The following is an 86,777-nucleotide window of genomic DNA, read 5'->3' as shown; positions in this document are numbered from 1 at the left end:
GCGGTTGGGCTGTTCGTCTGACCAGCAGTGATAGTAGCAGTAGTACCGCCAGGCAGTGTCCATGTACCGGTCTGACCGGCAGCAGGCGTATTAGCAGCCATGGTGAAGGCTGGTGTGTTACACTTGGTCTGGTTAGGACCAGCAGTAGCAGTTGGCAGCGCGTCGTTTTTCAGCACTACGGCGTCAGAAACGGAGCAGGTACCATTTACTACAGTCCAGGTAGCTGTTACAGTTACACCAGCAGGTACATTAATTACCGCGGCAGGGTTGTTCGCCTGACCAGCAGTAATAGTAGCAGTAGTGCCACCAGGGAGTGTCCAGGTACCGGTACCTACTGCAGGCGTATTGGCTGCCATTGTGAAGGCAGTAGTGTTACATTTAGTCTGGTCTGGACCAGCTGTAGCAGTTGGCAGTACATCGTTTTTCAGTACTACTACGTCAGAAGTGGTACAGGCACCATTGGTGATGGTCCAAGTAGCTGTTACAGTTACACCGGCAGGTACATTAATTACCGCAGCAGGGTTGTTCGCCTGACCAGCAGTAATCGTAGCAGTAGTACCACCAGGGAGTGTCCAGGTACCAGTACCTACAGAAGCTGCATTAGCAGCCATGGTGAAGGCAGTAGTGTTACACTTGGTCTGGTCTGGACCGGCATTGGCAGCAGTTGGCGCCTGGTATACTGTTACGGTAGCGTTCGCACAGGTAGTGTTGGAGCATGCACCGGTAGTTTCAGCACGTACATAATAAGTAGTGGTAGCGCTTACTGCCACGGTAATGGTGGTGCCAGTACCGATAGAAGCGCCTGTTCCACAACCTCCGGCATACCATACCCATGTTCCGTTTGGTGTACCATCAGCTTTTGTTCCCAGGCTTCCACCCACAACAGTCAGCGTAGTAGTACCGGAAGTACAGATATTAGGCGAGCCTACTGTTATGCCCGTTGGAGCTACAGGAGGCGTTTCTACGCTCACAGAGAATGGAACGGTAGAATCACAACCTGCATTCAGGCTATTTTTGTAAGTCAGGTTGAAGTTATATACTCCACGCGCAACACCCACAGGATAGTTAACTACCACTGGCCATGCCGTAATAGGCTGGTTGGTTACAGGCACAAAACCTGGCAGGGCAGGAACGCCGGCAGTGATACTGTAAGTATCCGGGTTACCTTTTGTAGACAGGGTATCCAGTGAGAATGTACCGGATGTGTTACAGGTAACTATAGATGGATTCAGTACGATTACCGGACGGGGTGTTTTATGCAGTACAACAGTGTCCACGCTTGGAGTACAGTTCGCGGCATTGGTGATAGACCATGTCAGAACAATATCCTGCGGGTTCGCCAGAGACGTAACTGTTGTATTATATGCATGGATGTTTGCGATGGTAGCACTACCGGATACAAGTTTCCATGTACCGGTTTCCGCGTACGGACCGGTCAATGTTCCATCCGGCTGGCTGGCATTCATCGTAAAGACATTGCTAGCACAGAGAGTAGTATCACGACCAGCATCACTGAAGGTTGGATCGTACAGGAGGCTTACTTCAACAAAGTCGCTGCTGGAGCAGGAAGTGTTGGCAGTGGCTTTCACAGTCCATTTGAACCTTACAGTTATACCGCCTTTCTTCAGTGTTACCCTTGTTTTTGGAAGGGTAGGGAACTGAACGGTCGCATAATTTTTGAAGTCTGCAGCGGTAATATTAGGATCAGCACCTGGTCCCCACAGGGTATCTACAGTCCATGTACCGCTTTCGCCGGAATTCAGCAATGCAGCCATAGTAAAGTTACCGGTGGTGTTTATACTGGCACATGCCAGCTGATCAGGTCCGGCATTAGCAACCGGTACTGGCGTTACATTAACAATGAATGGAGCAGATTGCACCTTACAGACATTACCAGGATCTCTTACTATTACAGTAAAGACGCCCTCTGCTGGTGTGTTGATCTGTACCTGTGACAGGAAGGTCATTCCATCGTACTGAGGCAGCGGTGTAAGTACACCTCCCGCATCAGGACCCTGGTACCAGTTAATTACCTGTCCGGCCAGTGCGTCGTTGATACGGATATCAACAGAAGAACCGGCACAAATATTCTGTGAAGTTGAAATTACGTCTACGATAGGTTTATCAATAGAACTGATAAACGCAGTGTTTGAGTCCACGCACGTATGTCCGTCCGCATAATCCACATAACCATACACCATAATAGTGGTGTCACCGGTCACCTGGATGGTACGGGTAGAGCCTACATAACCAGGCAAGTCTCTCCAGGTGAACCTGTCGAAACCTCCGGATGCCTGTAATTCAACAAATGCCCCTGCGCAGACCTGGCTCTTCGTCAGGTACAGCGTTGGCATTGGTAATATCGTCAGCCGGACGTATTCCGAGGGCGAGGCACACGTGACGGCGTCACTCCCGGCTTCGTATATTCGGACTCGGAAACGGTAAGACGTAGGAACGGTCCTGGTGCCTTTCAGCTGTCCGGGACCGATCACGAGGTCTTTGGAGGTATTCGTACCAAAAGGTACGTTGATCCATGTGAGACCTTCGTCATCACTCATTTCCCATTGGTAGTTCGGATTTACGAAATAGTTGGAAGGAGTATAGGCGGAAGTAAGTGTAATCGGAGCGCCTTCGCAGACAACCTCCGCCAGGTTATCAGTTTTACCTTTAATGGAAGCAGTGATGGTTGGACTACAATATGCGAATTCGATATCATCGATCGCGATGTCGTTACCACAACCACCGGGCTTATTATTAATAATAAGTACTTTAACTGAGTCGATACTTGGAGGAACAGTAAAGGATCCTCCATATTTCTGCCAGCTGGACTGAGGAACACTCAGGTCCATTGACACGTTATAAGTGGGGAAGTTGGCCAGGATCTGGCTAGGGTTGGCAGCATTCACCACCTGGAAGGTTACCCCGGCATATCGATAACCGGATACGCAACCACCTTCAAAAACGCCGATAGGGTTGATGTTTATCAACCAGGCACTAAAATTATAAACGGATCCCTTACAGAGGCCGGTAACGGTCTTCTGATAAAATCTCCTCGGTTCGTAGGCAGAGTTGGCAACCAACATACCACCGCGGCTATTACCGGTGTGGTCGGTGTTGTATACCCAGTCGCCCTTGAGCTGTGTGTTGTTTGCTATCGAATAATAGTTATCCGCCAGATCTCCAGTACCCTGATAGTCGTAGGTTACTACGCCATTAATTGGGTAGGCCCGGCGAACGATGCCAGTACCTGGCATGGTTCCGAAATCTTCAAAGAAGCCCGGTTTGTCATTCGCTTCGTTGGAACCGCACGTACTAATAGTACAGTCCATCGCGACGATCTTCTTGGTCTGAGTGGAGGTCTTGGCGACACCATTATCCGTATAAGGCATGGTGATCGTCAGGGTATAGATACCTGGTACGAGAAACTGCAATGTCAGCGACTTGGTCTTCGTCAGTTTATCCGCCTTTGTTACCGCAGACGTATTCCCTGTATAGAGGACTTCATAGTCAGCTGCGCTGCCAGTTGGGCCGGCTATTGCCCACGAGGCCTGCTCCGTTACCTTATATCTATTGGAGGTAACGACCATTGCGTTGACGCTGAGGTACTTGGTCTGCCCCGCCGTACTACTGGCGGTTGAGATACAGACCGTATCCGGTGTGTTAACATATATGGTCTGTGCCTGCGTTATTCCGATAGCGCAGCACATCATCATATATAATAGGATTAGAATCTTTTTCATCAGTAGGTGTTTTGTGAAAAGAGTATCAGAAATGATGTGATTTAGACGTCACGCCAACTGACAGATTTACAATGTCTTACCGATCGATAGGATGTCCAATCCTGCACCGGAATGGCTTTTTGAGAAGTGTAAAGTGTTTCCATAGGCTTGATCATTTTTTTACTTGATATGGCTAAGAAATGAGACTATTTTAAAATTAAAATTATGACTAATATAGGAAATATAAAAAATGTGTATATATTCTAAAGCAATAAATAGAAGGATAATTGGAAATAAGAGGGTGGGGGGAATTTGATATTCAGTATCTTAACGGTGTGAAAAAAAAGTTTAATCAGGCGGTTAAAAGTTATCCACACCCTTGGGACGTTAATAATTATTTTATATTGGCCGTTTGTTGTTTAAAATATTTACCTACCTTTGCAGACCAAATTTGATGTAAGATGCCCAAAGTAAAGACTCATTCCCGGGCGAAGAAGACCTTCAAGGTGACCGGGAGCGGACAGATTAAGCGGTATAATGCCTTCAAAAGTCACCTGTTGACCAAGAAGTCTACCAAAAGAAAACGCCACCTGAGAGGTAGCAGCCTTGTTAGTTCAGCTAACCTGGACCTGGTAAAAAGAATGCTTGCTCTCAGATAATGAGATGTGGTGTTGTGTAATTAATTATTAACCTGATCAAAAAAGCACTATATGCCTCGTTCAGTAAATGCAGTTGCTTCCAGGGCCCGCAGGAAGAAAATATTAAAGCAGGCCAAAGGCTTTTACGGTAAAAGGAAAAATGTTTATACCGTAGCCAAGAACGTATTGGAGAAAGGTCTTACATATAGCTATGTAGGCCGTAAACTCAAGAAAAGAAACTACCGTCAGCTGTGGATCGCTCGTATCAACGCTGCTGCGAGAGCAGAAGGTCTGACTTACTCTGAGTTTATCCATAAATTGTCTGAAAAGAATATCGACCTGAACAGGAAGGTGTTGGCTGATCTGGCAATGAATGAACCAGAAACTTTCAAGAGCCTGATCGCTTCCGTTAAATAAGCGGATCGTAACTGTAAGATAAATACTTTGTAGCCGGTGTTGAATGCAATGCCGGCTATCTTGTTTTGAGAAAGATCCTTACAAATGCTGATCGCTTCTGTTAAATGAGCGGATCACGATTATAAGATAAATACTTTGTAGCCGGTGTTGAATGCAATGCCGGCTATCTTGTTTCTGGGAAAGATCCTCGCAAACGCTTATAGCTTCCGTAAAATAATTTTATCGCGACTAAAAGATAAATATTCAAACGTTGAGGGCTTCCGTTAAATGAGTGGATGACGATTATAAGATAAATACTTTGTAGCTGTGATCGAATGCAATGCTGGCTATTTTGTTTTTAGGAAAGATCCCAACAAACGCTGACCCGCTCCCGCTCATACTCGCATATACTGCTCCCTCCGCATATAATTTTTCTTTAATGGCTGCAAGCGCTGGATGTGCATCGAGCACTGGTGCTTCAAAATCGTTAGTGATTGTATGCTGCCATGTTTCCACCGGTTGCAGAATGTTTTCCTGTAATGATAATGCCGGCGCCTTTGGCGTAATACGGCTGAATGCCCAGCCTGTATTGATGTGAACACCTGGATATACTAATACAAAAGACCATCCGGAGAGGTCCAGTTCTATAGGCGTCATTATCTCTCCTCTGCCGGTAGCATAACAGGGTTTGTTCTGTATAAAGAAAGGACAATCGCTTCCCAGCTGAGCAGCATAGATCAATAGCTGTTCCTCCGTAATACCCAGCTGAAAACGGCTGTTCAGCAACTGTAGCATAAAGGCTGCGTCAGCAGATCCTCCGCCTAAGCCGGCTCCTATTGGAATATTCTTATGAAGGTGAATGTTCACCTCGGGCAGGGTAGGATAGTCCTGTTTTAGCAGGCGCCATGCCTTTAAACAAAGATTATCCGCACTATCACCGGGAACAGCAATACCGCTGGTTGCAAATTGCAGGGTACCGGGGCTGAGTACTTCCAGGGCGTCGGTCAGTGGCAGAGGATAAAATACTGTTTCCAGTTCATGGAAGCCGTCAGGCCGTTTGCTGACTACATGCAGGCCCAGGTTGATCTTACAATTCGGGAAGACGATCATGGTATAAAAAACCATAAACCATAGTACTACTATGGTTTATGGATCGTTTATTTTGTAATAGTAAATGCAAGGATGTTTATCAGCGGCTCTTACGGCTGTTGATCTCGTCGCGGATAGCGATGGCGCGGATGTAATCTTCCTGTTCCAGCACTTCCTGCAGCAACTGTGTAAGTTCATCCAGGTTCAGGACTTTGAGATCATCTTCCGCTCCTTTTTCATGTTCTGAGATGGTGGGAGTAACGGGCTTTACACCGCTTTTCTTACCTGCAGGATCATCGAGCAGGATACCTGCGCTGTTCAGGATATTTTCGTAAGTAAAGATCGGACAGCCAAAACGTACAGCCAGTGCGAGAGCATCGGAGGTACGTGAGTCTATCTCTATTGTTTCTTCATTACTATAACAGATCAATTTAGAATAAAAAATTCCTTCCTGCAGGTTACTGATCACCACTTCATGCAGCTCAATATTAAAAGCATTCATAAAGTTTTTCATCAGATCATGTGTTAGTGGTCGGCTGGGTTGCATTTTCTCTAATGCCACAGCGATAGCCTGTGCTTCAAACCCGCCAATTACAATAGGGAGGCGGCGCAAACCGTTCACCTCTCCTAATACCACGGCGTAAGAATGTGTTTGCGTAATGCTGTGCGATAAAGCAACTATTTCCAGTTCTATTTTTCTCATATCTGTCCTGCGTTGTCGCTGAATATTTTATAAGAACGTGAAGTTAGAAAAAATATTCCTTATCTAAAAAACAGATAATAAGTAAGCGCAAGTTAGTGGCTTACTTACTTCATTTGCTTAATGGCCGCGGTTAGTTTAGGAACTACCTCAAAGGCATCCCCTACAATGCCATAATCAGCTGCTTTAAAGAAAGGCGCTTCCGGGTCTTTATTGATGACCACGATCACTTTACTGCCGTTCACTCCTGCGAGGTGCTGTATAGCGCCTGAAATACCGATTGCGATATATAGATTGGGACGTACAGTTAACCCTGTTTGTCCTACGTGTTCATGATGCGGGCGCCAGCCGGTATCTGCTACTGGGCGGGAGCATGCTGTGGCTGCACCCAGTGATTTTGCCAGATCTTCCACCAGTCCCCAGTTCTCGGGTCCTTTAAGGCCCCGGCCGCCACTCACTACAATGTCTGCTTCTGTGAGCGGCACTTCACCGCTTACTGTTTCCACACTGCTTACCTTCACTTTGAAATCAGCATCGCTGATAGCAGGAGAGAAGGCTGTCACAGCTGCTTTTGCGGCTGTTGGCTCCAGCGCGAAGGTATTGGGCATAACAGCAATTACCTTCACTGCGGTATTGATATTAACGTTGGCAAATGCCTTGCCGGAGAATACGCTTTTCTTTACCACAAAGCCATTGCTGGTGTCCGGCAGTGAAACTGCTCCGGATACCAGGCCGGCTTTCAGGCGGGCGGCTACACGCGGCGCCACAGCCTTGCCATCGAAATTATGTGGGAATATCACCACCTGTGCAGCTTCCTGCGCTACAGCGTCGGCAATGATCTTTGTAAATACTGTTCCTTCCACTTCATTCAGCCGGGCATCTGCAACATGCAATACTTTCGTAGCGCCATAATTGCCTAATGCCTCCAGCTCTTCACTATCTGCTGTTCCCAGCACGAGTGCAGTGGCTGTAGTGCCCAGTTGTTGTGCTACTTTGGCACCATATTGTACTGCTTCGAATGCTACTTTTTTTATCTTGCCATGAGCCTGATCTGCGAATATTAAAACTGACATGTTCTGACGTAGAATTTAAATGCTTAAAAATGGAGCTTAAAATAGAGGGTCCTGCATATTTGTACAGTGATCAGATCACTTTTGCCTCATCATGCAGTAATTTCACCAGTTCATCCACGTTATCGGGGCTGATGAGCTTTACACCTGCTTTTGCCGGTGGCAGTTCAAAACCGGTAACGGTGGTCAGTGTATCTGCTGCAACAGGTTCTACCACTGCCAGCGGCTTGGTGCGGGCTGCCATGATACCACGCATGCCGGGAATACGTTGTTCCGCCATTCCTTTCTGGCAGGATACAACAGCAGGCAGTGTTACTTTCACAACCTCTTCCCCGCCTTCAATTTCACGGTTGAGGGTTGCTTCAGTGCCATTCAGTTCAAATTTTGCGGCGATAGATACATAGGGAAGATCCAGCAGTTCAGCTACCATACCTCCGATGGCTGCGCCATTGTAATCGATCGTTTCCTTGCCTGTAAAGATCAGGTCATAGGCCTGTTTGCGGGCATGTTCCGCTATCTGTGTAGCGATGTAGAAACTATCCTGGCTGTCTGTATTGATGCGGTATGCTTCGTCTCCGCCTAAAGCCAGCGCCTTGCGGATGATAGGCTCCGTATCGGGACCGCCTGCGGTTATCAGGTGTACGGTAGCCCCCAGGGTTTCCTTCAATTCCAAAGCGCGGACCAGGGCATACCACTCATCGTAGGGGTTAATGATGAACTGTACACCCGCTTCATTGAATTTCGTGTTGTTGTCTGTGAAAGCTATTTTTGCAGTCGTGTCCGGAGTTTTACTGATACAAACTAAAATCTTCATGGCCTAAACTGTTTTGTTTTTAAAAGCGGTATGAGCAAATATATTTAAATAATGGATAGAATAGCCAGGATAAAGGAATTTCTTAAAGACAGCCCAAATGACAGCTTTCTTAAGCATGCGCTGGCCCTTGAATATATCAAGATTGGCGATGACAGTGCCGCCAGGTCACTGTTTGAAGAGTTGCTGGCGCACGAACCAGGCTATGTAGGCTCCTATTATCACCTGGGCCGCCTGCTGGAACGGGCCGGTCTTCCGCAGGAAGCCATAGCCGTATTTGAAAAGGGCATGCAGATGGCCAAAGCTGCCAATGACAGGCATGCTTACAACGAATTACAGGCTGCATTGGATGATCTCATTTAACAACCAGTACATGGATTTACTGACAGGATTTACTGCATATATACAAAAGGAGCAACTGTTCACACACAACCACGCAATGCTGCTGGCCGTCAGTGGGGGAGTGGACTCCGTAGTGATGGCCCATCTTTTCAAGGCGGCGGGGTTTACATTCTCCATCGCCCATTGTAATTTTCAGCTGAGGGGGGAAGAATCCCTCCGGGATGAGGCCTTCGTGGAAGACCTGGCGGCCCGTCTGCAGGTACCCTTCTACAAGGTGCGTTTTGATACGATGGCGCATACGGCATCACATCGTGTATCCATCCAGGTGGCAGCCCGCCAGCTGCGCTATGAATGGCTGGAACGGACCATGGTGAAGACGAACTGCGATTACATCGTGACTGCCCACCATATGCAGGATAGCGCGGAGACGGTATTGATGAACCTTAGTAAAGGTACCGGGATCGCCGGTCTTCACGGCATTCTGCCTAAGCAGGCATACTTAGTGCGTCCCCTGTTGTTTGCGCAAAAAGCAGACATACGGACCTATGCCATCGAACACAATATTGCCTTCGTGGAAGACAGCTCCAATATCACAGTTAAATATACACGTAATTTTTTCAGACATAAGGTGATTCCCGTCATACAGGAAGCTTATCCTGGTGTGGTCAGTAATATTGCAGGCAGCATAGAGCGTTTCCGCGAAGCAGAGATATTATATGCACAGTCAGTCGAAAAGCATATCAAAAGGCTGGTAGAGCAGAAGGGGAACATGTACATGATACCCGTGCTGAAGCTGCAGAAGACAATCCCCATGCAAACGGTTGCCTGGGAGATATTCAGGCAATATGGCTGTACTCCTGCACAGCTGCCACAGGTGCTTGAACTGCTGGACAGCAGTTCCGGAAAACTGGTGGAGACAGGTTCGCACCGTATCATACGTGACAGGCAATGGTTGCTCATTACGCCGCTGGCGGAAGAAGAGGCTCCTGTCATTGTAATTGAAAAAGACCGTACTGCTGTGGCTATGGCGAGTGGTATACTCAAACTAAAGACCAGCGAAAGGAAAGAAACAAGCAACATCCCTGCAGCGGCCAATATCGCCTGCCTGGACAAACATTCGCTGCAATATCCCTTAATACTCAGGAAATGGAAACAGGGCGATTATTTCTACCCTTTGGGCATGCGGAAGAAAAAGAAGCTGAGCCGCTTTTTTATTGATCAGAAATTGTCACTTCCCCAGAAGGAGAACACCTGGGTGCTTGAGTCGGCGAAGCGGGTAGTATGGATAGTGGGATTGCGGATAGATGACAGGTTTAAGATAACCAATCAGACAAAAGAACTCCTGACGATAGAGTGGGAGGCCCTCTAAGTCAGGTCTCGCTTTTACTTGAAATTGTTTATAAGACTGTTAAATTCCGGGAAGGAATGTTTCTTCAGACAAAAATCATAAAAATGCTGTGCTGACAACAGGTACTCATCATATGTAAATGGTTTTACCATATAAGACAGCGCCCCGAGTTGTTTACACTGATGCATTTCTATGACGTTTAAAGAAGAAGAAAAGATGATCACCGGAATGTCCCTATAGGCATCCAGGCTTTTCAGCTCCCGCAATGTCTGAGTGCCGCTGAGTCGTGGCATATTCAGGTCAAGTACCACAAGAGAAGGCATAACGCCTGCCCTTGCATGCGTATCAGCAAGATATTCCAGTGCCTTTTCGCCATCTTCCACCAGGAGGGGCACCTCGGGGAGATTGATCGCATTAAAGGCATCCTGCATGATGAACCGGTCCTCCATGTCATCATCCGCTAGCAATATCTTCACAATATTCTCCATAACTGATAAATTCTTTCTTTAGATGAAAAACTAACCTTCAGGCTTTATTTTAACAACCAGACAGGATTATTTTTAATCGGCGAGTAAAGATCTTTCAGACTAAAGACAAATGTGCCGGTCTCCCTGAGGGAATAGCCGATTCCTGTCCTGGAAAGAGAAACAGATCCTTGTATCTTATACAGTAGTTCAGCGGATGCAACTTGCACATCCCTGAGGTTGTCATCATTTAAAGTCTGTAATAAAATATTTACGGGTTCTTCTGACTGTACTGGCAGCTCTTCGCTGGACATGAATTTTTCGCGTGGAGAAAAATCCACTAATTGATTCTTCATCCACAATCCGGGACGCTGCTTTTTTCTTTTCTGTATGATGTTAGCCGTGTCTAGCTCCATATGTGAGGCTTGTTTTGCAATGTTGGCACATATCGTCCATTCTACATCTGGCAAAAAACAAACCGGAAAAGATGAAGCTGTTACCTGTAACCGTGCATCAGCTGATCAAGAAAGATCAAACCGATCCTCGGTTCAAAGATCAGCGGGAAAAGGATGCCAAATACGGCGCCCCAGAGATGGGCATCGTGATTAATACCGGTAGGGCCACCGCGACGGGACATATAGATCGTATAGCCGAGATATACTATACCGTAGAGTATTGCAGGCATAGGAATGAAGAACACCAGGATTTTAGCCCAGGGCTGGAAAAGAATAGCGGCGAATACTACTGCAGAAACAGCTCCTGATGCGCCTATGGTTCTGTAACCAGAATCGTTCTTATGCTTGATATAAGTAGGAATATCCGAGAGTATCAGGGCGAGTACATAAAACAGCAGGTAATACCCCTTGCCTTTGAATATCAGGAGAAACATCTCTTCAATAAATCTACCGAAGAAAAAGAGGGTAAACATATTGAAGCCGAGATGCATAAAATCTGCATGTACGAATCCGGATGTAAGGAACCGGTAATACTGGTTCTTTTCTTTTACCATGTATGGCCACATGCTCAGGTCGTCCATCCGTTTTTCACTATTAAACGAAGTAACAGAAATGATGCATGTAATAATTATAATCGCTATGCTGATTGTCATGTCCATGCCAGTCGATTGATTTTATTGATGAGAATGTAATTATACTGATTTTTTACTGATGATGATATTTCTCTCTGTTCAGTATTGTATATGCCCTGTAAAGTTGTTCAGTCATGATAAGTCTGACCAGCTGATGCGGGAAGGTGAGGGGAGAAAGCGACAATTTAAGCTGTGCTCTTTCCAGTACGTTGGTATCCAGTCCGAAGGCGCCGCCGATCAGGAAAATAACCTGTCTGGTAGCCGCATTCGCCCTTTGTTGCAGGAAATCAGCCAGCTGCAGCGTTGTCTGCATTTTACCATATTCATCAAGGGCTACAAGATAATCCTGCGGCTGCAACATGTCCAGTATCATTTTCCCTTCCTGTTTTTTCAGTTCAGGAATGGAAAGGCTGGCAGCCTGTTTTACTGTGGGAATCAGTTTCAGCTCAAAGTCTACATAGTGCTGCAATCGCTTTTGAAAAACAGCGATGCCATCCTTTATATAAGGGTCATTTTCTTTTCCGATACTCCAGAGTTGTATTTTCACCTTCGGCTTTTTTTTACAGACGCCCGTCCATACAGCGGCTCGTAAATGTACGTAACCCGCCGCTTATGAATCAAACAAAAAAATATTTAAAATATTTGGCGATTACAAAAATATTGCTACCTTTGCAATCCCAATCACGGGAATGGCTTCGTAGCTCAACTGAATAGAGCATCTGACTACGGATCAGAAGGTTTCTGGTTTGAATCCAGACGAGGTCACTGAGGAGGATAATTACTAATATGTAATTATCCTCTTTTTTATTTAATTAAAATCCCTGTTGCTACTGCATTACAATGATTTTGTGACTCTAGCATGCTTTCGAAAACCATATTTATTTTTATCGTTATGGGACAATTAAGAATGGCATTGGGTATCTGTAAGCCCGTTCCCAAAACCGATCATTTCTCGCATGTACACGGCCACTTACAGATCGTGATCGACGAGAAGGTGGTACCTGCCATGGGCTATTTTGGAGAGGAAGATGTGTGCCTGAATGCCTGGTTCAATGTGCTGGGTACGATAGTCCGCAACTTCGAATCAGGAAAAGATACCGAATACACCTATGATGAGGGAGAGCAGGGGCAACCGGCCTTCCAATTTGTGCTGATCAAACCGAACGAGGTAGCCTTTTCCATTGTTGATTCGGCTATCTCAGAGGGCGGCGGCAGCAAAAAATGGCGCAACAAAACCTTTCCACTTTCTGATTTGAAAAAAGGTTATCAAAAAGTTGCCGAACAGTTTTTGAAAGAAGTGGCTGCCAAAGCGCCAGCACAGTTACCACACTGGAAGAAAATTATTGGGAATGTATAATACTTTAACAAAAAGACATCCATCCTGCATCGCGGGATGGAATTTATACCTGTCATTCATCCAGGTATTTGATGCATCTTTTCAATGTGTTTCATGCGATCCCGAATAGATTCAAAATCTTTTTGATCGTTTCAATTTTTTATCTACATTTGCAATCCCAATCACGGGAATGGCTCCGTAGCTCAACTGAATAGAGCATCTGACTACGGATCAGAAGGTTTCTGGTTTGAATCCAGACGGGGTCACATTTAGGTTCGTCGAAAGACGGACCTTTTTTATTAAAATACACGTCCCGCTTTTATTTGCTGCACTTTTCCGCATCAAATCAATTCAAACGGATACAAGTAAAATGGCGAACAATTCGGTGACCATTTCAGTGACCTATCTTTAATGGTCGTGTCTTTTAGTCCACTATAGCCCGTTCAAAGATGATATGAATATCGTAACCACCTGTTATTCAGTTTATACTGTAGCTTTCTCACTCCCATATCCGAACCTTTATTTTCTACTTTTGCATGCCAGGACGATGCAGCCAGTGGAAAATGCTTTTTAGTGAAAACATATGATGAACAAAGACAATTTTGAACTCAATGGTGATTGGTCGTACGAAATAGAGCTGCCAGCATTTGCCGGATTCCAGGAACGACGCGGCCCTTATGTATCCATCTCTTCTGAATTACCCACTAATGGAGTGGTGACAATTGAATTCGAGGACGACCTGACTGATAACCCCGACCCATACGTGGAACAATTGAATACGCTGGATTTTATTTTTAACAACCAGGAAAAGATCGCACACGTTATCACAGAAAAAATACTTCTGAATTTACGGGATATCAGACGCTTTAATGCTGAAAATAAAAAGAAGTTTCAGCACATAAAATATGATAACGTAAAATCTATAATGGGGATCGCTGCAATTAATATAAAGACGGCTTCCAAAGATTACTTCTCTTATTATGACATTGTTTGTGGTTGTGACTGGAGTAAAAGCGCTATAAACTTTTTATTTCATTGCGAACGGATCGTTTCTTTAAAATCAAATGGGATCTCCCGTTGGGATGCTTTAAAAGACAATGGATCGTATGAACGAATTTGGAATAAACCGCACGAGATCAAAACTCCGCAAAGATACACGGCTCCTCCTAAATACAATAAACTAAAGCCATCTCAGAAGTTTGAAAATGATTCTTATGAACTTAGGCTGATTACTCGTAAATTGAATGAAAAGTTTAAAAATGAGGTGGAAAGTGGAGCGATTGATATAAACGGCAAATACAAACTCGCTGATATCACCTTTCTTGAATTGACCTACTGGTATGGGAATAATGAACTTAGTGAATATTTACTAACAAAAAAAGCAACTATCAGGTATGCGCTACATGATTGTGTTGACTATGCCTACAGTGAGGAGGCGCTGGCCCTGCTTTTAAAACATGACGCCGACATCAACGCTTACGATAGGTTTGGAAAAACAATTATTTACAGACTTGTATCGGCTCTCCTGTACTGGCTTGACGACCAGTATAAAATTAATGAGAATACTGAATTTGAATTCTCCCATCAAGCCACGGAGATTTTTAAACAAAAAATTCACCATTTTATAAAATTAGGCGCCGACCCGTACATTAGAAATCATAATAGGATTAATTGTTTTGATGTTATACAATATGCTTCGCCAGACAGCCAAACACAGGTCATCAATTTTTTAGAGGATTGTTTAAAAGAAAAATAACAGCAGGAAAACCGCGCTGAGCCAAAAGTTGTATAAACTGGATGCTTCCGGTGGGGTGGGTAAAACCGATTTTGGTATAACGCTCAATGTAATGAGCGACGGGGTCTCGGTCTCCTGCAGGAGGTACCAGGGGAACGCTTATTAGCCTCTATGGCAGAAACTTTTGGTGAGCGGTCCTGATCAGCAGAATGCGTTGATGTTGGATGGCTGTTCAGTTATTGAGCAATGCATACACAGCATGGAGGTTAAGGGAACGATGTACCTGGAGGAACATTTATTACTTATTGTACTTGAAGGATCTGTTACCTTGACCTATGGTAAACAGGAATATCTGGTATCTAAAGGTGACAAGATAGAATTAGTAGTGGTTTAGATATTTAATTTCAGAAGAGCCTTCAACTCCAGTCCTAATTGGTTTGAAAACTGTCCAATCCGGTTCACGAAAAGGGCCTTAAACTGTACAGTTTAAGACCCTTTTTTAATTCTATAACTTTCTCTCCGGTAGCACAATCGACACGTCGCATTTTCGCATGGTATCTTACGCCACTCAACCATCACGAAGGAGGACCTGCTATATTTTAAGTATTAAGGTCGTCACATTTATTTTACGATTGCTGCTGTAAACCTTCAGGACATATACCCCGGCAGCGAGGCCGGATGTATTAAGCATATCGTCGCTGCGGAGATCTTTACGTGTTAACATCACCCTACCATTCATATCTAACAGTTCAACGCCAACTGTATATACGCCAGGGTAATTGAAAGTTACTTTTGCAAAGTCGTGGACTGGGTTTGGCGCTATCCGGAGATATTTTCCATTACCTCCCAGGTCAATGATAGCTGTGATCACATAGTTATACGCATTGGAAAAAGGGCTACTGCACCCGTTTTCACTTACCTGTACAAAATAATTGCCATTAGCCGTTGGTTTGTAGCTTTGTCCGTTGGCGCCTGCTATTTCACTGTAAAAATTACCATACCATTGATTGCCTGTGGCCGAGGAAGACACCAGCGTGCCATTAGCCACGTCCCGGGTGATGGACGGCTTGTCCGGAACAGGATGAACCTCCACCAGCAGAGCATCCGATGGTTCCGATGTAAGGGTAGCATTCGTGTAAGCACCCCCGTTGCGCACCATCAGCGAATCATTGTTGGCGCCAGGAATGGCTACCCCATTTTCATACCATTGATTGGAATAAGGTAGGGAAGACACCAATAGAACGCTGTCTCCCTTACAAAAAACGGTATCTCCGACAGCCTTTATCGAAGGACGTTGGCCCCCTCTGTTCGATAGCACCGAAAAACCTGATGGGCTGGCATAGCCGCTCGAAACAAGGTCCGTCTTCCCATCCCCGTCCATATCCGCTGCACTCAGGTCCAATGCCCAAATCCTTGAAGGATACCAGAGATCATCGGCAAAGGAGATATTCCCGGGAGTGCTGGTGTTCCTTGCAACCCCGACGATCGATTCATAGACAGTGCTTACGATCATATCCGGTTTTCCATCCCCGTCGATGTCCCCCGCCATACCGGTTTGAATGATCTTTGGAAGGGCGGTCTCCTTTATCTCGAATGAAATAGTATTGCCCGTACCTGTATTACGACAGGTAGTCCTAAAACCATAGTTGGCGCCATCCCCATTTGCGATCAATAGATCGAGCTTTTCATCGCCGTCCAGATCAGCAACGGAAACCCGGATGGGATCATGCTGATACTCCGGGGTGAAAAGAGGTACTCTTGTAAAGCTGGGCATCCCGACCGAACTGGTGTTTTCCAGAATGGAAAAAGGATGGCTTGAAAAAAAACTGCCGCTGTTTACCAAATCGATCTTACCGTCGTTATTAAAGTCGCCACAGGCGGCAATTGACCCTGGGAAAGGAAAATCCTGCTGGGGTAAAAAGGATGTTACCCCGATGCTGCTGTTGTTCAGCAGAATGCCGGAAGCGCCTTGTCCCTGAACAAGGATATCCGGCCGTCCGTCTCCATCCACATCCGCAACGGTCAGGGCAGAGGCATTGACCACCGTTTTGAATTTAATCTCATCTTCAAAACTGATCTGCCCGGGCGTACTCGTATTCCGCAGCACGCCGATATAACAAGTGTCATTCACAATATAGTCTACTGCAACAATATCCATCCGCCCATCCCCGTCTATATCCGCTGCGGTTGTAGGCCCCACAAAGCTGCCGCCGGCATAGGGAGACGTGATATGGTAATGCTGCTCCGGAGCAAAAGAAAGATCTCCGGGCGAGCTCGTATTTCTCTTGATCGAAACTGTACTGTTCATCGATTCTCCAGCTACATCCATTTTTCCATCTCCGTCAAAATCAGCCAGGCTGCTATTCCAGGATTGGTAGTCATCATCAAAATGCTTCACAGGCGCAAATGTATTGCTGTCGATGGCCACTATCTTACTATACAGCGGCGTAAAGAATCCCTTGGAAACAGCCTGAAGACCATTTCCAGTATTGATGACCGTTATCGGACCAAATTGGGCACACGAAGGGACAATCACCGTCAGAGAGTTGGCCGAAGCGGCACTAACCTGAGCCCTGTAAGCCCCAAAATAAACGATATTATTGGCCGCTGCGGTATTGAAATTCAAGCCCTGAACGACAACCGTTGTCCCTGCTAAACCGGAAACCGGGCTGAATGAACTGATCACAGGCGGAGGACCGGTTATAAATTTGAAACCGTTCAGACTGGCCGACCCTCCAATTGTCTTAACTGTAACCGCACCGGTTGAACCTGCGGCGACCACGGCTTTGATCGAGGTGGGTGACACCACTGTAAAAGAGCCAGCCGGCAAAGGCCCGAAAGAAACATTCATGGCAGTCGACAGGTTCGCACCCGTAATCATTACAGTATCTCCGTTCTTTGCTGAAGAAGGTGTGAACGACGAGATAACCGGTGGCGGGATGAAAACAAATCCTGCTTTTGTTCCGGTCCCATAGAGCGTCGACACTGAAACATCGCCCGTGGCGCCGCTATCTACGAGGGCCGTGATGCTGGTGGGTGACACGACAGTGAAGGATGCCGCCGGCCGGCCGCCAAAACTGACACCGGTGCAGCCAGTGAAATTATAGCCCGTAATAGCTATAGAAGCGCTCACAAAGCCTATATTGGGCGTGAATGAACTTACGATGGGTGGGCCGGCAAAGACAAAGTTGGCGGCACTATCCGCCCCCACACCGTTAGTAACCGTAATATGCCCCGATGCTCCTCCTCCCACGACGGCTGTAATGTTTGTGTCACTGTCCACAACAAACGAGGTGCAAGGCACTCCCCCGAAATCGACCTGAGACGTTCCGGTAAAATTCGATCCTTTGATCGTTACGGTTTGTCCCTGGGCGGCCGTGGCCGGCGAGAACGAGCTGATATGAGGATAGGAGATCCGGTTTCTAAAGATAGATACGCCGTTGGCAACCATATTGCTTGCTACGATATCGGGTAGATTGTCTCCGTCCATGTCTCCTACCTGAAGGGTACCAGGAGTATACACATAATAGAAGTAGGGGTTGACAAATGAGATCGTACCGCTGGTAGAATTGTTTTGGTAAAGATAAAGGCCTAATTGGGTGGCGCTGACCAGGTCCGGCTTCCCATCGCCGTTGAGATCTCCGATGCTAACGAACATTGTTGGAGAAGGCTGATAAAGATCGATAACCCCGTCCAGAGCAATGCTTCCGGAACTGCCCGTACTGCGGTACAGGTGAACCAAACTATTGGTATTGTCGGATACGGCGAGGTCATTTTTATCGTCTCCATCGAGATCGCCAATGGCAACATTGTTGGGCGCTCCGCTTACACTCACATTTTGCATGGTGGCAAACGACAGGCTACCCTGGCTACAGGTATTTCGAAGAATGGAAATGGTCTTACTCAATTCATTGGCCGTCACCAGATCGGGGCGGCCGTCTCCATCGAGGTCCCCGATCGATACGAATTTTGGGCCAACATTTGTCTGGACATCAATCGCAGATGCAAACGAGATCGACCCGGAAACACTGGTATTCCTTAAAAGCGAAACAGTACCGGCCAAATAGTTGCTGACAGCGACCTCCGGTTTCCCGTCACCATCCAGATCGCCAATGGCCACAGACCAGGGCGCATCACCTGTTGCAAATTCCACTCTGGCCGCGAATGAGATCGTACCCGGCGTACTGGTATTTCTATAAACAGACATCGTAGCACTTACGTTATTGGTCACGACCAGATCCGGTAACCCGTCTCCATCTATATCCGCCGCCGCTATACTGTTAGGTAAAGAGCCCGAAGGCGCAGCAAGATCAATTTTGTTGGCAAAAGACAGCACCCCGCCACTGCTTGTATTTCTACAAACAGTAATAAGAGATGTGGGTGAATTGGCATTATTTGAAGTGGCCAGGTCGGGGATGCCATCACCATCCAGATCTATAATCACTACCCCATTGGGATAGAGATTTGTGGTTACATCTGTTGCTGGTGCAAAAGAGCCGGGTGTAAACGGAGCATCTCCCCCCGCAAAAGTGGTCAAAAAAGGCCTGGGTGACCAGGCGGTTAAATGATTTGTGGTAACCGTGAATGGTTGATAAGTAGCGCCTGGAGGAACCGTTACCGTGAGCGAGGTGGATGTTGCTGACGTTACTGCAGTTTTGACCGCGCCGAAGTAAACAATGTTATCTCCCGCACTGGCGCTGAAATTACCACCTGTTATGGTGACAACTGTTCCTACCGGACCTGAGGAGGGTGAAAAAGAAGTAATAACAGGCGCCTGAGCCGATAATTGTAAAACACTTAAAATAGCAAAAGAGAAAAGGAGCAATTTTTTTTTTGCCTCGAGTGGACTAAGCAAAAGTATCATAGCTAAGGGTTAGGGTTTAAAACGGAACCAATATCCGTATGCTTACACAAGTTATAGCATCTTGTTTAAATTAGCAAGCCCATCTAAAACCCTACCTCCGCCTCAAATCTGACCTTCTCTTTCTTTTCGGGATGTATAAACTCGATATGCGCGGCATGAAGGTACATCCTTTCAGATGCCGTGCCATACAGATCGTCACCAACAATGGGTGCGTTAAGTCCTAATTCATGCGCCGAATGCATCCGCAACTGGTGAGTTCTTCCGGTAAGCGGCCAGAAATCAACCCTGGTCATCGATTCGTATCTCTTAACTACTTTCCACTTCGTGACGCTTTTCTTCCCGGATGTAAAACAAACCAGCTGCCTTGGCCGGTTAAACAAATCAGCGCTTAGTGGAAGATCGATTTCCCCTTCTGACTGATCAATCACTTTAGATAGAAGAGCCGTATAACGTTTGCTGACTGTACGTTTCAAAAATTGCCGCTGAATATGTTTGTGTGCCTCCTGCGTTTTGGCTACCACCAGCAATCCTGAAGTATCCATGTCCAGCCGGTGAACAATAAGCGGCTCGGTATCGCCCAATACATCTTTTAACCTGGTATAGACAGAATCCTGCACATTCACGCCTGGAACAGAACGTAATCCGGATGGTTTATTGACTACAACAAGACTCTCATCTTCATAAATTATTTCAAGCCTGCTGTCTTTTTTCGGGGCGTGTAAAAGCGGGTTTTCTTCTACGGGTATTCCTTCAAGCATATGTTCCAGAATGGGCTTGCATTTACCTGTACATGCCGGATAAAAATGCTTATGTTTTCTGATCTCAGATTTCGGTGCAGCACCCCACCAGAATTCACCCATGGCAATAGGTTGGTAGCCATTCGCAAATGCAAATTGCAATAGTTTGGGAATGGCACATTCACCAGCGGCTGAAGGTGGTTTGCCAAAAGGAGTGAGGCTGAAAATTTCGTGTAAACTCTTGCTTTTGCCGTCTTTATTCAAAAATACATATTGATCAAAAAGCTGTTGCTGCAAAGCGGCTGATTTTTCCTTACGTTCATTTTTTAAGGCTTCGATATTAGCCTCAAATTGAGCCAATCTTGTCCGCATTTCTTCCAGCAGCCGGTCCCACTTATCTGTAAGCGTTTTAAGCTGATGCTTATCGTACAGACTCTGTTTAACAAGTTGTGCTTCTGCAATGGCATACTCCTGGTGATCCAGGCTGCTTTTCAGCCGTTCACGAAGCTTCTTCCTGCTGTCTTTATTGCTCTTCAGTTGTGTCCTGAAAGCCGTAATTTCCTGCCGGGACTCGGCTGACAGCTTTTCAATGTCCTGACTTAGGCGCTGATAGCTTTCATCTGAGGATAACTCATTCACCTGAAGATTAATGCTGTTGATGATTCCCACCTTTTTGAGGAAAAAGCTGTTTTCAACCAGCATATCGAAGACAGGCGGCACAAATTTCGGATGATCATTCGAGCCTGCCAGTTTGCCCGAGAAAGCTGACAGATAGCCGAGCCTCCCTTCTGTACAACGTACTACCAAAACGCCAAACATTTTCCCGATGGCGGTTCCGTCCTGGTTGTCATCCAGTCCAAAGTTGTGCTCAAGGTCAGTTTGAGTTTCCAGGTAATGTTGCAGCTCCGCAGCTGCTATTTTTGTTAAAGGATGTGGCTCGTAATAAAATGGAAAGGTAAACCGTTCAGGTAATGTTATCTGTTTTATCGATTCCTCCAAAAAATAAGACACCTTACTTCCACTATTGTCTCCCAAGTGTTTTGCTTTATTTCGGGCGCAAAGTTATCACTTTTTATTCCTCCTGACCACTTTTGCCCAACAGACGCAACTTCTTCTTATAACTCCCCGGATTCTCTCCCGTCATCTTTTTAAAGAAACGGTTGAAATACGAAATATTTTCAAACCCTAAACTGTAAGCCAGATCCTTGATTGACACATCCTTTAACAGCATTATCCGCTGCGCCTTCTCTATTTTCTTTTGACTGATGTACTTTCCTGGTGTGCACCCCATGCTTTTTTTAAACAGGCGGATAAAATGATCTTTTGAAAGGAAACTATTCGCAGTCAGTTCTTCTACATTGACTGGTTTATCTATGTTCGTATGGATATAATGCAGCGCTTTCAATATCCGCTCGTCAATATCCAGATCCTTGTCAGATGCGTGGACCAGGAAGCGGGAGAAGACCTGTTTAATGATACCCTCTGCTTCCATTTCAAAAGCCCGGGGTGAGGTCTTTTGAAGTGCTATATTTTTAATGAGCATAGCCGAATTATCGTAGGAGACAGGGTCATAGTATTTCAGCCTCCGGTCCGGATGGATGCCCGCAAGACGTTTGATTAGCTGAACTGTTAGCGGATCTGCTTCAATTTCCACAGGGAAATCGACCAGGTCGAAAATACTCGGCTGATTGTCTGTCTCTTCATAGATATGGATATAGTACAATGATAAATGGCCTTCACATTCGTACCCATGAACGATGTAAGAGGGTGTAAGATATAAGTGATCTTTTTTCAGTTCATAAGTTTTGCCTTCCCGGATTATTCTTGCCGTCCCATTTTCCACCAGGTGTATCCTTGTAAAGGGACTGCATATATTTTTCCAGTTCCAGTCGGCTTCATGTACTGCGTGTCCAACATTCAGTAAAATGAAATCCGGATATTTCCGTTCTCTGCTCATTTACAAGGTAGTTGTAACAAATGTATCGTTTAAATATCGATAAAGTGCAACTTTTTATCGATATAGCATAAAGCGTAAAAGAAGGCAATTGCTACCTTTATTTTTCTTCGTAAAAACCACGATATGAAACGACGTACCGCCATCAGGAGAATAGCTGGAATGGTTCCGGCATTATTAGCTGCCCGCTATGGCCATGCCACCTCTCTTTTTGAAAGCCTGCCGTCCGGGGAGCGCATGCTAAAAGGGCCTTTTCAACCTTCCTGGGAGTCGCTTAAGCAATACCAGGTGCCTGGCTGGTTCCAGGATGCCAAATTTGGCATCTGGGCACACTGGGGACCTCAATGTCAGCCTGAACATGGTGACTGGTATGCGAGAGGTATGTATGAAGAAGGAAGTGATCATTACAATTATCACGTGCAGAAATATGGGCATCCCTCTAAATTCGGGTTTAAAGATGTCATAAACGAATGGAAAGCGGACAACTGGAACCCTGATCAGCTACTTTCTTTGTACAAAAAGGCAGGCGCTCAATATTTTGTAGCCCTGGCCAATCACCACGACAATTTCGACAATTACAATAGCAAATACCACCGGTGGAATGCCATAAACATGGGACCTAAAAAGGACCTGATCGATGGCTGGGCGAAAGCAGCTAAGAAACATGGGCTCTTCTTTGGGGTAAGCGTGCATGCTGCGCATGCATGGACCTGGTATGAACAGGCTCAACTGGCTGATAAAAAAGGGGCATTGGCGGGTATTCCTTATGATGGGAAGATCACCAAAGCCGATGGCAAAAACACCTGGTGGAATGGATATGACCCACAGGAACTCTATGCGCAAAACCATCCCCTGAGTGAGAATGCAAAAGATAGCGGCACTATACATAAACAATGGGACTGGGGCGCCGGCGCAAGTGTGCCAGGCCGTGATTACTGTGAGAAATTCTTCAATCGCACTGTTGACCTGATCAATCGTTATGAACCCGACCTGGTTTATTTCGATGATACCGTACTGCCTTTATGGCCCGTAAGTGATGCCGGATTACGTATAGCAGCTCACCTCTATAATAGCAGCATTAAGCGGCATGGCAAGCTCCAGGCGGTGCTCAACGGAAAGATACTTGATGAAGAGCAGCGGAAGTGTATGGTCTGGGATATTGAACGGGGACAAAGTAACCGCATTGAGCCTTTTGTATGGCAAACAGATACCTGCATCGGCAGCTGGCACTATGACCGCAGGATCTACGATCAGAAAAGATATAAGTCCGCCAGAACGATCATTCACACCCTTGCAGATGTGGTGAGCAAGAATGGTAACCTTTTACTGAGTGTTCCTTTACGTGGTGATGGTTCCATTGATGCTGAGGAGCTGGTGGTGGTGGAAGGCATTGCTTCCTGGATGCAGCAAAACAGCGAAGCTATATTCGGCACCCGCCCCTGGAAAATATACGGTGAAGGCCCTGCCATTGAATCTGCCGCACCGCTTAATGGGCCCGGCTTTAACGAAGGCAAAGGAAAACCTTTCGGGCCGGAAGATATTCGCTTTACCACGAAGGGGGGGAACCTGTATGCGATAGTCCTCGGGGTGCCTGTAGACGGGAAGATTCGCATTAAATCCCTCGCTGCGGGGAGTAGCTATTATCCTTCGGAGATTGCAAAGGTTGAATTGCTGGGAAAAGGGCCCGTAAATTTTGAACGGGGACAGGATACCCTTGTTGTTCAGCTGCCGGATAGTTTGCCCAGCCAGGATGCGCTGTCTCTGAAGATCTTCCAGGGATGATTATTTTAATATAAAGAACCGGGGAAGGCAGATGTAGTTAATGCATTACAACGCCTTCCCCGATCACTATTTTAATCACAACCGATATCTCCTAAAAATACGTCGATATCCCAAACTGATACCCCGCCAGCTTCGCAGGAGGATTTCCTAAAATATCCCGCTGCCAGTTATACCTGTAATTGAACCGTATCACCGTCTGCGACGTAGGCCGCCAGCTAACAGCCGGTACAACAGAAATAACATCATCCGCAATATTCCCTCCGGTCGATTTGAAAGTCCCTTTATTCCAATCTACATACTCCAATCTCACCGCAGCATTCAACACCGCATTTTCAAAACCCAGCATGGACTTTTTCAGAACCGGCTGAACAAAATCAACAAATCCTCCCTGTTGTTTTCTGCCAAACTGCTCTGTATAAGTATCCGGTACATTCACATGTACCCATGCCCATTCACCGTTGATAGAAGTTTTAATCCCTGGTAGTGTGGTATTAAAGTCAACCGCAAATACATCTACCCGTCTTTTTTTATCCAGCGTCAATCCATCTTCCTGGTACTTGTTGTAAACCCCACCCATATAAGAGAGACCTAATTCTCCGATCTTTCTGTTCCGCACAGCTACTTTTCCGGTAAACAGCGGACTACCGTTAAAACTTTCTTCAAAGCGGTCTTTGTTCTCTTTACTGGCAGGCAGAAATGTTTTGTTTTCACTGTTGGTGATGATCTTGTCATCAAAACCATTGGTCAGATAGAGTTCATACGCGTATACCCAATTGTCAGTATATTTTTTACCATACAGGCCAAAACCCACATTGCTCCAGGTAGCAGGTAACATCTGAGTGGCTGAAATAGGCCGGTCTACAAACTCCCATTTAGGGCCGTCGTGGTTCTGATTGAACGCGCCAATAGGGTTCATGATCACGCCACCGCGCAGGTTTAGCAAAGGATCAAGTTCAAAGTCGACAGAAGCAAATTCGATATTAATTTCTTTGGTGCCATCTTCAAATTCAATCTCTGATAGAAACTTAATGCGTTTATAAATAGTGGATGCTACAAACAGCGTCAATCTTCTCATCTGAAACTGATGACCTTCGCTTTTTCCGTCTTCGCTTAAGTATTGATAATTGGCTTCAACATACCCACCCAATGCAACGGGTAGTTTTCCCATTTGAAGAAAAGGGCGGTTGTATACAGCATCCATGTTCATCGGCAGACGCGATGTGTCTTTAGGCACCCTCCGCAGCAGCGAAGGATCTATCTGCGCCCCGGCATGGGAAAAGAAAAAAGAGGCGATAACAAAAAGTAGATATTTCTTCATGCTTTTCTTAAATCAATAAATAATTCATTGTCGTTTACAGTTACAGGGAAGGTGCGCAGATTTTTATCTGCCGGACCATTTGTAACCGCACCTTTATTGTTGAATTCACTGCCATGCGCAGGGCATTGCAGGTACTCGCCGGACGCCTGGAGCTCTGCGCCCTGGTGACTGCAGCGCATCCATAAAGCCGTGTATTCCGTGTCACTGAAGCGACGAACATAAATGGGATACTGCAGTGCGTCATTGCGGACAATGAGAAAAGAACGATAGGCAGCATTACCCTTTTTTATCTGCTTAAATTCATCTTTGCTGATCGTTAACCCATCATTCCCCATTGTGCCGGAAATATAGCGGGTGGTTTTGCAGGATGTCAACAGAGGTGATAACACCGTTATAGAAAGACAGGCGGCGCAGCCGTTCATTATAAAATCTCTCCGGTTCATATATAGCGTTGATAAGAGGTAATTAAAGTGATTCCAGGAATTTTATCAGGTTGTTCCTTTCAGCCGGAGATAGCTGTTGAAAGTTTGTGTTGCTTTGCTGTCCTTCTCCGCCATGCAGTTGTATTGCTTCTTCTATACTTTTAGCTCTGCCGTCATGTAGTAAGAAGTATTGTCCGCCCTGCGATTTTTTTGAAAGCCCTAATCCCCATAGCGGTGGTGTACGCCATTCCGGAGTTGTTGCGGAACCTTCAGTATAACCGTCATCCAGTCCGCTGCCCATATCATGCAATAACAGATCGGTATAGGGATGGAATGTTTTGTTAGATAAGGCAGCAATAGAAGAGCTGCCGGTAGTCAGGTTAGGTGTATGGCATTTGCCGCAACCGGCATTTATAAAGAGTTGTTTGCCCGCCTGTACATCTTCACGATCCTGGTTGCGTGGAATGGGCGCCTTCAGCGTTTGCAGATAAAATACCACGTCATTTACGGTCTGATAAGTTACTTCCGGATCAATTTCCAGTCCGTTGTAAGTGTCGTAGGGTTCGTAAGTGGATGTAATACCGATATCCTGATTATAAGCAGTCACCGTTTGTTGTACCAGGCTATATGTGGCAGCCTTCTTTCCAAGACGCCCAATGTATTTCCCGTTTCGTACAATCGCATTGGGACGTATGTTGCTGTAGGCAGGTGCATACACCCAATTAGGGCGTCCGGATATACCATCGCCGTTTACATCATTTTCGTCAGCCAGGGCAAGGATAGTAGCATCCGGTACTGCATCTAAGAAACCAAGCCCGGTATTGGCAGGAGGGGTAAAGCTGGAAAAAGTTGCTTCCGCAGGAATCTGTTCTGGCTGAAATCCCGGAATGGCCCTGTTTTGTAACTGCGGGCCCCCCTGGTGCAGGAATTTATTGCCCGTTGAATCCTTTTGCCCAAACCGTGTCAGCGTGGTGAAAGGATGCCCTTTACCATCACCGGCATGGCAGCTTTTGCAGGAAGTAGCTACAAACATTGGTCCCAGGCCGGTTGTGGGCGTGAAAACATCATCATTGAATGCCACATCCCCCCGGAGGAAGATCTGGTGCTGTTCGGGCGTTAAACCTTCCACAGGGCCATCCAGCAGACTATCGTCCGGGGGAGTACCCGGTAGTAGTTTTTCGCAGGCCATGAAAGAAATGATGGTTGCAACCGTAATGGCTGTGATTATCCATTTTTTAGGTATATTTATCTTCATTTTTTAGGTAAGGCTAAATTAAATTATAATGCAAGTCTAACATAATTTATGGTATTAGCCAAAAAAAGGAAGATTGGACAGGCTAATAAAATATCAAAAAGAAGAACTCAATAATAATTGGGACGGTTTTTTATTTATATAATGCTATATACAGGCTGTTATATTTACCGAGGGTAAACTAGCAGGATTTTAAATATGTCCTGCACAACTGCATGATCGTCCTACGATACCATCCCCAGACGTATTTAGTTTTGCATACATCAAAATATTAATATAAAATAATGAAAATTATCATCGTCGGTGCATCGGGCACTATGGGAAAGTATCTGGCCGCTGCCTTTAAAGGAGAGCATGAAGTGATTACAGCCGCTACCAAAGGTTGTGATGTGGATGTCGACATTACGTCCACTGCATCTATTGAAAACATGTACAGGAAAGTGGGGCCATTTGATGCGCTCATTTCAACAGCAGGACCGACATATGTTGGCCCCTGGAAAAACCTTACTGATAAAACATTCAGGCAGGGCGTGGAAGGAAAGATGATGGGACAGATAAACCTTGTACTGATCGGTCAGCACTACATAAATTCCAAAGGATCGTTTACACTAATTACCGGTGCATTGTCGCACGAGCCACAAAAGAATTTTGCCAATGCATCTGCCGCCAACTGCGCGGTGGAGGGTTTTGTGAGAGCGGCAGCCATTGAAATGGAAAATGGCGTACGCATTAATGCTATAAGTCCTACAGTGATTGAAGACTCGCCGCAATATTTCCCTTATTTCCCCGGCGATATTCCGGTGACGATGCGACAGCTGGAATATGGTTTCCGTAAAGCAATGTTTGGGGCCAATACCGGACAGGTAATTAAGCCATATTAGTGATACCACACGTTTGTCCTGTAAAGAGACTACTACCTGAAATTAGTTTCGCTGTGCAAAAAATATTTTACTTAAAATAATGAGCGTGAAAACAAAAAATAAATTGATCGCATCACTCAAGATCTGGCTAGTAATCTATCCATCCATCACGTTATTTCTTTACCTGTTTGGAGAAGAGCTGTCAGCGCTACCTTTGTATCAGCGGACATTCCTGCTCACCATTTCGTTAGTTCCGTGGATGATATTTGTAGGTGTCCCATTTATTGATGCAATATTTACAAGGATTTCGGCAAAGCTGACAAGAACCAAGTAAGTTTACAGCAGGCTTTTGTTATAAGAAAAAGGGGGCTGTGTCATAAGTAACTCGATGGCTCTGAGAATTTCTTATACGAAAATTTTCTCCATCAGGTACCCGAATAAATTTGGGTAAAAGTTATTTATGAGACAGCCCCCTTTTCTGTGCCTCTCTGAATCAGCCGGGAAACCACTTGCATGTTAGGATGAGACTGTGATTCGACAATCTCATCACAGGGAAATAGTAAATGTCTTTTAGAAATAACTCAACCACTTTTTCTCTCCCTGGTTCGCCTGTTTATATTTGCTGAACCTTAAACTCACCGGATATAACATCAGCATCACCACTATCCATACCAGGTATACAACAGGCAGTGAAAATCCATATCCTCGTAGTTGAGGATTAGACGTCACCCATGTAGTAAGGTTGACCATGCTTCCGGCAGAATGTCCGGATAAGCCGGCTGCAAGCACGCCCAGTCCATGTATCAATGGGATGTGCAGCAGGTAGAAGAACATAGGCACCCTGCCGAAGATTGTTATTTTGGAAGTAAGCTTGTTCAATGGCTGCTCAGCATATGCGAGGAACAGTAATGCGGGGCCCAGCGTCATCAGAATATACAGCAATGAAGGCGGATACTTCGATACATTGATAAAAGAGAGCACGGTAAACAGAAAATTCTTCTGTACTGACCAGTGTGCCGCATCGCCATAAACATTTATCCAACGGAGGATGATGAAAAGAGCGATAGCCCCGAAGCCAAAATTACGCAGCAGCTTTTTGCGGGTTTCCGGAGCGGTATCCTTTGTGTAGAGACTACCCAGGCAATAGCCTAAGCTAATGATGCCAATGTATGGAATAACAGGATACCCTACTATAAAGCGGAAGGGGCCGATAGGGAATCCTGCAAAATTAGGTTGATGTAATACCGACCATAGCACCGCGGCAGGACCATCACCTGCAACGTGCACATTATCCAGGGCGTTATGTCCTGCTACCAGGATGATGCCAAGGGGCAATAACACCGCCCGGGGCAAATGGATCAGCAGGGAGAGCACCATCATGCTGATACCGAATGCCCAGATCACCTGGAGGATAAACCCCGGGTAATGAGGATTAAAGGTCCAGAACAAAGTAATAAGGAGCATCTCTACCATCACCAGCCAGAGGCCTCTTGTAAGGAGGAAACCGGAGAGCGCCTTACGGCCATTCTTCACTCCATAAAGGCAGGCGGAGACGCCGGCCAGGAGCATGAAAATGGGCGCGCAGAAATGCGTGATCCATCGCGTAAGGAAGATCGGGACGCTGGTATGTTGCAGGTCCGTCGGATCGTTGAGATATGAATATGCGTGAAAATAGTCGCGGACATGATCAAGCGCCATAATGATCATAATGGTACCTCTGAGCAGATCAATAGACTCTATGCGGCGACTTTTAGCAGCTGTTAATGGTGTGCCTGCTAAAGCAATGTTGTTTTCCTGAATCATAAGAGCCCCAAATATCAGTAAAATCTTACGATCTTTTGTAATGAGTATATCAAATGATCGGCAATATTACATTTGACTTATCATGTAGCGTATCTGATCATGATAAGTCAAATGTGTGCGGTTATTATTTTGAACTACTCAGTAACCGGAGCATGTTTAGACATTCACCAGTTGCCTGCGTTACATGTGGAATGACAGAAGGCTTTTTGGAATTTCGACACTAAGCAAAGTTTTTAACAGTGTTTACAACAAGCTCCGCAATCTTTTCCGGCTGTTCTTCTGCCAGGAAATGACCGGCATCACTGACTATTTCCATTGAGACATTTTCTGCCACCAGGCTAACCATTTCCGCAACGCCTTTACCCAGTGAATATTCTCCTCCCACAGCCACGATAGGTACTGTAACTTTCCGGGAAAGTAAAGGGTTAGTCTGCTTCATAGATGCAAGTACTCCTCTGTATATGCCGAAAGCCCCGTTTACTCCCTTTTTACCTGAAAATGTACGTAGCGTCTCATTGATCTCTTCAGGGCCGATCGCCTTTTTATTAGCCGTTATCCAGTCGTAAAACCAATTTGCGAAATCACGTTCTTTACCAACAAATAGTACTTCCAGTGCCTCCTGTGCAAAAGGAAGGATCCACCACCACATCGGTCCCAATTTACTATGCATAACTTCGGGCGTAAAAGATAAATGGTTCTCCAGTACATCGCTGACCACTACTACCATTTCCATATAGAGCAGCGCCGCAATTTCATCGGGATGATCTGCACTCCATATCAGCGCTGGAGCAGCTCCCATATCGTGCGCCACGAGTGTCAGGGGCTGTCCCTTACCGAAACCGATCCCGTTCACTAAAGCCCTGAAGTCTCCGTAGATCGTACGGGCATCGTATCCTTCCGATCCCTCGGGCTTATCCGAATCTCCATAACCTCTCATATCAGGAACAAGTATGTGAAATCCAGCATCGGCCAACAACGGCATAACTTTCTTCCAGGATTGCGAAGAACCCATAAACCCATGCCAAAGTATCACTGGTTTTCCTGCCGGATTTCCTCCCAACAAGTAGTGTATCCCAATACCGTTCAGTTCGAATCTATCATTTGTAAAGCCTGGAATTACCGGTGCTCCGGTGACCTCCACTGTATGTTGTTTTTCCATTTCTTATTTTTATTGCTGACATCAGTGATACATGAAATTATATATCCCTTTCAAAGTAGTCTGGTGCGTAGGTGGTCTGACCGTATTTCTGGTCGACCATCCCGAGAAATGCTTCCCGCTCGGCTGTGAGTTCCGGCCTGGGAAGAAATTCTCCCGGGGCAACCGGTATTCCGATCTCTCTGAAGACATTCTCCAGTCCGGCGGGTATCACGGTACAAAGTAGCCTGGCCATATTGCCGGAAACGTTCCTGAAACAGTGTATGGGGCCATTAAGAGGAATATCTATGAAACCACCCTTGCCTAAAATAACCTTTCCGGGCTGGGTCTGAAACTCCAATTCTCCTTCGAGTACATAGAACATTTCCCGGGTAAACGGATGCTCATGCGGAGGCGGACCTCCACCTGGCGGAACGGTCATTTCTATGACAGCATATATTCCACCGGTTTGTGCTCCGGAAATCACAACCCTGTAATTTCCTCCTGCAACACCGAAGTGTTCCCCATCATCTTTTTGTGTTACCGTAATCTCAGTCATCATTGAAATTTTTTAACCCTTAACTAACGAAACTGGTTCCCGCTATACATACCATCCTTAAAAATCTCAGTCTTTTCATCAGTGAGAAACAGCACGAACTCAGTATCTTCCAGCGCCGTCAAAGTAATCTTCTCTTCGCCTGTCAGTACGATACTTTCTCTTTTCACCAGGTTTAGTTCTCCATCTACTGTTGCCGAACCTTTATAAACATAAAGCAATGCGGTCAGATCCCTCCTGGGCAGCTCTGGCATAGCAATGCTACTGCCTTTCAAAAGTCTGGTGTCATAGATCCAGGTTTCGCTACTGAAGCGCAAATGAGTCTGTTCTGTTGGAGAAGCGATCAATCTCCAGCTGTTATCACTATGGAACTCTTCGAGTTCTAAAAAGGTCACCTCCGGGTCAAGGTCTTTCCTGCCGGGACGGATAAAAATCTGGAGTCCTTCAAGGGGCTCCTTATTCCCATCCATGGTCTCTTCATGGTAAAAGGATCTACCAGCCTTCATCAGCATAAGCTTGTTCCTGCCGATAGTTTCCTCAAAGCCTTCAGAATCCCGGTGCCGGGCTTCTCCGCTTCTGAAATAAGAAAGTATCTCATCATTGACATGCGGATGCATGGGTATGGTGCCTCCTCCATGTATCTCTGCATGGTCTATCCGTCCTATACTTCCTATTCCGCTATCACCATCAGATATGTTCATCCCCGGATATAATATCCTTATGGGCCCTTTGCCCGAAAACGAGTTTGCAGTTATCTTGCGTATCAACTTTTGCATGATTATGAAGTGCCGGTCAATCCGGCACTTCGGTGTAAAATCAGATCAGTTTGGAAAAAATCTCTTCGAATAGGATAGGAATGACCTTCTCTCCTTCGGGGGTGGCCCAGCTGTGAACGAGCTCAGAAATTAACTGGTTAAAGGAAGTTGTCCTGACACCCTGGCCCTCCCAGGTCCGTCTTGCTACATCATCGGCAATCTCAGTTGGAGAGCCACCCGCATCAATTACGACCTGTACATCAAATCCCTCTTCCTGCATGGAAATGGACGGCCATACAATACAAACATCGTTTGTCAGTCCGGCCATGATCACATTTTTGCGTCCAGCGGCGGCCTCAAGCACTGCCGCTTTGTATGCAGGATCATTCCAGGCGTTAGTAACACCGGCTCTTTTTATCCTGTTTTCATACTGTGCGGGCAGGATCTCCTGCAGGTCTTTGATAAGCGGTCCCTGTGCCCGGTCTTCCTGACTGGTGGTCAGTACAACCGGAATATTTAGTTCCTTTGCAACCCTGGCAAGTGCCCTGGTTCTGCTGATAATGATGTCATGGGAACGGTTTGCAGCGAAATTCAGTGTTCCCGCCTGGTGGTCGATCAATAACATGACCGAATCCTCGATCTTAAACTTTTTCATTTTCTTTGAATTTATTAGATAATCGGTTAAGAAGAAGTGGTACGTCCTTCACTTCCGGGAACAAAGTTAGCCCCGCCAATAGGGGCAAAACGATGACCTAGATCAACAAAGAAAATTGTAATGAAAAAGTAGAGAGATGGATGATGGCTGGCTTCAGGGATTCTTTCCGGCTATGCGGTTCCTTACTCTGCTTAAGGTCTCTTTGGTTATGCCAAGATAGGAGGCTATAATGTGCTGGGGGAATCGCTCTATGATCGCAGGATACTTTTTTTGTAGATTCTCATACCTTTTGGAGGCTGGTAGCGAAACGATATCGTTTAGCCGCTGTTGTGATGCAATCTGATTTCTCTGGTTCATCTGCCAGAACATTTCTTTAATGGAGGGGATTTCCAGAATAATGTCGAGGTTAGATCTTTTCAGCACCAGCATTTCCGTATTCTCCCAGGCTTCAATGTAGGTGGTGGCAGGTGTGCGTTCAAAATAGCTCTTACGGTCTACAATCCACCAGTTTTCAATCGCTAACTCACTTACATGTTCTATGCCGTTATCGTCAACCGTATACTGACGCATGGCGCCTTTTACTATGAAACCAGCGAAATTACAGAGCTCTCCTTCTCTAAGAAAAAACGCTTTCTTCTTTAATGTTTGTGGCTTCCATGTATTAGTAAGAACCTCTTTCTCGCTTTCAGAAAGTGTGGAGTTGCTGTATTGCTCAATATAATGGAATAGCCTGTCGTACATATTTCTAATCAAATAGTTGGAAATAGGAATTAATCAAAATTAACGAATACGGCTCTTTATTACTAATACTTTTTAAATACTCCCCACAAAGAGAAGCAGGAAGACGACGTACTGCAGGGATCTGCTCAATTTATTGTAAATCTGTAGATTGTGTTCCTTCAGATAAATGGATACGCCAAACTGTTAAGACATGCCGCCAAAAGTATAATTCTATCCCCGTCCACCGCCCGAAATTTGTTAAAAAAAAGAACACAATGTCAAACACAATTTTCATTACAGGCGCCTCATCAGGATTGGGCAAAGCAACCGCAAAACTTTTTCATAGCAAAGGCTGGAACGTTATAGCTACCATGCGTAAACCGGAAGAAGAAAAAGAACTCTCATTATTGGATAATGTTACCTTATTAAAGTTGGATGTGACCAACCTTGCCAGCATAGAAGAATGCGTGCACAGGGCTACGAGTCAGTTCAATATCGATGTGGTGTTTAACAATGCCGGATATGGACTTGTAGGGCCATTGGAAACCCTTTCGGATGAACAGATCACCAATTTGCTCAACACAGATCTATTGGGCGTGATCAGGGTAACGAAAGCGTTTATCCCTTACTTCCGCGAGAAAAGGGCCGGGCTTTTCATCAACACTTCATCTATTGGCGGCATGATCACCTTCCCCTTAAATGCGCTTTACCATGCAGCAAAATGGGGATTGGAAGGTTTGGCAGAGAGTATGCATTTTGAGTTGTCAAAGTTTGGGATCGGTATAAAGAATATACTTCCCGGAGGTATCCGTACAGATTTTGTGGGCCGGTCTTTGGTGTATGGCACATTGAATACGGAGCCCTATCAAACGATCCTTGAAAAGGCCAATGAGATATTCGGTCAGGTGATGAATCCTGAGCAATTAACACCGCCCGCCGTGATTGCTGAAACAGTATATGAAGCGGCTACTGATGGGAAGAACCAGTTACGTTATATCGCCGGGGAAGATGGTAAGCAATTTTATGCAACCCGGACCCGTATCGGAGCAGATGCTTTCAGGGAGCAGTTTGACCAGTTGTTTTTCGGCAAGGAGTAACAGGGGGACACGTAAAGATACGAAGGCATAAGTAAGCAGGGAACGCAGGTAAAAAACACTAAATTAGCAAGATGGAAAGAAAGGTGATTAATGTCAGAACAATCAGCGAATTGCACCGGCTTTACGAGTGTGGAGCGCCGAAGCATCCACTGGTGAGCGTAATTGATCTCAGGTCTATCAACCATAGTGTACTGGACCCGGGCATCGGCTACCAGATGGATCTTTACCTGGTTTCCTGCAAACGTTTTAAGGGAGAGATCATGTATGGCAGGTCGCAATATGACTTTGAAGAAGGTTCTGTTATGTTCACCGCCCCCGGGCAGGTGCTTAGCGTAGTGCAGGAAGTAAAGGTGGAAGAAGGCTGGGCCTTATTCTTTCATCCTGACCTGATAAACACCTCAGGACTGGGCCGGCTGATACATCAGTACTCTTTTTTCCTCTATGATCTCAATGAAGCCTTACACGTTTCAGAAGAAGAGAAAGCCATCCTGTATGACTGTGTCAGCAAAATTGAACGCGAATGCGCAGGGCGCATAGATAAACATACACAACACCTGATCGTCTCCAATATCGAACTGTTGCTCAGCTATTGCGAACGCTTCTACGACAGACAGTTCCTGACAAGGGAGAAGGTGAACAACGACATCGTGCAGCAATTTGAGTTTATGTTAAACGAGTATTTCACCCGGGAAATATTGCAACAGGACGGCCTGCCGGATGTGAAATACTTTGCTTCCAGGTTGAACCTGTCTGCTAAATATCTCGCCGACCTGCTGCATAAATTCACCGGGAAATCAACACAGGAGCATATTCATCTCCGGCTTGTTCAGGAGGCTAAAAACCTGCTTTGGAGCACCAATAGGTCCATTAGTGAGATCTCCTACGACCTGGGTTTTGAACACGCTTCTCATTTCAGTAGATTATTCAAAACCAAAACAGGATTTACGCCAGGAGAATTCCGCAATAATAAACAGGAACCGGACGGTATCAATTAGTTTTAAATTCCAATATGTCAAAGAGCTTTTCTTCACTGCGGGAAAGTGCTGTCCTGAGGATGGCGCTTTCCCGCAATCGTTAGTGCAATGTTAGGAAAGACGCCAATGCAGTTTCAAACTATGTATACGAAAGCCCTTTATCCCGATATAAGACCCTTTAATCCCGTTATAAGAGCCCTTCGTGGATGCTATGGCAGCGTCCGCCTCTCCATTTGACCTGCATTAAACTAGCATATGACCAGGATCTTCCTCCGTCTTTCTTCCGATAAAGACGGAGGAATAACGGAGGAAAGACGGAGGAATATGCTAGTCATATGCTAGTCATATGCTAGTTTAATACTGGTTCAATCCAGGAAATGACCAGGATATGACTAGCATTATCCTTTGTTAATCCTTCGTTCCGAACGAAAGATTAACGAAGGATAATCCTGGTCATTTCCTGGTTGTATGCAACTCAATACCTGCTCTAAACAGCCTTTCAGGAAAAAACGCCAGCGACCCCGGCCGGCATCATAAAGCGAAACGTTATCTTGAACGCCCGTTCAAAAATAATTTTGGTAAAATAGACTACGCGGTCTAATTTTGTTCGATAAAATTCGATCTTTCGATTAATCAACCAACCGGTCCGGACAGCATAGCTGTCTTTTTTAGGAATACTAAAATACCGATCGGTATATTGTTGGGTAGATAAAGGGTTACCTCCGGCTAATAGAGCGTTTCTATTGTCGGCCCCTGCTCAATAGGAGTAGTGTGTTTGTAGCGCGGGGTGCAACCCCGGGGGGCGCAACCGGTATTCACGGTAACGATCAACCCGCGGAAATCATAACAAAAAATTTAAAACAGGCATGAAATTCATCAAGGAAAACCATCACGGCATCAGCACCATCCTGGCATTTGCATTGATCCCTCTGTCGGGATTTGCAACCGACATTTACATCCCCTCACTGCCATCTATGGCGGCAGACCTGAACGTGAGCAACGCAGCAGTGCAATTATCGCTGCTGATCTTCATGATCAGCTCCGGCAGCAGTCAGTGGTTCGTAGGTAGCCTGCTCGATAGCTTCGGCCGGTACCGGCTTGGGATGGCGGCATTACTGGTCTTCACGCTCGCCAGTTTCTCCATTGGACTATCGCACAACATTCATCTCATTTATGTGATGCGTGTTGTCCAGGGGATCTGTGTATCGCTGATTGTAGTGGGTAAGCGGGCCTACTTCGTAGATATCTATTCCGGGGAAAAATTAAGACACTATACCAGTATGTTCTCTATCATCTGGGCTACCGCACCAATTGCGGCGCCTTTCCTGGGCGGTTATCTGCAGACTTCCTTCGGATGGCCTTCCAATTTCTATTTCCTGGGTATTGCTACATTGATCCTGTTTGTACTGGAGCTGAAATACGGTGGAGAATCGCTGAAAACTTTCCACCCATTCAAAATGGATACGATCCTGAAAGTATACGGAACGATGATCAAAACGCCCGACTTCGTTTTAGGCCTGATCATCATTGCCCTCTGTTATTCTATGGTGATCGTTTACGGTATGACAAGCCCCTTTATCATTGAGCACGTGTTCCATCATTCTCCGGTTGTCACCGGGTATTGTTCCTTATTGTCAGGTTTATCACTGATGGCAGGAGGGATCATCTCCAAATCACTCATCAACCGTCCATTCTCAAAGAAGATCGTAACAGCGCTCGTTGTACAGGCAGTGGCCATTGCGGGGATGCTGAGTACTTCCGGATATGCGTCCAACCTGTATACACTCATGGCGTTTACTATTGTGATCCATATGGTGGGAGGTTTTATTTTCAATAACCTGTTTGCCTATTGCCTGGGACGTTTCCAGAAGAATGCCGGTATTGCAAGCGGTATTACCGGCGGAAGCCTGTATGTGATCACTTCCTTCCTCAGTTATACGATTGCCAGTGTACTGACTATCAAAACGCAGACATTACTGGCTGAAGCATATCTACTGATGGCATTTGTGTTGTGGGGAGCCTTTGCACTATTTACAAAAGCCAGAATGGCGCATCAGAAAAAAAATATTCTACTTTTGCCTTGAGTAGCATGCTCCTTAAAGCCAGACAATGAAAAATACATCCGTTACCACAGGCGCCGGCAGTGGTATTCCCTATCATACCTTTACAGAACTGCTTTCCATGCTGGAAGGGCTCCAGCATACAGAAGGTTTGTTCATAGTAACCGAGGAGGATGACGTTCGCATGAAGAACCTGGTGCAATATCCTTTCCGTTCCGATCATTTCATTATTATTATGCAGATCGAGGGGAGTTCGCAGGTAAGGATCAATTCCACAGACTTTCATATACAGGAAAAGGAGGTGTTGTTAATCCCACCCACTGCCGTACGTCAGTTTCAGGAGATAGAAACGGGTAATCGCTTTGCTGGCCTGGTATTCACGGCCGGTTTCGTAGCCAGGAGCGGTATCAGTAAGAAGGATGCTGAAATGCTGGACTTCTTTTCAGCCAGCCTCCCTGGTTTTGAGCTGAAACCGGCGGAATTTGACAGGTTGCTGAGTATGCTGATGTTGCTGCGGGAAAAGTATATTTCCCCTGATGGGATACCTGCAGATCAACAGGTCATCTTCCACCTCTTCCTGGCTTTTTTATATGAGCTAAGGTCTGTTTTTATGCGCAATAACAGCGATAAAAAGATACAGCTCACCAGGAAGGAAGAGATCACTATGCGCTTTATAAAGCTGTTAAATGAATTCTGCAGAACGGAACGAAGCGTATTATTCTACGCCGGACAAATGAACGTAACACCCCGCTACCTGACCCAGACCGTGAAAGAAGTAACCGGCAGATCGGCCGGGGAACTGATAGATGAAATGGTGATCCTGGAGGCCAAGCTATTACTGAACGATATTTCCCTGACCCTCGCACAGGTGGCCGAACAGCTCTATTTCAGCGACCAGTTCTTCTTTAGTAAATTCTTTAAACGTAATACAGGTATTACGCCTTCCGAATTCAGGAAGTTTGCCTGAGCCGTAAATTCCCTCCGGTCGTTTTAGACATATACTCTCTACTTTCAGACATTCCCCAGGCTGAGAGTTATGAGCAACTTTGCCCCTGAATTTTAATTCATGGCAAAGGAGAGTAAGCAATTTCTAAATATACCAATCATGAAGTCTTTTCTTGGAAGAGTTCCATTCGCACTGGCGTTGCCAGTCCTGGCGTCCTGCGGTCATAAGCAGCCGGGAAGTATCAAACAGGATGCAGTAAAAGTAACAGTGCAGAAGATAACAACTGACGCAAGACCGGAAGTATTACATTATCCCGGGGCTATTGAAGCCGACAATACCGTAACACTTGGCTTTTCTGTAGCAGGCAGGGTAACGGCAGTAAGTATACAGGAAGGACAACAGGTGAAGGAAGGACAACTGCTGGCAACCATTGAAACAGAAGATTATGTCAGCGCTTTGCAGAGCGCGAAGGCCGTGGAAGACCAGGCGGCCGATAATTTCAAAAGATTAAAAGAACTACACGATAAAGGCAGCCTGCCTGAAAGGGATTATATAGCCGCCAGATCTGCGCTCTCACAGGCAGAGGCAAACGTACGTGTAGCCACTAAGAGATTGGCCGATACCAGGCTCTATGCACCTTATACAGGTATCATCTCAGCTAAGCTGATCGACAAAGGCGCCACTGCCTCTCCGGGAGTACCCGCTTTCACCATTTTGAAGACTGACCAGGTATATGCGAAAGCACCTGTAACAGAAAGCGACATTAGCAAACTGGCCGTAGGAACGGATGTGCTGGTGATCATTCCTGTGCTGAATGACAGCATAAAAGGCACGGTGACCATCATTAATCCGCAGGCAGATAACAGCTCCAGGACTTATGCCGTAAAAGTAAGACTGACCAATAAAGCAGAAAAACTACTCCCCGGTATGCTCACTGAAATGCTGGTGTATACAGGTCGCGAGCAGGAAAAGATTGTGATACCCGCTGCTTCCATTGTACGTGATGCAGATGACATTACTTATGTATTCGTGGCAGATGATCAGCACAAAGCTATCCGCAGGCGTATTACTGCCGCAGGTGTTACAGGCGATAACGAAGTGATCATTCAACAGGGATTGCAGGCAGGCGACAGGCTCATAACCGGGGGGCAGACCCGTCTTGAAGACGGTAGCAGCATTCAGTTCTAAGCCATTTTCTGTCATTATTTAAATCATTCGAAACAGATGAATAAGTCGAGAAAAATGCATTTCCTGGAAGCTGCTATGAAGCATAAGCAGGTAGTTATTATCGTCACCTGCCTGCTGCTCGTAATAGGCGCATATGCACTTCTGAACATGCCCCGTAGCGAAAATCCAAGGATAGATATGCCCACAGCGCTGGTCTATGCCATCTATCCGGGCGCTGACGAAAAACAGGTAGAACAGGAGGTAACAAAAAAGATAGAACAATATCTCTTTTCTTTTGAAGAAGTAAAAAAGCGTAGTACCAAATCCGAAACCCGGGAGGGACAAACCTTTGTGACTACAGAAATATTTACTGAAGTGAAGGACCGGAAGAAATTCTGGCATACGCTGCAACTCGATATGGATGCAAGGCTGCGGCCGCAATTGCCGGCAGGTGTAATTGGACCTTTCGTGAACAGCAACTTCAGTAATGTGACTGCTATGATCATCGGGGTGTCTTCTCCCATTCGTAGCTACGCTGAAATCGAAGCCTATCTCGATAAACTGGAAGACGGATTGAAAACGATTCCGGTAGTGTCGAAGATCAATCGCTCCGGTGTGCAGCAGCGGCAGCTATATCTTAATGTAAACGACGAGAAGCTGCGCCAGTATGGTTTTGATATTGCCAGCCTGGTAGGTGTTTTGCAGCAGCAGAACGTAACGAATTATACCGGAGAACTTACCATGGCTTCAAATTATGTAGTACCCATCTACACCAACAGCCGGTATAAAACGGAAAATGATGTGGCCAACCAGATCATATTTAACAAGCCTGACGGTACCCTCGTACGCCTGAAAGATGTTGCTACTATTGAGCGGCGCTTTGAAGAGCAATCTTCCTATGTGCGTATGGGGGAGAACAAAGCAATGGTATTGTCGATCGATATGCAGCCTGGACGGAACATCGTGCAGTTTGGAGAGGAAGTGGAAGCCAGGATTAAAGAGATAGAACGCACTTTCCCGGAGGACGTGAAGATAACGACCATTGTGAATCAGCCGGAAGTAGTAGCTGAAAGTATCAGTCACTTCATGGTGGAATTTGGGCTGGCTATCGGGTCGGTGATCATCGTGGTGATGTTACTGTTGCCGTTCCGTGTTGCGGCGGTAGCATCTGTGGCTGCGCCGATCTCTATCCTGATCACATTTGGTATTATGAATATCGTGGGCCTGGAATTGCACCAGGTAACCCTGGCGGCACTGATCATCGTGCTGGGGATGGTAGTAGACAATGCCATTGTGGTCGTGGACAATTATATCGAAAAGCTGGACGAAGGCATCACCCCCTGGCAGGCGGCATGGCAGGCAGCTAAACAATTGACCCTGCCCATTTTTACCGCCACACTCGCCATCATCTTTGCCTTTGCACCGCTGGCGCTTTTTATGGACGGTATCGCCAAAGATTTTATGGCATCACTGCCGGTTACCATTGCCATCGCATTGATCGCTTCCATGCTGGTAGCGCTGTTGTTGACGCCTTACATGTGTTACGTGTTCATTAAAAAGGGACTTAAACACAGGATCAGCGACCGGCCAATGAAAAAGAACCTGCTCGACAGATTACAAACTGCATTTGACAAAGGTGTGGAGTTCTGTTTCCGCTGGCCGAAAGCAACTATGCTGAGTGGGGTAGCTGCCGTATTACTGGCGCTTGTCATTGCCGGTAAGGTAGATCCGGAATTTTTCCCGATCAGTGAACGTAATCAGTTCAACATGGAAGTATGGCTGCCTTCGGGTTCTTCTTTGCACCAGACAGAGGAAGCGGTAAAACGCCTGGAAGCAGTACTGAAAAAGGATAAACGCGTAGTGCAGATCACTAGTTTCATGGGTATGAGCTCGCCCCGTTTTCATACTTCCTATGCGCCGGAAACTCCCCGCAGGAACTATGCACAGGTATTTATCACCACCACCAGCAGTGAAGCCACTGAAGAGATGGTACATGAGTATCTGCAATCATTGAAAGGCTTTTTGCCCGATGGTAATATCAAACTGAAACAGTTAAGTTTCCAGGAAGGTGCGCCCATTGCCGTACGTGTGATAGGAGATAATATAAGCGACCAGAAAAAAGTAGCCGCTGAGGTCAAAAAGATACTGGAGAATGCCAAAGGCACCAACTGGGTAAGGCTGGATTGTGAGGAAGACTATTTTGGTATCCGCTTACAGATCAATGAAGATAAGGCCAATCGCCTGGGTATTTCTAATCAGGCTATTACCCAGACCCTGGGCGCCGGATTGAAGGGATATGCCCTGTCTACCATGTGGGAAGGCGATAAGCCGGTCGACATCTTCCTGCGCTATGATTCTGCCAGTCGTAAAGATGCACAGGCACTCGAAAACCTGCATGTAAGCACCCGTTATGGCGATAAGATCCCCTTGAAAGAAGTGGCATCGCTCACACCCGCCTGGCATACAGGTATGATCGCTCACAGGAATGGCTTGAGAACATTATCAGTGTTATCAGAAGCCCAGATGGGTCAGAAACCTTCGCGTGTCCTGAAAGAAGTACAGCCATTGATTGACCAGTTGAAGCTGCCGCCGGGTATCCGTATAGCGTATGGTGGCGATGCAGAATCATCCGCAGATAACCAGCCTTACATGATGGTATCGCTGGGAGTGAGCCTGATCCTCATCTTCCTGACATTGTTATTCCAGTTCAAAAACCTGGGCAAAACACTGATCATACTGGCCACTTTCCCGCTTAGCTTATTGGGCGCTTTCTCAGGCTTGTACCTTACAGGCAATCCACTTGGTATGACCGCTTTCATGGGCATTATCAGCCTGATCGGCATCGTGGTAAGGAACGGTATTATACTGGTGGATTATGCGGATGAATTGGTACATGACCATGGTTATAAACTGAAGGCGGCCGCCCTGGCGGCTGCGAAACGCAGGATGCGTCCCATATTCCTCACTTCATCTGCCGCTGCTGTTGGGGTGGTACCGATGATCATCAGCAAGTCGCCCATGTGGGCGCCGCTGGGTAGTGTACTGGCTTTTGGACTGATTGTGTCGATGATATTAACGCTTTTCGTGGTGCCAGTACTTTACAGCCAGTTCATTAAACCGAAACCGGACATGCCGGAGATGTCTCAGGCAGATGCTGACGATCCCGTACAATATAAACCAGTACATGCGTAAGAGAAACGCAGGAGAACCGGCATCTTTTCAAACCGTTCAATTTTATTTAAGCAAATGAGTATAGTTCGATATATCAAATCGCTCCTTGTAAGTACTGCACTGCTAGTGTCGCAATACGCCGCAGCGCAACGGGTGCTGACACTCGAAGAAGCAAGGAAGCTGGCGGTGACGAGGAATAATAACCTGAAAGCCGCGGAAGAAAAGATAGGGGCGGCCAGGGCGCAAAAGGCGATAGCCGGGGCAAAGGACAAGCCTACAGTGGATGGATCGGTAACAGGTTTCTACTTCAGCTCTCCGCTGAATAAGTTATTGCCGGAGTATGGCGTCAGCCCGATGGTAAGTGCCTCGCAACCTATTTATGCAGGCGGTAAGATACGCCTTGGTAAAGCAGCTGCCGGCAAAGGTGTGGAAATAGCTGAAGAACAAAAGGCACTGACAACGGCAGAAGTGTTGCTGGCCACTGAAAGCGCCTACTGGCAGGTGGTGGCAGCAAAGGAAAAGATAAGACTGGCGGAACAGTTTGCACGGCAGCTGGACGGCTTGTACAGGGAATTGAATAATGCTTATACTGCCGGCCTGACTTATAAGAATGACCTGCTACAGGTAAAGGTGCAGCAGAACGACAATCAGCTCAATGTTATCAGGGCTAATGATGCCTGGGTATTATCCAAGCTAAACCTGGCGCAGATAACCGGTCTGGGAGACAGCACAGAGTTCGTTCTCCCTGATTCCGTACTGGGCGAATTCAGTAACGAAACATTGCACCGTTCAATGGCCGAAATAGCGGCTGACCGGCCCGAGATAAAGATCCTGCAAAAATCGCTGGAAGCGGAGAAGATACAGGAGAAGCTATTGAAAGCTGATTTCAGGCCCACCATTGGACTGAGTGCGGGCGGTCTGGCTGGTTTCGGGAAACAGGGCATCAACCTGGGTAATCCTTCCAGCAATGCCTTTGCTGCCTACTATGGTATGCTGCAGGTAAGTATGCCTATACTGGACTGGGGCCAGCGTAAACAGAAGATCAGGCAACAACAGCATAACATCACGGCACAACAATATCAGCTGCAGGAAACAAAAGAGAAGATATCACTGGAAGTACAACAGGCATATTTACAGCTGAATGAATCGGCTAAACGTATTGAGCTGTCCGGCGCATCATTGGAACAGGCGGAAGAGAATCTAAGACTGAGTAATGATCGATTAAAGGCTGGAACTATCACTGGTCAGGATGTGCTGGAGGCTCAAACAATCTGGCAGCAGGCAAATAGTAATATCATTGATGCCAAAACAGCGTATAGGATTAGTGAAGCGAATTTGTATAAAACACTAGGTATGACACGGTTTTAGTATTAGGCTTTGTGTTTTGATAGGCGGATCCGGGTTCTTATACTTCCCCGGATTATCAAAACCAGGGTATAAACAGTTGTAGGTTTAAGCAATACACCGGTGCAGTCCTGCACTGGTGTTTTTGTTTGCACGTGATAATATGATATATTTGTATTATAAAAAATAATATCCCTAATGCCTTCAGTTCGTACCCTTATGTATGCAGCTTGTTCAGTTGCACTCTTTTTTACCGCCTGTAGCAAAGAAAAAAATGAAAACCCACTTTCCGGTTTGTATGTCAGTGCAAATGTTGTTGTGTATGATTCTGTAAAATTGTACACGAAGTCTGGTGTTATTACCGATACGACGATTATACGCGGAGCGCTTGAAAGGAGATGGGACAATGTCAAATTCAATCTTAAGGCCGGTACAGATTCTATAGAGAAATATAGAACCGTAAACATTGATCCTGAAAGAGATAGTACCTACTTTGATTACAAGACATATACGCGGGCATATGATATTATAAGCCACAGTAATGGATTGATGGTGCTGCTATCAAAAGATTCTGTTACCAATTTAAGTATTGGAGCGCCTTTCTCACCGCCTGGAACTGTCCTTGATTGCGGATCATCAGGTGCGTTAATCACAAAATACCGCAATTCGTATGCATATGGGAGTGCAGGAGTAGATAGCTTTTACCGAAAAGGAAAAAGACATGCCATTTTAGAAGAATCAGCCGGCTATCTGACATATCCCGGTATAACCTATTTATTTACCCGCCACTCGAATGGTCGTTCAGTGTGTATCGCCTCATCACCTGATATTAACAACCAATTCAATGAAGGAGTACTTGCAATGCTGGGAAATGAAGACACATTGATCGTTCAGATAAGCAGATTGCGATTGATTAAACAGTAAGCGACATATATCTGTAGACAGAGAAGCCGTCCCGCCATTACTTTGGGACGGCTTTTTGTTTGTAATCCCAGGGGCAACTTTGGAATCGCAATAATGATTTACAATACCTACCCGGTTGATCATTCACAGCGATACGGATCTGCCATGTGCCGTATGCTTGTAGCGTGGTGTTTCAACCCCCGGGTCAAAAATATCCCCGACAACATGGTTGCTATTGAAAAATACAAACTACTTGGTATTGTCCCTGTGTTGCATTCTGAGTACTTTTATAGCAACATACTTCGTGCGCTTCACTATTGCCCCATCAATTACTCGCATATGATCAAAAAACCTCCGTTCCGTAAGTTGAGAGGGTATGCTTTTGACCCCTCTTTATCACTTAATCTGGATACTGCTGTCATTAACAATATCACCTATAAAGTTCGCTGGGAAGATAAAGATGATCCTGACCCGGAAAGGCGGCTCAAACCTGGTCCGATAGGGGAGTACCTTGAAGTGGTCGATTATGATCCTACCGTTGATAAATTCTATGAACCGGTAAATCTTGACCATCCTTACATTCTGGCGCAGGACGGATTGAATCCTTCCGGCAGCAACCCCCAGTTTCATCAGCAAATGGTGTATGCCGTAGCCATGACCACCATTAAGAATTTTGAAGCAGGATTAGGCCGGCCTGTGCTTTGGAGTCCCCGTCAGGTAATGATGGAAGAAAGAACGAATGGAAATCCGCCGGAAAAGAAGAGAGGTCCTGATGTATATGTGCCTACTTTACGCATTTACCCTCATGCTATGAGAGAGGCAAATGCCTATTATTCTCCACAGAAGAAAGCGCTCTTATTCGGTTACTTTTCTGCCCAGCCGGCAGATGTTACTTTGCAGATGCCTGATGCGCTAACCTTTACCTGCCTTAGTCACGATATTATTGCGCATGAAACCACACATGCTATCCTGGATGGCTTGCATCAAAGCTATACGGAGAGCAGCAATCCGGATGTACTGGCATTCCACGAAGCATTTGCCGACATTGTTGCGTTGTTCCAGCATTTCACCTTCTCTGATGTGCTGAAAAACCAGATTGCTGCTACTCGTGGAGACCTGGCTTCACAGAACCTGTTGGGTAAGTTAGCACAGGAATTTGGGATCGCTATTGGCAGTTACGGTTCCCTGCGTGATGCTATCGGCTCTTTTGATAAAGAGACAAAAACCTGGAAACCAAAGGAGCCAAATGGAGACGAGTACAGAACGGTGATGGAGCCGCACGAGCGCGGTTCTATACTTGTCGCTGCAATATTTGAGGCTTTTATATCCATTTACAAGAATAGGGTCAGCGATCTTTTGCGTATTGCCAGTAATGGATCGGGCATATTGCCGCAGGGGCAGCTGAGCCCTGACCTGGTGAGCCGTATGGCCACTGAAGCAGGAAAGACCGCGCAGCATGTACTGAATATGTGTATACGCGCATTGGACTATTGTCCGCCGGTAGATATCACTTTTGGCGATTACCTGCGTGGAATTATTACAGCAGATTCTGATTTAATAGAGGATGATAACCGTGATTACCGGCTGGCTTTTATCGATGCTTTCCGTAAACGGGGAATTTATCCCAGTGGTATTAAACATCTTTCTATAGAGAGCCTTGCTTATTCCATTCCTGATACATTCGGCATACAGGGACAGATCAATATTATCGTGAATTTTTTGAGGGAGTACCGGAGTGAAATCTTGAATGAGAAGCGGAGAAGCGAAATCTTTAAGATCAACAGAAAATATATAGCGGGACAATATGATGACGATAAGCCTGAGATCTATGGTTTACATCGCCGCTTACTGCAAAAGTTCGATAATTCGTTTGATTTTGAAAAGCTGACCGGGCTCTTATTCAGCGAAGGTGCCCGCGAACTTGGCATAGGTGTTTCCGATGCTTATGGAAATGAGGGGGGCGACTGGCCAAGTGTATCAGTTCAGTCGCTTCACCTGGCTTCACGTGTAGGACCGGATGGTAACCAGGTGAATCAGATCATAGTGACGCTGGTGCAGGGAGCATATGTAAGTATTTCCCGTAACGAGAATAACGAACCTACGATCACCCCGGGGAAAAAAGAAGGTAGTACCAGGGTACGCGGTGGCTGCACGCTGATATTTGACCTTGACAGTCTGCAACTCAGGTATGCTATCTCGAAACCATTACTGAGCCTGGAAAAATTGAACGACAGAATACATCAACTGGACGAGGGACGTTGTAGTGCGCTACTTCAACATCATCAGGAGATGAGGGTCTCACAAAGCCGTTTCGAAGCGTACTTCGGTATGGGGCCTTCAAACGCGCATAATGAACCTTTCTGTTTTCTTCATACACACTAACTTATTTTATGGCAAAGTCAACAAACACCAAAGTCAATAAAGTTAAGATCAGAATGTATAAAGGAGGGACCGGCGATTGCTTTCTGCTTCAATTTATGAAAGGCGCTGATCCTTCCTTTAACATGATGATCGATTGTGGTAGTATAAAGGGTGGAGCACCTCAGTTTGAAGGTATAGCTAAAGATCTTCAGGAACAGACTGGTGGTGACATAGATTTGCTTGTTGTTACACATGAACATGCAGATCATATCAACGGCTTTGAAAAAGCCAAAGAGCTTTTTGATGAATTTACATTTAAAAAGGTTTGGTTTGCCTGGACAGAAGACGAGGAAGATCCGGTGGCCAATGATTATCGTCAGAACCGCAGTGAACTTAGTATGGCACTGGATGCAGCAGTTTCAAAACTAAATATGCTGCTGAAAGATAATTACTATGAAAAGCTGTTCATGGATGATGTAGCAAGTAAGCTGATGGTCGACGGGAAGAAGAAATTCATCAATTCCATCACATCGTTAAACGATCTGAATATACTAAAGGCTGCCAAAGGCAAGCCACTGCCTACAATGGTGGAAAAATTTACGGAACTGGGTATCATTAAAGAGGATACCATAGTAGAATTGCTAAAGCCGGGAGATGTCCGTTCGAAGCTGGCAGGAGCAACCGGCCTACGTTTTTATGTATTGGCGCCCCCGAGGGATTTTAACCTGCTGGACGAAACAGAAGGTGGAGATAATAACTTCGATAAACGTGAGACAAAGAGCCGGAAGGATTTTGCTTTCCTGTCAGCGGTCGATGGAGTGCTTTCAGGCAATGCTAATTCAAAATTTCCATTTGAGGCTGAGCATGAACTTCAGAATACACAGCATGATATAGTGAAGTTGTATAAAGAAGGAAATGACTGGCGGAAGATAGATCATGACTGGCTGTACTCAGCAGGTAGCTTAGCCATGCGCTATGAAAGAAGTATTAATAATACCAGCCTGGCGCTCGCGATACAGTTCGAAGATAGTGAAAGAGTATTGTTGTTCCCTGCTGATGCCGAATTTGGCAGCTGGAAAAGCTGGCATATGGGCTTGCATTGGCCAGTGAAAATTGACGGAAAAACAGTGAAGAAGGATATTTCATACTTCCTGGGTAATACCGTCTTTTACAAAGTTGGCCATCACCTCAGCCATAATGGAACAGCAACGAAACAGGGGCTTGACCTGATGACCAGTGATGAGCTGACCGCCATGGCCACCCTGGATTTTGCCAAGATAAATGATGGATGGCTGAACACTATGCCTAATGATCTGCTCAGCGCTGAACTGATCCGGAAATGCGCTGGTAAGCTGTATGTCAACGGAGACTGCGACAAGATACTTTCCAACATGAAGACAGACCGGGTTACTATTAAGAAGGCTCATGAGCGTATCATGCGAGGACTGCACCAGGCGTTTGCAAACAAGAACCACCTGGAATGCACTATAGAAGGATAAAATCCTCTGCAGACGATCATTTATCTCTTTGCAAACCTGTTCCTTAAGTAGCGGAGGGTTTCAGATGAAGGCCCAAGGGCATTAGCCCTTGGGGAGTGCTGAGACGATTGACCAGGGTTTAATAAAATATTCGGTGCAAAATACGCTTGAAAAAGGCCAATAGCAAGGACTCGAAAAGGGGTACAGCCCGTGGCCTCACCTGAAGCCGTAGCAACACCCTTATCGACGAATAAACTTCATCGTGCTTGTTTCTCCGCCTGTTTCGACGACTGATATTCAGTGGGCGTCATCCCAAACTGCTTCAGGAAATTCCTGCCGAAATTCGTCTGAGAATGATAACCTACCATGTCGGACACCTCATATATCTTAAAGGAGCCTTGCGCCAGCAATGCTGCTGCTTTTTTCAACCTCGTGACATTTACCAGCTCATTTGGAGTAAGGTCAGAAATAGATTTGATCTTCCTGTATAATGTAGGCCGGCTCATGTTCATCAGCCGGGCAAGTTTTTCTATATCGAGGTCCGCGTCTTCCAGGTTCTCATGAATAATAGCGGTCAGTTGCTCCAGGAACAATTCATCTGGCCGGGTGGAGGCAATTGTATTAATATTCACGAGTGGGGAATGTGCAAAGTAGTCCTTGATTTTAGAACGGTTGGCCAGCAGACTTGCGATCTGCGCCAGCAGGAACTCCGTAGAAAAAGGTTTGTCTACATAAGCATCTGCCCCTAGTTCCAGTCCCGCTATTTTAGCCTGCAAGGTGTTTTTAGCCGTTAGCAGGATAACAGGAATGTGGCAATAATCAAAAGTAGACTTAACGAGGCGGCATAGTTCAAAACCGTCCATCACCGGCATCATCACATCACTGATGACTAGCTGTATGGGTTCATTACCTAACAATGCCAATGCCTCCTTCCCATTTCGTGCTGTCAGCATCGTATATTTTTCACTTAGCTCCTCTCCAAGAAAGGCCAGAATTTCTTCATTATCATCAACGAGCAGTAGCAGTGGTTTCATGATACCTGGTTTGTATTTGTAATGGTGATTGATTTATTGGTTCTGCCTGGCTGCAGGTTGAACTCTATGTCCTGGTGTACCGGCATACGCAGCACAAACACATTGAGGTTGTGACTGCCTGTTTGTAGTGTCAGCGTTCCTTTATGCAATGTGGCTAAAGAGCGTGAAAGCGCCAGGCCTATTCCCGTGCCTTTCTGCATCTCCGTTTCCTTGAGGCGGAAGAATGGTTCGAATATCTTTTCTTTCATTTCCGCTGGTATGACATGACCATCATTGCTGATCTCTATGATGAAATAATTATCCTCTTCCGGGAAAGTCAGCAGCCGTATGCTGGCAACGGTGGCGGCATATTTTATCGCATTCCCGAGGAGGTTGCCGAGAATTTTATTGAAGGCCTCAATATCCACATAGGCATATAATTCCGCCGGCCGGTCAAGCGAGAGTTCAAACTGTTTCTGTTCGGCCAGTGTCTTAAACCCAGTGTACATCTCTTCCAGCAGGTCCGGAATATTGGCCTTGACGAAACTGAGGGAGTAGCCGTTCAGTTCCGTCTGGCGGAAGTCCAGCAGCTGGCTGGTAAGACCGACCAACCTGTTGGTATTACGCTCCATGATGGATAGGCTGTCCTTGATCTCCGGCATGTGACCAGCTTTCCTGATCACTTTCTCCAGTGGCGCTTTGATGAGTGTTAGCGGTGTCTTGATTTCATGCGCTACATTGGTAAAGAACTCTATCTTGGCCTTGAACACCTCTTTCTCTTTTGCCGCTTCAAACAGCTCGATCTTTCGCCTGTTCTTTGCTTCAATCCGTTTGTGATAGTTCCGGATGATATACCAGATGATACATGTGGCCAATACCGCGTAGAGTATCAATGCCCACCAGCTACGCCACCAGGGTGGCATTATTTCAATTACGAGGGTTGTTTCGGCGGATGGCCAAACACCGCCGCTATTGCGTGCCTTTACTCTGAAAGTATAGGTTCCCGGCGCCAGTTCCGTGAAATAAGCCTTACGATTGGTCTTCAGGTAAGTCCAGTTTTTATCCAGGTTGTCCATCTTATAGGCATATTCCGCTATCTCCGGAGCCGTATAACTAAGTAACGCGAAGTCAATGCTGAAGGTGGACTGATGATAGCTTAATGAGATCCTGTCGGTAGAGGTAACTGACCTTTGCAGCGGTGAGCCTTTTGCAGCGATAGGCAGTTCGCGGTTATTGACCTGGAAGCCGGTGATGTAAACCGGACCGGCGAAAGTGTTCTGTACAAATTCATCAGGATTGAAACTGATAAACCCTTTTCCACTGCCGAAATACATACGGCCTGCCGCATCTTTGTAAGCTGAATTGAAGTTGAACTGATCGCTCAGCAGACCGTTTGCCCTGGTATAGGTTTTTACACTGCCATTCCGTGGATTGAAACAGCTCAAACCACGGGAGGTGCTGATCCAGAGATTGGCCTGTTTGTCTTCCAGTATGCTGAGCATGAAATTGCTGGGGAATCCATCTTCAGTGGTATACCTCGTAAAGCTTTTCTGAGCGCTGTTATACCTGCAGAGACCTCCTTCAGTAGCAAACCACAGGTGACCATCGGTATCTTCAAAAATGCTGTTGATACGATCGCTGCTCAGGCTATGTATATCGTTTTCCGCATAGCGGAAATTCCCTTTTTTCCCTGTAGATGGATCATAATAATGAATACCGCTGCCGTAAGTGCCTGCCCAGAATACGCCTGATCTGTCCTGCAGCAGGCAGGAATACCAGTTAACGAGTGGCAGGCCGGTAAACAGGGCGAAATCGTTCCGGGACTTGTCATATTGATAGGCTCCCCTGGTAGTGCCCAGCATAACAGGGCCTCCCGGAGGATGGTATATGCAATAGATAAAATTGCTCTGTAATGCGGAGAGGCCGGATCGCATGTTGAACCGCCGCGTAACCTTGCCGGTACGGGTGTTCAATACATCCAGGCCATGCTCGAAAGTACCGATCCAGAGTTCATCGCCATCCAGCAGCAAGCCATGGATATTGGTATAGGATATACTGCCTGCAGCACCGCCGGGCTGAAAATGCGTAAACGTTTGTGTGGGGAAATCGAGTCGGTTCAGGCCTGCATCTTCTGTCCCTATCCAGAGGTTGTTATACCTGTCTCCATGGATCTCACGAACCACGTTCCCGCTGAGTGAGTTTTCGCCTGTTTTAGGGAAATACTTTTTAAAGGGCGTGTATTGTGTAGGATAATAGTTAACACCGCCAAAGTAGGTGCCTGCCCAGATACCGCCTTCCTTATCGCGGCAGAAGGTATATACCGCGTTGTCAGAGATAGAATAGGGATCATTATACATCTTACGGAGATTCTTCGCCTTCCCGGTAAGCGTATTATAAATGAAAATACCTGTTTCGGTAGCGATCCAGTATTCATGGTCGCCCGTCTGGAGGAAGTTGCGGACAAAGATCTCGGTATGGTCATCGTTATAGGCGAGAATATCTGTATAGTTGCCGGAAGCGATATTAAACTGTTTGACCCCCTGGTTAGAGGTTCCTATCAATATACTGCCATCCCTGGTACTGGATATTTTCTCTATCCAGTGGTTCACCGGCATCTTTGAGTGACTGAACATGTCATAGGCCGTAAATGTGCCGGTACGGGCATTGTATTGCTGCAGATAACCATTGGTAGTGGATGCCCAGATAGTGCCATCGGGTGAAAGACAGAGAGAACCGGCTTCAAAGAAACTGTCGGTACTGAAATACTGCAATTGGCGGCTGGCAGGGTGGTACCGGAACAAAGAAAAGCCGGACACGAACCATATATTTCCTGTGCTGTCGCCCTGTATGGCCCTTACCTGTCCTTTAGGCGCTACATCCAGAAAAAGAAAACTCTCGGTTGATTTGTTATAGCTATAGAGACCGTTTTCCGTACCAACCCAAAGGGTACCATCTGCCCCTTCATAGAGGGCGTGGATAAAGTTGCTGCCAATGCTGCTGCTGTCCTGCGGATTGTGACGGAAAACCTTGAAGGTATACCCATCAAAGCGGTTCAGCCCGTCTTTGGTGCCAAACCACATAAACCCCCTGCTGTCCTGCAGACTGCAGATGACAGCATTGTTTGACAGGCCGTTCTCTACCTGGTAGTGCCGGAAATAGTACAATTGTCCGCATACCTTTCCTGTACCACCAATGAGAAGACAGATCAGCAGGAATATGCTCATCTGAAAATAAAAACGTGGTGCTGCCTTCAATTGTTCCTGTTCACTATAACGCGCTTTATACATAGCGTTTCATAACGTAAAATCGAAAATGAGATGATTTGCTGAAGTTTTGATACGGTTTGTAGAGCTTAAAAAAACTAATAATCGCAACTTCATACCAATATTCCAGATCATAAGCCGGAAAACGGAGACAGTACTTTTAATTGTTACTGTCACACTAATGAAATTAACTATTTAAAACGTTATGGACAAGATTTTCCGGACATTATAAAAGAGTTTTATTTGAATTACTAATAATTACACGTTTATGAAACTGATCCGCATTTTGCTAAACAGCAGCGTATTCCCTATACTCGCCTGCGCGCTGTTTCTGCTCATTGAGCCGGTATCCGCCCGGCAAACCGTCAGGAAAAAATTCCGGGGAACGGTTATCTCCCGCGAAAACGAGCCGGTTATTGGCGCTACTGTAAGTGTAAAGGGTGGCCCCGGGACAATGACAGATAATTCAGGAAATTTTACGATCGAGGCCGAAGAAGGCGCTTCCGCTACCATTACCAGCATCGGTTTTGAGACGAAAGAAATAGTATTAAAAGGAGATGAAGCCGTTTCCGTGCGACTGGAAAAGTCGTACCGGAACCTGAACGATGTGGTCGTAGTAGGATATGGTACCGTAAAGAAAAAGGACCTGACAGGCTCTGTGGCACTGGTGAATGTGGGGGAGGCCAAAAAGAATGTGTCTTACGATGTAGCGAAAATGTTACAGGGACAGGCTGCAGGTATCAGCGTTCATGGCTCCGGAGAACCGGGTGGTTATGTGCAGATCAAGATCCGTGGTACGACCACCTTCGGCAATAACAGTCCCCTGTTTGTAATAGATGGTGTACCGGTGGATGCGCCTTACGATTTCTCACCTAATGATATTGAGAGTATCCAGGTGCTGAAAGACGCGTCAGCGGCTGCGATATATGGCTCCAGGGCTGCAACAGGTGTGATCATCATCACCACCAGGAAAGGAAAACAGGGGCCGGTGAGGGTAAACTTCAACAGTTACGCGGGCGTACAGGAAGTAGCCAGGAAGATATCGCTGACTGACCGGGCGCAATACCAGCAGATCGTATCTGCTGCAGAAACGAACGCCGGACTATCCCTGGCGCCTGCCAATGATCCGGCTAATCCTTCATATGTATCCAATATCAATACAGACTGGCAGAAAGAAGGCCTGAAACGTGGCGTGATACAGGATCATAACGTGGGCCTCTCCGGAGGAACGGAAAGTATCTCCTACAATGCCTCCCTGGGATATTTCAACCAGACAGGTACACAGGTTGGTCCGCAGAAGTATGACCGCTATACCCTGAACAGCAATCTGCAGGGTAAAAAAGGCCGTTTCAGCTACGGTGTAAAGGCAGCCTATACTCAATCGCACAAGGGCAATTATGGCGCTACAAACGGGCATGCCGTGTTTGGAGGGGTAGTGACCAGTATGCTGACTGCCATTCCTACCATGCCTGTATACGATCCTTCCCGCCTGGGTGGATATGGTGGTAGCGACCAGGTGAAGAACAGGGCTATCTCTGCCAACGTAGTTGGTATCAATAACCTGGTAAATGACTACAGCGACCGTAACCGCTTCCTGGGAAATGCCTGGGGTGAACTGGAAATAGTGAAAAATCTTAAATACAGGATCAACGCCAGCTTCGACAGGACCGACTACGAGAACTCTCACTTCGAGCCACGCTTCGACATGGGATACTATTATCTCAATACACAATACTATATGTACCTGCAATATGGTCATTCAAAGACCAGTTTGCTGGAGCATACACTGACTTACCAGCTGCAGAAAGGCAAGCACAAAATTGACCTCCTGGGTGGTATGACCTACCAGGAAGACAAGAACGAATGGATGGCTGCCACTGCTCAGGATACAGCAGACCTGAACTTCAAGACCTTTGGCGCTGTAGCCAGGGCAAGCGCTAAAGGCGTTACCAGCTGGAAGGGCACCGCTGCCCTGTACTCTATGCTGGGCAGGATCAACTACAATTATGACGACCGTTACCTGCTGACGGCTAATTTCAGACGTGACGGCTCATCCAAGTTTGCACCAGCCAACAGGTATGGTAATTTCGCCGGTTTTGCAGCTGCCTGGAACATCAGCAATGAGAAGTTTTTAAAGCTACCTTCCTTCATCAGCAGCCTGAAGCTGAGAGGTGGTTATGGTGTATTGGGCAATCAGACTGCCCTGGGCTGGTATGACTACCAGTCGTATATCAACAATACCACCAACTACCTGTTTGGCGATCAACTGGCTACAGGTTCCACTACCGTCTCAGTAACAGACCCGACCCTGAAATGGGAGTCTACCACTACAACCAACGTGGCATTGGACCTGGGCCTTTTTAATGAGAAATTGTCCTTTACGGCGGAATATTACAACCGCCTTTCAAAAGATATCATTACCGCCATCCCTATACCATATTCAGTAGGTTCCTTCCCTCAGACGCTGACCACCAATGCGGCATCCCTGAAGAACAGTGGTATCGAGTTCACCCTGACCTACAAGGACAACATCGGCGCCCTGAACTATTCCATCAATGCCAATGCCTATACCCTGAAGAACAAGGTGGAGAAACTGGGTGGTAAGAATAACCCGGTATATGGCGCCGGCAGCAAAACCGAAGTAGGCCGTGAAGTGGGTGAGTTGTTCGGGTACAAAACAGATGGCATCTTCCAGAGCCAGGACGAAATTGCAAAACATGCTACCCAGGACCAGTCAGGTGGCATCAAACCCGGCGATATCAAATACAAGGATATAGACGGTAATGGCGCCATTACCGATGCAGACAGGACCTACCTGGGCTCAGTGATTCCTAAATTCTACTATGGGCTGAATGTATCTGCGTCTTACAAAAACTTCGACCTTTCTTTCTTCTGGCAGGGTAATATGGGCAGCAAAGTAAACAATGGGGTTTATTCAGCGCTGATGGCCGGCCAGTATGGTAATGCGCATACCGACGAACTGAATTACTGGACACCTACCCACACCAATACCAATGTGCCAAGGCCACTGATCAACGATATCAATAACAGCAGGTTCTCAGACCGTTTTGTACAGAGTGGCTCTTATGTAAAACTGCAGAATGCGCAGATAGGATATACTATTCCAGAATCTACGCTGGGCAAGACACATGTGTTCAGAAGCCTGCGTGTGTACCTCTCAGGATTGAACCTGGTTACTATCACCAAATACAAAGGCTACGATCCGGATTTCATCAGCGACGGTTTGTTTAACAGGGGCTTTGACTATGGCTCCTTCCCGAACCCCAGAACAGTGATGTTTGGTGTACAGTTAGGCCTTTAATCTTTAAACAGCATTACAATGAAACGTACTATATCTCATTATATTTTAACAGTTACCGCTGCCAGTATACTTGCTGCAAGCTGTGGTAAGAAACTGGACCAGGTAAACCCGAACGCACAGACTTCCGAGACCTTCTGGCAAACAGGTAATGATGCTATTCAGGGTATCAATGCGGCATACGCTCCCTTATTGCTCGACGGCGCTTATATGCGCTTCACACCGATCCTGCTGGATGTGAGGGGAGATGATATCCGGAGTAACAGTCCCTGGACTGCTATTTCAGGTGTGGGTAAGTTCGCGCTCGGTACAGGCAATGCTGACGGGTACGGATGGGCTTTCGACGAATATTATGAAGGCATTTTCCGCTGTAACCAGGTGCTCGACCATGTACCTGCCATCAATATGGCGGAAGATCAGAAGAACCGTGTGCTCGGACAGGCTTATTTCCTGAGAGGACTGTACTTCTTTCACCTGGTGAACCTTTTTGGCAATGTAGCATTGCCAACCACTACGCCGCAGTCAAAAGCAGACTTCTACGGTAAGCAGATGACAGCACAGGATGGCTGGCAGCAGATCATATCCGATTTCAAGGCAGCTGCTGACCTGTTGCCGGTGTCTTACAAAGATGTAACCGGTGCAGACGTTAACCAGGTGGGAAGGGCTACCAAAGGCGCTGCAATGGGCTATCTCGGCAAAGCCTACCTGTTTAACAAAAAGTACCCGGAAGCCGCTGAACAGTTCAAAAAAGTAATAGATCTGGGTGTGTATTCGCTGATGCCTGATTACAAAGACAATTTTACAGAGAGCAAAGAGAATAACGCAGAGTCCATCTTTGAGGTACAGTTCTCCACTACCGTGGGAGGTACTGATCTGGGATGGCAGGGTATTCCTACTTCTACCTGGGCAAAGACTTCCGCAAGGGCCATTACTTTTGGTGCGCCGAATTTCGGCTGGACCGATGTACAGCCGACGGTGTTTGTGTTCAATGAGTTCCAGCAGGAGAAAACAGTAGATGGTGAAACAGATCCAAGACTGGACGCTACCATCTTCTATAACAAACCAGGCGAAACGATCTACGGACAACTATTTGCACAGGTGTATGCCAACAGCTCTTACCTCAATGATATCTTCTGCAGGAAATATGAAAACGGAGATGGAAATAAGCCAAACGAGTATGACTGGAAGTCTGGTATCAATGAAAGGTTGATGCGTTATTCAGACATCCTGCTGATGTACGCTGAATGCCTGAATGAGCAGTCACAGACCGCACTGGCAGCTCCTTATATCCAGCAGGTAAGGACCCGCGCAAAACTGCCTGATATCACTGCTACATTGGCAACGATGACGCAGGCAAAGATGCGTGATCAGCTGTCGCACGAACGTTTGCTGGAGTTCTGCCTGGAAGGTCACCGCTTTGATGATATACGTCGCTGGGGCTGGCTGGAAGACGAGACGAAGCTTGCACTGTTGAAATCCCGCGATCCGGAGTTCAATAACTATAAAGCAGGGAAAGAGCTGTACCCGATTCCGCAGGGAGAGATAGACAATAATCCTGGGTTCAAACAGAACTCTTCTTACTAAAGTAAATGCAGTATATGAACTTTTTTCGTTTGAGGAATACGGCCGTCCTGCTTTTACTGATGACAGGTGTAATTTCCTGTAGTAAGAAAGATGCTGCGTCCCCGTCCACCAGAGATACCACTGTAGTGGAGCCGCCGGTAGTCGCCTTCGATATCAACAGCATTAACGATACGTATGAAGACGTGGCTCCCTTCGTGTATTATCCCAAATGGGGTCCTTATAACGTACATGATCCTGTTATCAGGAAATTCGGCAGCTACTATTATTGTTATAGTACAGATGCGGGCTTCGGAATTTCAGTAAGACCGGGTCTGCAGATACGCAAGTCCAAAGATCTGGTGGAGTGGACTTTTGTGGGATGGGTATTTAATCAGCTCCCATCCCAGGGGTCTTCTTTTATACAGCAGAAAGGTGGTACGCCCAATAACAGCCTGTGGGCGCCCAGTGTGGTGAAAGTGGGTAATGAATATCGCCTTTATTATTCCCTTTCCTCTAATGTGGGACGCCTCAGTGTGATAGGGCTGGCAACGGCTTCATCGCCGGAAGGACCCTGGACAGAGAAGGGCCTTGTGGTGACCTCTCTGAATGATAACGCCATTCAGACGAATGCCATTGATCCGAGTGTGCTGGTTACTCCTTCAGGAGAGCATTGGATGTATTACGGTTCTGCCTGGGACGGTATCTATGTATTAAAGCTGGATCCTGCTACCGGACTGGCGCAGAACTCGGGCGACAAAGGTAAGCGCATTGCCAACCGCGGATTTACAAATGGAAAGTATAACGGCAACATTGAAGGGGCGGAAGTGGTTTATAACGCTTCGCAGAACAAATACTTCCTGTTCATCGCGTACGACTGGCTGGAAACCAAGTATAATACCCGCGTGATGCGTGGCGACAAACCCGACGGGCCCTTTTATGATTTTAAGGGCGCTGATGCCAATACAGATATAGATCATGGTCCGATGATCACAGCTCCTTACCAGTTCAGCGGTCATAGTGGCTGGCAGGGCGTGTCGCACTGTACGGTGTTTGACGACGGGAATGGACAGTACTATATGGCGCATCAGGGCCGGCCGGGCATTAACAAATACTTCATGGACCTCCATGTACGTAAGATGTTCTGGACAACGGAGGGATGGCCGGTGGTATCGCCGGAACGTTATGCCTGGGAGAATGATGCCACTGTGCCGGCTGACAGTATTACCGGTAGCTGGGAACAGATCATACTGGGATATCGTGTGGTGCCGGGTTATGGAAATGAGCAGGTGTCGCCGGATTTCCAGGTATCTGTTCCGCTGACTATATCAGCCAACGGAACACTGAACAACGATGCCGCCAGCAAATGGGTGTACAATGCTCCCTGGCTGGAAATGCGCTGGAGCAATGGATATACAGACAAGGTATTGGTGCAGCGCGGCCGTGACTGGGAGAAGAAAACATCAACGCTGATATTCACTGGTCTGAATAATGACGGTGTTGCCATCTGGGGCAAAAAAAGCAAGCAATGATCTCAACAAACCGATAACTGGATGTAATGAAAAATAAGGTACTAAAAGTACTCGCGCTTGGACTGTTGGTCTGGCCGGGTATTACAGCAGCACAAAATAACAATGTCATCAATGTTGAGACCAGGACTATTACAGGGAAAATAGCGCCAACGATGTGGGGCGTCTTTTTTGAGGACATCAACATGGGCGCCGACGGCGGTATCTATGCAGAGCTGGTGAAGAACCGTTCCTTTGAATTCTTCAGACCTCTGATGGGATGGACAGTGAATGGCACAAAGGTAAAAGAAGGAGATATGCTGATCCTGAACAGGACACCTGCTCACACCGCCAATCCGCGCTTCCTGCGGGTCACAGCCAGGAATGCAGCGGAGGGTGAGGCAGGGCTGAAGAATGAAGGCTTCCGCGGTATGGGCATTAAACAAGGACTGCGCTATGATTTCTCAGTACTATATAGGCAGCAACAGCCTGGCATCAGACTGCATGTGCAGTTGCTGAATGGCAGTGGCAAGGTGATAGGCGATACCGTATTGACTCCTGCACAAAAGGACACAGCATGGCACAAAGAGACTGTAAGTTTCCATGCTAGTGAAACGGAGCCCAAAGCATCCCTGCAGTTATGGCTGGAAGGCAATGGAACAATTGACCTGGATATGATCTCCCTGTTTCCGGAAGACACCTGGAAAAGGCGTCCGGGAGGCATGCGGGCTGACATGATACAGCTGCTGGCAGACATGAAGCCTGGCTTTATCCGTTTCCCCGGCGGCTGTATTGTAGAGGGATTTGACCTTTCACAGCGTTATCAATGGAAAAAGACAATCGGGCCAATAGAAGAACGGCAGCTGATCATTAACCGCTGGAACTTTGAATTTGCACACCGCCCTACGCCGGATTATTTCCAGACATTCGGGCTTGGCTTCTTCGAATATTTCCAGCTGGCGGAAGATATCGGCGCTGAGCCGCTGCCTATCCTCAACTGCGGTATGGCCTGTCAGTTCAACTCCGCAGAGCTGGTGCCATTGGATGAACTGGACCCGTATATTCAGGATGCCCTTGACCTCATTGAATTTGCCAACGGCGATATCAATACCACATGGGGGAAGGTGCGCGCCAACATGGGGCATCCGGCTCCTTTTCACCTGAAACTGATGGGTGTAGGGAATGAGAACTGGGGCCCTCAATATGTCGAGCGACTGAAGCTCTTCACTAAAGCTATCAAAGAAAGGTATCCGGAGATAAAGCTGGTAAACAGCTCTGGTACTGATCCTGACGGAGAACGTTTCGACTACCTGAACAAGGAACTGCGGGACATGCATGCCGACATTATTGACGAACACTATTATCGCCCGCCGCAATGGTTTATGCAGAACGCACGGCGTTATGATAACTATCCGCGGAACGGCTCAAAAGTATTTGCGGGAGAGTATGCCGCGCAAAGCGATAAAACAGTAAGTATCTATAACAAGAATAACTGGCTGACGGCATTATCTGAAGCGGCGTTCATGACTGGCCTGGAAAGGAATGCAGCCGTAGTGAATATGGCCTCCTATGCGCCCTTATTTGCCCATACAGACGGCTGGCAGTGGACGCCCGACCTGATATGGGTAGACAACCTGCGTTCTTACGGTACGCCGAATTATTACGTACAGCAATTATTCTCGCTGAACAAGGGGACTGCCGTTGTACCCGTACGTATGCATAATGATGTTATTGCAGGGCAGGATAGTCTGTATGCTTCTGCCGCATTAGATGAGAAGAGCCATGAGCTGATCATCAAACTGGTGAACGTGTCAGACAGGGAGCAGCGCTATACTGTGGAGCTGGATGCAAAACCTGCCGTGCGGGCTAAGCTGACAGTGCTGCAAAGCGATGATGTGAATAGTACAAACAGCTTTGAACAACCGGGTAGGGTATCGCCCAAAGATATGGAGCTCAGTATACCCGGGAAGCGGTTTCCGGTGAAGGCTGCTCCCCGTTCGCTGAGTGTACTGAGGATCCATTTATAGTGGCAAAAAATATTTCATAGTGAAACGTGTATTCTTTCTTTGGTTGATAGTGATGAGGACATTCCACCTGTGGGCACAGTCTGTGCCCGCAGGAACGGAATTTACAACCCGTAACACGCCGGTACACGATCCTGTGATGATCAGGGAGAATGGGACTTATTACCTGTTCTGCACAGGGAACGGTATCAGCGTTTTCTCCTCCCGCGATATGAAAAGCTGGCGTAAGGAAGCCCCGGTATTTAACAGCGCGCCTGAGTGGGCGGTAAAGGCCATTCCCGGCTTTAAAGGGCATATCTGGGCGCCTGATATCAGCTTTTATAATGGCCGGTATTATTTGTACTATGCGGTTTCTGCATTCGGGAAGAATACCTCCTGCATAGGACTGGCTGTAAATAAGACGCTGGACCCGACATCGCCGGATTATAAGTGGGAAGACAAGGGAAAGGTGATACAGTCTGTTCCGGGGCGTGACATGTGGAATGCGATCGATCCTAACCTGGTTTTTGATGAAAGCGGGACACCCTGGTTGTCTTTTGGTTCTTTCTGGGAGGGCATCAAACTGGTAAAAATGGAGAAGGACCTGCAAACGGTCAGCGCCCCCCAGGAATGGTATACCATTGCCAGAAGACCAAGGGATTTCGCTACGCCTGATACAGCTGCAGGCAATGGCGCAATAGAAGCGCCTTTCATTTTCAGAAAAGGAAAGTATTATTATCTTTTTGTGTCCCGCGACTATTGCTGCCGGGCAGAGAAAAGTACTTACAAGGTGATAGTGGGAAGAAGTGAAAAAGTGCAGGGGCCCTACCTGGACAGGCAGGGCGTTCCCTTACAATTGGATGGGGGAAATTTAGTCATTCAGGGTGATGGGGTTCATTGGTATGGCGCCGGACATAATGCTGTTTACAGCGAGTCCGGCAAAGATTATCTGCTCCTGCACGGATATGATGCACATGACAAGGGACGCTCTAAACTACTGTTGGAGGAAATATCATGGAACCCCGACGGATGGCCGGTTCCTATCCAATTAAGTTCAGGTCAATAGGCAACTCAATACAGGAATGACCCTGCTTTTTAAGGCAGAAAAGGATATCTTCTGCCTTAAAAGAATCTCCCTCTATCCTCATGATCTTATCTTCATCTTCCAGATCAAAAGTAATCTTCAGGTCTGGTACCTGTCGGAGGATATCAGGTATAATAGCCTTCACCATCTCCGCATATAACACATCTGTCTTAAATACTTTCACCATAATCATAACAAGATTGATTACATCTTATTTTTTTGCTCCCAGCAGTGTAAATGGATTGAACGATACGCCTATGTTAAAATAGAAAGTCGGGTCCGGAGTGATTTCATATACCGGGTCTCCAAATGAATCTTCTTTTCTGAATATCCGTCCCGAGGTAGTCATTTTCATGCCGGTTTTTACGGTAAGCAAAAGATACTTTGTCAGAATATGCTCATATACCAATCCCGAATTAAGATCTAATTGTCTGTACTCGTACTTTTGAGATGTGCTGTCTAAATTATACAGATAAAAGGAGGTTCTATCGATCTCCGAACCCACGGATAGCCTTCCACTAGAGCCCACCAGTTTTCTGAGATACAGATATCTGGGGAAGGCAACATCCGCACTGAAACCATTACTGAATTTATGCTCGTACGCAACAGTGGGCATGAAAGGCGTCTGTGCACTCGGGTCGATATTAACGAGCATTCCCACGATCAATTTGGTGCGCTGGTTGGACTTCAGTATCATGGAGGCGGTCACTAATCCTTTCACCCTTTCGAAATATCGCTCACTACCATCCACTAAAAGGCTGGAAGTATAGATCGTCCGTTTATTGAACAGTTTGGAAAAATAGGTGAAGTTGACAGATGAATAGAGATAATGGAGCTCATCGTTAACGTTTTTAATACCTCCTTCAGGTCGGGTAATATCTGCTTCTATGGACGTTCGCCTGTAGCCCGCAGCAAGCCCCAGCATCCAGGTCTTTCTTTTTATAAAGTTGTAATTCGCACTCAGTTTCAGCTGCGTAAAACCGGTCACTTTACTCTCCGGTAAAGATTTTCCCAGCTGCTCTGAGGTGAAATTGTACGGAGCTGAATAAGTAAACTCGGCATTCAGCGGGCGGGTAACGGCAAACTTGTCAGCGGCGTAAGTTTCTACACGTTTAGACATATTCACGCTATCCTTTGTTCCCGTTTGGTTCTGCGAAAAACATTCTACTGACAAGATCAGCATGCCGGATACTGATACTACTAATTTCTGTTTAATGTCCATATGCTATTTTTAAATCCAGTTTATAGATGAGGTAAGTTGGCTGCAATCAGTATCTGGCACAGATCAGATATTGAATAATGCAGAACAAAGGAAGGGATAATACGAAACCGTTTTTCCGTTTTTATACCAAATGGTTTACATTTTATACCAAAGTTTCCATGCGAAATATTTGGTATAACAGAGAAGGGGTTTCGTATAATTTCCCGCCGCCACGGCATATAATCGCTTTATCTTTACACCGGGTTTAATGCCTGTTTAGTATTATGAAGCATAAGCATGATGATACAATCATACGACTGATTATTGACGACCGGTACAGGCTGTTACGTCATGCCATGGTAGTGTTCGGCATCCTGGCGATGATTTCCTTTACTAATGAGATTCGGGGATCACTGACGGACAAATACCCCAGATTAATATATGTGTCTGTCTTCTTAATAATCATGTGCTATGTCAATATGAATGTACTGGTCCCGCGGTTTTTCTTCAAGGGGCGGTATGTGCTTTACCTGGCGCTTTTATTGTTAGTGGTCCTGATCGGCCGTACGGCAATGTCCTATTTATTGAGCTGGTACGACGGTATTCCAATGACTGCCCGGCGCAACAACGGGGATAAATTAGGCATATATGAAGGAACGATCATCCTGATCGCTGTTGTACTGGTCACCACCATGATAAAACTCTTTCAGCGATGGATGAGGGATAATGAGAGAATGGCCGAGCTACGGAACCTTACTTTGACAATGGAGTTGAATGAACTGCGGAACCAGATCAATCCGCACTTCCTCTTTAATATGCTGAATGGTATTAAAGCCCTGATCCGCAAAGACCCGGAGAAAGCCACCCTTGTGATCATGAAATTGTCTGAGTTCCTCCGTTACCAGCTGTATGAGAACAATACTGAAAAGACCTTGCTCCGGTCAGAGATCAATTTCTTATCCAACTTCCTGTCCCTGGAAAAGCTCCGGCGAGATAACCTTTCCATTAATATCTGTAGCGAAACTCCTCCGCGGATACTCAATTGGGTGTCTTTACCTCCCAACCTGTTCACCACCTTTCTGGAGAACGCGGTAAAACACAGCGTGGATATCAGCGGCGCAGAATCGTACATCAATGTAGCAATAGAGATTAAAGAAGATAAACTTTACTTCAGCTGTACTAATTCAAAAGACCCTGAATTCAAGGCTTCAGACAAAAGGAATAGCGGATTAGGACTTGCCAATATTAAAAGACGGCTTGAATTGTTATACGGCGACAGCTACAACCTTGAGATCACGGCTGAAGATAAAGAACATAATGTCAAATTAACTATACCCATATGAGATGCGTTATTGTAGATGATGAACCACTGGCAAGGGAAGAAATGCAGGAACTGATCAAAGAGGTATCCCAGATGGAAGTAGTGGGCGTATTCTCCAATGCCCTCACGGCCATGGAGTTCCTGAAAGCAAATGAGGCAGACCTCATTTTCCTGGATATCGAAATGCCGATGGTAACAGGACTGGAATTTGCTGCACAGCTACCGAAGCAGATCCTGACTATTTTTACGACTGCTTATCCGCAGTATGCTTTCAGAAGCTATGAACTGGATGCCATAGACTATCTGCTGAAGCCAATAGATAAGGCCCGGCTGGAAAAAGCGATCAGTAAAGCAGAGGCATACAGAAGACTGCTTTCAGACGAGACGGAAAAGAACATCGTCCAGTCTAATACAAGTGATTTTTTGATTATTAAATCAGAGCGCAGGTTTCACCGGCTCAACTTCAGCGATATCAGGTATGTGGAAGGGCTGAAAGATTATGTGGTGATATATACAGGTAATCAGAAGCTGATTACGGCCATGAATCTGAAAACCATCCATCAGAAGATGCCACAACATCTTTTCATACGGGTTAGTAAGTCGTATGTAGTGAACATAGACTATATAGATTCATTTGACCATCGCAATGTCTATGTGGGTGAATCTGAAATTCCAATAGGGGAAGTGTATAAAAGGGACTTCTTTAAGATATATTCGGGAGGTTCTCTTAATCCGGAGGAATAAGCATACCTCCTGAAAGATCGTATATTTATACGCAGATATACATGGTCAATTAAAATAAATGCATATGGTAATTAGCAGACTTGATCATCTGGTACTGACGGTAGCAGATATCGATGTGACCTGTTCATTCTATTCGGATGTGTTAGGTATGCGTGTTGTTGAATTTGCAAATGGAAGGAAAGCCCTGCAATTTGGCAGCCAGAAAATAAACCTGCATCAAAAAGGGAAGGAGTTTGAACCCAAAGCGTCTGTTCCGGTACCAGGTTCCGCTGACCTGTGCTTCATCGCAGATACATCCGTCGAAACAGTATTAGCGGAATTGAAGGATAAAGGAGTTAATATAGTCAGCGGGATTGTTGAAAGGACGGGGGCAACAGGCCCGATTCTATCTGTCTATTTACGCGATCCGGACATGAATTTAATTGAAATAAGTAACTATAAGTAGGAGGAGGCGCGCAATACCGGGTGCCTGTTATTGAGATGACCTTTCAGAAAACCTAGCTGGTAGCAGGGCAGGAGGTGTCTGATGTTTTATATCTCTGTCAGTGTTTTTATCTAAAGCGCTCCCGGTGCACTTCAGTAGGCTTTTTGTCCGTTTCAGCCGGATAGTCCCTACAGGTAATACCAAAACAAAAGATCTTAGCATTCTAATGTAGTAAAGTTTACGGAATGACAGTTAAAAGTTGTAGGTTTAACCAGCGCCGGGATGTTTATCCCGGCTGTCACTTTTTGAAACAAATGATTCCCAGGGATAAATAAAAAAGCAGCCGCCCGGATACCGGAACGGCTGCTTTCTATTTATACGCTGAATGGTTATTGCTTCTTCTTCCCGTCTTTTTTATCTTTATCCAGCTCGTTTTTCAGCACCTTGCCATCTGCCGCAAAGGTCACGTCTCTTTTCTCAGTGTCTTTCTTCAGCTCCAGCTTGTAAGTAACTTCCGTGCCGGCAGTATGCTTGTCTGCATCATGTATTTTATAGCCGGCAAACTGTTGCTGAACAGCCTGTTTTACCAAACCAGGCAGATCTGCGTCTTTGATATCTTCCTTCTGTTTTACCAGCTTGCCTGTGGCATCGTACCAGACATCGTGCTTTTCAAACTCAGCCTTGTACTGGTTGTCCTTCATTTTCCATTTAACACCTGTAGCCTTGGGATACTGTTGCTGGAAGCTTTTTGTAACTGCGGCAGGTACGTTTACCGGCTGATCAGCTTTCTGCGCGTAGGCGCTAATGGCAGTTCCCATTAAAAGAAATAAAATAAGATGTTTCATGAATTCGGTTTTTAAATGAAGACATAAATTTACGGAAAGTATCAGGATCCGGGAAAAAATCGGGTATATGGACAACAAATTCCGTGAAACCAGACAGGAGAATTAATATCCGACCCGGATTGCCAGCTTATCCGTACCTTTGTGGCATCGTTTCCCCGCTATAATTCACTGTTATGATCCAGTTCCGTGCAATAAGAAGGACGCTCGTTCCGGACAATACCATGGCCGACTACATCCATAATCTGCCTAACAGGTACAACAATTCAAAAGCAGAGAGAATAGCTGCTTACCTCACCAATCAGTTCGGTAATGAGTCCTGCAGCCATCATCCTAGCCACATGGTAGAAATGAATGTTGAATCCAGATCTGAGGAGGGAGAGCTGGTCCTTTATAGTTACAGCAAACCATGCTGTGATACTTTTACGAAGCGTATTAAGGCAATCATCACTAAGACAAAAGAGATGTTCCCCTGAGTTTGTTGCAGTTTTGCCTGGCGTTTGTCGCAGTTGGCTTGTCGCTTGTCGCGGTTTGCCTGGTGCTTGTCGCGGTTGGCTTGTCGCTTGTCGCGGTTTCAGGTGGGACCCCGGGCTGTATCCCTTTTCGCGGTCCTTTCTATTTAGCTTTGTCAGTCGTGTTGGGCTGTTGGAGATGTATTGAACCCCTGTCAAGCGTAGCAGCACGCTCAAAGGGATAAGGCCCTTGGGTCTCCACCTGAAACCTCCTCAGTAAGGGCCCTCCAATTGAATGCGCGGCGCTTATCTTTTATTAAGTTAATTATTAAGAGAATTACTTGAAGCATTACGTGTATTGCTTCAGGCATTGAGTGTATTGCTTCAAGCATTAGAGTGTATTGCTTCAGGTATTGAATGTATTACTTGAAGCATTACGTGTATCGCTTCAGGCATTGAGTGTATTGCTTCAAGCATTAAAGTGTATTGCTTCAGGTATTAAGTGTATTGCTTTAAGTATTAAGAGCCTTACTTAAGGCTTGTCATTCTTTGACAGCAAAGGCCGTATCAGTATGCGCATGATCAGCATGCCAAGCAGCAATCCTATGGTAAAGATCAAGAGGAGATCCAGCATGGGAATGGTCACGCATTTCGATTTGGCATCGGCACCACCTGCAGAAGCATGAGTAATACCAAACGGAACATCCCTGTTCAGGAAAAGGGTCACAATACCGAAGAAGGCAGTGACCAGGATGATGGCTATCAGTATGCGTAATACTACTTTTCTCCATGGCCACTCCGTACCTGTCATGCGTACATTATATGCATAGAAAATGGCAAGCAGTAATGCACAGATAAAGAAGAACAGGGTAACGTAGGCAAAGAAACTGTCATCCCTGTCTTTTTCTGCCTCCAGCTGACAGGGGTCAGTAAACAGTAGTTTCAGGGTCAGCATTTCATGGTTGACCTTTTTGACCATTCTGGTCCACCAGGATTCGCTCACTATTACAGGTGGTCCGAGTTTTATGGTATCTGTAAAGGTGGTATCTATACTGATGAACTTATATCCCAGTTCATCCCATAGTTCTCCATAACCATCGTCTGCTCCCAGGGGCCAGATAGCGACGCCTCCTAATCCGTTGTTTAATATATAATCATATTTAACGTCCAGGGTGTTCTCATCATCGAACCATATTTCTGAGGTTACTTCACCGTTGGCATCTTTTTCTTCTACATAGGCGGCTACGGCATCTTCATCATATATGACGGAAGTATCTCCGGGATACTTATTTTTGATCTCACTGAAAGGGACATACCGGGTGAAAATATCCTTTCCGCCGGTAGGGCTTTTTTTCCATTGCGTACCATAATAGGACAGGAGCAGTATGAACTTCGAGGGTGCAATCTGCAGATTCAGGAAACGGGACATTACCGGTTCGATAGCACGGCGGGCATCTCCTTTCATAGGAGCTAATGCGCCGGCACGGGTACCGCTTGCTTTTGTAAAGTCTATGAGAAAATGGTCAGTTAGCGGATCGAGTGTTCTCAGATCATAGGCAGACTGATCGTCGTAAGATGGTATTGTAACCGCGATATAATATTTCTGCTGACTGTTATGCTGGAAATAATTGGAGAGTAAAGTCACAAAACGGGAGAAGGCATCTCTTCTCTTAGCAGTTAGTTGACTGAACCAAATATTTATACCGTCTGCCTGGTAGTGTTGTAATAAAGGTAACAGTGAATCAATGCAACGGAACTGGGCATCTTCATCTTTCAGGAGCTCTTCAATATGAGCAGGATCATTTTCATAATAAGTGAACATCCTGTTTTTACCGGCCGATGCAGCCAGGTTGAACATGTTCAGGGGAGCGGGAGGAATGTCTTTTGCCTTAATATCTTTTTCAGTAGTATAGCCGTAGAAGCTGATCGCACTCAGGGCAGTGAAGTTGTACTGGAGATATTTGTCGTTCATCCAATAGGGATGAATACCTAGTACTTCTGCTTTATGGCCCAGGGTAATTGTATATGTTGTTCCCAATGTATCGCTGAGTCGTAAGGTATCTATCTTGCCTGGAGGACGTCCATACAATGCACGGACCGCCTGCAATTGCTTCTGTTGTGCTTCACTGTTCCTTTCCTCTTTTTCCTTTTGCTGTAAAATAGGAATGATCTTGCTGATGAGGGAGGCGACATCTGTTTCCGGTACCGGTGCAGGTGGAACTACCGGCGTCTCATCTGGTGGCAGCAGGGTGTCTTTTGCCTGGCTGGCAATAATACCGTTAATAAGTGCACGCAGGGAATCAAAGTGCTGGTTCTGCTGTAAGGACAACTCTGCGTTCAGCTTTTTAATGTCTTCGGCAGTAGCCACCATAGAGTCTGCCATGACAGTCCTGATGATAGTGATCACACGCTGTTGTTCCCTTGCCCTTGCATTTTTAGTGAACTTTAAAGCGGCAATGATCTTTTGCAATAGTTTAACTTTCCCGGTTGTATCTTTTTGAAAAGTTGGTAGGGTAATAGTCTTTAATCCGCTGCCTGTATCATACGGAGATAAATATACGCTGTTGGGAGATGAATATACGCTGCTGGCGTGAACATCGTTTTTAAGAAACAAAAAGATAATAAGGATAAAAAAGAAACCGGCAAGGGTCCTGACTAGGGAATACATAAACTGTAAAATTTACGGAAACAACTTGGAGGCAAGAGTAATAATAATAATTAATAAAAAATAGGTAAATATTCATTTAAATAAAAATTTGATTAATTTCATTTAACTACTATCTTGTGCCGTATATGAAAATCTTAGTTCTTTAGAGTTACCTAATACCTTGATTTTCGTTGAATAAACACAACTAATTAAAGAGGACAAAGAAGCCGATAGATAAGTTTTATATACAACATAACATCGTAAACTAGCCACTGCAGAGCATTGTGCAACGCCAGTTTTACTGAGTACTTCCTGAGAAGACATAACACGCCAGAGTACTTCCTGAGAAAATAATAGCCATATGATTTACGAAACCCTATCATGCATCACTGAAGTGATTAATCAACACTTTGGCCGGCAGTTGCATGTCAACGAGGAAAAAGTAGTGCTGTCCGGAATTGTAAATCAGGATGGTAGTATTGCTATACAGGGAGAGAATAAAGTACTTGTAACGCTGATCAACATTGAGAAAGAAGCGATGGGGAAAGGTGTGCCCGGTAATAATTCGGGGATGATGCAGGCCAGATCTATGCCTCCGGTTTGCATTAATCTCTACATATTGTTTTCGGCATACTTCAATGGAAACAACTATGCGGAAGCATTGCGTTTCATCTCCTTCGTCATGGCTTTCTTTCAGTCGCACAATGTATTCACTCCGGCCGATACACCATCGCTTGACCGGCGGATAGACAAGCTGGTATTTGAAATGGAAAGTATGGGCACGGAGCGTTTGAACAATGTATGGGCTACACTTGGCGCCAAGTATATGCCTTCCGTTGTATACAAAATGCGTATGCTAACATTTGACGACAGTATCATCAGGGAATACAGACCTTCCGTGTCAGGCATTACTACAAACGATAAACTTCTGTAAACTGAATTACAGTAATGGGATTTGATTTGCTGACGGAAATTTATTTCCGCCACGGTTTTTTCGCTGACAATTGTTTAAGGAATATTCGCGTGCTTCTGCCACAACATACTGCAACAGACATGCGACGTTATGATTTAATCTTCCGCAGATTGCCGGACAGGATCGTATTGCTTTTCAACAACAGCAGTACGGATCCGCGAACGCAATTATTGCGGGAGCAGCTTACGTTAGAATTTGACCTGCAATTGTCAGACCCGCACTTTTATAACTACACGGGTCTGCCTCAGACAGACATTCCCGGTAGTATATTATTATTCAGCAATGCTGAAGGACATGCGCCAGGCAGGTTGCATAAAGAGGATGTTGTCACTGCCAGTGAGGTGGTGGCGTTTGAACATCAGGGTACTGCTGTCTCCGTCAGACCATTCGGCCGGATCGTGCTGCAGTTGAAGCCTGACTTGTCCAGCAGCTATGAGATCAGTTTCGCCGCGAGGACTACCCGCTGGTGTTATTTTCTGATGAGCGCAAATCTTGCTGCGCTATCGGAACCGGCTATCATTGACACCAGCAACAGCACTCATTTTACAGGGCCCCAGGCAGTAACACTTCCTGATGGCGCGCGCGCCAGTGTGTTTGTTTCGGAAGAAACGATCGCACTGGCGCAAAGACCTTTACACACATTTCAACTGGTGGAATCTGTTGGGATTGGCGGCATGCACAGGACCGTTATTCCAGCGCTTCCATCGCCTGACATCCAAACTATTTCAGCTGCGGGCATACCAGGATATGACCGCACACAAGCTTATTCTGAAATCTTTTTATACTAATCTCAAACCCGTACAGCTATGGCTTCAACACTCATGACACCGGGCGTTTACATAGAAGAAAAGAACGCCTTCCCCAGTTCTGCCGTTGCCGTCGAAACAGCAGTCCCTGTCTTTATCGGCTACACAGAAAAGGCCGAGCGGTTTGGTAAATCACTACTGAATAAACCAACCCGTGTTACCTCTTTCGCGGAGTTCGTAGAGCTCTTCGGCGCAGGCTTCCGTGCAAAGTTCAGCATTGCTGATCCGGCAGCAGATTACAAAGGAGAAACATTCATCGTGAACGGCGCTCCGAAGGTAGTGACGATCATGCCTAAGAACACTTTCTACCTTTACAACAGTATCCGCCTGTTCTACGCGAATGGTGGCGCTAACTGTTACATCGTTTCCGTAGGTACCTATGGCGGTAAGGCTGAAGGCCTGGAAATCGCCCTGGATGATTTTACCGGTTCGGATACCAAGCCCGATATCCTGCTTGGACTGGAGAAGGAGTTTGAACCTACCCTGGTGGTTATCCCCGACATCATCGCACTGGGTGAAGGCGCCTACAACACCATGTATACAAAGGTGCTGACCCATTGTGCGAAAACACAGAGCCGCTTTGGTCTCTTCGATCTGGCGAAACAAGGTGCTACTGATACTACAGATGCTATCGTTGCCGCTTTCCGCGACAAGATCGGTATCAATGCACTGAACTATGGCGCGGCTTATTATCCCTGGCTGAAAACTGCTATCGTACAGGCCAACGAGATCGATTTTGAAAACATCGATCCGGCTGTTGACCTGGCAACTGTGCTGCCTGAAACACAAGCACAGCAGGTAGTAGCTGCCTACAAGGCGATCGCAACTCCCGATGCCAACGCGAAAAAGAACTTCCACCAGTCTCTCAAAGCTTCCAGCCCTGTTTATAACAGCATCCTGGAAGAGATCAGGTCTAACCTGAACGAACTGCCACCAAGCGGCGCTATGGCTGGTATCTACACGATGGTAGACAGCACCCGCGGCGTTTGGAAAGCTCCGGCTAACGTGTCTGTGAGTATGGTGAACGCTCCTTCCGTAAACATCTCTCACGACGAACAGAAACAACTGAACGTAGATGTAATGGCTGGTAAATCCATCAACGTGATCCGTCCTTTCCCTGGTATCGGTACGCTGGTATGGGGTGGCCGTACACTGGATGGTAACAGTCAGGACTGGCGTTATGTGAACGTACGCCGTACGCTCATCATGATCGAGCAGTCTATCAAACTCGCGGCACGTACCTACGTATTCGAGCCTAACGATGCTACCACCTGGGTAACCGTAAAATCCATGATCGACAACTTCCTGAACAACCTGTGGAAACAGGGCGCACTGGCAGGAGCTGCTCCTGAACAGGCTTACGACGTACAGCTGGGCCTTGGTTCTACCATGACGCCTCAGGACATCCTCGATGGTAAAATGCTGATCACCGTTAGAGTAGCGATCGTTAGACCTGCGGAGTTCATCGTGATCACATTCCAGCAGATGATGCAGCAATCTTAACACACAACGACTAATTCACCCTATTATCTTACTCATTAAAAGCTTACAACTATGCCAGATGACGGATCTACCCAAGCCCAAACCACATGGCCTTTGGTCAAATTTTCCTTCAAGGTCATGTGGGACGGCGCTGAACTGATATTCCAGGAAGTAACCGGTTTATCATCAGAAACGCAGATTATTGAATACCGCGGCGGCAGCAGCCCTGTATATTCGACAGTAAAAATGCCCGGTATTCAGAAGTTTTCCAACGTTACCCTGAAGAAAGGCATCTTCAAGGGCGATAAGGCGCTGTGGGACAAATACAAGGGCATCACGATGAACACTTACAAGCGTGTCAATATCGTAGTGAGCCTCCTGGACGAAAAACAGGATATCGCTATGAGCTGGACGCTGAAGAATGCCTTCCCAAGCAAGATCACGGTAACAGACATGAAATCGGACGCTAACGAAATAGCCGTTGAGACTATGGAAGTAGCGCACGAAGGTTTAACCATCAGCGAATAAGGCGTATGGATCCCGGATATCCAATGACAGGCTTTCATTACAAGGTGAACTTTATCAATTACATGGGTAAGGAAGAAGGGAATTTCCAGGAGGTGAGCGGCATTTCCGTTAACATAGCCACAGAACCAGTAAAGGAAGGGGGAGAGAATCAGTTTGTTTACAAACTGCCTTCCCCTCCTCAATATAGCAACCTGGTGCTGAAGCGTGGCTTGTTGGTCGGCTCTGTCGTTACCGATTGGGTAAGGACTACCTTATCCACCTTTAAATTCAAGCCTACAACCGTTGTGGTCATGCTGCTGGATGAGCTCCACAAGCCCATCTACGTCTGGAAGTTCTATGGCGTCTATCCTGTAAAGATGGAAGTCTCAGGCCTCAAGGCGAAAGAAGGGGAAATTGCGATAGAGACCCTGGAGCTGGCCTACAAGTATTTTGAAAAGTTTAATTGATAAGCGATGCCACTTGAAGTAAGAGAATTGGTGATCAAGGTGACCGTTTCTACCGATACGGGCAAATCTGCCACGGCGCTGCCTGATGAGAAAACGCTGCGTCAGTGGAAGGAAGGTATTATCAGGGAATGTGTGGACAAGATCCTGGGCAGGATGAAAACTGAAGCCGACAGATAGCTATGGGAGAGATCAAGAAATTACAGATAGCAGCTTATGCGGATGCGGCCTGCGTTGACAAGCTCCTGAGCAAGATCAGCGCCATGATCAACCCGAGTACTTATTCCCTGACTTACAAAGCGGAATACGGATCGCCGGATGAAACGAATGCGTCTGACCCTACCATGGTCTTTACAGGAATGGGCGACTCAGACCTGAACCTCGATCTGCTGGTGGATGGCACCGGTATTATTCCGATACCCGACGGCCAGACGGTAGACGGTTATATAGACAGCTTGCGTGACGTGATGTTTTCCTACCAGGGAGATAAACACAGGCCTAATTTCCTGAAGATCTCCTGGGGCAATTTTGTGTACAGGGGCGTGTGTACGAGCATTACGACCAACTACAAATTGTTTAATCCGGATGGTTCTGCTTTAAGGGCGGAAGTAAAGCTGGTGATAGCAAAATCACTTGACTTTAAGACGAAGAAACAAAAGTCGAAGAAGGCCTCGCCCGACATGACGCATATCCGTACTGTAAAAGCCGGAGATACATTGCCCATAATGGCTTACCGCATTTATGGCGATCCTTCCTATTATATGGAAGTAGCCAGGATCAACGGACTGAGTAGTGTACATGCCATCAGGCCGGGAGATGAACTGTATTTTCCACCTTTAAAGAAAGCGTAATGTCGGCTCCAAGTGTTACTAATATAACAGATCCTACACTCCGGTTCACCCTGACTGTAAACGGCAATGCCCTCCAGGAGAAATTCGGCGTGGTGTCCGTCAATATTTCGCATGAGATCAATAAGATCTCTTATGCGGAGATCGTATTTGTGGAAGGCACCGGCGATATCGGGGAAGGTGGCGACGGAGGTGAGTTCCCTTCCAGCGAAAGTGCTGACCTGGTACCTGGTAACAACATCTCGATCACTGCCGGTTATGGAGAGGACACTGAGCAATCTGTGTTCAAAGGTGTGATCATTAAACAGGCATTGCGCATCAGCAGTGCTAAACTATTCCAGGTGGTGGTGACCTGTAAGCATGAAGCCGTGAAGATGACGCTGAACCAGAAAGAGGCAGAGTTTTCCGACGCGACTGACAGCGACACGATACAGAAAATCGTGGGTACCTATGGTCTCTCTGTTACGGTAGACGCTACCAGTGCCCAGCAGGAAGTGTTGTTCCAGAAGTCTGCTACTGACTGGGATTTTATCCTGGCCAGGGCGGCTTATAATGGTTACATCACAGTACTGGGTGATGATATGATCACCATTGGTAAACCGCAGTTCACCAACGCCGCTGTATTGGCGGTGGGTTACGGGGACGGGATGATCTCTTTTGACGCAGAGCTGAATGCGGAAAAGCAGCCGCCTACGTTGGAAGCGGCAGCCTGGGACCCACAAACGCTGGCCCTGATCACATCAAGTGCAACAGAACCGAGCCTGAATACACACGGTAATCTCACGGCCAAATCATTCTCAGAAAAGCTGTCGCAAACGCAGCTGAAGCTCATTTCCAGCACCCCGCTGCCACAGGCAGACCTGAAGTCGTGGGCAGACAGCACCTTGCTGCGCCTGCGTATGAATGCTATGAAAGGGACTGTTTCCTTCATCGGCAGCGCGCTTGCCAAACCGGGAAAAGTACTGGAACTGTCGGGCGTTGGAGAACGCTTCAATGGGAACGCCTTTATCGTAGCGGTACGGCATGTCATGGAGGAAGGACTATGGACCACCACTGTACGCTTTGGTGCACCCGACAAGCCCATTTTTGAAAAGGAGCAGTTCTCCTATACACCTGCCAATGGCCAGATGCCCGCTATACATGGTTTGCAGCTGGCAAAGGTGGTGAAGATCTCTGAAGATCCTGCCTCCCAGTATCGTATACAGGTAAAGCCTGCGTCCAATGCCGCTGACCAGAAAGGGATCTGGGCACGGCTGGCCAGTTATTATGCTACTTCTGCTGCCGGGTCGGTATTTTGTCCGGAGGTAGGCGATGAAGTGGTACTAGGCTTCCTGGAAAGTGATCCGCGTTACCCTGTTGTACTGGGTTCTTTATTCAGCAAGAGTAATGTGCCGCCGCTCACACAGGCTGACGAGAAGAACAATGTAAAAGCATTGTATACCCGTAGCAAACTGCAGCTGAACTTTGATGATGACAAGAAGATCATCAAGATCACGACGCCCGGCAATAATACGATCACGCTGAGCGACGACGGAAAATCCATCGAAATAAAAGATCAGAACAATAACAGCGTTAAACTGGATAGCAGTGGTATTACACTGGATACGCCGAAGGATATTACACTAAAGGCAACGGGTAATATCAATCTGCAGGCGACTGGTAAAGTATCGATGCAGGCTACGCAGGACATGGAGCTGAAGGGCATGAACATCAACCAGACAGCCCAGATGGGCTTTACGGCGAAAGGAACTGCTACAGCGGAAGTATCCGCTTCCGGTCAGACAGTGATCAAGGGCGCTATGGTAATGATCAATTAAAACACTAATGAAATGGGAGCACCCGCAGCAAGACTAACTGATATGCACACCTGTCCCATGCAGACGCCGGGATTACCACCTATACCACATGTAGGCGGCCCTGTTATAGGTCCCGGTGTACCCACAGTGCTGATAGGCAAGATGCCTGCAGCAGTAATGGGCGATATGTGTGTATGCGTAGGTCCGCCGGATTCAATCATAAAAGGTTCTGCCACGGTGATGATAGGCGGCAAGCCTGCAGCCCGTATGGGCGACAGTACTGCCCATGGCGGTAGTATTGTGCTGGGTTGCCCGACGGTATTAATTGGCGGTTAAAAACAAGATAAATGGCGATCAATTCATTTCTGGGTACCGGATGGGCATTCCCTCCGGCATTCGACAAAGCAGGCAGCAGTGCGGTAATGAGCCACAACGTTGCCGATATAGAAGAGAGCATCCGCATCATACTGGGTACTGTACCCGGAGAAAGAATGATGGAGCCTAAGTTCGGATGCAATCTTCACCGGCTGGTTTTTGAGAAAGTGGACAGTGAAATGATTACAGAGATCAGCGATCTTATTGAACATGCATTACTGGACTTCGAGCCGAGAGTAAATTTCGAAAGCCTCGACGTACTATTGCGTGATGATGTACATGGTACCCTTCATTTACAAATACACTATACTATTATAACTACCAACACCAGGCATAACATGGTCTACCCCTTCTATTTCCTGGAAGGCACCAATATCGTGTCTCCCAACCTTTTGCCTTAGCGTGTACGTGCTATGAATAAATTATTCGATTATATGAGGGATGGCGTCAGTCAGACGGAGCGAAAACTGGAAGCGCTGTTGCCATCCTATGTGAAGATTGATGAACGCAGCAAGGAAGACCTGTTATTATTTCTGTCGAACCTGTCTTCGCAGTTCAACTATTTTAACTTTCAACATGAGATTGAGGGCGACTGGAAAGATTTTATCCAGGCGGATGTCCTCATCATGATCATTGCTATTTCACGCCTGGATTTCACCTCCTGGCAGCAACAGCAACAGGAGATCGCGCAGATACTCGATGCGGCAGATAATGATGCACAATTACAACCACCATTAACAGATCTTTTTAACCTCATTTACGGTATTGCCATACAACTGGCCAGTCATTTACAACAGCTGAAGAAAGCCGATCTGCAGGGGCTTACCTGGATCTATACAGATCAGCTGCAGGACAGCCTGGAACTCGACGTACTCCATGCACTGCAGTTTGAGAGAGCGGCAGCAGGACTCTTCAGGAATGTACGTTATTTCCGTTCGGCCGCTATTACAAAAGAGTTACAGATACTCTTTCCAAGGCTCATCAACAGACAGAACGAAGCCGGACCTGTTTTTCTCGGCTATCAGTCGCTCAACGAAATTTATAATAACCTCCGTTCAAAATATTACCAGGTCACCACAGCCGCACAGGCTTACCTGAAAAGGAGGCCTGATGTCATGGAGCATCATCCGCATATAGGATTGCTGATGGCGTTCACGCAGCTCTACAGTCATTTACAGCATAAAGTAAACGGCCTTACCGGCCAGCATCTGTCGTATTATTACAGGAACGTGCTGGGTATACAGCAAAGACCGGCGGTGCCCGACAAGGTGCATGTGTTTGTAGACACCATGCCGCAAAGCATGCCGGTGGCAGTCAGAAAAGGTACGCCGATGATCGTGGACCCCGGCAATGGCGCTGCTCCTGTTACTTACCGCCTGGACCAGGATCTGAACGCGAGCCAGACAAGGCTGCGTGCATTGCAGTCGGTGTATGTGAACAGCTATAAACAGATATCGGCCAATAATCCGCAGCAGTCAGATATTATAGAACAGCAGGTATATACAGCGATCCATAAGGTAACCGTGCCGGCAGATCATTTACCGGGTGCATTACCGGTAGCGCCCTGGCCTTTGCTGGGAGAAGCACAGCAGGACCTGCCCCTGGATCAGCGGACGATGAAGGAGACAGACATGGGGCTGATCATTGCATCTCCCTTATTCTATCTGACGGAGGGGCGTCGCACTGTGGAGATTTCATTATACTGTGAGGCCGCTTCCTTTGAAAGGCTACTGGCCTATGTCAGGAACTTTGCCGCAGTGACAGGCAAAAAGGAAGCGCTGGTGATGAATGATCTCTTATCATCAGCCCTCATCATTTCATATACAACAGCAGAAGGCTGGTATACGGTGGCGAAACACAGTATACGTTGTGCACCGCCCGAATGCGGGCCCAATTGTCTCGTGATCAGTATCACCTACGACGCGAATGCACCTGCGGCGGCACTCTATAATCCTGTTGTGCATCATGGTGAATACCAGACCACCCTGCCATTGATAAAGCTGCTGTTGAACAACAACAGCTTTCATCATCCTTACTCATACCTGCCTTTACTGCGGCTGGAAAGGGTGGCCATTCGTGCGAATGTGAAAGGTTACCGGTCTGTAAGATTATTTAATAATGCCGGACCACTCAGTCCTGCGAATCCTTTCCAGCTGTTTGGCGCCCAGCCGGCTGTCGGCTCTTTCCTGGATATCAAGGACAGTAATATATTCAATACCTATACAAAAGCATTCCGCTTCAAAATAGAATGGCTGGAGCTGCCGCATATGGACAATGGCTTTAACGCCTATTATGACGCCTATGACGCGGGTATGCTCAATGACTCATTCAAAACGGGTATCAGTACTTACGAGGATGGACAATTCCAGCCGGAAAGGAATAAGCAGCAGTTATTGAATTTATTCGATACCTACCGCGATGAGGAAGGCCGTCTGATACTTTCCGATACCGTAACACTAAAAGACCTCGATCTGAAAAAGATCCGTTTCCATAATAAGCCATTGCTGGATAAGGAGCCATTTGTAACAGATGGTTTTTATACCGATGGGGCAGTACGACTGGAACTGGCGGGCCCACAGGAGGCATTTGGCCATAAACTGTACCTGCGCTTATTCCCGGAGGTGGCAACACATAATGCCGGCAGATGGAGCAAGAAAAGGCCTATTCCCAATATACCCTATACGCCGCTGGTGAAATCTATCATGGTGGATTATATACTGGAGCAGGCAGAGATCATGAAACCGGAGAAGGCCAATGATACAGAACAGGCATTGCAATTATTCCATTTGTATCCCTATGGTCACAGGCAGGCATATCCTTCTCCCTTTAAGGACGATTTTGCGCTCCTGCCATCTTTTGATGATAAGGCCAGCCTGTACCTGGGCTTCGATCAGATGTCGCCGCAGGAGGATATTTCCCTCTTGTTCCAGATGGATGAGAAGTTTTACAAATATACGACGGTGACAAAGTCTCCGAAGTTACACTGGAGCTATCTCTATAATGACCGCTGGGTGCCGTTCAACAATGATCAGATACAGACAGATACTACCCAGCTATTTATCAGCAGTGGCATCATCAGCATGCGGACACCGTCTATGGATTGCTATGGCAATACCCGGCTGGATAAACAGCTGCAATGGATAAGATTGTCTGCAACCGAGGAAATGCAGATAACACCGATGGTAAAAGGTGTGTTCGTGAATGCCGCGCTTGCCGTACGGGACCAGGCAGATACCGCTGCAGGTACTACGTTACCTCCTGTGTCGATCAAGTCATTACAACAGGAAGTAAGAGGTATTCAGCGTATATGGCAGTTGTTCCCATCCTTTGGTGGCAGGCCGGCAGAAACATCCGAAGAATATTACCTGCGCGTCAGTGAACGCTTACGTCATAAGAAGCGCCCGACATCCAGTATTGACCTCATACAGCTGGTGCTGGAAGCATTCCCTGAAGTGCTGATCGTGAAATGTGTGAAGGGGATCACTTTTTCAGATGTGCAGCTGGTAATAGTGCCCAAACCACCGGAAGGCGGGATGTACGACAGCGAAGAGCCGTTGATGGACATTGCTACCATGTATCGTATCAACGAGTTTGTGAAAGCTTTGCTGCCTCCTTATGTAAAGGTTACGATGCACCATCCTGAGTATGAGCGACTCAAGATCATCTGTGATGTGGGTTTTGTAAAGGGGACCAGCAGTATCGACAGGAATTATTACCTGATAAAATTACAGGATGACATCCGTCATTATATGACGCCGTGGCTGTACGACAACCAGACAGACGTTAAGATGGGTGGTATACTGTATACAGCAGATATCCTGAATTATATCAAAAAGCTGCCTTATATCGCTTATGTAACCGGGTTTTCTATTGTACATTTTTTCGCAGAAAGAGATGCCGATGGTAAGCCTATACACTGTATGCTGGACACAGCTGTCAGTAATATGGACTATGTCAGGGCCTCTACATCTGAAGCCATACTGATCCCGGCATTACATCACTCTATCAGGGTGCTGGACGACTGGGAATACCGCGATCCGGAGCCTATAGGCATCAGTAATGTCATTACCGGCGAAGAGATGATCATCGGGCAGCATGAAAGGACCAGTTACCGGGAGGATGACGACTCCCATTACGCAGAAGGAGAATTTATCTCACTCACCATACAACCCAAATAAAGGACTATGGCTACGAAAAACAACACAAAGATTTACGGCAGAGAGGAGCTGAAGGAGCATTTCCGGAATGGAAAGCTGCCTACGGAACATCACTTTGCCCATCTGATAGACTCCACCATCAATAAACAGGAGGACGGTTTCTCGAAAGATGAGGAGAATGGTATGCTGGTAGCAGCGCTGGGAGCTTCCAAAAGGTTTGTTTCCTTCTACCGCACCAACGATGACCTGGAGCCTTTTTTCCTGATGGAGAAAGACGAACGGGAGAACCCGGGTTTCCGGATGGGCGCCAATCCTGACACTAACCAGGAAGTACCAACGGATGAAAAGAATTTCTATTTCCATCTGAACGGCAATATGGGGGTTGGCAAAAAATGCAATCCCTGCTATAAAATGGATGTTGCCGGTTTTATAGCGATGGAAGGCCGTGTTGGTACTTACATGATGGGCAAGGTGCCGGCAGATGGCAGGTGGCATTCCATCATCAGCGGGCTGGATAACTGTCATGCATATGAAATAATGGCGAGGACCGGTAAACGTAATTCGGGCCGCTTTGCTATTATTCATGCTATTGCAGTTGCCGCATTCGGCAGATCGCGTGGCAGCATACGCCGTACCACCGCACATTATGGTTTCTTCTGGAACAGGCTGAGACTGAGGTGGAAAGGCAGCACACATAACTATGATCTGCAATTGCGTACCAACAGTAATTACGGACCGGATGTAGACATCTATTACCGCATTATGCGTTTATGGGATGATACTTCATTCATGCCGGAGGAATATTATCACTAAGCATCGTTTATGGCAAAGATTCCTTTACAGATCAGCCGGGATAAAGAGCGGGACACCAGCCTGGAATATTCCAGGTTGCGGGCCGAAGCGCTTACGCTTGTGCAGGAGTTGTCTGGTCATATCTGGACAGACTATAACCTGCATGACCCTGGTGTTACCATGCTGGAGCAGTTGTGTTTTGCGCTGACAGATCTGGCCTATAAAACGGACTTCCCTGTCAATGAGCTGCTGGCTGACAGGAACGGGCGTATCAATGCCACTGATAATGCGTTTTTCAGCAAAGCTGATATACTCAGTTCAGGACCGGTGACGGTTGCGGATTACCGTAAGCTGATACTGGACCAGCTGGAGGAGGTGGAGAATATCTGGATAGAACCTGTTTTGTCAAAATATACCCCCGGTGCGTCCAAAGGCACTTACCGGGTCTTTATACAGCCCAATGATAAACTGACACGGGAGATAGAAGTCCGCCAGTCTTCGGCAGACAAACTGGTGGCAGACGTCAGGAACTGCCTGATGCGCTACAGGAGTGTGGGCGAGAACTTTGAAGAGATCTCGGTACTGAAGGCGCAGCATATTTCCATCAAGGCAACTATTATGGTAGATCCCCGCTATCCTGTGAGGGAAACACTGGCGTATATCTGTAGTGCGATTGAACAGGTAGTGCATCCTTACGTACGCTTTCTTTCAGAAGCAGAGCTGCTGGAGGCCGGATATGCAACAGAGGATATTTACCTGGGTCCGCAGCTCACCAGGGGCTTTGTGCCTGATGAAGACCTGCTGGAAAGAAAACAACAGATCGATCCTTCGGAAATGGTGAAAGCAGTGTCGCTGGTAACGGGCGTATTGCAGGTAAAATACCTGCATGTATCGGCAGATGGTGTGAATTTCAGCAGTCGCCCGGTAGTAGTGCAGCCGGGTTATTATCCTTATGTAGACATTGCCGACAGTCGTAACGATATTGGCATTTACAGCGATCAGTTTGAACAACATTCCCGTGATGCGGTATTCTGGAATGTGTATCAGAAGATCAGGGAGGTGAAAAAGCGGCACTATACAGGTCAGGAGAAAGGACTGGCGGATCATTCGCTGGAGGCTACCTATCGCGATGCCGGACAGTATTATTCCCTGCAGCATTTCTTTCCTACCATTTATGGTGTAGGGAATGATGAGATATCCCGCTATGAAACGCCGCAGCGCAGGGCGCAGGCCAAACAGCTCAAGGCTTATCTCTTATTCTTTGAACAGATCCTGGCCAACTACCTGGCGCAACTGGGGAACCTGTCGGCCGTTTTTTCGCCGGATATCGATAAGGTCCTGCCTAATACTTACTTTACACAGCCCCTGTATGATGTGCCTCATGTCAAACACCTGCTGAAGGCCTTTACGTCAGGCAGACAAAGCTGGGAAGCATTTACGGCGGATTCAGATAATGAATATGTGCGGTCCCTGCGGAGGATGACGGAGCAGGACGAACTGTATCAGCAAAGGAAGGTCCGCATCTTTGATCACTTGTTGGCCCGCTTTAACATGGTGGTGCCACGATACCCGGTGAGCCTGTATGAAATGACATATCAGCCACCGGATGAAAAGAGCAGGATCAATTGTGAGCTGCGCTGGAAGGCCGGTATCCTGCAAAAGCTGCCGGCGCTCTTATCTGAGCGTGTGCAGGCCTTCAACTATATGCAGAATACAGAAGGTGCTGGCCTTTTTTCCGGATACCATCAGTGGTTATATAAACTGCTGCATATTGAACGCAACCTGATGGAGCCCTTAACGGCGGTCTTCAACAGAGACCATGTAGACATGAAGGTGAGCGGATGGCAGCCGGTACCGCAGTCAAAGCATATACATGTCAACGGTGAAACCGTCTGGTACAGCGATGATATTGCTGATGAGGATATTGGTACAGAGAAATACTACTTCGGCCATCAGCCTGTTTCCCTGCTGAAACATGGCGTAGATCCTGCACATTACAGGATTGTGGAAGATCCTTCGAATAATCATTTCCTCGTTTTATATAAGGCCCCTGGTCAGAACACCTGGCATGCGGTAGCCAAACATTTCAGCAAGCAGGCGGCCACACAGGCGCAGAACCGTATGATCAGGCACCTGCAGGATATCAGTAAGGAATCGGAAGGTTTTTACATTGTAGAACATACACTGTTAAGGCCTTTGCTGAAAACAACTGCTTATGGTTTCCGGCTGCTGGGGCGCGGGGGGAAACTGCTGCTGGAGCAGCGTATCTACCAGACATTCGACGACAGGGAGCATACAGTCAATCTCATCATAGATACAGACTGGCAAACGCTGACGGCAGCGGATATGTACCAGCAGTTATTGAAGTCCTGCCTGGTGTATACCACGCAGCCGACCCTTGAAGCCGACATGACGGAAATAGCGGTCAGTCTCCGGCAGATAGCAGCAGGTTCCATTGCTGATTATCCCAGGATGGACTTTTATGTTGACTCGGGGAATGGCCATGCGATGCCGGACACCTTTTACCGGCCGGCTATCTGTGTGGTGCTGCCTTCCTGGCCGGCCAGGTTCCAGTATGAAGAATTCAGGAAGTTCACGCAGGACCTTATCCGCGAGCAAACGCCTGTCTATTACAAGCTCAGTTTCCGCTGGCTGAGTATTGCAGACATGCGTCAGTTCGAAAGCCTGTATTATCCCTGGTTGAAGGCATTACCTGACTTTTATACCAATGGTATTGTGCCTCCGCAGCGTTCGAAGCTGCTGGAATTCCTCACTAAAAACAGGCGGCCGTAAATGGGCAAAGGTGAACATATTATCCGGAAGTGGACGTTTGATGTGCAGTATACTGATAAGGATAATGCCAGGGCTTTGCATGATAAATTCAGCAGCCTGTTCAACCTCCATCTGTCTCCCGCAGCGGAAGCTGTCATAGACAGGGTATTGTCGCCTACAGAGAGCGTCTGGATCTCACAGCTGGAGATAGACCTGGGCACCATACCCTACACCAATTTTGAACAGGATATCATCCGCTTGTTGCCGGAGGCTTTGGAGAAGGCCTTACGGGAACGTATTGCTAAAGCGGACCAGCATCAGGATACCGTGGAAGGACTACACTTCCATACAGCGGCAGACCGTTATTATGCGCTTTTAGGGCATTACCTGCGTACAGGAAGCCTGCCCTGGTGGGCAATGCCGGAAGAAGGAGGCGAACTGGAAACGATGTTGCTGTCGCTCATCACAGACGATCCTTCCCGTTTTGCATCGTTCATTACCAATATCGCACAGCAGGAATATATCCTGAAAAGGATCGCCTGGCATTTCTCCCGGGATGTGGTGCAGAAGATCATCACCTCACTGGAAGAGGCGCAGGCTACTTTCATCCTGGGGTATATTACCGGGGTGATCACCCTGCACAACCGGCAGCCCCTGGTACAGAATGCCCAGAGTGAATTTGAGCGGGCGGTATGGCTGTTTGTGCTCACCTATCTTGTTACCGACAACAGTGGTCAGTTCAACAGGAAGCAGTTCATTCGCCGTAACCTGGAAAGGCTGGCGCGGCACTTCAACGTCGATTATTTTCACCTGCTTTATATTTTCCGCAAGGCGATAGATACCTACCGGCAATACATCCCATCGGATTCTTTCGTCACCTTTATACAGGTATTGTATGAAGAGAATGAGACGGCGGGACTGCATTCGCAGGGAGGACAGGCGCTGGTGGTGATGCCACACAATGCGTATGAGCAGGTGGTGGCGCCCCGTTTGCTGCCATTGCCCGGAGGTATACATACTGACCTCCCGTTGCCACTGCTATGGATCAACTATGACACTATCGTCAGCAAGGAAGACCGGGAAGAGGTCTGGGAGCAGGCGGTGGTATTGTTCCGTGCGTTTATTACCGGGCAGCCTTTACCTGTTTGGTTCAGCAGATTACAGACAGGGCGCCAGGAAGTATTGCTAAGGCAGGCGGTGATCCTGCTGTTCAGAAAGCGGCCGCTCATGCTGGCGTCTATGTGGGAACAGCCGGTGCATAAGCTGCAGGCAAGGTTGGAAGTGCACCGCTTATTTGACAGGCCGGTCACGCCGCTGGAAGAGAACATCCGCAAACAACTGCAGGTCTATGCCGAGCAGGATACTATTCAATTCC

At 46.7% G+C, this 86,777-nt stretch carries 69 protein-coding genes and 2 tRNA genes (1 of these 71 only partly in view); 44 read left to right on the top strand and 27 right to left on the bottom strand.

Features of this window, described 5'->3' with window-relative positions; all coding sequences use genetic code 11:
* On the bottom strand, positions 1 to 3,740 hold a 3,740-nt coding region (locus tag F3I09_RS16060; protein ID WP_149696046.1), incomplete at its 3' end, for a hypothetical protein.
* Positions 3,741 to 4,180: 440 nt separating this feature from the next.
* Here F3I09_RS16060 and rpmI point away from each other — a divergent pair.
* Positions 4,181 to 4,378 (top strand): 50S ribosomal protein L35, encoded by a 198-nt coding sequence (gene rpmI / locus F3I09_RS16055; protein ID WP_089788140.1) that lies wholly within the window; start codon positions 4,181 to 4,183, stop codon positions 4,376 to 4,378.
* Positions 4,379 to 4,429: 51 nt separating this feature from the next.
* Positions 4,430 to 4,774 (top strand): 50S ribosomal protein L20, encoded by a 345-nt coding sequence (gene rplT / locus F3I09_RS16050; protein WP_149696045.1) that lies wholly within the window; start codon positions 4,430 to 4,432, stop codon positions 4,772 to 4,774.
* Positions 4,775 to 5,056: 282 nt separating this feature from the next.
* Here the strand turns inward: rplT and ispE are convergent, their stop codons facing one another.
* The 4 genes from ispE to F3I09_RS16030 form a co-directional block, all read right to left on the bottom strand.
* Positions 5,057 to 5,878: a 4-(cytidine 5'-diphospho)-2-C-methyl-D-erythritol kinase gene (ispE, locus tag F3I09_RS16045; RefSeq protein WP_149696044.1), complete on the bottom strand. Its 822-nt coding sequence runs from the start codon at positions 5,876 to 5,878 to the stop codon at positions 5,057 to 5,059.
* A 64-nt stretch (positions 5,879 to 5,942) separates the two neighbouring features.
* A complete protein-coding gene (locus tag F3I09_RS16040) occupies positions 5,943 to 6,545 on the bottom strand; it encodes a bifunctional nuclease family protein (RefSeq protein ID WP_106603870.1) in 603 nt (200 codons plus the stop codon).
* 104 nt (positions 6,546 to 6,649) lie between these two features.
* On the bottom strand, positions 6,650 to 7,615 hold the full coding sequence (locus F3I09_RS16035) for an electron transfer flavoprotein subunit alpha/FixB family protein (RefSeq protein ID WP_149696043.1): 966 nt from the start codon (positions 7,613 to 7,615) through the stop codon (positions 6,650 to 6,652).
* Positions 7,616 to 7,685: 70 nt separating this feature from the next.
* Positions 7,686 to 8,426, bottom strand: a complete 741-nt coding sequence (locus F3I09_RS16030) for an electron transfer flavoprotein subunit beta/FixA family protein (RefSeq protein ID WP_149696042.1) — start codon at positions 8,424 to 8,426, stop codon at positions 7,686 to 7,688.
* Between the two features lie 51 nt (positions 8,427 to 8,477).
* On the opposite strand from F3I09_RS16030, the gene F3I09_RS16025 reads away from it, so the two are divergent.
* Positions 8,478 to 8,786, top strand: coding sequence for a tetratricopeptide repeat protein (locus F3I09_RS16025; protein ID WP_149696041.1), 309 nt, complete (start codon positions 8,478 to 8,480; stop codon positions 8,784 to 8,786).
* A gap of 10 nt (positions 8,787 to 8,796) precedes the next feature.
* Complete coding sequence (gene tilS, locus F3I09_RS16020; protein ID WP_149696040.1) at positions 8,797 to 10,134, top strand: tRNA lysidine(34) synthetase TilS; 1,338 nt, start codon at positions 8,797 to 8,799, stop codon at positions 10,132 to 10,134.
* 14 nt (positions 10,135 to 10,148) lie between these two features.
* On the opposite strand, the gene F3I09_RS16015 is transcribed toward tilS, so the two are convergent.
* From F3I09_RS16015 to F3I09_RS16000, 4 genes are all read right to left on the bottom strand, one after another.
* A complete protein-coding gene (locus F3I09_RS16015; RefSeq protein WP_149696039.1) occupies positions 10,149 to 10,601 on the bottom strand; it encodes a response regulator in 453 nt (150 codons plus the stop codon).
* Positions 10,602 to 10,645: 44 nt separating this feature from the next.
* A complete protein-coding gene (locus F3I09_RS16010) occupies positions 10,646 to 10,993 on the bottom strand; it encodes an RsbRD N-terminal domain-containing protein (RefSeq protein ID WP_149696038.1) in 348 nt (115 codons plus the stop codon).
* 80 nt (positions 10,994 to 11,073) lie between these two features.
* A complete protein-coding gene (locus F3I09_RS16005) occupies positions 11,074 to 11,691 on the bottom strand; it encodes a rhomboid family intramembrane serine protease (protein WP_223233257.1) in 618 nt (205 codons plus the stop codon).
* A 46-nt stretch (positions 11,692 to 11,737) separates the two neighbouring features.
* Positions 11,738 to 12,211 (bottom strand): 23S rRNA (pseudouridine(1915)-N(3))-methyltransferase RlmH, encoded by a 474-nt coding sequence (locus tag F3I09_RS16000; RefSeq protein WP_149696037.1) that lies wholly within the window; start codon positions 12,209 to 12,211, stop codon positions 11,738 to 11,740.
* A gap of 144 nt (positions 12,212 to 12,355) precedes the next feature.
* Here F3I09_RS16000 and F3I09_RS15995 point away from each other — a divergent pair.
* From F3I09_RS15995 to F3I09_RS34595, 5 genes are all read left to right on the top strand, one after another.
* Positions 12,356 to 12,429, top strand: a tRNA-Arg gene (locus tag F3I09_RS15995).
* Positions 12,430 to 12,556: 127 nt separating this feature from the next.
* Positions 12,557 to 13,021 carry a hypothetical protein gene (locus F3I09_RS15990; protein WP_149696036.1) on the top strand — a complete coding sequence of 155 codons (465 nt, stop codon included), beginning with the start codon at positions 12,557 to 12,559 and terminating at the stop codon, positions 13,019 to 13,021.
* A 171-nt stretch (positions 13,022 to 13,192) separates the two neighbouring features.
* Positions 13,193 to 13,266 (top strand) — tRNA-Arg (locus F3I09_RS15985).
* 317 nt (positions 13,267 to 13,583) lie between these two features.
* Positions 13,584 to 14,756 (top strand): hypothetical protein, encoded by a 1,173-nt coding sequence (locus F3I09_RS15980; protein WP_149696035.1) that lies wholly within the window; start codon positions 13,584 to 13,586, stop codon positions 14,754 to 14,756.
* Positions 14,757 to 14,994: 238 nt separating this feature from the next.
* On the top strand, positions 14,995 to 15,129 hold the full coding sequence (locus F3I09_RS34595) for a hypothetical protein (protein WP_255479707.1): 135 nt from the start codon (positions 14,995 to 14,997) through the stop codon (positions 15,127 to 15,129).
* Positions 15,130 to 15,327: 198 nt separating this feature from the next.
* Here the strand turns inward: F3I09_RS34595 and F3I09_RS15975 are convergent, their stop codons facing one another.
* From F3I09_RS15975 to F3I09_RS15965, 3 genes are all read right to left on the bottom strand, one after another.
* Positions 15,328 to 19,599, bottom strand: coding sequence for an FG-GAP-like repeat-containing protein (locus F3I09_RS15975; RefSeq protein ID WP_149696034.1), 4,272 nt, complete (start codon positions 19,597 to 19,599; stop codon positions 15,328 to 15,330).
* Positions 19,600 to 19,682: 83 nt separating this feature from the next.
* Positions 19,683 to 21,371 (bottom strand): RluA family pseudouridine synthase, encoded by a 1,689-nt coding sequence (locus F3I09_RS15970; RefSeq protein ID WP_149696033.1) that lies wholly within the window; start codon positions 21,369 to 21,371, stop codon positions 19,683 to 19,685.
* A gap of 37 nt (positions 21,372 to 21,408) precedes the next feature.
* Positions 21,409 to 22,293 (bottom strand): AraC family transcriptional regulator, encoded by an 885-nt coding sequence (locus F3I09_RS15965; protein WP_149696032.1) that lies wholly within the window; start codon positions 22,291 to 22,293, stop codon positions 21,409 to 21,411.
* Between the two features lie 123 nt (positions 22,294 to 22,416).
* On the opposite strand from F3I09_RS15965, the gene F3I09_RS15960 reads away from it, so the two are divergent.
* Positions 22,417 to 24,072: an alpha-L-fucosidase gene (locus F3I09_RS15960; protein ID WP_149696031.1), complete on the top strand. Its 1,656-nt coding sequence runs from the start codon at positions 22,417 to 22,419 to the stop codon at positions 24,070 to 24,072.
* 91 nt (positions 24,073 to 24,163) lie between these two features.
* Here F3I09_RS15960 and F3I09_RS15955 read toward each other — a convergent pair whose 3' ends face one another.
* From F3I09_RS15955 to F3I09_RS15945, 3 genes are read right to left on the bottom strand one after another with little or no spacing between them, the layout of a single operon-like run.
* Positions 24,164 to 25,390 carry a hypothetical protein gene (locus F3I09_RS15955; protein ID WP_149696030.1) on the bottom strand — a complete coding sequence of 409 codons (1,227 nt, stop codon included), beginning with the start codon at positions 25,388 to 25,390 and terminating at the stop codon, positions 24,164 to 24,166.
* Positions 25,387 to 25,833, bottom strand: coding sequence for a ubiquinol-cytochrome c reductase iron-sulfur subunit (locus F3I09_RS15950; protein ID WP_149696029.1), 447 nt, complete (start codon positions 25,831 to 25,833; stop codon positions 25,387 to 25,389). The genes F3I09_RS15955 and F3I09_RS15950 overlap by 4 nt, the downstream gene beginning before the upstream one ends.
* Before the next feature lie 22 nt (positions 25,834 to 25,855).
* A complete protein-coding gene (locus F3I09_RS15945) occupies positions 25,856 to 27,067 on the bottom strand; it encodes a di-heme oxidoredictase family protein (protein ID WP_149696028.1) in 1,212 nt (403 codons plus the stop codon).
* A gap of 281 nt (positions 27,068 to 27,348) precedes the next feature.
* Here F3I09_RS15945 and F3I09_RS15940 point away from each other — a divergent pair, with 281 nt between their 5' ends.
* Positions 27,349 to 27,945, top strand: a complete 597-nt coding sequence (locus tag F3I09_RS15940; RefSeq protein ID WP_149696027.1) for a short chain dehydrogenase — start codon at positions 27,349 to 27,351, stop codon at positions 27,943 to 27,945.
* A gap of 549 nt (positions 27,946 to 28,494) precedes the next feature.
* Here F3I09_RS15940 and F3I09_RS15930 read toward each other — a convergent pair.
* The 6 genes from F3I09_RS15930 to F3I09_RS15905 form a co-directional block, all read right to left on the bottom strand.
* Positions 28,495 to 29,727, bottom strand: a complete 1,233-nt coding sequence (locus F3I09_RS15930; RefSeq protein ID WP_149696025.1) for a DUF1624 domain-containing protein — start codon at positions 29,725 to 29,727, stop codon at positions 28,495 to 28,497.
* Between the two features lie 220 nt (positions 29,728 to 29,947).
* Positions 29,948 to 30,886, bottom strand: coding sequence for an alpha/beta fold hydrolase (locus F3I09_RS15925; RefSeq protein WP_149696024.1), 939 nt, complete (start codon positions 30,884 to 30,886; stop codon positions 29,948 to 29,950).
* Between the two features lie 37 nt (positions 30,887 to 30,923).
* On the bottom strand, positions 30,924 to 31,424 hold the full coding sequence (locus F3I09_RS15920) for a cupin domain-containing protein (protein ID WP_223233256.1): 501 nt from the start codon (positions 31,422 to 31,424) through the stop codon (positions 30,924 to 30,926).
* A gap of 20 nt (positions 31,425 to 31,444) precedes the next feature.
* Positions 31,445 to 32,119 carry a pirin family protein gene (locus F3I09_RS15915; RefSeq protein WP_223233255.1) on the bottom strand — a complete coding sequence of 225 codons (675 nt, stop codon included), beginning with the start codon at positions 32,117 to 32,119 and terminating at the stop codon, positions 31,445 to 31,447.
* A 115-nt stretch (positions 32,120 to 32,234) separates the two neighbouring features.
* On the bottom strand, positions 32,235 to 32,828 hold the full coding sequence (locus tag F3I09_RS15910; protein WP_149696022.1) for an isochorismatase family protein: 594 nt from the start codon (positions 32,826 to 32,828) through the stop codon (positions 32,235 to 32,237).
* A gap of 153 nt (positions 32,829 to 32,981) precedes the next feature.
* Positions 32,982 to 33,569 (bottom strand): Crp/Fnr family transcriptional regulator, encoded by a 588-nt coding sequence (locus F3I09_RS15905; RefSeq protein ID WP_149696021.1) that lies wholly within the window; start codon positions 33,567 to 33,569, stop codon positions 32,982 to 32,984.
* Between the two features lie 254 nt (positions 33,570 to 33,823).
* Here F3I09_RS15905 and F3I09_RS15900 point away from each other — a divergent pair, with 254 nt between their 5' ends.
* The 10 genes from F3I09_RS15900 to F3I09_RS15855 all read left to right on the top strand — a co-directional run bounded on the left by F3I09_RS15900 (position 33,824) and on the right by F3I09_RS15855 (position 49,070).
* Complete coding sequence (locus F3I09_RS15900; protein WP_149696020.1) at positions 33,824 to 34,645, top strand: SDR family oxidoreductase; 822 nt, start codon at positions 33,824 to 33,826, stop codon at positions 34,643 to 34,645.
* Positions 34,646 to 34,716: 71 nt separating this feature from the next.
* Positions 34,717 to 35,640, top strand: coding sequence for an AraC family transcriptional regulator (locus F3I09_RS15895; RefSeq protein WP_149696019.1), 924 nt, complete (start codon positions 34,717 to 34,719; stop codon positions 35,638 to 35,640).
* 845 nt (positions 35,641 to 36,485) lie between these two features.
* The gene (locus tag F3I09_RS15890) at positions 36,486 to 37,703 is read left to right on the top strand and encodes an MFS transporter (RefSeq protein ID WP_149696018.1); all 1,218 of its coding nucleotides are present in this window, start codon (positions 36,486 to 36,488) and stop codon (positions 37,701 to 37,703) included.
* 25 nt (positions 37,704 to 37,728) lie between these two features.
* Entirely contained in the window at positions 37,729 to 38,646 is a 918-nt protein-coding gene (locus F3I09_RS15885) for a helix-turn-helix domain-containing protein (protein ID WP_149696017.1), read from the top strand.
* 138 nt (positions 38,647 to 38,784) lie between these two features.
* Positions 38,785 to 39,813, top strand: a complete 1,029-nt coding sequence (locus tag F3I09_RS15880; RefSeq protein WP_188133830.1) for an efflux RND transporter periplasmic adaptor subunit — start codon at positions 38,785 to 38,787, stop codon at positions 39,811 to 39,813.
* A gap of 36 nt (positions 39,814 to 39,849) precedes the next feature.
* The gene (locus F3I09_RS15875) at positions 39,850 to 42,984 is read left to right on the top strand and encodes an efflux RND transporter permease subunit (RefSeq protein WP_188133829.1); all 3,135 of its coding nucleotides are present in this window, start codon (positions 39,850 to 39,852) and stop codon (positions 42,982 to 42,984) included.
* A gap of 54 nt (positions 42,985 to 43,038) precedes the next feature.
* The gene (locus tag F3I09_RS15870) at positions 43,039 to 44,331 is read left to right on the top strand and encodes a TolC family protein (protein ID WP_149696015.1); all 1,293 of its coding nucleotides are present in this window, start codon (positions 43,039 to 43,041) and stop codon (positions 44,329 to 44,331) included.
* 174 nt (positions 44,332 to 44,505) lie between these two features.
* The gene (locus F3I09_RS15865) at positions 44,506 to 45,231 is read left to right on the top strand and encodes a hypothetical protein (protein WP_149696014.1); all 726 of its coding nucleotides are present in this window, start codon (positions 44,506 to 44,508) and stop codon (positions 45,229 to 45,231) included.
* Between the two features lie 318 nt (positions 45,232 to 45,549).
* Positions 45,550 to 47,592: a hypothetical protein gene (locus F3I09_RS15860; protein ID WP_149696013.1), complete on the top strand. Its 2,043-nt coding sequence runs from the start codon at positions 45,550 to 45,552 to the stop codon at positions 47,590 to 47,592.
* 8 nt (positions 47,593 to 47,600) lie between these two features.
* A complete protein-coding gene (locus F3I09_RS15855; protein WP_149696012.1) occupies positions 47,601 to 49,070 on the top strand; it encodes an MBL fold metallo-hydrolase in 1,470 nt (489 codons plus the stop codon).
* A 236-nt stretch (positions 49,071 to 49,306) separates the two neighbouring features.
* On the opposite strand, the gene F3I09_RS15850 is transcribed toward F3I09_RS15855, so the two are convergent.
* Both F3I09_RS15850 and F3I09_RS15845 read right to left on the bottom strand, forming a co-directional pair.
* Positions 49,307 to 50,083, bottom strand: a complete 777-nt coding sequence (locus F3I09_RS15850) for a response regulator (RefSeq protein ID WP_149696011.1) — start codon at positions 50,081 to 50,083, stop codon at positions 49,307 to 49,309.
* The gene (locus tag F3I09_RS15845; protein ID WP_149696010.1) at positions 50,080 to 53,349 is read right to left on the bottom strand and encodes a two-component regulator propeller domain-containing protein; all 3,270 of its coding nucleotides are present in this window, start codon (positions 53,347 to 53,349) and stop codon (positions 50,080 to 50,082) included. The genes F3I09_RS15850 and F3I09_RS15845 overlap by 4 nt, the downstream gene beginning before the upstream one ends.
* A gap of 244 nt (positions 53,350 to 53,593) precedes the next feature.
* Here F3I09_RS15845 and F3I09_RS15840 point away from each other — a divergent pair, with 244 nt between their 5' ends.
* Genes F3I09_RS15840 through F3I09_RS15820 form a run of 5 tightly spaced genes read left to right on the top strand, consistent with a single transcriptional unit; the run spans position 53,594 to position 62,781 of the window.
* Positions 53,594 to 56,647: a TonB-dependent receptor gene (locus F3I09_RS15840; protein WP_149696009.1), complete on the top strand. Its 3,054-nt coding sequence runs from the start codon at positions 53,594 to 53,596 to the stop codon at positions 56,645 to 56,647.
* 18 nt (positions 56,648 to 56,665) lie between these two features.
* Positions 56,666 to 58,228, top strand: a complete 1,563-nt coding sequence (locus F3I09_RS15835; RefSeq protein ID WP_149696008.1) for a RagB/SusD family nutrient uptake outer membrane protein — start codon at positions 56,666 to 56,668, stop codon at positions 58,226 to 58,228.
* A 14-nt stretch (positions 58,229 to 58,242) separates the two neighbouring features.
* Positions 58,243 to 59,736 (top strand): arabinan endo-1,5-alpha-L-arabinosidase, encoded by a 1,494-nt coding sequence (locus F3I09_RS15830; RefSeq protein WP_223233254.1) that lies wholly within the window; start codon positions 58,243 to 58,245, stop codon positions 59,734 to 59,736.
* A gap of 26 nt (positions 59,737 to 59,762) precedes the next feature.
* On the top strand, positions 59,763 to 61,739 hold the full coding sequence (locus tag F3I09_RS15825; protein ID WP_149696006.1) for an alpha-L-arabinofuranosidase C-terminal domain-containing protein: 1,977 nt from the start codon (positions 59,763 to 59,765) through the stop codon (positions 61,737 to 61,739).
* Positions 61,740 to 61,758: 19 nt separating this feature from the next.
* Positions 61,759 to 62,781 carry an arabinan endo-1,5-alpha-L-arabinosidase gene (locus F3I09_RS15820; RefSeq protein ID WP_223233253.1) on the top strand — a complete coding sequence of 341 codons (1,023 nt, stop codon included), beginning with the start codon at positions 61,759 to 61,761 and terminating at the stop codon, positions 62,779 to 62,781.
* On the opposite strand, the gene F3I09_RS15815 is transcribed toward F3I09_RS15820, so the two are convergent.
* Both F3I09_RS15815 and F3I09_RS15810 read right to left on the bottom strand, forming a co-directional pair.
* Positions 62,756 to 62,986, bottom strand: coding sequence for a hypothetical protein (locus F3I09_RS15815; RefSeq protein ID WP_149696005.1), 231 nt, complete (start codon positions 62,984 to 62,986; stop codon positions 62,756 to 62,758). The genes F3I09_RS15820 and F3I09_RS15815 overlap by 26 nt on opposite strands.
* A 24-nt stretch (positions 62,987 to 63,010) precedes the next feature.
* A complete protein-coding gene (locus F3I09_RS15810) occupies positions 63,011 to 64,021 on the bottom strand; it encodes a hypothetical protein (protein WP_149696004.1) in 1,011 nt (336 codons plus the stop codon).
* A gap of 263 nt (positions 64,022 to 64,284) precedes the next feature.
* Between F3I09_RS15810 and F3I09_RS15805 the strand changes: the two genes are divergently transcribed.
* The 3 genes from F3I09_RS15805 to F3I09_RS15795 all read left to right on the top strand — a co-directional run bounded on the left by F3I09_RS15805 (position 64,285) and on the right by F3I09_RS15795 (position 66,510).
* The gene (locus tag F3I09_RS15805) at positions 64,285 to 65,343 is read left to right on the top strand and encodes a sensor histidine kinase (protein ID WP_149696003.1); all 1,059 of its coding nucleotides are present in this window, start codon (positions 64,285 to 64,287) and stop codon (positions 65,341 to 65,343) included.
* Positions 65,340 to 66,065, top strand: coding sequence for a LytTR family DNA-binding domain-containing protein (locus tag F3I09_RS15800; RefSeq protein WP_149696002.1), 726 nt, complete (start codon positions 65,340 to 65,342; stop codon positions 66,063 to 66,065). Before F3I09_RS15805 ends, F3I09_RS15800 begins: the two co-directional genes overlap by 4 nt.
* A gap of 64 nt (positions 66,066 to 66,129) precedes the next feature.
* Positions 66,130 to 66,510 (top strand): VOC family protein, encoded by a 381-nt coding sequence (locus tag F3I09_RS15795; RefSeq protein WP_149696001.1) that lies wholly within the window; start codon positions 66,130 to 66,132, stop codon positions 66,508 to 66,510.
* Positions 66,511 to 66,878: 368 nt separating this feature from the next.
* On the opposite strand, the gene F3I09_RS15790 is transcribed toward F3I09_RS15795, so the two are convergent.
* Positions 66,879 to 67,334: a PepSY-like domain-containing protein gene (locus tag F3I09_RS15790; protein ID WP_149696000.1), complete on the bottom strand. Its 456-nt coding sequence runs from the start codon at positions 67,332 to 67,334 to the stop codon at positions 66,879 to 66,881.
* Positions 67,335 to 67,507: 173 nt separating this feature from the next.
* Between F3I09_RS15790 and F3I09_RS15785 the strand changes: the two genes are divergently transcribed.
* Positions 67,508 to 67,807, top strand: coding sequence for a hypothetical protein (locus tag F3I09_RS15785; protein WP_149695999.1), 300 nt, complete (start codon positions 67,508 to 67,510; stop codon positions 67,805 to 67,807).
* 508 nt (positions 67,808 to 68,315) lie between these two features.
* Here F3I09_RS15785 and F3I09_RS15780 read toward each other — a convergent pair.
* The gene (locus F3I09_RS15780; protein WP_149695998.1) at positions 68,316 to 70,451 is read right to left on the bottom strand and encodes a glycosyl hydrolase family 18 protein; all 2,136 of its coding nucleotides are present in this window, start codon (positions 70,449 to 70,451) and stop codon (positions 68,316 to 68,318) included.
* A gap of 340 nt (positions 70,452 to 70,791) precedes the next feature.
* Here F3I09_RS15780 and F3I09_RS15775 point away from each other — a divergent pair, with 340 nt between their 5' ends.
* The 14 genes from F3I09_RS15775 to F3I09_RS15715 all read left to right on the top strand — a co-directional run.
* Positions 70,792 to 71,364, top strand: a complete 573-nt coding sequence (locus F3I09_RS15775) for a DUF4255 domain-containing protein (RefSeq protein ID WP_149695997.1) — start codon at positions 70,792 to 70,794, stop codon at positions 71,362 to 71,364.
* Positions 71,365 to 71,483: 119 nt separating this feature from the next.
* On the top strand, positions 71,484 to 72,191 hold the full coding sequence (locus F3I09_RS15770) for a hypothetical protein (RefSeq protein ID WP_149695996.1): 708 nt from the start codon (positions 71,484 to 71,486) through the stop codon (positions 72,189 to 72,191).
* 18 nt (positions 72,192 to 72,209) lie between these two features.
* The gene (locus F3I09_RS15765) at positions 72,210 to 73,712 is read left to right on the top strand and encodes a phage tail sheath C-terminal domain-containing protein (protein ID WP_149695995.1); all 1,503 of its coding nucleotides are present in this window, start codon (positions 72,210 to 72,212) and stop codon (positions 73,710 to 73,712) included.
* 93 nt (positions 73,713 to 73,805) lie between these two features.
* Positions 73,806 to 74,219, top strand: coding sequence for a phage tail protein (locus F3I09_RS15760; protein WP_255479693.1), 414 nt, complete (start codon positions 73,806 to 73,808; stop codon positions 74,217 to 74,219).
* Between the two features lie 23 nt (positions 74,220 to 74,242).
* Complete coding sequence (locus tag F3I09_RS15755) at positions 74,243 to 74,665, top strand: phage tail protein (RefSeq protein WP_188133828.1); 423 nt, start codon at positions 74,243 to 74,245, stop codon at positions 74,663 to 74,665.
* A 6-nt stretch (positions 74,666 to 74,671) separates the two neighbouring features.
* Positions 74,672 to 74,842 carry a DUF5908 family protein gene (locus tag F3I09_RS34065; protein WP_188133827.1) on the top strand — a complete coding sequence of 57 codons (171 nt, stop codon included), beginning with the start codon at positions 74,672 to 74,674 and terminating at the stop codon, positions 74,840 to 74,842.
* Positions 74,843 to 74,844: 2 nt separating this feature from the next.
* Complete coding sequence (locus F3I09_RS15750) at positions 74,845 to 75,513, top strand: LysM peptidoglycan-binding domain-containing protein (RefSeq protein WP_149695993.1); 669 nt, start codon at positions 74,845 to 74,847, stop codon at positions 75,511 to 75,513.
* The gene (vgrG, locus tag F3I09_RS15745) at positions 75,513 to 77,327 is read left to right on the top strand and encodes a type VI secretion system tip protein VgrG (RefSeq protein WP_149695992.1); all 1,815 of its coding nucleotides are present in this window, start codon (positions 75,513 to 75,515) and stop codon (positions 77,325 to 77,327) included. Before F3I09_RS15750 ends, vgrG begins: the two co-directional genes overlap by 1 nt.
* Before the next feature lie 12 nt (positions 77,328 to 77,339).
* Entirely contained in the window at positions 77,340 to 77,642 is a 303-nt protein-coding gene (locus tag F3I09_RS15740) for a PAAR domain-containing protein (RefSeq protein ID WP_149695991.1), read from the top strand.
* Positions 77,643 to 77,653: 11 nt separating this feature from the next.
* Entirely contained in the window at positions 77,654 to 78,082 is a 429-nt protein-coding gene (locus F3I09_RS15735) for a GPW/gp25 family protein (RefSeq protein WP_149695990.1), read from the top strand.
* A 12-nt stretch (positions 78,083 to 78,094) separates the two neighbouring features.
* Positions 78,095 to 81,859: a hypothetical protein gene (locus F3I09_RS15730; RefSeq protein WP_149695989.1), complete on the top strand. Its 3,765-nt coding sequence runs from the start codon at positions 78,095 to 78,097 to the stop codon at positions 81,857 to 81,859.
* 6 nt (positions 81,860 to 81,865) lie between these two features.
* Complete coding sequence (locus tag F3I09_RS15725) at positions 81,866 to 82,651, top strand: hypothetical protein (protein ID WP_149695988.1); 786 nt, start codon at positions 81,866 to 81,868, stop codon at positions 82,649 to 82,651.
* A gap of 9 nt (positions 82,652 to 82,660) precedes the next feature.
* A complete protein-coding gene (locus F3I09_RS15720; protein ID WP_149695987.1) occupies positions 82,661 to 85,423 on the top strand; it encodes a hypothetical protein in 2,763 nt (920 codons plus the stop codon).
* Positions 85,424 to 86,777, top strand: the 5' portion of a protein-coding gene (locus F3I09_RS15715; RefSeq protein ID WP_149695986.1) for a contractile injection system tape measure protein. Its footprint extends 1,181 nt past the window's final position; 1,354 of the gene's 2,535 nt are visible here — the first part of the coding sequence; it begins with the start codon at positions 85,424 to 85,426; its stop codon lies beyond the right edge, outside the window. It begins immediately after the preceding gene.

The organism is Chitinophaga sp. CF418 (assembly GCF_900142925.1).
Taxonomy (GTDB): domain Bacteria; phylum Bacteroidota; class Bacteroidia; order Chitinophagales; family Chitinophagaceae; genus Chitinophaga.
The sequence above is the reverse complement of the archived record's forward strand: the minus strand, read 5'-3'. Positions and strand labels throughout refer to the sequence as shown.

Bases quoted from the DNA above. Each gene is read 5' to 3' on its own strand.
- F3I09_RS15865 (WP_149696014.1), top strand. From the start codon at position 44,506: ATGCCTTCAGTTCGTACCCTTATGTATGCAGCTTGTTCAGTTGCACTC.
- F3I09_RS15955 (WP_149696030.1), bottom strand. From the start codon at position 25,390: ATGAAGAAATATCTACTTTTTGTTATCGCCTCTTTTTTCTTTTCCCAT.
- F3I09_RS34065 (WP_188133827.1), top strand. From the start codon at position 74,672: ATGCCACTTGAAGTAAGAGAATTGGTGATCAAGGTGACCGTTTCTACC.
- F3I09_RS15975 (WP_149696034.1), bottom strand. From the start codon at position 19,599: ATGATACTTTTGCTTAGTCCACTCGAGGCAAAAAAAAAATTGCTCCTT.
- F3I09_RS15910 (WP_149696022.1), bottom strand. From the start codon at position 32,828: ATGAAAAAGTTTAAGATCGAGGATTCGGTCATGTTATTGATCGACCAC.
- F3I09_RS15785 (WP_149695999.1), top strand. From the start codon at position 67,508: ATGATCCAGTTCCGTGCAATAAGAAGGACGCTCGTTCCGGACAATACC.
- F3I09_RS15795 (WP_149696001.1), top strand. From the start codon at position 66,130: ATGGTAATTAGCAGACTTGATCATCTGGTACTGACGGTAGCAGATATC.
- F3I09_RS15895 (WP_149696019.1), top strand. From the start codon at position 34,717: ATGGAAAGAAAGGTGATTAATGTCAGAACAATCAGCGAATTGCACCGG.
- F3I09_RS16025 (WP_149696041.1), top strand. From the start codon at position 8,478: ATGGATAGAATAGCCAGGATAAAGGAATTTCTTAAAGACAGCCCAAAT.
- F3I09_RS15885 (WP_149696017.1), top strand. From the start codon at position 37,729: ATGAAAAATACATCCGTTACCACAGGCGCCGGCAGTGGTATTCCCTAT.
- ispE (WP_149696044.1), bottom strand. From the start codon at position 5,878: ATGGTTTTTTATACCATGATCGTCTTCCCGAATTGTAAGATCAACCTG.
- F3I09_RS15950 (WP_149696029.1), bottom strand. From the start codon at position 25,833: ATGAACCGGAGAGATTTTATAATGAACGGCTGCGCCGCCTGTCTTTCT.
- F3I09_RS34595 (WP_255479707.1), top strand. From the start codon at position 14,995: ATGGAGGTTAAGGGAACGATGTACCTGGAGGAACATTTATTACTTATT.
- vgrG (WP_149695992.1), top strand. From the start codon at position 75,513: ATGTCGGCTCCAAGTGTTACTAATATAACAGATCCTACACTCCGGTTC.
- F3I09_RS15875 (WP_188133829.1), top strand. From the start codon at position 39,850: ATGAATAAGTCGAGAAAAATGCATTTCCTGGAAGCTGCTATGAAGCAT.
- F3I09_RS16005 (WP_223233257.1), bottom strand. From the start codon at position 11,691: ATGGACATGACAATCAGCATAGCGATTATAATTATTACATGCATCATT.
- F3I09_RS15805 (WP_149696003.1), top strand. From the start codon at position 64,285: ATGAAGCATAAGCATGATGATACAATCATACGACTGATTATTGACGAC.
- F3I09_RS15765 (WP_149695995.1), top strand. From the start codon at position 72,210: ATGGCTTCAACACTCATGACACCGGGCGTTTACATAGAAGAAAAGAAC.
- F3I09_RS15810 (WP_149696004.1), bottom strand. From the start codon at position 64,021: ATGGACATTAAACAGAAATTAGTAGTATCAGTATCCGGCATGCTGATC.
- F3I09_RS15945 (WP_149696028.1), bottom strand. From the start codon at position 27,067: ATGAAGATAAATATACCTAAAAAATGGATAATCACAGCCATTACGGTT.
- F3I09_RS16010 (WP_149696038.1), bottom strand. From the start codon at position 10,993: ATGGAGCTAGACACGGCTAACATCATACAGAAAAGAAAAAAGCAGCGT.
- F3I09_RS16015 (WP_149696039.1), bottom strand. From the start codon at position 10,601: ATGGAGAATATTGTGAAGATATTGCTAGCGGATGATGACATGGAGGAC.
- F3I09_RS15870 (WP_149696015.1), top strand. From the start codon at position 43,039: ATGAGTATAGTTCGATATATCAAATCGCTCCTTGTAAGTACTGCACTG.
- F3I09_RS15960 (WP_149696031.1), top strand. From the start codon at position 22,417: ATGAAACGACGTACCGCCATCAGGAGAATAGCTGGAATGGTTCCGGCA.
- F3I09_RS15990 (WP_149696036.1), top strand. From the start codon at position 12,557: ATGGGACAATTAAGAATGGCATTGGGTATCTGTAAGCCCGTTCCCAAA.
- F3I09_RS15980 (WP_149696035.1), top strand. From the start codon at position 13,584: ATGATGAACAAAGACAATTTTGAACTCAATGGTGATTGGTCGTACGAA.
- F3I09_RS15845 (WP_149696010.1), bottom strand. From the start codon at position 53,349: ATGTATAAAGCGCGTTATAGTGAACAGGAACAATTGAAGGCAGCACCA.
- F3I09_RS15770 (WP_149695996.1), top strand. From the start codon at position 71,484: ATGCGACGTTATGATTTAATCTTCCGCAGATTGCCGGACAGGATCGTA.
- F3I09_RS15930 (WP_149696025.1), bottom strand. From the start codon at position 29,727: ATGATTCAGGAAAACAACATTGCTTTAGCAGGCACACCATTAACAGCT.
- F3I09_RS15855 (WP_149696012.1), top strand. From the start codon at position 47,601: ATGGCAAAGTCAACAAACACCAAAGTCAATAAAGTTAAGATCAGAATG.
- tilS (WP_149696040.1), top strand. From the start codon at position 8,797: ATGGATTTACTGACAGGATTTACTGCATATATACAAAAGGAGCAACTG.
- F3I09_RS15835 (WP_149696008.1), top strand. From the start codon at position 56,666: ATGAAACGTACTATATCTCATTATATTTTAACAGTTACCGCTGCCAGT.
- F3I09_RS15965 (WP_149696032.1), bottom strand. From the start codon at position 22,293: ATGAGCAGAGAACGGAAATATCCGGATTTCATTTTACTGAATGTTGGA.
- F3I09_RS15850 (WP_149696011.1), bottom strand. From the start codon at position 50,083: ATGAAACCACTGCTACTGCTCGTTGATGATAATGAAGAAATTCTGGCC.
- F3I09_RS15740 (WP_149695991.1), top strand. From the start codon at position 77,340: ATGGGAGCACCCGCAGCAAGACTAACTGATATGCACACCTGTCCCATG.
- F3I09_RS15825 (WP_149696006.1), top strand. From the start codon at position 59,763: ATGAAAAATAAGGTACTAAAAGTACTCGCGCTTGGACTGTTGGTCTGG.
- F3I09_RS15750 (WP_149695993.1), top strand. From the start codon at position 74,845: ATGGGAGAGATCAAGAAATTACAGATAGCAGCTTATGCGGATGCGGCC.
- F3I09_RS15905 (WP_149696021.1), bottom strand. From the start codon at position 33,569: ATGTACGACAGGCTATTCCATTATATTGAGCAATACAGCAACTCCACA.
- F3I09_RS15755 (WP_188133828.1), top strand. From the start codon at position 74,243: ATGACAGGCTTTCATTACAAGGTGAACTTTATCAATTACATGGGTAAG.
- F3I09_RS15775 (WP_149695997.1), top strand. From the start codon at position 70,792: ATGATTTACGAAACCCTATCATGCATCACTGAAGTGATTAATCAACAC.
- F3I09_RS15790 (WP_149696000.1), bottom strand. From the start codon at position 67,334: ATGAAACATCTTATTTTATTTCTTTTAATGGGAACTGCCATTAGCGCC.
- F3I09_RS15735 (WP_149695990.1), top strand. From the start codon at position 77,654: ATGGCGATCAATTCATTTCTGGGTACCGGATGGGCATTCCCTCCGGCA.
- F3I09_RS15940 (WP_149696027.1), top strand. From the start codon at position 27,349: ATGAAAATTATCATCGTCGGTGCATCGGGCACTATGGGAAAGTATCTG.
- F3I09_RS15830 (WP_223233254.1), top strand. From the start codon at position 58,243: ATGAACTTTTTTCGTTTGAGGAATACGGCCGTCCTGCTTTTACTGATG.
- F3I09_RS16030 (WP_149696042.1), bottom strand. From the start codon at position 8,426: ATGAAGATTTTAGTTTGTATCAGTAAAACTCCGGACACGACTGCAAAA.
- F3I09_RS15800 (WP_149696002.1), top strand. From the start codon at position 65,340: ATGAGATGCGTTATTGTAGATGATGAACCACTGGCAAGGGAAGAAATG.
- F3I09_RS15840 (WP_149696009.1), top strand. From the start codon at position 53,594: ATGAAACTGATCCGCATTTTGCTAAACAGCAGCGTATTCCCTATACTC.
- F3I09_RS15720 (WP_149695987.1), top strand. From the start codon at position 82,661: ATGGCAAAGATTCCTTTACAGATCAGCCGGGATAAAGAGCGGGACACC.
- F3I09_RS15725 (WP_149695988.1), top strand. From the start codon at position 81,866: ATGGCTACGAAAAACAACACAAAGATTTACGGCAGAGAGGAGCTGAAG.
- F3I09_RS15860 (WP_149696013.1), top strand. From the start codon at position 45,550: ATGATCAAAAAACCTCCGTTCCGTAAGTTGAGAGGGTATGCTTTTGAC.
- F3I09_RS15925 (WP_149696024.1), bottom strand. From the start codon at position 30,886: ATGGAAAAACAACATACAGTGGAGGTCACCGGAGCACCGGTAATTCCA.
- rplT (WP_149696045.1), top strand. From the start codon at position 4,430: ATGCCTCGTTCAGTAAATGCAGTTGCTTCCAGGGCCCGCAGGAAGAAA.
- F3I09_RS15915 (WP_223233255.1), bottom strand. From the start codon at position 32,119: ATGAACATATCTGATGGTGATAGCGGAATAGGAAGTATAGGACGGATA.
- F3I09_RS16035 (WP_149696043.1), bottom strand. From the start codon at position 7,615: ATGTCAGTTTTAATATTCGCAGATCAGGCTCATGGCAAGATAAAAAAA.
- F3I09_RS15890 (WP_149696018.1), top strand. From the start codon at position 36,486: ATGAAATTCATCAAGGAAAACCATCACGGCATCAGCACCATCCTGGCA.
- F3I09_RS15815 (WP_149696005.1), bottom strand. From the start codon at position 62,986: ATGGTGAAAGTATTTAAGACAGATGTGTTATATGCGGAGATGGTGAAG.
- rpmI (WP_089788140.1), top strand. From the start codon at position 4,181: ATGCCCAAAGTAAAGACTCATTCCCGGGCGAAGAAGACCTTCAAGGTG.
- F3I09_RS16040 (WP_106603870.1), bottom strand. From the start codon at position 6,545: ATGAGAAAAATAGAACTGGAAATAGTTGCTTTATCGCACAGCATTACG.
- F3I09_RS15730 (WP_149695989.1), top strand. From the start codon at position 78,095: ATGAATAAATTATTCGATTATATGAGGGATGGCGTCAGTCAGACGGAG.
- F3I09_RS15920 (WP_223233256.1), bottom strand. From the start codon at position 31,424: ATGATGACTGAGATTACGGTAACACAAAAAGATGATGGGGAACACTTC.
- F3I09_RS15900 (WP_149696020.1), top strand. From the start codon at position 33,824: ATGTCAAACACAATTTTCATTACAGGCGCCTCATCAGGATTGGGCAAA.
- F3I09_RS15880 (WP_188133830.1), top strand. From the start codon at position 38,785: ATGAAGTCTTTTCTTGGAAGAGTTCCATTCGCACTGGCGTTGCCAGTC.
- F3I09_RS15780 (WP_149695998.1), bottom strand. From the start codon at position 70,451: ATGTATTCCCTAGTCAGGACCCTTGCCGGTTTCTTTTTTATCCTTATT.